The sequence below is a fragment of the Micromonospora sp. NBC_01655 genome (assembly GCF_026339755.1).
Classification (GTDB): Bacteria; Actinomycetota; Actinomycetes; order Mycobacteriales; family Micromonosporaceae; genus Micromonospora.
This window is the reverse complement of sequence record NZ_JAPEQF010000001.1, coordinates 6644879-6759061: the sequence shown is the minus strand read 5'-3', so window position 1 is coordinate 6759061 and position 114183 is coordinate 6644879. Positions and strand designations below refer to the sequence as shown.

Here is a 114183-nt window from a genome sequence, read left to right as displayed (position 1 = left end):
TCCGACGGCCGCCGCCGCGCCGGCAGCCAACACCACAAGGACCGCGAACTCCACCAGGACGATCACCCGAAGCCGGGGAGGGATCATCCGGACCCGCTTACCTAGCACAAGTCGACTCCCGCCGCTGGTCAAGTTGGCGGGGATCGTAGCGCGGCACTGACCTGCGCGGAAGGCCGTGGCAGGGATATGGGCCATAGGCCCCACCTTCGGTTATTGGTGACGCCGCTCCGCGATCCTTGTTATTGAATCGTTATTCTGATTGGTTCCAGACAGTGTCGCAGATCACAATCTCCCCTCCTGGCAGCGGATATGGTCCCGCTACTTCTTGACCGACCCCCTGCAGGAAGGGCGTTGCCAATGTTCAGACAGACCTCACGAGGGGTGCGCAGAATCGGGGCCGTCAGCCTCGCCGCCGCCACCGCTCTCCTGGTGACGGCGGTGGCGGGGGCTCCGGCCATCGGCGCACCCGACGCCAGCGAGATCGCCGACAACTGTGAGTCGCTGCGGGAAGCCGGGGACAACTTCGCCGAGCTCTGCCTCTCCGCGGCGGAGTCCGACGCCCAGGCCGCGGCCGAGTACACCGCCCCGGGCGTGGACGAGATCGCCAGCAGCCCGAACCTCCAGCAGATCGCGAACCTGCCGAAGTCCGGGGCGTTCGCCCGGGAGGCGTCGTACTCCACCGACATGGCGTTCCAGGGCAACTACGCCTTCGTCGGCAACTACGACGGCTTCACCATCTACGACGTCAGCAAGCCCAGCGCGCCGCAGATCACCAGCCAGGTCGTCTGCCCCGGCTCGCAGAACGACATCTCGGTCTACGGCAACCTGCTGTTCCTCTCGGTCGACTCGTCGCGCAACAACGACTCGTGCAACAGCACCAGCCAGTCCGCGAGCATCAAGAGCTCGTGGGAGGGCATCCGGATCTTCGATGTGACCGACAAGGCCAGCCCGGCCTACGTCAAGGCCATCGAGACCGACTGCGGCTCGCACACCCACACCCTCGTGCCCGGCAAGAACGACGGCAACCTCTACGTCTACGTGCAGTCGTACAGCCCGTCGGCGAGCGCCCCGGACTGCCAGCCGCCGCACGACAAGCTGTCGATCATCAAGGTGCCGCTGGACAACCCGACCGGGGCCGCCGTGGTGGCCACGCCGAACCTGTTCCCCGGCGCCGACGGGGCGAACTCGACCAGCGGCTGCCACGACGTGACCGTCTACCCGGAGCTGGACCTCGCCGCCGGCGCCTGCATGGGTGACGGCATCCTGATGGACATCGCCGACCGGGAGAGCCCGGTGGTGCTCAGCCGGGTGCGGGACACCAACTTCGCGTTCTGGCACTCGGCCACGTTCAACAACGCCGGCACCAAGGTGGTCTTCACCGACGAGCTCGGTGGTGGCAGCAGCGCGACCTGCAACCCGACCATCGGGCCGAAGCGCGGCGCGGACGCGATCTTCGACATCGCGGGGTCCGGAACGAACCGCTCCCTCGTGTTCAAGAGCTACTTCAAGATCCCGCGGCAGAACACCAGCACCGAGAACTGCGTGGCGCACAACGGCTCGCTCATCCCGGCGATGGGCCGCGACATCATGGTCCAGGCCTGGTACCAGGGCGGCATCTCGGTCTGGGACTTCACCGACTCGGCCAACCCCCAGGAGATCGCCTACTGGGAGCGGGGGCCGCTCTCGGCGACCCGCCTGATCCTCGGTGGCTCCTGGTCGACCTACTACCACAACGGATACATCTACTCCAGTGACATCCAGAAGGGCCTGGACGTCCTCAAGCTGACCGACCCGCGTACCGACAACGCCCGCGCGGTCGCCTTCGGTGAGCTGAACGTGCAGAGCCAGCCCAGCTACCCGGCGTGCACCGAGGTGATCACCGATCGGCGCAACGGCGGACTCACCGTCACGTCCGGAGTCGCCTGCCTGGACGGGGCGACGGTCAACGGCGGCGTGAAGGTCGCGCCGGGGGCCGGCCTGATCGCGTTCAACGCGAGCATCAACGGCGGCGTCAAGGCGGACGGCGCCTCGCTGGTGTCCATCGTGGAGAGCCGGGTCAACGGTTCGGTGACCGCGCTCGGCGCCAAGGCGTCGGTGCGGGACAGCAAGATCAATGGCTCGGTGCAGATCGACGGCTGACGGACGGTACCGCCGCCCACGGTGGCGGACAGCTCGTCGAGGCGCCCGGCCGGGACAATCCGGCCGGGCGCTCCGTCTACTCGCCCCCTATCGTCCCGGTGGGCCCCTACTACGAAGCGTCGTTGGTGGGGGAGGATGGTCCGCGTGGAAGCTCTGAGACTGATACTGCGCTACGTCCATCTGATCGGTTTCGCCCTGCTGCTCGGCGGCGCGATCGTCCAGTACATCAGCGGGAAGCTGCGGATCAACCCGGCCATGCTCTGGGGAGCCGTGATCATGCTGCTGACCGGGATCGGCCTCTCCGCGCCCCTGCGCGACGGCAACGAACCGGACCCCGCGAAACTTGTTACCAAGTTGGTGCTCGCGCTGCTGATCTTCGTCATGGTCTTCTTCTCCCGTAAGCGGGAGTCGGTCAACCGTGGCCACTTCCTTGCCATCGTCGGTTTGACCCTGGTCAACGCGGCGGTGGCGGTCTTCTGGCGGTAACGCCCTGACCAGGGGATAGGCCGCGGGAACCGGACGTTCGTGACACCCGACCGGCCACTACCAGCACGAGAAGTGATCTGCCCCACCCAAGGGTTACGTAGGGGTAACAAGCACTCAACAGTCGTGCACGATTGTCGGCCGGTGGGTGGGCGCGGGCGTACGCTCCCGTCCGTAACGTGGGACGCCGGCGGCACGAACGCAGGCCGGCTCAAGGGCTGCCACCGCGCACAGCGGTGTGCAATGGGAAGGAGACGTCTTGCGCTCTGTGCGTGGGATGCGGATTGCCTCCGCCTTCGTGGCGGGTGGGCTCGTGCTGGGCGCCGCCGCGTGTGGTGAGGCCCCCGAGGACGACAAGAAGGCTGGTGGCGGCGACGCCAAGAAGTACAGCGCCTGCATGGTGACCGACGTCGGCGGCATCGACGACAAGTCGTTCAACACCTCCGCCTGGAAGGGCCTGCAGGAGGCCAAGAAGGCCAACGACAACATCGACATCAAGTACGTCGCGTCGAAGGCCGAGGCGGACTACGAGGTCAACCTGACCGGGTACGTCAACCAGAAGTGCGACTTCATCCTGGCCGTCGGTGGCCTCATGACCGACGCCACGAAGAAGATCGCCCAGGCGAACCCGAACCAGCAGTTCGGCATCGTCGACTCGAACCCGGGTGTCGGCAACATCTACCCGATGCAGTTCGACACCGCGCAGGCCGCGTTCCAGGCCGGCTACCTGGCCGCCGGGATGAGCAAGACCGGCAAGGTCGGCACCTACGGCGGCCTGCCGATCCCGCCGGTCACCATCTTCATGGACGGCTTCGCCGACGGTGTGGCGTACTACAACAAGGCCAAGAGCAAGAACGTCCAGGTACTGGGCTGGGACAAGGCGACCCAGAAGGGTTCCTTCACCAACGACTTCGGCAAGCAGGACGAGGGCAAGAAGGTCTCCGACACGCTGGTCGCCCAGGGTGCGGACATCATCATGCCGGTCGCCGGCGGCGCGGGCCTCGGCACCACCGCGGCGGCCCAGGCCTCCGGCGGCAAGTACTCGGTCATCTGGGTCGACTCCGACGGCTGTGAGAGCACCCCGAGCTGCTCGGTGCTGCTGACCACCGTGGTCAAGAACATCGCCGACTCCGTCAAGGAGGCCGTGGTCAAGGCCGCCGGTGGCGAGAAGCTCCAGGCCACCCCGGGCTTCGTGGGCAACCTGGCCAACGACGGCGTCTCGCTCGCCCCGTACCACGACTTCGACAGCAAGGTCCCGGCGGACCTCAAGGCCGAGGTCGAGAAGCTCAAGGCGGACATCGCCGCCGGCACCATCACGGTCACCTCGAAGGCCCAGCCGACCAAGTGACCCGCTCCGCCGGCCGTCGCGGTGCGACCATCGACCGCGGGGGCCCGGCGGGCCGTTCCTGACGACCGGCCGCCTCGACGTACGCGGGTAGCACCCCGTGCGGTCGGGGCGGCCGGTCCGCGCCACCCGACGCCCGGCCCGGCCGGCGACCGGCCCCGCGGCGGCCCCGCCGCACCATCGCTCGCACTCCAGGAGGTTGCGCTGAGACTCGAACTGCGCGGCATCACCAAGCGATTCGGTGATCTGGTCGCCAACGACCACATCGACCTGACGGTGGAGCCCGGTGAGATTCACGCCCTGCTCGGCGAGAATGGCGCCGGCAAGTCGACCCTGATGAACGTGCTGTACGGGCTCTACCAGCCCGACGAGGGCGAGATCCTGGTCGACGGGAAGCCGCTGAAGCTGAAGGGCCCGTCGGACGCGATCGCGGCCGGGATCGGCATGGTGCACCAGCACTTCATGCTGGTGCCGGTCTTCACCGTGGCCGAGAACGTCATGCTCGGCGCCGAGCAGGTCCGGGGCGGCATCGCCGGCTTCCTGGACCGGCGGCGGGCCCGGCGCGAGGTCGCCGAGGTCTCCGAGCGGTACAACCTGCGGGTCGACCCGGACGCGGTGATCGAGGACCTGCCGGTCGGCATCCAGCAGCGGGTGGAGATCGTCAAGGCCCTCACCCGCGACGTCGACCTGCTGATCCTCGACGAGCCGACCGCCGTGCTCACCCCGCAGGAGACCGAGGAACTGCTCACGGTCATGCGGTCGCTCAAGGCCGCCGGCAAGTCGATCGTCTTCATCACCCACAAGCTCGGCGAGGTCAAGGCCATCGCCGACCGGATCACCGTGATCCGGCGCGGGAAGACCGTGGGCACCGCCTCGCCGACCGCGAGCCGGGACGAGTTGGCCGCCAAGATGGTGGGCCGCAGCGTCCGGCTGACCGTGGACAAGCAGCCGGCCGCCCCGGGCCGGCCGATCCTGGAGGTCGCCGGCCTGGTCGTCGACGACGACCGGCGGATCCGTGCCGTCGACGGGGTCGACCTGACCGTCCACGCGGGCGAGGTGCTCGGCGTGGCGGGCGTACAGGGCAACGGCCAGACCGAACTGATCGAGGCCATCATGGGCCTGCGCCCGCTCCTCGCCGGCACGGTCACCCTGGACGGCCAGCAGGTGCACGGCTGGCCGACCAAGAAGGTGCTGCGCGCCGGGGTCGGCTACGTCCCCGAGGACCGCAGCGTCGACGGGCTGGTCAAGGAGTTCTCCGTCGCCGAGAACCTGGTGCTGGACATCTACGACCGGCCGCCGTTCGGCAAGGGCCTGTCGTTGAAGCCGGACGCCATCGCGAAGTCGGCGCGGGAGCGGATCGAGCAGTTCGACGTCCGGACCCCGTCGGCCGACGCGGCCGTCGGCACCCTCTCCGGCGGCAACCAGCAGAAGGTGATCGTGGCCCGGGAGCTGTCCCGGCCGCTGAAGCTCTTCATCGCCGCCCAGCCGACCCGTGGCGTCGACGTCGGCTCCATCGAGTTCATCCACTCCCGGGTGATCCGGGAGCGGGACGTGGGCACCGCCGTCCTGGTCGTCTCCAGCGAACTGGACGAGGTGATCGGCCTGGCCGACCGGATCGTGGTGATGTACCGGGGCCGGATCATCGGCATCGTCGGCCCGGACACCCCGCGTGAGGAGATCGGCCTGCTGATGGCCGGCGTCACCCCCGAAACGGCCACCGAAGCCGCCGCCCCGGCCGCCGGCCACAGCGCCCCGGCCGCCGACGCGGCGACCCCGGCCCCCGAGGGCCCCGGTAGCGAGGACGAGGCATGAGCAACCCCAACCCGGCGTCGGGCTCCCCCGACAAGGACCCCGTGTCGGGCTCCCCCGACAAGGACCCGGCGACCGAGGCGGCGCGGGCCGCGGCCGGCGGGACCGACCGGGCCGCCACCGCCACCGCCCCGAAGCGGCCGGAGCCGACGGCCCGCCCCTCGCTGGGCCGGCTGTTCCTGGACAACCTCTGGGCGGCCAACACGGTCACCGTCACGGTGCTCGCGGTGCTGCTGGCGATGCTCGTCGGCGCCGTGCTGATCATCGTGTCGGACCCGGACGTGCTGGCCACCTACGGCTACATCACCGCCCGCCCGGCTGACGCGCTGAGCGCGAGCTGGACGGTGGTCAGCGAGGCGTACGCGAACCTGTTCAAGGGCGCGATCTTCGACCCGGAGGCGTCCGGGTTCACCGCGGCGCTCAGCCCGATCTCCGAGACGCTGACCTACACCGCGCCGCTGGTCTTCACCGGTCTGTCGGTGGCGCTCGCCTTCCGGGGCGGCCTGTTCAACATCGGCGCGCAGGGCCAGGCCACCATCGGTGTCGTCCTGGCCGCGCTGGCCGGTTTCCTGCTGCCGCTGCCCCCGGTGCTGCACCTGGTCGTCGCGCTGATCGCCGGTGCGGCCGGTGGCGCGGTCTGGGGCTTCATCCCGGGCATCCTGAAGGCCCGAACCGGCGCCCACGAGGTGATCAACACGATCATGCTCAACTACGTCGCGGTGTACTTCCTGTCCTGGATCATCATCCAGAACGGGGTGCAGAACCCCGGCCGGGCCGACGCGATCAGCAAGCCCGTCGACTCCTCCGCCCAGTTCCCCCGGCTGCTCGGCGAGGACCTGCGGGTGCACGCCGGCATCCTGCTGGCCGTGCTGGCCACCTGGTTCGTCGCCTGGTTGCTCAACCGCTCCACGTTCGGCTTCGAGCTGCGCGCGGTCGGCGCGAACCCGGACGCCGCCCGCACCGCCGGCATCAGCGTCTCGAAGACGTACGTGCTGATGATGGCGATCGCCGGCCTGCTCGCCGGGCTCGGCGGCAGCCAGATGGTGCTCGGCTCGACGGCGAACGCGCTGACCCCGCTGGTGGTCGCCCAGATCGGGTTCGACGGCATCCTGGTGGCCCTGCTCGGCCGGGTCAAGCCGTGGGGCGTGCTGCTGGCCGCGCTGCTGTTCGGCGCGCTCCAGGCCGGCGGCAACCGGATGCAGTCGTACTCGGGGATCTCGCTGGAGCTGGTCACCGTGCTCCAGGCGCTGATCGTCATCTTCATCGCCGCGCCGGCCCTGGTGAAGGCGATCTTCCAGCTCCGGGCCGCCCGCGCCGCCCGGTTGCAGACGAGCCTGGCGAAGGGCTGGTAACTCATGTCAACCATGGCTGTCCCGGATGTCGCCGTGGCCCAGGTCGACGAGGGCTTCTGGACCCGTACCCGCAGGATCGGCGCGGTGCTGCTGGCGCTCGGCGTCCTCGCGGCGGTGCTCTTCGGGGCGCTCGCCACCGACCAGCAGGCCCGCTTCACCCTCAGCGAGACCGAGGGCGGCGCGGCGCTGGAGATCAACGGCACCATCGGGGCGATCCTGTTCGGCGTCATCGCCGCGGCGGCCGGCGCGGCCCTGATGGCCGGGGTGCCGAAGCGCTGGTTCACCGTGCTGCTCGGCGTCGGGCTGGTCGCCTTCGTGCTGTCGTTCCTGTGCTGGCAGGTCTCCGCCGCCCCGGAGGGGCGGAACTTCATGCCCCTGGTCAACATGGTGCGCGGCACCTTCGTCCTGGCCCTGCCGCTGATCTTCGGCGCCCTCGCCGGCGTGCTCTGCGAGCGCTCCGGCGTGGTCAACGTGGCCATCGAGGGGCAGTTGCTGATGGGCGCGTTCAGCGGCGCGCTGTTCGGCAGCCTCTCCGGCAGCGTCTGGGTGGGCCTGGTCGCCGCCGCGATCGGCGGCGCGTTCATCTCACTGCTGCTGGCCGTGTTCGCCATCCGCTACCTGGTGGACCAGGTGGTCATGGGCATCGTGCTGAACCTGCTGGCCGTCGGCATCACCGGCTTCCTCTACGAGCGGCTGATGCAGACCAACGCGGAGAAGTACAACTCCGCGCCCCGGTTCAGCAACTGGGAGATCCCGCTGCTCAAGGACATCCCGGTGCTCGGGCCGGCGCTGTTCCGCAGCAACATCTTCCTCTACCTCGGCCTGCTGCTGGTGCTGGTGATCCACATCGCCCTGTTCCGCACCCGCTGGGGCCTGCGCACCCGGGCGGTCGGCGAGCACCCCACCGCCGCCGACACCCTCGGCGTGAAGGTGCTGGGGCTGCGCTACCGCAACGTCCTGCTGGCCGGGGTGGTGGCCGGGATCGGCGGCGCGTCGTACACGCTGGCGCTCTACTCGTTCACCAAGAACATGATCGGCGGCAAGGGCTTCATCGCCCTGGCCGCGCTGATCTTCGGCCGGTGGAGCCCGACGGGGGCGCTGCTCGCGGCGCTGTTCTTCGGCTTCGCCGACCAGCTCGGCACGTACCTCGGGGCGATCGGCAGCAGCATCCCGAGCCAGTTCCTGGCCATGCTGCCGTACCTGGCGACCATGCTGGCCGTGGCCGGGCTCGTCGGCAGGGTCCGCGCGCCGGCCGCCGACGGCAAGCCGTACATCAAGGGCTGAGGCCCGCGGCGCAGGGTGCCCGGCGGGGATCCCGCCGGGCACCGGCGTCTCCGTGGCCGGGGCCACCGGCGGACGGCCCCGTGCCGCGTCGCCGGACGCACCGGATCACCCTTCCGGAGGGCGGCGGGGCGTGGATTGAGGAGAATGGTGGGATGACGGAGATCGACTGGGAGCGGCTGCGGGCCGCCGCCACCGAGGTGATGCGGCACGCGTACGTGCCGTACTCGAAGTTCCCGGTCGGGGCCGCCGCCCTGGTCGACGACGGCCGGATCGTGGTCGGCTGCAACGTGGAGAACGCCGCGTACGGGGTGGTGCTCTGCGCCGAGTGCGGGGTGGTCTCCTCGCTGCACGCCACCGGCGGCGGCCGGCTGGTCGCGCTCTCCTGCGTCGACGCCACCGGCGAGCCGCTGATGCCCTGCGGCCGGTGCCGGCAGCTGCTCTGGGAGCAGGGCGGCCCGCAGTGCCTCATCGAGGCCAAGGACGGCCCGCTGAGCATGGCCGAGCTGCTGCCGCACGCCTTCGACGTGGCCGACATCGAGGCGGTGACCGGCGAACGGCCGGTGCCGGTGGTGCCGGACCGGCTGGCCGCCTGGCGGGGGCGGGGCACCGTCTTCGTGCACCCGGACCTGTCCGCCGGGCAGCAGGTGTGGACGGCGTACTGGGAACGGTCGGCCGGGGACACCGAGGGTGCCGAGACCGGGGTGCTGGAGGAGGGGCCGAGCTGGGGCGACCCGGCCGAGGCGATCGCCTGGGGCCACGCCCGCACCCCGCGCGTGGTGGTGGTCGACGCGACCGGCACCATCTTCTGGGCCGGCGAGGGCGAGCCGCCGATGGAGGTGCCGGTCCGCTGGGCGGGCTGAGCCGGGCGGTGGCGGGCCGCGGGCCGGGGATCTGCGAGGACGAGAAGAGGAACTCAACGGTGAGTGCTTTCACGGCGGTCGACGTCATCCGGGCCAAGCGGGACGGCGGTGTGCTCAGCGACGCCCAGATCGACTGGGTGGTCGACGCGTACACGACGGGGCTGGTGGCCGACGAGCAGATGTCGGCGCTGGCCATGGCGATCCTGCTGCGCGGGATGAGCGCGCCGGAGATCTCCCGGTGGACCGCCGCGATGATCGCCAGCGGGGAGCGGCTGGACCTGTCCGCCGTCGACCGGCCGACCGTCGACAAGCACTCCACCGGCGGCGTCGGTGACAAGATCACCCTCCCGCTCACCCCGCTGGTCGCGGCGTGCGGCGGCGCGGTGCCGCAGCTCTCCGGGCGGGGACTCGGCCACACCGGCGGCACGCTGGACAAACTGGAGTCGATCCCCGGCTGGCGGGCGGCGCTGACCAACGACGAGTTCATCCGGCAGCTCCGCGAGGTTGGCGCGGTAATCTGCGCGGCCGGCGAGGGACTGGCCCCGGCCGACCGCAAGCTGTACGCGCTGCGCGACGTCACCGGCACCGTGGAGGCGATCCCGCTGATCGCCAGCTCGATCATGAGCAAGAAGATCGCCGAGGGCACCGGCGCGCTGGTGCTCGACGTCAAGGTCGGCTCCGGTGCGTTCATGAAGTCCGTCGACGACGCCCGGGAGCTGGCCCGCACCATGGTCGAGCTGGGCGGCGCGCAGGGGGTGCGGACCGTCGCCCTGCTCACCGACATGTCCACCCCGCTCGGGCTGACCGTCGGCAACGCGGTCGAGGTGACCGAGTCGGTGGAGGTGCTGGCCGGCGGCGGCCCCGCCGACGTGGTGGAGCTGACCCTGGCCCTGGCCCGGGAGATGCTCGACGCGGCCGGCCTGCCCGACGCCGACCCGGCGGCGGCGCTGCGCGACGGCCGGGCGATGGACGCCTGGCGGGCGATGATCCGCGCCCAGGGCGGCGACCCGGACGCGCCCATGCCCACGGCGAACGAGGTCGAGGTGGTCACCGCCGACGCGGACGGCTTCGTCTCCGCGGTCGACGCGTACGCGATCGGGGTTGCCGCCTGGCGGCTCGGCGCCGGCCGGGCCCGCAAGGAGGACCCGGTGAGCGTGCCGTCCGGGGTGGTGCTGCACAAGCGCCCCGGTGACCCGGTGCGGGCCGGCGAGCCGCTGTACGAGCTGCGCGCCGAGCACGCCGCCCGGATCCCGGCGGCGCTGGCCGAGGCGGCCCACGCGGTACGGATCTCGGCCACCGCCCCGACCACGAAGCCACTGGTCATCGAGCGGATCGGCTGAGCCGGACGAGCGACGGGGGGCCCGTGGTGCCGCCCACCAGGACCGGCTATTCTCCCAGGCCAGGGGGACGACCAGCGCTGAGCCGATGCGACTGACAGGGATCTGAGCCGTGCGCATACCCGCCCCCGACCCGCGAGAGGTCCGAGAGGCCAGCCTGGACGAGTTGTCCCGGTTGGGGCTGCCCCTGCCCCCGAGCCAGTTCCCCCTGGTCTGGGAGCCGGGCGACGAGATCGAGCTGCGGCCGACCGTGGAGATCGAGGCCCGGATCGCGGTGCTGCACCTGATCCTGGCCCGGTGCTTCGGCATGCCGCCGCAGGCCGCGATGAGCTGGCTGCTCGCCTCGCACCTGGTCGACCTGGTCACCCCGCCCGAGTGGCAGTTCGTGATGGGCGGCCGGGGTGACCACCGGTCGTTCGTGCTGCACCACGACGCGCTCTTCTCCCTGGCCTGGGTCCTCGGCCTGACCAAGCAGCTCGACCCGACCATGCCGGTGGACGACCGGCTGGTGGAGCGGCTGCCGCAGCTCGCCGCAGGGGAGACGTTCACCGAGTGGCGCTCCCGCATCCTCGCCGCGCCCCAGCACCCGGCCGACGCGGCGGCCCTGCTGGACCTGCACTACTGCCTCGACTGGGCGTACCTGGAGCTGGAGCGGGCCGGCCGGGTGCTGCCGGGGCTGGTCGACGCGAACGCCATCGGGCAGCGCCGGTGGGCGCTGGAGTGGGCGGTGGTCCTGCGCGGGCCGTACCACGACGAGCCGCCGGGCTGGGAAGAGGTCGACCTGTCGACCTGAACCGGTCAGCGGGGGCGGTGCACGCTCAGCCGGACCGCGAGGGTGACCCCGACCGGCTCGGGCAGCGCGGCGGTCCGCCCGGCGAGGGCGGCCGGGTCGGCGTGCCAGGCGCTGGGTCCCATCCCGACCAGGGTGGCCACCTCGGGTCGGGTCAGCTCCAGCCGGGCCCGCAGCACCGTCGCGGCGACCTCGTCGAAGTGGCCGGCCAGGCTCCCGGCGACCCGGTCGGCCTTGGCCGGGTCGACCTTCAGCAGGTCGAGCGCGTCGACCAGTTCGGCGAGGTGGTCCCCGGCCGGGGTGACCACCAGCAGCGCGCCGGCCGGGTGCAGCACCCGGCGGAACTCGGCCCCGTTGCGCGGAGCGAAGACGTCGAGCAGCACGGCGACGCTGCCGTCGGCCAGCGGTAGCCGCTGCCAGGTGTCGGCGAGGGCCGCCACCGCGCGCGGGTGGGCCCGCGCCGCCCGGCGCAGCGCCGGCTTGGACACGTCCAGGGCCAGCCCCACGGCGTCGGGCAGCGCCGCCAGCACCGCCGCGAGGTGCCGGCCGGTCCCGGCCCCGGCGTCCACCACCAGCGGGTACGCCCCGTCCGCCGCCCCCGTCGGATCGTCCCCGTCGGGCGGGGCGAGGCCCGGCCCGCCCGGGTCGGCGTGGAACGGCGGGCGCGTCAGCACGTCGCGGGCCGCCCGGGCGAGCGCGGCGGAGACGGGGTCGTAGTGCCCGGCGGCCAGGAAGTCGGCGCGGGCGGCCACCATCTCGGCGGTGTCCCCGACGTGCGGGGCCCGGCCGGCGAGCAGGTTGACGTACCCCTGGCGGGCCACGTCGAAGCTGTGCCGGCGCGGGCAGCGCAGCGCCCGGCCGGTCCCGGCGAGGGCCTCCGCGAGTGGTTGCGAGCAGACCGGGCAGCGCAGCCGGTCGACGATGCGGGGATCGGTCACCGGGGTCACCGTACCGACCGGCCCTCGTCGGTCAGGTGGTCGCCCACCCGGCGGGTGAGCGCGTCCGTCGCGGCGATCTCGTCGGCGGTGAGCAGGTCGATCAGGTGTCGCCGGACGGCCGCCACGTGCCCGGGTGCGGCGGCCTCGACGGCCAGCCGGCCCTGCGCGGTGAGGGTGACGACGGCGCCCCGGCCGTCCGACTCCCGGGCCAGCCGCAGGTCGAGCAGCCGGCGCATCTGGCGGTACCCGCGCCAGGCCCGCGCCCCGCGTTCGTCGAGCCAGCGGGGTTCGTCCACCGGGCCATCGTAGCGATGGTTGACGTGTCACTCACCCGGCCTGATCCGCTGCTCGACCACCGGTGCCCGGGCGCGGGTCCGCAACCTGCGGCGCGACGCCCGGGCCAACTTCCACGTGACCACGCCGGACGATGGGCGCACGCGGGGAGGGCCCGGCCACCGTCGGCGCGGCGCGGCGGTCCCATCGGCGGGCGTCGCGCCGGCTGACTAGGGTCTGACCATGGTCGCTATCTCATACGAGGACATCGTCAAGGTCCCGAAGGCGCTGCTGCACGACCACCTCGACGGCGGCCTGCGGCCGGCGACGATCGTCGAGTTGGCCGCCGAGGTCGGCCACGAGCTGCCCAGCACCGACCCGGAGGCGCTCGGCCGCTGGTTCGTCGAGGCGGCGCACTCCGGCTCGCTGGAGCGGTACCTGGAGACGTTCGCGCACACCGTCGCGGTCATGCAGACCGCGTCCGCGCTGCGCCGGGTCGCCCGGGAGTGCGCGCTCGACCTGGCTGCCGACGGGGTCGTCTACGCCGAGGTGCGGTTCGCCCCGGAGCAGCACCTGGAGCGGGACCTGACCCTGGACGAGGTGGTGGAGGCGGTCGTCGCCGGGTTCACCGAGGGCGCGACGCTGGCCGCGGCGGCCGGCACCCCGATCAGGGTCGGCACCCTGCTCACCGCGATGCGGCACGCCGCCCGGTCCCAGGAGATCGCCGAACTGGCCGTGCGGCACCGGGACGCCGGGGTGGTCGGTTTCGACATCGCGGGGGCGGAGGCGGGCTTCCCGCCCACCCGGCACCTGGACGCCTTCGAGTACCTCCAGCGGGAGAACTTCCACTTCACCATCCACGCCGGCGAGGCGTTCGGGCTGCCGTCGATCTGGCAGGCCATCCAGTGGTGCGGCGCGGACCGGCTCGGGCACGGGGTGCGCATCGTCGACGACATCACCCCCGGCGACCCGCCGGTGCTCGGCCGGCTGGCCGCGTACGTGCGGGACAAGCGCATCCCGCTGGAGCTGTGCCCGTCGTCGAACGTGCAGACCGGGGCGGCGGCGTCCATCGCCGAGCACCCGATCGGGCTGTTGCGCGACCTGCGCTTCCGGGTGACGGTCAACACCGACAACCGGCTGATGAGCGGCACCTCGATGTCCCGGGAGATGGCGCTGCTGGTGGACGCCTTCGGCTACGGCTGGAAGGAACTCCAGTGGTTCACCATCAACGCGATGAAGAGCGCCTTCATCCCGTTCGACGAGCGGCTGGCGATCATCGACGAGGTGATCAAACCGGCGTACGCGAAGCTGCTGGGCTGATCAGTGGTGGTGCGGGTGGCCGGCGAGCAGGTCGGCCACCCGGCGCAGCACCTCGCGGGCCGGGGCCGGATGGGCGCCGAGCCCCACCTGCCGGCGCAGCACCGCCGGCTCGGCGCGCAGCAGGGCCAGCCCCCGGCGCAGCAGCACGCCCGGAGCCTTGCGCTGTTCGGCCAGGTCACGGGTCAGCCGGCGGAGAAAGGTGGTCCCCCGGGGGCGGCGCAGCGCGTACGCCCCGGCGAGTAGCCCTCGGCGTCGGCATTCCTCGACGATCTCGGCGGCGAAGATTCCTTCGGCGACGAAAAGTGGCGACCCGGCGACCTCGAATGGCCGGGTGGCCACCCGGCGGTCCGCGCCGATCGCATAAACCGGCACTTCGGCCTTTCCGTGCCGGGCCAGTCGGGCAATCGTTTCCACGGCCGCCCCGGCGTCCCACGACCGCGGTGAGTCCCAGTCCACAAGGTCATTCTGGCGTGGCAACGTAGGGTCATCACCGTCCTTGTAGAAGTCGTCCAGGCAGAGGACGGGAAGCCCGGTTCGTTGCGCGATGTACGACTTTCCGGAGCCGGATGGGCCGGCGAGCAGGACGACGCGATGCGGATGATCCATTACTTTGTGTGACTCCGGCCAGACGGATTGCGAGCAAATTGCATCAATATCTCATCACACCCCTGGCAACGACCAACCTGGGCTTTCTCTTTGGAAGGCGGCGTGATGGAATCTCGGAGGTCCGACCCGCCGGGTCGGTCGCTGGGCGTTGCCCGGGGCAACGCGCGGACGCTGTGATCGCGAGGGCGGTGACGTGAGCAAACGGCCAAAGACGGCGGGCTCCTTCCTGTCGCGACTGCGTCGGCCGGCCAGCCGGCTCCGCGACATGCCGATCTGGTCCAAGCTCGGTCTCATCATGATCGTGCCGACCATCGCGACGGTGGTCGTCGGCACCAGCGGCCTCGTCGACAACCTGGAGACCCTGAACAACGCCAACCGTTCGGGCGACCTGGCCAACCTCGTCGACTACTCCGGCCACCTGGTCAACAGCCTCCAGGACGAGCGCACCTCGGCGGTGCTGCTGCTCGGGGCCAACGGCGAGCAGCCCAGGGCGCAGTACCAGGAGGCGTACAACCGGGTCAACGGCCGGGTCGACCAGGACAAGTTGCCCTACCTGCAACAGCGCGCCGAGATCGAGGACCTGCCGGCCAGCCTGGAAGGCCTCCTCGACGGGATCGACCAGAACCTGAAGGACCTGCCCGGCACCCGCAGCCAGGTGTTCAACGGCAAGCTGAAGATCATCGACGCGATGCAGGCGTACGAGGGTCTGATCAACGACCTGCTCGCCGTCCGCGACTCCGCCACCCAGCTCGCCGGCGACAACGACCTGAGCGACCGGATGCGGGCCGCCGCCGCCGTCGCGCGCGAGAAGGAATACCTCTCGGTCCGCCGGGTCGTGGTGCACCGCGCGCTGATCCAGCGCGAGCTGACCCCGGTGCTGCGCACCGACTACATCGCCAGCGGCACCGGCCAGCAGCAGGCGTTGCAGAGCTTCAAGGCGGTCGCCAACTCGGCCGAGGCGGACCTGCACGACCAGACCGTCGCCGGCGGTGACCGGCGCGAGGCGCAGAACTACACCGGCTGGATCGACGGCAACATCAACGGCAGCATGGCCGAGGCGCCGTTCGGCGCGGACCAGTGGGACGCGGCCATGGTGGCCAACGCCAAGCTGATCCGCACCGTCGAGGCGAAGCTGGACGGCGACGTGGTCCGCCAGGCCGACGGGCTTCGCTCGGACGTGCAGCGCACCGTGTTCCTGCAGACCGGGCTGCTGCTCGGCATGCTGCTGCTGGCCATCCTCTTCGCCTACCTGGTCGCCCGGTCGATGGCCCGCTCGCTGCGCGACCTGCGGCAGGGCGCGCTCAACATCGCCCAGTACGGGCTGCCGCAGGCGGTCGCCCGACTGCGCGACCCGCAGATCTCCAGCCAGCTCTCCCCGATCCAGGTGGCCAGCCAGATCGCCGAGCCGCTGCCCGTCCGGAGCAAGGACGAGTTCGGCCAGGTGACCGAGGCGTTCAACGCGGTCCACCTGGAAGCCGTCCGGACCGCGGCCGAGCAGGCCGCGCTGCGCGCGTCCGTCGCGACCATGTTCGTCAACCTGGCCCGCCGCTCGCAGATCCTGGTCGACCGGCTGATCGGTCACCTCGACCGGCTGGAGCGCGGCGAGGAGGACCCGGACCGGCTGGCCGAACTCTTCCAGCTCGACCACCTGGCCACCCGGATGCGCCGCAACGACGAGAACCTGCTGGTGCTCGCCGGCGCCGACTCCACCCGCGTCCAGCGCGAGCCGGCGGCGCTGATCGACGTGCTCCGGGCCGCACAGTCCGAGGTGGAGCACTACACCCGGATCGAGTTCGGGGTGATCGACCGGGACATCGAGGTCGCCGCGCACGCGGTCAACGACATGGTCCACCTGGTCGCCGAGCTGTTCGACAACGCGACCGCCTTCTCCCCGCCGGACTCGCAGGTGATGGTGGAGGCCCGCCGCGTCGGCGACCGCTCCTCCCTCTACGTCGAGGACCGGGGCATCGGCATCAGCGCCGACCAGCTGCACGAGCTGAACGAGCGGCTGGCCACACCGCCGCAGGTGGACGTGGCCGTCTCCCGGATGATGGGTCTGGTCGTGGTCGCCCGGCTGTCGTCCCGGCACGGGGTCAAGGTCGAGCTGCGGCCCGGCGCCGATCGGGGCACCGTCGCCGACGTCACCCTGCCCACCTCGGTACTGGTGCCCCGCGCGCTCTCCGGCCGGGTCCAGCAGCCGTTCGGGCTGCCGGCCTCCGACCCGCAGCCCGGCGGCCCGCAGCCGGCCGGGGCGTCCCCCACCCTGGGCGCCTTCGCCGCCTTCGACAGCGGCCCGTCGGCCCCCGCGCCGCCGCAGCGGCCGGGGCACTCCGGCAACCAGGTCACCCTGGGCGGCCGGACGTTCGACCCGGCCTCGCGCAACGGCCACGGCACGCCCGCCTCGGCCGGGTCCGTCCGGTCGATGCCGGCCTGGTCCGACCTGACGGGGGCCAGCGCGGTCAACGGCGGCGAGCCCTTCGGACCGCGCACCTCGAACGGGCAGTCGATCGACCCGCTGCCGCAGCGGCGCGCCCCCGGCGACGCCGACCCGGACAGCACGGGTCAGCACCCGGTGATCCCCCGGCAGTTGCCGAGCAGCCCGGAGGCCCGGGAGTGGACCCCGCCGCCGGTCTCCGCGCCGCCCCTCCCGCCGGTCTCCGCCCCGCCGGTCTCCGCCCCTCCGGTCTCGGGCATGCCGGTCTCCGGCCAGCCCTACTCCGCGCCGCCGGTCTCGGGCCAGCCCTACTCCGCGCCGCCGATTTCCGGCCAGCCCTACTCGGCGCCGCCGGTTTCCGGCCAGCCGTTCTCCGCGCCGCCGCTGCCGAGCCGCCCGGCGCCGTCGGCCCAGGTGCCGGGCGCGCCGCCGGCCTGGCCGCCGGTGGCCGCGCCGGAGCGGGAGCCGGCCACCCCGCCGGTGCCCGAGCGCCTCGCCGCCGCCCTGGACATGACCACGGAGCTGCCGCGGGTGCCGCGCACCGACGTGCCGTCCGCCCAGCCGGCCCCGCCGGCACCGGTCCGGCCGGTGCCCGCACCGGCCCAGAACCGGCAGCGCTACGCCGACGAGACGATGGAGCTGCCGATCTTCCGGGAGCTCGAGTCGGCGTGGTTCCGCACCCGCCGGGCGGGCGCTGAGGAGGGCGCCGCCCAGCCCGCGCCCGCCAACGGAGCCGCGGCCCCGACGAACGGCGCAGCGACCCAGCAGTTCTCCGCGGTCGACGTCGCCGGCCGGGCCGTTCAGACACCAGCACCCGGGACGACAGGTAACGCACCGATGGCAGACATTCCGATGGCCGGAGGAGTGCCCCGCGACAACGGGCTGACAACCAACGGTGCCGGCCAACCCGGCCGCGCTGACGGCCCGCTGACGGCCCGTCGGCCCGGCAGCCCCTGGCAGACCGCGGCCGACGACGGCTGGCGGGCCGCCTCGGCGGCCACCGAGGTCCCGGTCGCGGAGACCACCCGCAAGGGTCTGCCGAAGCGGGTGCCGATGGCCCAGTTGGTGCCCGGCGCGGTGGAGAAGCCGGTCGCCTCCGCCCAGCGCCGTACGCCGGAGGGGGTCCGCGGTCTACTCTCCGCCTACCATCGAGGTGTGCAGCGCGGGCGTACCCAGCCCGACGGCAACCCGACCAGCCCGGAGGTGACTCCGGGAGGGCAGCAGTCCTCGCAGTCTGGCTCAGGCCCGGTGGCCGGGAGCGGGCAGAAGGAGCAACAAGGATGACAACTACGCAGGATCTCGGTTGGCTGCTGGCCAACTTCGCCGACCGGGTGCCCGGTGTCGCGCATGCGGTCGCCGTCTCCGCGGACGGCCTGCTCCTCGCGTCGTCACGAGACCTTCCGCGTGACCGGGCCGACCAGTTGGCCGCGATCGCGTCCGGGCTGGTGAGCCTTACCCAGGGAGCGGCGCGCTGCTTCGAGGGCGGTGCGGTGTTGCAGACGGTGGTCGAGATGGACAACGGCTTCCTGTTCCTGATGTCCATCTCGGACGGGTCGTCCTTCGCCGTGCTCGCCGCCCGTAGCTGCGACGTCGGGCAGGTCGGCTACGAGATGGCCCTCCTGGTCGACCGGGTGGGCGACGCGTTGACCCCACAGCCGCGTGCGGCTGTGGGGATGATGGGCTGACCACGCGCTGACCGGTGGGTCAGGTGGGGTGGCAAGGACATCGACGGCGGGTTCCGTTCCAGGGCCAACCGGTGTCGGGGACGAAGGAGGTGAGCGGCGAGATGGTCGATCGTGACGAGCCGACCGGAGCGTTGGTCCGTCCGTACGCCGTGACCCGCGGTCGTACCCGTCCCCGGCTGGACATCGCCCTGGAGGCGCTCGTCGAGACGACGGTGCGCGGCCGTACCGCTGCCAGTGGCAACGGCAGCCAGGGTCGTGAACACCAGTACATCGCCGCGCTGTGTGACGGACGTGTGCAGTCGCTCGCCGAGATCGCGGCGCGACTGCAACTCCCGCTCGGCGTGGCTAGGGTGCTCATCGCCGACATGGCGACGGACGGCCTAGTCGCGGTCCACGAGCCGACCATCCTGGACGACTCCGACGACGCGGTGGGCACTGAACTGCTGGAGAGGGTGCTGAGTGGACTTCGCAGGCTCTGACATGTCGCACCGCCCGCCCGCGCCGAGCGGTCGGGTGACGTCGGCGAAGATCGTTATCGCCGGTGGGTTCGGCGTCGGCAAGACGACGCTGGTCGGCTCGGTCTCGGAGATCACGCCGCTGACCACAGAGGCCATCATGACCTCGGCCGGCGTGGGCGTCGACGACACCCGGCAGGTGCCGGGCAAGACGACGACCACGGTGGCGATGGACTTCGGTCGTATCTCGATCGACCGGGACCTGATCCTGTACCTGTTCGGTACCCCAGGCCAGACCCGGTTCTGGTTCATGTGGGACGAACTGGTCCGGGGTGCCATCGGCGCGGTGGTCCTGGTCGACACCCGACGACTGGCCGACTGCTTCGCGGCCATCGACTTCTTCGAGCACCGGCGGCTGCCGTACCTGGTGGCCATCAACTGCTTCGACGGGATGCAGTACCACGACCCGCAGGATGTCCGGGATGCGCTGGCGATCTCCCGGGACGTGCCGGTGGTGGCCTGCGACGCCCGGAACCGGGAGTCGACGAAGCACGTGCTGATCTCGCTGGTCGAGTACGTGCTGACGATGCGCCGCTCGCGCGCCGTCACGCCGGCCTGAGATTCGCCCCGGGAAGCGCCCGGTGACCGGCCCGCCGCCGGGTCACCGGGCGCTTCCGGCTGTCCGGAGATCCGGTCGCGCCCGCAGCCCGCATCGGGGCGACTCCGCAGGCTGTCCGAGGGCGTCGTCCGCCCTCAGCCGCCCGATCCGCCCGCCGCCCGTTCCGCGGCGAGCCGGCGGTGCGGGGCCGACGGGGCGGATCGGTCAGGACAGCCGGACCCAGCCGCCGTGGTCGACCCGGTAGACGCCGAGGGAGTTGCGGTCCATGCCGCCGTGCCGGATCGGCGCGAACGCGTACGCCCCGGCGAGGCCCTCGGTGACCTGGTTCTGCAGGTACGCCCGCAGCCGCCCCCGGTCCACGCTGGCCGCCGACCGGGCCGCGTTGGCGAGCAGTTGCAGCGCGTCCGAGGCGTACGGGGCGAAGCCGCTGAAGCCGCCGTGCCGCTGGATGTAGCGGTACACGAAGTCCCGCCGGGCCAGGGCCGTCGTGGTGGTGTTGGTGAGGGTGGATCCGCCGAGGCAGATCGGGTGCACCGCGTACGCGCCCTCCAGGGCTGCCACGTTGCCGTCGGCCAGGGTCTCCTCGGCGACGCCGCCGGCGTCCAGGTAGAGCGGCCCACGGTGGCCGGCCTGGCGCAACGCGCGGGCCGCCCCGCCGGTGTCGGGGGCGGTGCCCCAGACCACCACGGCGTCCGGCTTCGCCGCCACCACCCGTCGCGCGGCCGGTAGGAAGCTCTCGCCCGCCCGGGGCAGCCGGACGACCGCGCCGGGGGTCAGCTCGACGGCCCGCAGGGCCGCTGACATCGCCCGTACGCCGGAGTTGCCGTGCAGCCCGTCCGCCGCCAGCACCACGACCCGTTTCCGCCCCTGCGAGGCGATGAGGCGGGCCAGCCGGCGGGCCACGTCGGAGGCGTCCGGGGTGAGCTTGTAGACGTACGTCCGCTGGGCCAGCGGCAGCACGATCCCGTCCCCGTACGCCAGCGAGACGAACGGGGTCTGGAGCTGCTGGGCGACGCCGACGATGGCGGCCGAGGTCTCGGTGAGGGTCCCGCCGAGCAGGGCGTGCGCCCCGTCCCGCCGGATCAGGTCGGTGGCGTGCCGGGCGGCCAGCTCCGGGTCGCTGGCGTTGTCGCGCACCTCCAGCCGGACGGTCCGGCGCAGGTTGCCGACGGGCACACCGTCGGCGTTGAGCGACTCCAGGCTGATCCGCAGGGCCCGCTCCTGGGGCACGCCGAGCGCCGCGCCGGCGCCGGTCAGCTCCAGGCTGACGCCGAGCACCAACTCCTGACCGCCGGTCCGGCCGGCGCCAGCGGTGGGACCGTCCTCCGCCCCGGTCCGCCCGCAGGCGGCCAGCAACAGGACGCCCGCCGCCGCCGCGAGCACCCCCCGCCGGTGGGGTGTGGCCGGGTCGCTTGCCGGTGTCGCCATGTTGCAGTCGCCTTCCCACCCCGGCGACACCTGCCGCCGGCCGCTACGCCGGGTATGCTCCCGGCCGCCGCGACCCGGCGTCAACTAATCCGGGTGTGGGCAGGAACACGCAGGTGGGAGGCGGTTTCCGGGGGATCGACGGCGGTGGGTGCGGACCCGGCCCGGCCGGTGTCGTCCCGGCGTCCCGGTGGACCCGCCACGGGGTGCGGCGGGTCCGGGGCGGCGGCCCACCGGCGTGGCGTCGGCACGCCGGGCCGCCCGGATCGGGCGTGCCCGGTCTCAGGACCGGTATCCGGCGGACCGGTACTCGTACTCCCGGTCGTCGTCGCGGTCCCCGGTGTCCCGGGTGAAGTCCCAGCCGCCGGCCGCCTCCCGGCCCGGACGCCCGCCGACCGCGAAGCCGCCGATCTCCTGCCCGCGGCGCCAGCCCCGGAAGTAGCCGGTGGTGTTCTCGGCCAGGCTGGCCGCGTCGCGGACGATCCGCAGCGGACGCTCCTCGCGGAGCGGGGAACCCGGGACCAGGTTGGCCTGTGGCACCCGCTTCGGCAGCCCGGCCTTCGTCTCGGCGCCCACGGCCGGCCGGGCGGCCTGCTCGGCGGCCTGCCATCCGGTGTCCGCGGTGCTCGACCAGTCAAGTTCGGCCTCGTCGGCGTGGCCCACGAACCAGGCCGACTTGGCGGCGGCGAAGATCAGCAGGTCGCCGTCGCCCTCGTCCGAGATCGGCGGCGTGCGCCGCTCCATCGGCGCGGCACGCGGCGGCTGGACCGGGGCCGGTCGGTGTTCCATGGCGGGCCGCTCGGGGCGGTGTTCCATCGCGGGCCGCTCGGGACGGTGCTCCATCGCGGGCCGGTCGGGACGGTGCTCCATGGCGGGCCGGTCGGGACGGTGCTCCATCGCGGGCCGGTCGGGACGGTGCTCCATCGCGGGCCGGTCCGGGCGGGGCTGTGCGGCGGGCCGGCCCGGGCGGGTGGGCTCCCCGCGGTCGACCAGCCGCAGTGGTGGCGTCTCCAGGTGCGGGTCGCCGGCCGGGGCCGGACCCTCGCGCAGGGCCCGGTCCGCCAGCGGCGGCGGCTCGACCAGCCGCAGCATCGGCGGCTCCTGGGGCAGGTCGTCGGCGAGCCAGGGCGGGGTGACCCGTCCGTCGGTCGGGACCAGCTCCGTCGGCCCGTCGATCTGTCGCGGCTGCCGGTCCTCGAAGGACCGGACGACCGGGTTGTCGGCGGCGCTCTCGGGCGGGTCCTCGGGGTTGTTGACCAGCGGCCAGTTCGCCCGGGAACCCGGGGGAGCGGACTCCTGGCCGGGTCGTGGGGCCGGGACCGGCACGCTCAGGTCGGTGGCGCTGAACCCGCCGGTGGGCGGGGCGGACTCGCCGGTGGTCTTCGGCCGGGGCGGGATCACGGTGCGTTGCCGTTCCGCCCGGGCGTGCTGGATCGCGGCGGTGGTCAGCGTGGGCCGGAACGGCTCGCCGGCCTCGGCCGGCGGCACCGAGCCGCGCTCGCGCTGGGCCGGCGCGAACGGGGTCATCCCCGGCGGCGGGGGCGGCGGCGCGGACACCGGCCGGTTGGTCGGCCCGTCCACCATCCGGCGCGGCTCGCCGGCCGACGGCGGTGCGGAGACGGGCGGGGTGGCCGTGGCGGCCGGGCTCATCGGGCGCGGGGCGATCGGCGGCGGGGCGATCGGCTCCGGCGCGACCGGCGGTGGCCCGAGGGGCCGGGGCGAGGCCGGCATTCCGCTGCCGGGGACCGGCTCGGGGCGGCTGCGGCGGCCGACCGGCTCGGGTTCGGTGGGCCGCAACGCGCGCAGCCCGGTGCCGGTGCCGCCGAGGCCGGACAGTTCGGCGACCGGCTCGCCCCGGCGGGCGGCGGCCCGCCGGCCGGGGACCGGGGTGGTGACCCGGGCGCCGAGTGCGCTGACCAGCGCCTCGCAGCCCGCGTCGCAGGCCCGCACCGAGGCGACCGCCTGACGGACCGTCTCCGCCACGGCCGAGGTGAGCGCCCGGCTGACCGCCGCGCGGCGCGGGGTCTCGGAGATGGCGACCCGCAGGGCGGTCACCGCTTCGTTGATCTCGTCGGCGTCGGCCACCCCGTCGGTCGCGAGGTGGGCGGCGATGGCGTCCGCCGCCACCGACATCTCCCGGCCCGGAGCGATCGTGCCGCCCAGCATGCCGGGCTCGGGCAGGGCGTCGAGCACGGCCAGCGCGACCGGCTCGGCCGGATCCGGGTACGCGCGCAGCGCGGCCGGGTAGAGCTCGCGCAGCACCTCGCGCAGCGCCACCGCGGCGGAGTGCCGGCCGCTGGCGAGCGCGGCGTGGGCCGCGAGGACCTGCTTGTAGCCGGCGAGGTCCCGGGGGGCCGGCAGGGTGACCGCGGACAGCGCCCCGGCCTGGAGGGCCCGGGCCAGCCCGACCGCCCGCCGCTCGGCCGGCGGGGACTGCATCTCCTCCAGCGAGTCGTCGTCGGCGAACCGCTCGGCGAAGTCGTCCACAGAGTCGTCGTCGGCGATGGCCAGTGGCCGCCCGGCGGCGCTGAGCAGCGAGGTGACTGTGTGGTCGTCGCTGTCGGACGCGATCGCGGCGCCGCTCGGCCCGCCCGACCGCTCCACGAGCAGCACGACCAGCTCAGCGTAGCCGGCCGGGTCGTCGCCGATCTCGCAGACATGGAGCAGCCGGCCTGCGTCGTCGACGACAGCGGACGTCAGCGTCGAACCGGCCGAAGCCGGTCGGTCGGCCGGATCCGCTGAGGCCAGACCGCAGTACACGCGCACGAGCGCCACGGCGTCGTCCTCCTCCCGGGACTGAGGTCTTTCTCTGCCAGAGACTGATGCTCCCTGGAACGCGTCAGTCGCGCCAGTCCACGACCGCAGAGATCTTGCCGACAATGGTGCGCCAACCGAGACTTGCCGTCTGCGCCCCGATCTTCTTGAGCCGCCGCCGGCCGAGGAAGCCGCCGATCCCGCCGTTGGCCGTGGCCCGCAGCGCCTCGTCCAGGTCGTCCAGGCTGGAGCCGGGGGAGAGCATGTCCAGCACGGCGGGCAGGCGCAGCCCGTACGCGATGTCCCGGGCCGCCTCGCCGGCCTCGATGAGCAGGGGAGCGTCCCAGGTGTCGTGCCCGCCGCGCAGGTTCTCCACGACCAGGTCGAGCTCGTAGGTGTCCTCGTCGAGGGGCGCGATGTCGGCCGGGGTCAACCGATCGGACAGTTCGTCCCAGCTGTCCAGCTGGGACATGTCGGTGGGCGCTCCGGACTGGACGAAGCTGACCAGCGACTCCGGCGTCTTGAACAGCAGCAGCTTGCCCCGGTGGCTGAGGAAGACCGGGACCTCCTCGTCGCCCGCCTCGTCGGCCTCGTCCTCGTCGGCCTCGTCGTCGCCTTCGCTGTCCTCGGCGGCCTCGGCGGTCTCGTCCCCGTCGGCCTTCGTCGAGGAGTCTCCGGCGCCCCGCCGCCGGGACTTTCCGCCGTTCTCCTCCGCCTCGGCCTCGGCGAACTCCGCGGTGACCTCCTCGTCGAGGATCACGACCTCGTCGTCGTCCTCGTCGGCCTCGATCGCCTGGCGGCGGGCCAGGAACGGGTCGTCGGCGTCGCGGTCGGCGACGTCGGTGGGGGCCAGCTCCCGCGCCGGCCGGTACGCCCGCAGCGTGTAGCCGGTGCCGGCGGGCAGGGCGATCTCCACCGGGTCGATGCGCACCTCGTCCCAGAGCGAGCGGTCAATGTCCCGCGCAGCCGGGCGCTCGACCTCCTCCTCGACCTCTTCGGCGGTGCCGTCGGTCTCGTCGAGCTCGGGCTCGTCGGCGTCGGGCCGTTGGGGCGACTGGCGGGCCACGCTGACCTCCGTGTGCTTCGGGTTGCCCACCCGGCGGCGTCTCCGGCCGCCGAGTGACTCTGGGCACATACCCTAGTGGGCGGCTCGGGGGCCGGTGCCCGCACCCCGCTGGCGGTCCGGCGGGCTGACAAGTAGCGTTGCTACTTATGAAGGCCCAGGCGCTGCACGGACACCTCGACGCGCTGCTGCTCGCGGTGCTGGAGCGGGGCGCGCTGCACGGCTACGCGACCATCGAGGCGCTTCGGGCGCGCAGCGACGGCAGCCTCGACCTGCCGACCGGCACCATCTATCCCGCGCTGCGCCGGCTGGAGCGGGCCGGGCACGTGGCCAGCACCTGGAGCACCGTCAACGGCCGGGAGCGCCGGACCTACGAGCTCACCGACTCCGGGCGTCGGGCGCTCGCCGGTGAGCGGGCGGGCTGGCGGGAGTTCAGCATCACCGTCGGCCGGTTCCTCGACGACAGCCCCGCCACCCCGGCCTGACCACGACGTCAGGCCCCCCGGGTCGGGGTCCCGGAGCCGGCCAGCGAAGGCCGCCCCGGCCGCCCCGCCCGCGTCGGGCGGGCTGCCGCTGCCGGTCGCGCCCGGCGGGGCCGCCCGCCCGTCGGCCTGGGTCAGCGGGCCGCGAGCAGCCAGGCCCGGGCGGCCCGGGCGGTCCAGAGGAACCCGGCGCTCGTCAGCAGCGCGCCCACGATCATCGGCGGCCAGGTGCGGGCCGGCGCCCACAGCCCCACCGACCAGCCGTACAGCGCCGCGCCGCCCAGCACGCCGAGGGCGAGCGTCGCGGTGAGCCCGAAGCCGGTCAGCCGGGCGAGCCGGGGCAGGACCGGGTGGGTCGACCGGGCCGAGGCGGCCACCAGCAGCAACCCGGCCGCCGCCAGCAGCGCGGTGGTGACCCAGATACCGTTCAGCGACGCGGACAGCAGACGGTAGCCGGCCGGCGGGCCGGGCCCGTCGCTCCAGCTGGACCCGCGCCAGGTCAGGTCGCCGGCCACGATCAGGATCCCGGCCACCGCGAGCACCCGCATGGCCAGACCGCGGAGGGAACCGGCCGCCAGCTCCGCCTGGTAGGCCGGGGCGAGCCGGGCGGCGTCGCCGAACTCGGCCACCGCCCGCCGCTCGGCCTGCGCCGCCGACAGCCCTCCGTTCCGGTACGCCTCGACGGCGTCCTGCAACCCGTGCCGGGCCTCGGCCAGCAGGTCGGCCTTGAGCCGTGGCGGACCGTGCAGCCGGTCGGCCAGCTCGCGCAGCCGGTCCTCCACGCGTACGTCGTCCCAGCGGCCCATGGGGGCCGAGCCTGCCACGGCGGCGCCCAGGCGCGCGTCGGGGGATTCCCGGAAACCCGGCTCAGGGGTGCCGGGTAAGGGCCAGGTAGCCGCGTTCCGCCGCCTCCTGGAGCAGCCACTGGTCCCGGTACCAGCCCGGCGCGGCCACCAGCTCGGCGTGCCGGCCGCGCTGCGCCACCCGGCCGGCGTCGAGCACCACGATCTCGTCGAGGCCGGCCAGCCCGCTGAGCCGGTGGCTGATCAGCAGCACCGAGTGTCCCGCCGGGGTGGCGGCCAGCGTCGAGGCGAGCACCGCGTCGGCCGCGGCCGGGTCGAGGCCCTCGGTCGGTTCGTCGAGCACCAGCACCCCGGGTGCCGCGAGCAGTGCCCGGGCCAACGCCAGGCGCTGCCGCTGGCCGCCGGAGAGCTGCCCGCCCTCCTCGCCGACCACGGTGTCCCAGCCGGCGGGCTGGGCGCGCACCCAGTCGAGCAGGCCGGCGGCCCGGGTCGCGGCGGCCAGCGCGTCGGTGTCGGCGGTGGGCCGGCCGAGCAGCAGGTTCTCCCGGACCGTGGTGTGGAAGACGTACGCCTCGGCGAGCAGCCCGCCGACCGCCCGGGGCAGCTCCTGCGCCGGGTACGCCGACAGGTCCACCCCGTCCAGGGTGGCCCGGCCGTCCTCGGGGCGCACCGTGCCGGTGAGGACGGCCGCGAGCGTGCTCTTGCCGGCGCCGCTCGGACCGACCACGGCGACCCGGCGGCCGGCCGGGAGGTCCAGGGTGACCCGGTCCAGCGCCGGCGCGACGCCCGCCCGGTACCGCACGGTCACCTCGTCCAGGCGCACGTCGTGCGGGGCCGCGGCGGTCACCGGGGCGGGGCCGGGCTCGGGGGCGACCTCCGGGGCGGTCAGCAGGGCGGCGACCCGGACCAGGCCGGCCCGGAGCTGGGTGCGCTGCCGGGCGGCCCCGACCAGGGCGAGCGCCACCTCGACGGCGGCCAGGGAGCCGACCGCCAGCACTCCGACCAGCACCCCGCCGACCCCGGCGCGCAGCGCGGCGACCACCACCCCGGCGGCGGTCGCCCCGGCGACCAGCACCCCGGCCGCGTCCACGGCGAAACCGGTCGCGGCGAGCCGCCGTTCCAGCCGGGCCAGCCGCCGGGACCGTCCCGCGGCGGCGTCCAGCGCCTGCCGGGTGGCGCCGAAGGCGGCCAGGTCGGCCGCGCCCTGGGTCACGTCGACCGCGTCCGTGGCGAGCGCGCCGCGCAGCGGGGCCACCTCGTCGGCCGCCCGGCGGGTCAGCGCCGTGGCCGCCAGCGGCAGCGCGACGCCGGCGACGAGCAGGCCCAGCGCCAGCACCCCGGCCGCCGGGAGCGAGACGAGGCCGGCTCCGGCCACGGCCAGCACGCTGACCCCCGCCGCGGCCGACCCGGGCACGATCACCCGCAGCAGCAGGTCCTGGACCGCCTCCACGTCGGAGACCAGCCGGCTCAGCGCGTCGCCGGTGCGTCCCCGGGCGGCGTCGCCCCGGGCCGCCAGCGTGGCGAACACCCGGGCCCGTACATCGGTGATCATCCGCAGCACGGCGTCGTGGCCGGCCAGCCGCTCGGTGTAGCGGAACACCCCCCGGCCGATCGCCAGTGCCCGGACCGCGACGATCGCCACGGTGAGCCGGTCCAGCGGCGGCCGGCCGGCGGCGCTCATCAACAGCCAGGTGGCGGTGGCCATCAGGGCCAGCCCGGCGAACTCGGTGGCGGCGGCGAGCAGCCCCGCCCCGGCCAGCCGCCCCAGGTACGGCCGGGCCAGCCGGAGCACGGCCCGTTCGGCGGCCCGGACGCTCCCGCCGTCCGGCGGGGCCGTGGCGGTCCCCGCACCCGGGCCCGGCGGCGGGGCCGTGGCGGCGCCCGCGCCCGGGCCCGGGTCCGGCGTGGGGGAGGTGGCGTCGGCGGGACCGGTGCTCATCGGGCCGCCTCCGTGACCCTCGCGGGGACCAGCTCGGTGACCCGGCCGTCCTCGACCCGCAGGATCCGGTCGGCGTCCTCCAGCAGCGCCGGCCGGTGGGCCACCAGCAGGGCGGTCCGGCCGGCGACGAGCCGGCGGGTGGCCGCCAGCACCACGGCCTCGCTGGCGGTGTCGAGCCGCGCGGTGGGCTCGTCGAGCAGCACCACCGGGGCGTCCCGGAGGAACGCCCGGGCCAGCGCCACCCGCTGTCGCTGGCCGCTGGACAGGCCGTGGCCGCGCTCGCCGAGCGCGGTGCCGAGCCCGTCGGGCAGGGCGGCGACCACCTCGTCCAGCGCGGCGGCGGTGACCGCGGCGGCGAGCGCGTCGTCGTCGGTGTCGGGCGCGCCGAGCCGGATGTTGTCGGCCAGGGTCGCGGCGAACAGGTGGGCGCGCTGCGGCACCCAGGCGAGCCGGCTCCGCCAGCCGTCCGGGTCGACGCCGGCGAGGTCGACCCCGCCCACGGTGACCCGGCCCCGCGTCGGGGCGACGAAGCCGAGCAGCAGGTTGAGCAGGGTGCTCTTGCCCGCGCCGCTGGGCCCGACGACGGCGATCCGCTCGCCGGGCCGGATGGTCAGCGTGACGTCCCGCAGCGCGACCGTCCGCTCGTACTCGACCGTGACGCCCTCGAACCGGATCTCGCCCCGCCCGTCGGGGGCCGGCGACGGCTCCGGCCGGCCGGCGGCCGGCTCGACCGCGGAGAGGGTGAGCGCCTCGTCCAGCGCGGTCAGCCCCTCCATGCTGGCGTGGAACCGGCTGCCGGCCGCCCGCAGCGGCAGGTACGCCTCCGGGGTGAGCAGCAGCACCAGCAGCGCGGTGGAGAGGGTGAGCCCGCCGCCGAGCAGCCGGATGCCCACCGGCACCGCGACCAGCGCCACCGACAGGGTGGCGACCAGCTCCAGCACCAGGGCGGACAGGAACGCGATCCGTAGCGTCTTCATCGTCGCGGTCCGGTGCCCGTCGGCCATCCGGCGTACCACCTCGACCTGTCCGCGCACCCGGCCGAACGCGCGCAGGGTGGGCAGCCCGGCGACCATGTCGAGGAAGTGCCCGCCGAGCAGCGACAGCCGCCGCCACTGGCGTTCGGTGGCGGCCTGCGCCTGCCAGCCGAGCAGCGCGCCGAAGACCGGGATCAGCGGCAGCGTCAGCGCGATGATCACCGCCGAGCCCCAGTCGGCGAGGACGATCCGGGCCAGCACGGCCACCGGCACGGTGACGCTGAGCACGAGCTGCGGAAGGTACCCGGTGAAGTACGCGTCCAGCGCGTCGAGCCCGCGCCCGGCCAGGGTGGCGAGCTGGCCGGCCCGCTGGCCGGCGACCCAGCCGGGGCCGTGCCGGCCGACGGCCGCGAGCAGGTCCCCCCGGAGCGTGGCCTTGACCGTCGCGGCGGCCCGCGCCGCCACCGTGCCCTGGGCCCAGATGACCACCGATCGCCCGGCCACGGCGGCGAGGAGACCGGCCAACGCCGGCCGGTCCAGCCGCCCGTCGATCGCGGTGGCCAGCAGCGTGGCCAGCGCGGTCGCCTGCGCCACGACCAGTAGCGCCGTCAGTCCGCCGAGCAGCGCGAGCACGGCGAGGTCGCGCCGGGCCGCGGGGACCCGGCGCAGCAGACGCGGGTCGAAGGGACGGCGGTTCACCAGTACACCGGTGCCCTGCCGTCGGTCCGTCCCCGGAACACCCACCAGCACATCGCCTGAAAGCCTAGTAGGGCTGGCAGGAGCGGCACCGTCAGCCAGCCCAGCAGCGCCAGGGTCGGCCCGCTGGCCGCCGCGTCGGCGACGCTCAGCGACGCCGCCGGATCGACCGTGGAGACCAGCACGTGGGGCCAGAGCGCCGCTCCGACCAGCGCCACCGGCAGCGCCAGCGCCGCCGAGGTGGCGGCGAAGGCCACCCCGGGCCGCCGCCGGGCGAGCGCCGCCCGGGCCACCAGCAGCGCCGCGAACAGCACGAACGGCAGCAGTACGGCGAACAGCGGGCGCTGCGCCGCGGCGCGTACCCGATCGGAGAGGCCGCCGGCGACGGTGGCCAGGGCGACCGCGGCGAGCGCCACCGCGACCAGCCGGCGGGCGGTCCGCGCCAGCGGCGCGGCGTCGGCGGCCGGGAGCCGGAGCGTGAGGAAGGTCGCACCGTGCACGGTGACCAGGGCCACCATCGCGATGCCGGCGGCGGCCACGAACGGGGTGACCACGTGCCCGAGCCCCGCCACGTGCCCGGCGGCGGTCAGCGGCACGCCCTGGAGCAGGCCGGCGAGCAGCCCGCCCCAGCCGAGCGCGGCGAGCAGGCTGCCGGCGACCACCACCCGGTCCCAGGCGGCCCGGGCCCGACCGTCGGCCGGGCGGCTGCGCAACTGCACGCCGACGGCCACCGCGACCACCCCGGCCAGCGCGGCGGCGACGACCGGGTAGAACCCGGAGAGCAGTTCCCCCTCCAGGGTGGGGAAGGCCCCGAACAGGATGCCGGCCGCGGCCACCAGCCAGACCTCGTTGCCGAGGAAGAACGGGCCGACGGCGGTGAGCGCCGCCCGGCGGCGGTCCGGGCCGCCGCCCCGGGCGAGCAGCAGCCCGACGCCGTAGTCGTAGCCGCCGAGCACCAGGTAGACGGCGAAGAAGAGGCCGAGCAGGGCGTACCAGGCGAGTTCCACGGGGCGGCTCCCTCAGGCGAGGACGGACATGGGGCGGGCCGGCTCGGGGGCCGGGGCGGGCGGGCGGCCGAGCGCCGGGTCGGCGGCGCCCCTGGCGGCGTGCCGGGCGAACAGCATCCCGTTGGCGACGGCGAGCGCGCCGAGCAGCAGGGTGAAGCCGATCAGCGAGGCGAGCATCACGCCCGGCCCGACGGGGGAGACCGCCTGCCCGGTGGGCAACAGGCCGTACGCGACCCAGGGCTGGCGGCCCACCTCGCGGGCGATCCAGCCGAGCAGCACCGCCGCGAAGGGCAGCGGCAGCGCCAGCAGGGTGATCCAGAGCGGGACGCGGAGCCGGATGATCCAGTCCCGCCAGAGCAGCGGGAGCAGCAGCCAGACGCAGCCGAGCAGCATGCCGATCATGATCATGAAGCCGAGCCCGACGTCGGCCAGCACGGGTGGGGCGTAGTCGCCGGGCCCGAACCGGGCCGTCCACTCGGCGACCAGGGCGCTCTGGTCCGCGCCGCCGCCGAACTTGGTCGGCTGCACCTGCCCGACCGGACCGAACTGGGCGAAGCCGAAGCCCACCACCAGGCTGACCGCGAGCGCCGCGGTGACCAGCCCGATCCGCAGCGAGGTGCGGAACAGCGTGAAGTCGGCGGTGTGCCGGATCAGGTGCCAGGCGCTCACCGCGGCCATCAGCATCCCGCCGGTGAGCAGGGCGGCGGCCACCACGTGCCCGAACGCCATCCCGAGGGTGGGGTTGGTGAGCAGGGCGCCGAAGTCGGTCAGGTGGGCCACCCCGTCGCGCACCTCGTAACCGACGGGGTGCTGGAGCCAGGAGTTCGCCACCATGACCCAGAACGCCGAGGCGTACGCGGTCAGCGTCACGCCCCACAGCAGCGCGAGGTGGACGCCCCGGCGAAGCCGGTGCCACCCGAAGATCCACATTCCGAGGAACGTGGACTCCAGGAAGAACGCCACCAGGGTCTCGATCGCCAGCGGCGCGCCGAACACGTTGCCGACGTAGCGCGACAGGCCGCTCCAGTTCAGCCCGAACTGGAACTCCATCACGATTCCGGTGGCGATGCCGAGCGCATAGTTGATCACGTAGAGCTGGCCCCAGAACCGGGTCAGTCGCTCGTACGCCGGGTTGCCGGTCAGCACCCAGGCGGTCTGAAGCCCGACCAGCAGGGTGACCAGCCCGAGCGTGACGGCAACGAAGAGGAAGTGCAGGGAGGTGGTCGTGGCGAACTGCAGACGGGCGAGGAGCAGGGGGTCCATGGCCGCTCTCCGGAGGTAGGCTCGCTTTTGGTAGAGAGCCTACACGTAGACTGACTACCTATAGGCGGGCGTGCGGTGGCGGCCAGGATCGGGAGTCGTCAGGCCCGTGGCTGTCAGCTCAGGAAGAGCGAGATCGGCAGCGCGACCAGGGTGACCGCCACCGCCAGCGCGGTGGCCCCGATCAGCCGGGGCGGCCGGTCGGCGACCAGCAGCCGCTGGACCCGGACGTCCAGGTCCCCCTCGCCCAGGCCGAGCGCGCCGGCCGGGGTGACCCGGTGGCCGGCCGCCGCGAACCGCCGCAGCGCGCCCGCGAGTGGCGCCTCGGCGTGCAGCTCCCGGGCCTTGTCGTCGGCACGCATCTCGACCAGCAGCGAGACCCGCTCGTGCGCGTGGCGTACCCAACGGAACCAGGGCAGCGCCCGGCGCAGCGCCGTGAACGGCAGCAGCACCAGGTCGTGCCGCTCCTGCGCGTGCGCCCGCTCGTGGGTGAGCACCGCCTCCAGCTCGGCCCGGTCGAGCATGCTGAGCGCCCCGGCGCTGACCACCACCCGGGGACGCACACCCGGCAGGCAGTACGCCGCCGCGCTCGGATGGTCCAGCACCAACGCCCCCGGCACCTCGGGGTCCCGGCGGGCGACCAGGGTCAGCAGGTCCCGGTGCCGGCGCTGGGCCCGGACGGCCGCGTGCAGGCTGCGTACCGTCGTGGTGAGCAGCACCGCCCCGATGCCGAAGCCGACGCCGACCAGCCCGAGGTGGATCGCGCCCGTCCCGGCGGGGAGGGTGCCGTGGGCCAGGTCGGTGCCGAGGGCGAGCAGCGCGCCGCCCGTCGGCCGGTCGTACGCGGCCAGCCCGAGCGCCATGGGCAGGCCCATCGCGGAGAGGCCGAGCGCGAGCCCGACCGCCTGCCAGCAGACGATCGCCACCCGGGGGCTGCGCCACGTCCAGGTGGAGGCCGCCAGGACCTGGGCGGTCAGGTAGCAGGCCAGGACCGTCGCGGCGAAGTGCGCGGCGTACGCCATGCCGGCGGCCCTACCGGTCCGTCGCCTCGTCGGCCAGGGCGGGCTGCCCGGCCCGGTCCGTACGCGGATCCTCGACCCGGTCGGTCAGCGCCCCGGCCGCCTCGGAGCCCAGGGCGGCGCGCAGCACGTCGGCCTCGGTCCCGGTGACCGAGTGGGCGAAGCGCACCAGCGCGGCGTCCCGGCTGCCACCGAGGTCCAGCGCGTCGAGCATGAGCTGGGCGATGTGCGCCTCGCGGCTGGCCGCGGCCCGGTACCGCCAGGCCCGCCCCTCCCGCTGCCGCCGCACCATGCCCTTGCCGGCGAGCCGGTCCAGCACGGTCATCACCGTCGTGTAGGCCAGCTCGCGCCCTTCGAGCGCGTCGGCGACCTCGCGCACGGTCACCCCGTCCGACGTGCCCGGGACGGTGTCCCACAGCACGTCCATCACCGCACGTTCAAGATCCCCAAGCCGCGTCACCCGTCAATCCTACCTCCCGTAGTAGAACCTCCTCGCCCCCAGCCCACCCCGCCCCCCGCGCCCGCCCCGGGCCCCGAGGGGGCGCCGGCCAGCGGTGGGTGGGTGGGGTTCAGACGCCCTTGGGGTGCCAGACCGTCTTCGTCTCCAGCAGCGCGGTCATCCGGGTGATGCCGGGGTCGGCGGACCAGTCGTGGCCGGCCGGGGCCGGCCGGAGGACCCGCTTCAGGTTCTCCGCGGCCCGGACCTCCAGGTCCGCCGCCAGCTCGGCGTCGGCCACGCCGGTCAGGTCGATCGCGTTGACGTCCATGTGCGCGGCCAGCGTCGGCACCGTCTCCGCCAGCCGACCGGTCAGGACGTTGACCACCCCGCCGGGCAGGTCGGAGGTGGCCAGCACCTCGGCCAGGGTCACCGCCGCCAGCGGCTGCGCCGGGGAGGCCGCCACCACCACCGTGTTGCCGGTGACGATCGCCGGGGCGATCACGCTGACCAGGCCGAGCAGCGCCGGCTGCTCGGGGGCCACCACCGCCACCACGCCGGTCGGCTCGGGCGCGGACAGGTTGAAGTACGGGCCGGCGACCGGGTTCGCGCCGCCGTACACCTGGGGGAGCTTGTCGGACCAGCCGGCGTACCAGACCCAGCGGTCGACGGCCGCGTCGACCTCGTCGGCCGGCACGCCGAGCCCGACGAACTGCTCGCGGCGGCCCTCCAGCATCTCGGCGACCCGGTAGAGGATCTGCCCCCGGTTGTACGCGGTCGCCCCGGCCCAGCCCTTCACCGCCGCACGGGCGGCGACCACCGCGTCCCGCGCGTCCTTGCGGGAGGCCAACGACACGTTCGCGGATTGCACGAGATACGACCGTCCCGACTCGCTGCGCGGGAACTTCCCGCCGATGAAGAGCTTGTACGTCTTGCGTACCGCGACCCGCTCAGACATTGAGGTAGCCCTCCAGCCCGTGCCGGCCGCCCTCGCGACCGTAGCCCGACTCCTTGTACCCGCCGAACGGCGAGGTGGGGTCGAACTTGTTGAACGTGTTGGCCCACACCACCCCGGCGCGCAGCCGGTCGGCCATCCACAGGATCCGGGAGCCCTTGTCGGTCCAGATCCCGGCCGACAGCCCGTACGGCGTGTTGTTGGCCTTCTCTACGGCCTCGGCCGGGGTGCGGAAGGTCAGCACGGACAGCACCGGGCCGAAGATCTCCTCCCGGGCGATCCGGTGCGCCTGGGTGACCCCGGTGAAGATCGTCGGCGCGAACCAGAAGCCGCGCTCGGGCAGCTCGCACGGCGGCGACCAGCGTTCGGCCCCCTCGGCCGAGCCGGCGTCGGACAGCTCGCGGATGCGGGCGAGCTGGGCGGCCGAGTTGATCGCCCCGATGTCGGTGTTCTTGTCCAGCGGGTCGCCGACCCGCAGCCGGGCCATCCGCCGCTTCAGCGACTCCAGCACCTGCTCGGCGACGGACTCCTGGACCAGCAGCCGGGAGCCGGCGCAGCAGACGTGCCCCTGGTTGAAGAAGATGCCGTTGATGATCCCCTCGACCGCCTGGTCGACCGGGGCGTCGTCGAAGACGATGTTCGCGGCCTTGCCGCCCAGCTCCAGGGTGAGCTTCTTGCGGGTGCCGGCGACCGACCGGGCGATGGCCCGGCCGACCTCGGTGGAGCCGGTGAAGGCAACCTTGTCCACGCCCGGGTGCTCGACCAGCGCCCGGCCGGTGTCGCCCGCGCCGGTGACGATGTTGACCACGCCGGCCGGCAGGTCGGCCTGCTGGCAGATCTCGGCGAACAGCAGCGCGGTCAGCGGGGTGGTCTCGGCGGGCTTGAGTACCACCGTGTTGCCGGCGGCCAACGCCGGGGCGATCTTCCAGGCCAGCATGAGCAACGGGAAGTTCCAGGGGATGACCTGCGCGGCCACGCCCAGCGGCTGCGGGTCGGGCCCGAAGCCGGCGTGCGGCAGCTTGTCGGCCCAGCCGGCGTAGTAGAAGAAGTGCGCGGCGACCAGCGGCAGGTCGACGTCCCGGGACTCCTTGATCGGCTTGCCGTTGTCCAGCGACTCCAGCACGGCCAGCTCGCGGGAGCGCTCCTGGATGATCCGGGCGATCCGGAACAGGTACTTGGCCCGGTCCCGGCCCGGCATCGGGCCCCACACCTTCTCGTACGCCTTGCGGGCGGCGTGGACCGCGCGGTCCACGTCCTGGCTCCCGGCCTCGGCGACCTCGGCGAGGACCTCCTCGGAGGCGGGGTTGACCGACTTGAAGCTGCCACCGTCGGTCGGGTCGACGAACTTTCCGTCGACGAAGAGCCCGTACGAGGGCTTGAGGTCCACCACCGAGCGGGACTCGGGGGCGGGCGCGTATTCGAAGTTCACGCTCAGTCCAGGGTGAAGTAGTCGGGACCGGAGTAGACGCCGGTCGTCAGTTTGGTGCGCTGCATGAGCAGGTCGTTGAGCAGGCTGGACGCGCCGAACCGGAACCAGTCCGGGTCGAGCCAGTCCGCGCCGACGGTCTCGTTGACCATCACCAGGTACTTGATCGCGTCCTTCGTGGTCTTGATCCCGCCGGCCGGCTTCACGCCGACCTGCCGCCCGGTGGCGGCGCGGAAGTCGCGGACCGCCTCCAGCATCACCAGGGTCACCGGCAGGGTGGCGGCGACCGGGACCTTGCCGGTGGAGGTCTTGATGAAGTCGCCGCCGGCCAGCATGGCCAGCCAGGAGGCCCGCCGCACGTTGTCGTACGTGGCCAGCTCGCCGGTCTCCAGGATCACCTTGAGGTGGGCGTCCCCGCAGGCGGACTTGGTGGCCACGATCTCGTCGTAGACCTCGGAGTACCGCCCGGCCAGGAACGCGCCCCGGTTGATCACCATGTCGATCTCGTCCGCGCCGGCCGCCACGGCGGCCCGGGTGTCGGCGAGCTTGACCTCCAGCGGCGCCTGCCCGGACGGGAACGCCGTCGCCACGCTGGCCAGGTGCACGCCGCTGCCGGCCAGCACCTCGGCCACGTGCGGGACCATCGCCGGGTAGACGCAGACCGCGCCGACGTGCGGGCAGGACGGGTCGGCCGGATCGGGACGCAGCGCCTTGGCCGCGAGCGCCCGGACCTTGCCGGGGGTGTCCGCCCCCTCCAGGGTGGTCAGGTCGACCATCCGGATGGCCAGGTCGATCGCCTGCGCCTTGGCCGTGGTCTTGATGGAGCGGGTGCCGAGCTGTGCCGCCCGTTGCTCCGCGCCCACCTGGTCCACGCCGGGCAGGCCGTGCAGGAAGGTCCGCAGAGCGGTCTCGGATCGCCCCAGCTCGGAAAGGTCCGACCGGGCCGACGTCGCTGTCGCCGTCATGCCGGGAAGTCTACGCATCAATTCATGTTGTGATCCTCGTCATGGCATCGTCACGGGCGCCACCGGGTCACCGGGAGGCCCCGGCGTGAGCGGTGTCGCTGCCGCGCCCGCACCGGCACTGCGGGCCCGGACAGTTCGGTAGGTTGAGCGATCGTGGACGTACACGTCATTGACCACCCGCTCGCCCAGTCGCGGCTGACCGCCATGCGGGACGCGCGCACCGACTCCTCCTCGTTCCGGGCCGCGCTGCACGAGCTCACCACCATGCTCGTGTACGAGGCCGCACGCTCCTTTCCCATCGAGAAGTACCCGGTGCAGACCCCGGTGACGGGCACCGAGGGCACCCGGCTGGCCAACCCGCCGCTGCTGGTACCGGTGCTGCGGGCCGGCCTCGGCATGGCCGACGCGGCGCTCGGCCTGCTGCCCGAGTCGTCGATGGGCTTCGTCGGGCTGGCCCGCGACGAGGAGACGTACGAGCCGCGGGCGTACATGGAGTCGCTGCCCCGCGACCTGGCCGGCCTGCCGGTGCTCGTCCTGGACCCGATGCTGGCCACCGGCGGCTCCCTCGAACACTGCTGCCGGCTGCTCGCCGACCGGGGCTGCACCGACATCACCGTGCTCTGCGTGCTGGCCGCGCCGGTCGGCATCGAGCGGTTGGAACGCTCCGGCCTGCCGCTGCGGCTCGTCACCGCCTCCATCGACGAGTGTCTCAACGACAAGATGTTCATCGTCCCGGGCCTCGGCGACGCCGGTGACCGCCAGTTCGGCGGCATGCCCCGCTTCTGAGGTCGGCACCATTCCGCCCGCCCCGCGCCCGCCGGGGCGGGCGGAGCGGGCGGCCTTCCCCCCGCTCGTGATTCCTGATTCTCCCCTCGCGGCTCCCCGGTAACGATCCACCCCGTCCGGGACACATACCTGGTGTCCCTGTCAGGAATCCGGTCGGGAGATCGATTTGATGAGACCCGCAAGTGAGCGGGACGAGGGCTGGTTCACCAACCTCTACGCCACGCACTACCCGGACATCGTCAGGTACGGCCTGCGTCGGCTGCCCGACGGCGACGCGGCCGCCGAACTCGCCCAGGACGTGTTCGTCGTCCTCTGGCGGCGGCGGAGCGAGGTGCCCGAACGCGCACTCCCGTGGCTCTACGGCGTCGCGCGTCACGTCGTGGCGAATCGGTGGCGGAACCTGCGCGGCAGCCCGAGTCTGCTCCCGCTCGCGGAGGCCGACCAGGTGCCGACGCGACTCGCCGAGCCCGAGGCCACGACGCCGGTGCTCGACCTCCATCGGGCGCTGCGCGTCCTGCCCGAAGCCGACCAGGAAATCCTCCGGCTGGTCGGCTGGGAGGACCTGAGCGTCGCCGACGCCGCAGTCGTCCTGAGCTGCACCCGGTCCGCCGCCGCGGTGCGGCTCTACCGGGCCCGACGTCGCCTGCGGTCCGCCCTGGCCGCCCCCACCCCCGCCCGCGCCGCCCGGCCGGCATCCGCCAACGTCTGAGAGGAGCATCATGCACACGCAGCAGCAGGTCCGGGACGCCCTGGGACCGGCCGACCCGGCGCGGGACGTCGTCGTGGCACCGCCGGCGCTCTCCGCGCACGACGTGATCCTCCGCGCGGAGGAGGCGGCCGCGCCGGCGCCGGCGCGGAGGCTTGCGAGCCGGCGCACGGTTCTGTTCGGCGCGGCCGCCGCGGTGACCGTGCTCGGGTCCGCCGGGGTAGTGCGGGCGCTGCGGGACGGGACGGTGCCCGCCCTGCCGACGTCGCCGCAGCCGGTCGACGGGGTCGTGCTCCAACCGGTGGCCTACGAAGTCACCGCCGCCGAACCGGCCGGGCCGCACCTGCGGGCACTCGCCGCGCACCTCGTGGACGCCCAGCACGACAGAGCGGGTGGCCGCTACACCTACCACCACACCAAGCACTGGGGTGGAATGAGCGAGTTCTCGCCCGAGGGCCACATGATGAGCTACGTGTACGAACGTCGCGACTGGGCGGCGCGTGACGGCCGCCAGTGGGGGGAGATGGACGTCCTGGGCGTCGAGTTCCCCGACGCGGCGTCCCGGGAGTACTACTCCAGGCGGAAGTCGACCCGCACGGCGACGCCCAGCCCCAGCGGGTCGTCGGCGCCCAGCGGGGTCCGCGAGTACCCACGCCAGAAGCCCGGAAAGGTGCCCACCGATCGGGCGGCGCTCGCACGCAGGCTCCGGATCGAGCAGCCGGCGGGCTACGTGGCCATAGCGGTCCACGAAATCTTCGTCACACACCTGGTACCCCGGCGGACCCGGGCCGACATCCTCACCATCCTGGCGGACAAGCCCGGCTTCGGGTGGCGCGGGCGGGTCGTCGACCGGGCCGGCCGCCCTGGCCTGGCGGTCACCGCCGACCTCACCCCACCAGCGGGCGAGGACCCGGAGCGGTCGCAGATGTTGCTGGTCTTCGACCCGTCGACCGGTGAACTGCTCGCCTACGAGTACCTGGAGCTGGCCCCCCGACACCGCGTCCTGCACTACCTGCTGCTGCTCCAGACCGGTCGTACCGACACGCTCGGCTGACTGTGAGGCTGGTCTGGTCCACCACGACCGTCGTGGGCGGGCGCGGCACACGCTCCGCCCGCCCCGGCGACGGTGGGGGAGAGGAAGGCGTACGGGGCGGCGGCACGCCATCGACGTCGAGGTGGTGCGCGGGAGTGCGCGCAGGCGCTACCGTCTCGGGCCATGACTGGTGTTGCGCTTGCCGAAGAGTTGCTGCTCCTCGCCTACGACGACGAATCCGGCAAGGCGACGATGCCGCGGATCAGCCTCGACCTGGGGATGGCCGCCGCGGTGCTGATCGAACTGGCCCTGGCCGGCCGGATCGCGTACGCCGACGGGAACCTGACCGTCACCGACCCCACCGGAACGGGCGAGTCGACGCTCGACGGGGTGCTGGCCCGGATGGCCGCCGACACCCCGCACACCCCCTCCTCCTGGGTGCAGCGGCTGCGCCACGGCCTGCGCGACCGGATCCTCGGTGACCTGGTCGGCCGGGGCGTGGTGCGGGACGTCGACGAGACCGAGCTGGGCTTCATCCACGTGCACCGCTACCCGACGACGGACGCCTCGGTGGAGCAGGACATCCGGCGCCGGCTCGCCGAGGCGCTGGCCGGCGGGCACCTTCCCGACGAGCGGACCGCCGCGCTGGCCACCCTGGTCGCGGTGCTCCGGATGGAGCCGGCGCTCGGCCTGACCGGCGACGCCGCCCGGGACGCCCGGGTGCGGCTGGAGGAGATCGCCGGCGGGGCCGGCTTCTCCGGCACCGCTGGCCTGGACGACTCAGTCGTCCGCCCCTCGGTAGCCCTGGTCGTCACCGCCCTGGGCACCGCAGTAGACGCCGCCCTAGGCAAACGCCCCTAACCCTCCTCCCGCCCCCGGTGTGCACGCGGTGATCAAGAAGTTTGCGTCGGCGACGGCAGGTTTCCCGACGCAAACTTCTTGATCAACTCGGCTGGCGGTGGGTGGGGTGGGGGGTTAGAGGTTCAGGGTGGTGGCGATTTCGGTGCGGAGGGCGGCGATGGCCGTGGTCGCGCGGGCGCGGGCCGCCGGCACGTCGCCGTTCGCGACCGGCTCCACCACCTCCAGGTACGCCTTGAGCTTCGGCTCGGTGCCCGACGGGCGGAGCACCACCCGGGCCGCGTCGGTGCGCAGGATGACCACGTCCGCCTCGGGCAGCAGGTCCCGCGCCTCGGTGACCGGGTGGCCGAGCAGCGCGGTCGGGGTGGCCGCCCGGAACCGGGCCATCGCGTCGGCGATCACCCGCAGGTCGTCCACCCGGACGGAAAGCTGGTCGGTGTGGTGCACGCCGAACTCGGCGGCCAGCTCGTCCAGCCGGTCGGTCAGCGTGCGCCCCTCCGCCTTGAGGCCGGCGGCCAACTCGGCGACGGTCAGCGCGGCGGTGATGCCGTCCTTGTCGCGTACGTGCTCCGGGGCGACGCAGTAGCCCAGCGCCTCCTCGTAGCCGAACACCAGCGGCGCGGACCCGCCGCCGCCCCGGACGATCCACTTGAACCCGGTCAGCGTCTCGTCGTACGGCAGGCCACGGGCGGCGCACATGGCCCGCAGCAGGGACGACGACACGATCGTGGTGGCGTACAGGCCCCGTACGCCCCGGCGCATCAGGTGGTCGGCGAGCAGGACGCCCACCTCGTCGCCGCGCAGCATCCGCCAGCCCGTCCTCGCGTCGCGGACGGCCACCGCGCAGCGGTCCGCGTCCGGGTCGTTGGCGATCGCCAGGTCCGCGCCGGTGCGCTCGGCGAGTTCGACGAGGCGATCCACCGCCCCCGGCTCCTCCGGGTTGGGAAAGCTCACGGTCGGGAAGTCCGGGTCGGGCTCCGCCTGGTCGGGCACCACGCCGGGAACGCCGAACCCGGCGCGGGCGAAGGCGGCGGTCAGCACCGCCGCACCCACCCCGTGCAGCGGCGTGTACGCCACCTTCAGGTCCCGCGACCCGGCCGGGTCGACCACGGCGGCGGCCCGCTCCACGTACGAGGCGACCAGGTCGTCGCCGAGCACCTGGCCGGCCGGGCCGAGCGGCACCCGGGCGAGCGGGCCGACCGCCCGGATGGCCGCCTCGATCCCGGCGTCGGCGGGCGGCACGATCTGCGCCCCCGCGCCCAGCTCGCCGCCGAGCCGGGCACCCAGGTACACCTTGTAGCCGTTGTCCTGCGGGGGATTGTGGCTGGCGGTGACCATCACCCCGGCCGCCCCGTCGAGCTGCCGCACCGCGTACGCCAGCACCGGGGTGGGCAGTGGGCGGGGCAGCAGCAGCGCCGGCCGGCCCGCGCCGGTGGCGACCTGGGCGGTGCGCTCGGCGAACTCCCGGGAACCGTGCCGCGCGTCGTACCCGATCACCAGCGGGCCGGTCGCGCCCTGGGCCGCGAGCCAGCCGACCAGCCCGGCGGCGGCCTGGGTGACCACCGCGAGGTTCATCCCGTTCGGGCCGGCCCGCAGCGGTCCCCGCAGCCCGGCGGTGCCGAAGGTCAGCGGCCCGGCGAACCGGTCGGCCAGGTCGGGCGCGCTCGCCGGCAGCCGGTCGAGCACGGCCCGCAGCTCCTCGCGGGTGGCCGGGTCGGGGTCGTCGTCGAGCCACCGCCGGGCCCGGTCGCGAATGTCGTCAAGGTCAATGGGTTCCGCCGCCATGCCTCTTGATAGCAGGCGGCGGATCACCGCGTCCCGTCGGCCTCGCCGGGTCGTCGGCCCCGACGACCCTCAGCCCGTCCCGCCGAGCTTGAACGACTCCACCATCTGGTCGAAGATCGGCTTGCTCTCGGCGAACCGGGCGTCGGTGGAGGAGAGGTAGAACGAGTAGACCTTGCCCTCGTGCACCACCCCGCGCCACACGCCGTGCCGCATGCCGTCGCCCTCGCCGCAGGTGTACTCGAACTCGGCCGCCGCCTGGCCGTCCAGCTTCTGCTCGGTCATCGACACCTGGTGGTACGGCTTCGGGCAGGAGGTGGACCTGTTCCGTAGGCCCTTCTCGGCGACCTCGGCCCAGCGCATCGACGACGTGCCGCCCCAGTCCTCGGAGAGGATGCGCACCTTGCGGCCGCTGTCCTCCGGGTCGACGAAGTCGACCCACACGCCGGAGCTGTTGCGCTCCCAGCCCTTGGGCACCTGCACCGTGACCCCCCGGGCCGACTGCTCCTGCATCTCCACCGGCGCGGCGGCGGGGGCGGTGGGCTGCGCCGAGGGGGTGGTCGGCTGGTCCGGGTCGCCGCCGCCGAACAGGACGATCGCGCCGACCAGCAGCAGCACGACGAGGCCGCCGGCCGCCGCGAGCTGCACCTTGCGGGGCCAGCCCTGGACGGTGGCGACGAGCCGGCCGGCTCCGCCGGTCACACCGCCGCCGGCCGGGGCGGGCGCGGTGGCCGGGGTGGCCCACGGCTGGCCGGTGCCGGGCACCGACCACTGGCCGCCGCCGTACGTCCCGCCCATCCGCTGGGTCGCCTCGGGCGGGGCGCCGAAGCCGGGCACCGCCTGGGTGGCGTCGGGCTGGCCGACCCGCTGGGTGGCGTCCGCCCCGACGCCGAACGGAACCCGCTGGGTGGCGTCCGGCCGGGGCCCGAACGGGACCTGCTGGGTGGCGTCGGGCGACGGGCCGTACGTCACCCGCTGGGTGGCCTCCGGCGCGGCGCCCGCGTCGACCCGCTGGGTAGCCTCCGACGAACCGCCGTACGTCCGGCCGGCCGGGGGCGTCGGCGTCGGCGCGGGCATCGCCCCGGTGGGGGTGTGCAGCGGACCGGCGAGCGCGTCGGCGCTGGTGTCGTCGAGCGCGGCGGCACTCGCGGCGGCGGCGGTCTTGCCCCCCTTCTCGCCCCGGCGCAGCTTGGCCAGCCGGTCGGTGAGCGACTCGCCGGCGGCGAGCATCGCCCGACCGCCGATCTGCCCGCTCGGCTTCGGCTCGGGGGCGGGCGGCGGCGGTACGACGACCGGGCGCTGCTGCACCGGCACCACCGCGTACGGGTCGGTGACCGAGTTGACGGCGGTGGCGTTGCTGGTCAGCGGGCCGGCCAGTAGCTCGCGCAGCATCGCCCGGGAGGTGTGCACGTCGAGCCGGCGGGCCGGGTCCTTCTCCAGCAGGCCCATCAGCACCCGGGTCAGCGGGCCGCTGCGCTGCGGGGCGGCGGGCGGGTCCTCGACCACGGCGTGCATGGTCTCGATCGGGTCGCCCTTGTCGAAGGGGGGCCGCCCCTCGACCGCCGTGTACAGCGTCACGCCGAGGGAGAACAGGTCGCTGGGCGGGCCGAACTCCTGGCCCATCGCCCGTTCGGGGGAGATGAAGTGCGGCGAGCCGAGCACCATCCCGGGGGTGGTGAGCTGCACGTCGGTGGGGAGCTTCGCCACCCCGAAGTCGGTCAGCACGCACCGGCCGTCGGTGCAGATCAGCACGTTGGCCGGCTTCACGTCGCGGTGCAGCACCCCGATCGCGTGCGCCACCTCCAGCGCGCCGAGCAGGGCGATACCGATCTTGGCGACCGCGCGGGGCGCGACCGGCCCGTCCTCGATCACCATATCGGCCAGGCTGCGGGCGTCCAGCAGCTCCATCACGATCCAGGGGCGGCCACCCTCGGTGACCACGTCGTACACCTGGACCACGGCCGGGTGCTGGATGGCCGCGGCGGCGCGGGCCTCGCGCAGCGTCCGCTCGTACATCGCGTCGCGGTCGGTGGGGGCGAGGCCCGGCGGAAGGACGACCTCCTTCACCGCCACGTCGCGCCGCAACAGGGTGTCTGTGGCACGCCAGACCGTGCCCATGCCGCCGTTGCCCACCGCGGACCGGAGCGAGTAGCGACCACCGATGGTGGTGCCGGGCGCCGCGCGTCCGTGGGGTGGACTGACTGGTCCGCCGCTCCACGTCGGGATCTGAGTCACAGAAAAGCCACCGGGGGAAATCGAGGGGGCTGGGACACAACCCCCCTATCTTGCGGGTTCCGACGCCCGATGCGAAACCCGACGCGACGGACGTTTACCGAACTCGACAGTACGTGCCCGGTTGTTCACCCTGCGGTCGCCGGAAGTCGGGGGTCGGCTGTGCGCAATCCCTCACCCGTCGATGCGCCGGCGCGTCCTACCATCCGGGGATGAGCGAACGGCGGTCAAGCGAGTCCGGCTTCCCGATCAAGGACCTCTACGGGGCGGACGACCTGCCCGAGGGCCTGGACGCCCGGCTGGGCGCGCCCGGCGAGTTCCCGTACGCCCGTGGGGTCTACCCCACCATGTACACCTCGCGCCCGTGGACGATGCGCCAGTACGCCGGCTTCGGCACCGCCACGGAGTCGAACGCGCGTTACCACCAGCTCCTGCGGGCCGGCACGATGGGTCTCTCGGTCGCCTTCGACCTGCCCACCCAGATGGGGTACGACTCCGACGACCCGATCGCGCACGGCGAGGTCGGCAAGGTCGGGGTGGCCATCGACTCCATCGAGGACATGCGGCTGCTCTTCGCCGGCATCCCGCTGGACAAGGTCTCCACCTCGATGACGATCAACGCGCCGGGCTCGGTGCTGCTGCTGCTCTACCAGCTCGTCGCCGAGGAGTCCGGGGTCGCCGGGTCGGCGCTCAACGGCACCATCCAGAACGACATCCTCAAGGAGTACATCGCCCGGGGGACGTACATCTTCCCGCCGAAGCCCTCGCTGCGGCTGGTCGCCGACACGTTCGGCTACTGCCGCAAGGAGGTGCCGAAGTGGAACACCATCTCCATCTCCGGCTACCACATGGCCGAGGCCGGCGCGACGCCCGCGCAGGAGATCGCGTTCACCCTGGCCAACGGCGTCGAGTACGTGCGGGCCGCGCTGGCGGCCGGGCTGGCCGTGGACGACTTCGCGCCCCGGCTGTCGTTCTTCTTCGTGGCCCGGACCACCCTGCTGGAGGAGGTCGCGAAGTTCCGTGCCGCCCGGCGCATCTGGGCCCGGCTGATGCGCGACGAGTTCGGGGCGAAGAACCCGAAGTCGATGATGCTGCGCTTCCACACCCAGACGGCGGGCGTGCAGCTCACCGCCCAGCAGCCCGAGGTCAACCTGGTCCGGGTGGCGGTGCAGGGGCTCGCCGCCGTGCTGGGCGGCACCCAGTCGCTGCACACCAACAGCTTCGACGAGGCCATCGCGCTGCCCACCGAGAAGGCCGCCCGGCTGGCCCTGCGCACCCAGCAGGTGCTGGCGTACGAGACGGACCTGACCGCCACCGTCGACCCGTTCGCCGGCTCGTACGTGGTGGAGGCCATGACCGCCGAGATCGAGTCGGCGGTGGTGGAGCTGATGGACCGGGTGGCCGACCACGGCTCGGTGGTGGACGCCATCGAGGCGGGCTTCCAGAAGCGGGAGATCGAGCAGTCCGCGTACCGGATCGCCCAGGAGATCGACTCGGGTGAGCGGGTGGTGGTCGGGCTCAACCGGTTCACGATCGACGCCGACGAGCCGTACGAGCCGCTGCGGGTCGACCCGGAGATCGAGGCGGCCCAGGCCGGGCGGCTGGCCAGGCTGCGCGCGGAGCGCGACGGTGGCGCCGTCGAGCGGGCCCTCGCCGAGCTGCGCGCCGCCGCCGAGGGCACGGAGAACGTGCTCTTCCCGATGAAGGAGGCGCTGCGGGCCCGGGCCACGGTGGGCGAGGTCTGCGGCACCCTGCGCCAGGTCTGGGGGACCTACCGCCCGAGCGACCGGTTCTGACCACCCCTACCGGCTGCCCCGCGAACCCGCTTCCCGCCCGCGGAAGCGGGGTCGCGGGCCGTCGCACCCGGGTCTACTGTCGGTGGGTGGCGCCCCGGGCTGCCCGCCGCGTTCGGCCGGCCCCGGGCGGTCGCGGCGCCGGATCCGGCGCGGCCCGGGACGTGTGTGTGCACCCCGGGGCGTTGGGTAACCCGTCCGGGTGAACGGGACGGACAGCGTGTGCGCGCGCGTCCCGTCCCGTCGTGTCACCGTCTGGAGACGCCCGGCCGCCCGGGTGCGGTCGGCTAATTGTCCGAGCGGCGGTTGACCGAAGCGACCAATGCGACAATTCGGGAAACGACGGCCCCGGATCGAGGGTGATTTCGCGACCGCCGACTCGGTTACGGGTTGTAGGAGGTGTGGGGCAGATGACGGCGTTCAACCGCGATCTACCTGCTGTCCCGCAGATTGTCGAGCCCTTCCACCAGGGCTTTCGTGACGCTGCGCCATCCGACCGCTACGGGAATGAAGTTGCACAGCGTCACCATCGGAGGTCTAGGCTGTCTGCTGTCATCCCCGATGATCCATCCATTTCTAGTGATCGAGATTTCGCCGTGACGAGTGCGTTGACGCTGCCGAACGGCAGCCAGCTGGCGTCGTCGGACTCGCCGGAGGCGCCGTCCGGGTCCCAGCCCCTGCCCTTCGAGCTGGACCGACTGCTGGCCCTGCGGGTGCCCCGGCTCGTCGCCACCCGCCGACACATCCACTCCCATCCAGAGCTCTCCGGCGAGGAGTTCGATACCGCCGCCCTGATCGCCCGCGAGCTGTCCCTGGCCGGGCTGAACCCGCGCCTGCTGCCGAAGGGCAACGGGGTGATCTGCGACATCGACGGCCGCCCCGACGGCCCGGTGGTCGCGCTCCGCGCCGACATCGACGCGCTGCCGCTCACCGACATCAAGGACGTGCCGTACCGGTCCACCAAGGACGGCGTCTGCCACGCCTGCGGCCACGACGTGCACACCACCGTGCTGCTCGGCGTCGGCATGCTGCTGGCCCAGCTCGCCGAACTGGGTGAGCTGGACGGCCGGGTCCGGCTGATCTTCCAGCCGGCCGAGGAGATCCTGCCCTGCGGCTCGCTGGAGGTCATCGAGGCCGGCGGGCTGGACGACGTGGTGCAGATCTTCGCCCTGCACTGCGACCCCAACCAGCCGGTCGGCAAGGTCGGCCTGCGGGTCGGCCCGATCACCGCCGCCGCCGACAACGTCACCGTCAAGCTCAGCGGGCCGGGCGGGCACACCGCCCGCCCGCACCTGACCGTCGACCTGGTCGACGCGCTCGGCCGGCTGGTCACCGAGGTACCCGCCCTGGTCAGCCGCCGGGTGCCGGCCAACAGCGGGTTGCTGCTGGTGTTCGGCCACGCCTCGGCCGGCACCCGGTACAACGTCATCCCCTCCGAGGCGAGTGCCTCCGGCACCCTGCGGGTGATGGACCGCGACACCTGGGGGGAGGCCCCCAAGATCGTCGCTCAGGTGGTCCGGGACGTCATCGCCCCGACCGGCGCCACGGTCGACCTGGAGTACCTGCGCGGCCGGCCGCCGGTCAGCAACGACGCCAAGGCGATCCAGGTGCTCACCGCCGCCACCGTGGCCGCGCTCGGCCCGGAAGGCGTGGCGGAGACCCCGCAGAGCATGGGCGGCGAGGACTTCTCCTGGTACCTGGAGTACGTCCCCGGCGCGCTCGCCCGCCTCGGCGTCGGCCGGTCCGGCCCGAACGTCGACCTGCACCGGGCCTCGTTCGACGTCGACGAGCGGGCCATCCCGTTCGGCGTCCGGCTCATGGTGCAGACCGCGCTACGGGCACTGGCGGCGACTCGCTGAGCACCGGCGCCGGCCTGCGCCGGCGCTGGCGCAGCACCGCCACCAGCAGCGCCACGGGCACGCCCAGCGCCACCGCGAACGGCAGCAGCGCGCCCAGCACGGTGAGCAGCACGCCCAGCGAGGCGACGAACGCGTTCCAGCCGCCACGCAGCCCCACCAGGAAGCCGGTCCCGGCCTCCTCCTTCTCGGAGGAGGTTTCGGCGTCCGCCCCGACCAGGGTGAGGGTGATGGTGGAGAGCGCGGTCAGGTCGGCCAGCCGGCGCTTCTTCGCCTCCAGCGAGGCGAGGTCGGCCTCCCGCCGGGCCACCTCGCTCTCCAGCCTGACCAGGTCGTCGAGCGAGCTGGCCCGGGCCAGCAGCTTTCGGCCGCTCTCCACCCGGGCCCGCTGGGTGGTGATCCGGGCGTCCAGGTCGACGGTCTCCTCGGTCTTGTCCTCGGTACGGATCGACCGGTGCTCCTGCTGCCCCAGTTTCGCCAGCTCCTCCACCACGGGGGTGAACCGCTCCGCCGGGACCCGCAGCTCCAACTCCGCCCGCGCGGTCCGGCCGGTGCTGTTGCGCTCGTCGCCGCCGACGAACCCGCCGGCCGAGGTGGCGGCCGTGACGGCGGACCGGGCGGCGCCGTCCACATCGTCCACCCGGACCCGGATGTCTCCGGTGTAGACGATGGACCGCTGGTCCACCCGCAGGTCCGGCGACCCGCCCCCGGTGCCGGCCTTCGCCCCTGCCGCTCCCGCCTCCGCCAGGGGCACGCCGGCCGGCGCCGCCTTGTCCGGCGCGGAGGCGGCCGAGTCCTCCGAGGCCTGCCCGCCGCGGAGACCGCTGCATCCGCCCACCGCCAGCAAAGCCGCCAGCCCCACCGCGGTCAGCAGTCCACCTCTTGCGCGTCTGTCCATTCCCGCTCCCCTTCTTCTGGCCATCGGGCGATACGTCAGACGTGGCGCGGCGGCGCTCGGGTTCCGGCAGACTGCGCTCAGGGATGTCACGATTCGATAATCAGGGGGTCATGATGCAGCTCACCAAGTACGCCCACTCCTGCGTGCGGGTCGAGCACGACGGCGGGGTGCTGGTCGTCGACCCGGGCGGGTTCAGCGACCCGGCGGCGCTGGACGGGGCGGACGCGGTGCTGATCACCCACGAGCACCCCGACCACCTGGACGTCGCGGCGGTCACCCGGCAGCTCGACCGCCGGCCGTTCCGCCTCCACGGCCCGGCCTCGCTGTCCGGCGTCCTCGGCGACGCGGCCGAGGTGCTGGAGCCGGTCGCCCCCGGGCAGTCGTTCACCGCGGCCGGCGTGCCGGTCCGGGCGTACGGCGGGCGGCACGCCGTCATCCACCCGGACATCCCCGTGGTGGACAATCTGGGGTACCTGCTCAACGATGTGGTCTACCACCCCGGCGACTCGCTGGTGGTGCCGGAGGAGGTCCAGGTGGACACCCTGTTCGCGCCGATCCACGCCCCCTGGTCGAAGTTCTCCGAGGTGGTCGACTTCATCCGCGCGGTCGCCCCGCGCCGCGCCTTCGCCGCGCACGACGGGCTGCTCAACGACAACGGCCTGGCGGTGCTGAACCGCCAGTTCACGGCGCTGTCCAAGACCGACTACCAGCGCCTCGAGCCGGGCAGCCGGCTCGACGTCTGACCCGGTGCCACCCCCTCGGGACCTGGTCCGACGGCTCTACGAGGAGCCGCCGGACCGGTTCGTCGCCACCCGCGACGCGGCCGTCGCCGAGGCCCGGCGGGCCGGCGACCCGGCCACGGCCCGGGAGATCGCCCGGCTGCGCCGCCCGACCGTGGCCGCCTGGCTGGTCAACCTGCTCGCCATCCGGTGCCCCGAACTCGTCGCCGACCTGGGCCAGCTCGCCGAGGCGCTGCGCGTGGCCCAGCGCGACCTGCGCGGCCCCCGGCTGCGGGAACTCTCCGCCCAGCGGCGGGCGGTGGTCGCGGCGTTGGTGGCCGAGGTGCGCCGGCTGGCGGCCGACGCCGAGGGCGGCCCGCCGGGCGGGAAACTGCCCCTGGCCGAGGTGGAGGCGACGCTCAACGCCGCGCTGTCCGACACCGAGGTCGCCGAACAGGTGCGTACCGGCCGGCTGCTGCGCGCCGCCAGCTACGCCGGCTTCGGCGAGGTGCCCCGCCCCCAACTGCGGCTGGTCACCGGTGACGAGGAGCCCGCACCGGCCGCCCCGGACCGGGCCGCCGGCCGGGACCGGACGCGGCGGGAACGTGACGAGCGGGCGGCGGACCGCGCCGCCCGGGCCGAGCGGGTCCGGCAGCGCCGGGCGCTGGAACGGGAACTGGCGAAGGCGCGTACCGACCAGGGCCGGGCCGAGGCGGAACTGGCCGGCGCGGCGGACGCCGAGCACGGCGGTGCCGAGGAACTGGCCGACATCGAGCGGTCGCTGGCCGAGCTGGAACGGCGGCGGGCCGAGGCCGAGCAGGAGCTGAGCCGGCGGAGGCTGGCCCGGCGGGCGGCGGAACGGGCCGCCACCGCCGCCCGCCGGCGCACCGGCGAGGTCGAGGGGGCGATCGAGGCGATCGACGCCGAAGAGGGGACTGCCGCCGGAAGCGACGGCGGGGGAGACTGATTCCGATGACGCCGGAGCAGGTCGCCGCCGCGAGCAAGCCATTCGTGCTGGAGCTCGGCGAAGCGTTCACCCGCTGCCCCGGCACCCTGCGCCGGGCCCGCCTGCTGGGCATCTCCGGCTGGGCGTTCTACATCACCGGCCGGGCCGGGGCGCTGGGCGACGTCCGGGCCCCGACGGTGGCCGCCGCCCTCGGCTTCATCGCCCCGGACGCCGTCGCCGACGGCTGGGACGGCGCCGCCCGGGTGATCCGCCCGCTGGAGGTGGCCGCCGCGAACCTCGCCGAGTGCTGCCGCTGGGGCGACGAGCACCTCGCCGCCCTGCCCGGGGTGCACCGGCTGGGCGGGTTGCTGCGCCGGGTGGTCGACGCGGCGGACGCCAGCGGCATGCCGCTGTTCGCCGCCTGGCGGGCCATGCCGCCACCGGAGGACTCCCCGGCCGCCCGGGCCGCCGTCGGGCTGCTACTGCTGCGCGAGCACTTCGCCGGGGCGTACCTGATGGCGGTGCGGGCCGGCGGGATGACCCCGCTGGAGGCGGTGCTGGCCGGGCCGGAGGGCGAGGCCGGCGCGCTGGCCTGCGGCTGGCCGCCGCCGTACCCCCGGGTCGGTCCCCTGGTGCGGCGGCGGTTGTGGGCGGAGGCGATGACCGACCGGCTGGTCGCGGCGGGCTTCCGCGGCCTCGCCGCCGGCGAGGGCGCCGAACTGCTGGACCTGCTGGCCACCGCCCGCGCGCAGGTGCAGGGACGGCCCACCCAGCGAGATCCCGACCGGCCGGGGCGGGGATAAATGGGCGGCGGTGGGCGGTGGGCTGCTGCCAGGATCGCCGGATGACCCTTCCCGTTGGCTGGAGCGCCCGCCGCCCCACCCTCGACGACGTGCCGGCGATCCTTGCGGTGGTGCACGCCGCCGACACCTTCGCGATCGGCCACCCCGACTTCGACGCCGAGGACGTCGAGGCCGCGCTGACCGCCCCCTTCGTCGACCCGGCGCTCGACTCCTGGCTGGTCGGTGACCACGACGGGAGGATCGTCGGGTGGACCGTGGTGGACAACCCGAGCGGGGTGGGCCGGGAGTTCGTCGACGTCTACGTCGACCCGGTGCGCGCCGAGGCCGCGCGCGTCCCACTGCTCACCCGGATGCTGGGCCGGGTCGCCGAGCGGGCCGCCGAGCGGGGCCTGTCCGCGCTGACCGTCCGCACCGCCGCCTTCGCGCCGGAGACCCGGTGGGTGGCGGAGCTGGCCGAGGCCGGCTTCACCCGGGCGAAACGGTACGTGCGGATGAGCCGGACACTGACGGGCCTGCCCGCCGAGCCGCCGTGCCCGCCCGGGGTGACGATCCGCCCGCTGCACGTCGGGGACGAGGCCGACCTGCGCCTGTTCCACCGGATCTTCGACACGGCGTTCCGGGACACCTCGGACTACGAGCCGGTCGGGTACGAGCAGTGGCGGGAGCACCTGCCCCCGTACGTCAGGACCTGGGACGAGTGGTTCGTCGCCGAGGTCGACGGGGTGCCGGCCGGCGCGTTGCAGTCGTCCGACCAGGCGTTGGAGCAGGACCAGGGGTGGGTCCGCACCCTGTCGGTGCTGCCGGCGTACCGGCGACACGGGGTGGGCGCCGCGCTGCTGCGGCGGGCCTTCACGGTCTACGCCGCCAAGGGCAGGCGGTCCGCCGGCCTGGGCGTCGACCTGGCCAACCCGACCTCTCCGGCGACGCTCTACCGCTCCGTGGGGCTGGACGAGGTGCGGTGGACCGACATGTACGAGCGGGTGGTTCCGGCGGTCGGTGTGTGACCGGAGCCGCCCGCCGGGGGGCGGCTCCGCGCGCCGCCACCCACCCGGAGCAGACTGGGGGCGTGGTAGACGCGCTACGCCGACGCGGTGCCGGTGGGGCGGGACCGCAGCTCGCTGACGTAGTCGTCGGGCGCGCCCGCCTTCTCGGCGGCGTTGGCGATCTCCGACAGGTACCACGCCGTCGGCAGGCCGCCCTCGTACCCGTCGAAGACGTAGACCCAGGCGGTCACGTCCCCGTCGAGGGTCGAGACCCGGACGTGCAGCTTGCGGTACGTCCCGGAGGTCACCCCCTCGATCTCGTCGAGCTGGGCGGCGTCGTAGGGGTTGATGTCGTAGAGCGCCACGAACACCCGGTCGCCGGGGGACTCGACGACGGTGCTGACCGCGCCCTCCCAGCCGATGACGCCCTCGCCCGCGAAGGTGAGCCGCCAGCCTTCCAGCCAGCCGATGCCCACCATCGGCGAGTGCGGACAGTAGGCACGCATCCGGGCGGGGTCCAGGTTTGAGCCGTAGGCGGCGTAATGACGCACGGCGATGACGATAGCCCGACGGACGGGTGGGGGAGAATACGACGGTGCGTGTCGGACGCGTCGGGGAGAAGAAAGTCACTGTGAGCATGGACGAGGGGCGATAGCTGTGAGCCAGATCGTGATCATCGGCGGGGGGCCGGCCGGGTACGAGGCGGCCCTGGTCGCCGCCCAGCTGGACGCTGATGTCACCGTGGTGGAGGCCGACGGGGCCGGCGGCGCCTGCGTGCTGTCCGACTGCGTCCCGTCCAAGACCTTCATCGCCAGCTCGGAGGTGGTCACCGGGTACCGGGACACCGAGGAGTTCGGGGTGCACTCCGACGGGCTGGAGGCGGTCACCGTCGACGCCCAGACGGTGCACGAGCGGGTCAAGCGGCTCGCCCTTCACCAGTCCGCCGACATCCACGCCAAGCTGTTGAAGGCCGGCGTCACCTTCGTGGCCGGCACCGCCCGGCTCGGCGAGGACACGCTCGGTCACACCCACCGGGTCGTCGTCACCCCGGCCGACGGGGCCGAGGAGTACTCGATCGCCGCGTCGACCGTGCTGGTCGCCACGGGCGCCACCCCGCGCCAGCTCCCCACCGCCGTGCCCGACGGCGAGCGGATCCTCACCTGGCGGCAGGTGTACGACCTGCCCGAGCTGCCCGAGCACCTGATCGTGGTCGGCTCGGGCGTCACCGGCGCCGAGTTCGCCAGCGCGTACCTGGCCATGGGGGTGGAGGTCACCCTGGTCTCCAGCCGGGACCGGGTGATGCCGCACGAGGACGCCGACGCCGCGATGGCGATCGAGCGGGTCTTCCGCTCCCGGGGGATGACCATCCTCAACAACTCCCGCGCCGAGGGCGTCCGGCGGACCGCCGACGGGGTGGAGGTGGAGCTGGCCGACGGCCGGCTGGTGCAGGGCTCGCACGCGCTGATCGCCGTCGGGTCGATCCCCAACACGGCCGGCCTGGGCCTCGGCGAGTACGGCGTCGAGCTGGCCCGGGGCGGCTACGTCACCGTCGACCGGGTGTCCCGGACCAACGTCCCCGGCATCTACGCCGCCGGCGACTGCACCGGGGTGCTGCCGCTGGCCAGCGTGGCCGCCATGCAGGGCCGGATCGCGATGTGGCACACGCTCGGCGAGGCGGTCCGGCCGCTGCGGCTGCGTACGGTCGCGGCGAACGTCTTCACCGACCCGGAGCTGGCCACCGTCGGCGTCTCCCAGGACGAGGTGGACGCCGGCAAGACGCCCGCCCGGCAGGTGATGCTCCCGCTGTCGGGCAACGCCCGGGCGAAGATGGACGACCTGGCCGACGGCTTCGTCAAGCTGTTCTGCCGCCCGGCCAGCGGCCAGGTGATCGGCGGCGTGGTGGTCGCCCCCAAGGCCAGCGAGCTGATCCTGCCGATCACCCTGGCGGTGGAGAACAACCTCACGGTCAACGAGCTGGCCCAGACCATCACGATCTACCCGAGCCTGTCGGGCTCCATCACGGAGGCGGCCCGCCAGCTCATGCTGCACGAGCTGGAGTAGAGGGTCAGTCCGTCGGTGTCTCGTGGCGGGCGGTGAGGGCCGTCATCGCCCAGCCGGCGGCGGCGAAGCCGGCCGCCGCCGCGCCGGCGATCACCAACAGTTGCCACGCCGACTCGGTCAGCGCCGTGCCGCCCAGGTGCCCGACCAGCGCACCGTACGTGGCCCAGCCGGCCGCCGCCACCGCCTCGTAGGCCAGGAAGAGCCGGTACGGGTACCGGCTGCGGCCGGCGGCGAAGCAGGCGGCCATCCGGCCGCCCGGCACGAACCGGCAGAGCAGGATCACCAGCGGGCCGGGCCGGCGCAGTCCCCGGGTCATCCGGCCGGCCATCCGGCGGGCCCGGCCCGGCTCGGCGTTCCGGGCCGGCCGGCGGTTCGGTGCTCCCCGGCCGAGCAGGTAGCAGGCCAGATCGCCGGCGAAGACGCCGAGCGTGCCGACCCCGATGGTCAGCGGGAGGCTCAGCCCGCCGTACACGGTGAGCGCCCCACCGGTGATCATCACAGCCTGGGTGGGGATGACCGGCACGAACGCGTCGACCGCCAGCAGCCCGAGCAGCGCCAGGTACGCCCACAGCGGTGATGTCACGTGGGCGGGTAGCTCAAGCACGACTGCCACCTCGCCGGGCCCGGCCGATCGGGTGCCCCGAGCCTGCCGGTGTGGCGGGCGTCACCGGCACCCACCCCGGCCGGTGGTGACCACCGACCCGGCGGTGCCGCCGGCCCGGCGCGGCCTCGGCGTGCGGGCCGAGCCGGGCGGCGGATCGGCGGCGGGCGGCGTACCGTTGTCGGCGCGCGGCCCCGGGCGCGTCGGGCCCCCCGTTTCCGACGACCGGGCCGCCGCGGGCCGCCGGCAGGTCCCGTGCCGGCGGCCCGCTCCTGCGCCGCGCGCCCGCCGGCCCGCCCGGAGTGCGGGTGTTGACCCGGCTGGGCACCACGTCATGCGGCCCGCGCAGCCGGCGGGGCCCGAAATCGGATGCGTGCCAGCCCGCCGCCGGTCTACCGTCTGCGCATGCGCAGCGCGGTACGGACCACGACGCCGGGGAACCCCGGCGCGCCGCACTGACGTCACCGTCATCGAGGCCCCGGGGCGAACCGCCCCGGGGCCTCGCGGCGTTCCGGGCCAGGTCGCCTCCGGGTCGTACCCGAGGGAGAGCGACATGACCGATCACCGCAGGCTCGGCCGGGAGCTGGAGCTGTTCGTCTCCGACCCGCTGGCCGGCGCCGGCCTGCCCATCTGGCTGCCGGCGGGCGCTGCCGCCCGGTACGCCGTCGAGGCGTACGTCCACGAGCTGGAGCGACGGGCCGGCTACCAGCACGTCTACTCGCCGCCGCTGGGCAAGCGGGAACTGTTCGAGCTCTCCGGCCACCTCGGCTACTTCGCCGACGACATGTTCCCGCCGATGCGGCTGAGCCCGGACGACGAGTTCGTGCTCCGCCCGGCGCTCTGCCCGCACCACGCCCTGGTCTTCCGGGCCCGGGGCCGGTCCTACCGGGAGCTGCCGCTGCGGGTCGGCGAGCTGGGCGGGATGTACCGGGCGGAGCGCTCGGGGGTGCTCGGCGGGCTGTCCCGGGTGCGCGCCATCTCGCTCAACGACGCGCACAACTTCTGCGCCCTGGACCAGGTGGGTGAGGAGGTCGCGGCGATCCTGGCGCTGATCCGCGAGGCGCACGCCGCGCTCGGCGTCCGCCCGGCGGGGTTCCGGCTGTCGCTGCGCGGTCCGGGCCAGCGGTACGTCGGCACCGACGAGCAGTGGCACCGGGCCGAGGACCTGCTCCGGGAGGCATTGAACGGGGTGGACGTCGTCGAGGCCCCCGGCGACGCCGCGTTCTACGGCCCGAAGATCGACATCCAGGTCGCCGACCCGACCGGCCGGGAGTCCACCCTCGCCACCGTCCAGCTCGACTTCGACAAGCCCGAGAAGTTCGACCTGTCGTACACCGGCTCCGACGGCGTCCGGCGGCGTCCGGTGATGGTGCACCGCAGCCTGGTCGGCAGCATGGAGCGGCTGTTCGCCCACCTGATCGAGGCGCACGACGGCGCCTTCCCACCCTGGTACGCCCCTGTGCAGGTGACCGTGCTCCCGGTCGACCCCGACGATCCGGGCCAGGCCGCGGCGGCCGACCGGCTCGCCCGGGACGCCATCGCGCTCGGCCTGCGGGCCGAGGTCGACGGGGGCGGGTCGCTGGGCTCCCGGATCCGCGACACCGCCCGCCGCCGGGTGCCGTACGTCGCGGTGCTCGGCGCCCGGGAGGCGGCCGATGGCGCGGTCGCCCTGCGCCTGCGCGACGGTCGTCGCCTGGACCCGCGGCCCGCCGCCGACGCCCTGGCCCTGGTCGCGTCGGTGGTCGCCACCCGGTCGGCGGCGTTGCTGCCCTGACCCCGGCCCGGGGTCGGTCGCTGTCGCTGGATCTCCGGCCACGACGATCAGCCCTGGACCGACGCGGCGGTTCGCGTCACGGGCTCGGGAAGGACGACCGGGTCGGGCTGGGTGAACTGGGACTGGTAGAGCCGGTGGTACGCGCCCCGGGCGGCCAGCAGCCGCTCGTGGGTGCCCTGCTCGACGATGCTGCCGTTCTCCATCATCAGGATCAGGTCGGCGTCCCGGATGGTGGAGAGGCGGTGGGCGATGACGAAGCTGGTCCGGTCCGAGCGCAGCGCCGCCATCGCCCGCTGGAGCAGCACCTCGGTGCGGGTGTCCACCGAGCTGGTCGCCTCGTCGAGGATCAGCAGCGACGGCTCGGCCAGGAACGCCCGGGCGATGGTGATGAGCTGCTTCTCGCCGGCGCTGACGTTGCTGCCCTCCTCGTCGATGACGGTGTCGTAGCCGTCGGGGAGGCTGCGGACGAACCGGTCCACGAAGGTGGCCCGGGCGGCGGCGACGATCTCCTCCTCGCTGGCGGTCGGCCGGCCGTAGGCGATGTTGTCCCGGATGGTGCCGCCGAACAGCCAGGTGTCCTGGAGCACCATGCCGATCCGGCCGCGCAGGTAGTCCCGGCGCAGGGTGCTGACGTCCACCCCGTCCAGGGTGATCCGGCCGGCGTCCAGCTCGTAGAACCGCATGATCAGGTTGACCAGGGTGGTCTTTCCCGCCCCGGTCGGCCCGACGATCGCCACCGTGTGCCCCGGCTCGGCGACCAGCGACAGGTCCTCGATCAGCGGCTTGTCCGGCTCGTACCGGAAGGAGACGTGCTCGAACTCGACCCGGCCGTGCGGATCGGTCACCCGGGCCGGCGCGGCCGGGTCGGGGCTCTGCTCGTCGGCGTCGAGGACGGCGAACACCCGCTCGGCGGAGGCCACCCCGGACTGGAGCAGGTTCGCCATCGAGGCGACCTGGGTGAGCGGCTGGGTGAACTGGCGGGAGTACTGGATGAACGCCTGCACGTCACCGAGGCTCATCGAGCCCGAGGCCACCCGCAGGCCGCCGACCACGGCGATCGCCACGTAGCTGAGGTTCCCGACGAACATCATCGCCGGCATGATGATCCCGGAGATGAACTGGGCGCCGAAGCTGGCCCGGAACAGCTCCTCGTTCTTGGCGGTGAAGGCCGCCTCCACCTCGCGCTGCCGGCCGAAGACCTTGACCAGCTCGTGGCCGGTGAACGCCTCCTCGATCTGGCCGTTCAGCTCGCCGGTGTGCTTCCACTGGGCGATGAACTTCGGCTGCGAGCGCTTGGCGATCTGGCCGGTCACCACCACCGACAGCGGCACCGCGACCAGGGCGACCAGCGCCAGCAGCGGCGAGATCCAGAACATCATGGCCAGCACGCCGACCAGGGTGAGCAGCGAGGTGAGTAGCTGGCTCAGGGTCTGCTGGAGGGTCTGCGAGATGTTGTCGATGTCGTTGGTGACCCGGCTGAGCAGCTCGCCGCGCGGCTGCCGGTCGAAGTAGGGCAGCGGCAGCCGGTTCAGCTTCTCCTCCACCTCGGCGCGCAGCCGCAGCACGGTGCGCTGCACCACGCCGTTGAGCAGCCAGCCCTGCCACCACATCAGCAGGCTGGCCGCCAGGTAGAGGCCGAGCGCCAGCAGCAGCACCCGGCCCAGCGCGGTGAAGTCGATGCCCACCCCGGGCACCAGGTCCATCCGGGCGAGCATGTCGGCGAAGTTGTCGTTGCCGGCCGCCCGGGCCGCCGCCACGGCCTGCTCGGCGGTGGTCCCGGCCGGGAGCTGCCGGGCGATCACCCCGCTGAAGATCAGGTCGGTGGCGTGACCGAGGACCTTCGGTCCGTACACGCTGAACCCGACGCTGATCAGGGCGAGCCCGACGATGACGACGAGTGGGAGCCGGTGTGGCCGCAGCCGCCCCAGCAGCCGGCGGGCGGACGGCCCGAAGTTCATCGACTTCTCGGCCGGCATGCCGGCGCCCGGCATCGGGCCGCCGCGGTGGCCGCCCGGGGGCAGCCGCGGCGGCGTCCGCGCCTCCGCGCCGGGCCGTCCCTGCGGCGGGGGCTTCTGACCCGGTACGGCGGTCATGCCGGCACCCCCGCGGTCTGCTGGGAGGCGACGATCTCCGCGTAGGTAGGGCAGTTCTCCAGTAGCTCGGCGTGTCGGCCCATCCCGACGATGCCCCCGTCCTCAAGCACGATGATCTGGTCGGCGTCGACGATCGTGGAGACCCGCTGGGCCACGATCACCACCGCCGCGTCCGCGGTGACCGGCCGCAGCGCCGCCCGGAGCCGGGCGTCGGTGCCGAGGTCGAGTGCCGAGAACGAGTCGTCGAACAGGTAGATCTCCGGCCGCCGGACCAGGGCCCGGGCGATGGCCAGGCGCTGCCGCTGCCCGCCGGAGACGTTGGTGCCGCCCTGCGCGATCGGGGCGTCCAGCCCCTCGGGCAGCTCGGCGACGAAGTCGCGCGCCTGGGCGATCTCCAGGGCCGCCCACAGCTCCGCGTCGGTGGCGTCCGGGTTGCCGTACCGCAGGTTGCTGGCGATCGTCCCGCTGAACAGGTACGGCCGCTGCGGCACCAGCCCGATCCGCCGCCACAGCTCGTCGGGCGCCAGGTCGCGGACGTCCACCCCGTCGACCAGCACCGTCCCCGCAGTGGTGTCGACCAGCCGGGGGATCAGCGAGAGCAGGGTGCTCTTGCCGGATCCGGTGCTGCCGATGATCGCCGTGGTTCCGCCGGCCGCGACCCGGAAGGAGATGCCGTGCAGCACCGGCTCGCTGGCCCCCGGGTACTGGAACCGCACGTCGCGCAGCTCCAGCTCGCCCCGGCGGGTCACCTCGGTGACCGGCGCGGCCGGCGGCACCACCGAGGAGTCGGTGTCCAGCACCTCCACGATCCGCTCGGCACAGACCGCGGCGCGCGGCACCATCATCAGCATGAAGGTGGCCATCATGACGGCCATCAGGATCTGCATCAGGTACGCCAGGAAGGCGGTGAGCGCGCCGACCTGGATCTGGCCGGCGTCCACCCGTTGCGCGCCGAACCACAGCACCGCGACGCTGGAGACGTTGAGCACCAGCATCACGACCGGGAAGATGAGGGCCATCAGCCGGCCGGTGCGCAGGGCGGTCGCGGTCAGGCGGACGTTCGCGCGGCCGAAACGTTCCGTCTCGTACGGCTCGCGGACGAACGCCCGGACCACCCGGATGCCCGTGATCTGCTCGCGCAGCACCCGGTTGACCGTGTCGATCCGGACCTGCATGAGCCGGAACCCGGGCACCATCCGCCAGATGATCAGCCCGAGCGCGAGCGCCAGCACCGGGACGCAGACCAGCATCAGCCAGGACAGCCCGACGTCCTCGCGCAGCGCCATCACCACCCCGCCCACGCTCATGATCGGCGCAGCGACGAGCATGGTGCAGCTCATCAGCACGAGCATCTGCACCTGTTGCACGTCGTTGGTGCTGCGGGTGATCAGCGAGGGCGCGCCGAACCGGGCGACCTCGCGGGCGGAGAAGCGGTTGACGTGGCCGAAGACCTTCGCCCGGACATCCCGGCCGAAGCCCATCGCCGTGCGCGCGCCGAGGTAGACCGCGGCGGTCGAGCAGGCGATCTGGACCAGGCTGACCAGCAGCATCCAGCCGCCGGTGCGCATGATGTAGCCGGTGTCGCCGAGGGCCACGCCCTGGTCGATGATGTCGGCGTTGAGGCTCGGCAGGTAGAGCGAGGCCATCGTGCCGACGAACTGGAACGCCACCACCGCCGCCAGCGGTCGGTGGTAGGGCCGCAGGTGGGTGCGGAGTAGCCGGATCAGCACGGCCGGTCCTCGGGTCTCGCATCGGGGCTCGTCATCTGTGGCTCCTCTCCACTGCCGATGACCTCGTACAGGAACTGCCGGATCACGGCTGCCTTCGCCGGGTCGGCGTCGACGGAGGTCAGCGGTCCTCTGTTCTGCATGAGGGTGGTGAGCTTGGCGACCCGCTCCCGGCCGGCGGGGGTGAGGGCAAGCCGTACGCTGCGCCGGTCGGCGTCGTCGCGGTGCCGCTCGACCAGGCCGTCGCGTTCCAGGGTGTCGACGATGCCGGTGAGGGTGGCAGGGCGGACGAAACAGCGCTCGGCGACCACCCGGTGCGGCAGTTCGCCGTGTCGGGCGAGGGTGATCAGGGTGCCCATGCCGGCCTGGGTGAGGCCGTGCTCCTCGGCCAGGTAGCGGTTCCACCGCTGGCCGACGATGTGGCCGGCGGTGACCAACAGACGGCCCAGCGGCACGTCCCCCAACCCGGTCAGGTCCATGCCCCTCAGATTAGCTCCCTGATAGTCAGGCCCCAAACGAGATTGCGGCGGCGGTGACGAGGAACACCGCTTGGAGCAACGCACGTGGGGCGAGCCGGGTTACCGCTCACCCACCCACCCCTCACCAACCGTGATTCGGTCGGGGGAGAGGGGGAGAGGGGGGTCACCAGCTCGTCGGCAGGGGCATGCCCTCGGTGTAGCCGGCCGTGCTCTGCACCCCGACCAGCGCCCGCTCGTGGAACTCGGCCAGGTTCCGCGCGCCCGCGTACGTGAACGCGCTGCGCACCCCGGCGATGATCTCGTCGATCAGGTCCTCCACGCCCGGCCGGGTCGGATCCAGGTACATCCGGGCCGAGGAGATGCCCTCCTCGAAGACCGCCTTGCGGGCCCGGTCGAACGGGCTGTCGTCGGCGGTCCGGGCGCTGACCGCCCGGGACGAGGCCATCCCGAAGCTCTCCTTGTACCGCCGGCCGTCCGCGTCGGTGTATAGGTCGCCCGGTGACTCGTACGTGCCGGCGAACCAGGACCCGATCATCACGTTCGACGCGCCGGCCGCCAGCGCGAGCGCCACGTCCCGGGGGTGCCGCACCCCGCCGTCGGCCCAGACGTGCCGGCCCAGGTCCCGGGCCGCCGCCGCGCAGTCGAGCACGGCGGAGAACTGCGGCCGACCCACCCCGGTCATCATCCGGGTGGTGCACATCGCGCCCGGTCCGACGCCCACCTTCACGATGTCCGCGCCGGCCTCGACCAGGTCGCGTACCCCATCGGCGGTGACCACGTTGCCGGCCGCGACCGGGACGCCCGGGTCCAACTTGCGCACCGCCCGCAGCGCGGAGATCATCCGTTCCTGGTGGCCGTGCGCGGTGTCCACCACCAGGGTGTCCACCCCCGCCTCCAGCAGCGCGGCGGCCTTGCCGGTGACGTCGCCGTTGATCCCGACCGCCGCCGCGACCCGCAGCCGGCCCCGGTCGTCCGTCGCGGGCCGGTAGAGGGTGGCGCGCAACGCGCCCTTGCGGGTCAGCACCCCGACCAGCCGGCCCTCGCCGTCCACCACCGGCGCGAGCCGCCGCCGGCCCGCCGAGAGCCGGTCGAATCCGGTCCGCGGGTCCGCGTCCGCCGGCACCGTGTGCAGCTCGGTCGACATCACGTGCCGGAGCTGGGCGAACCGGTCCACCCCCACGGTGTCCGCCTCGGTCACCACCCCCAGCGGGCGACCGGCCTCGTCGACCACGACCACCGCGCCGTGCGAGCGCTTGGGCAGCAGGTGGATGGCGTCGCCGACGGTGTCGGTCGGGCCGAGCGTGATCGCGGTGTCGTGCACCAGGTGCCGCCGCTTGACCCAGGCGACGACGGTGGCGACGACCTCGATGGGGATGTCCTGCGGGATCACAGCGACCGCGCCGCGTCGGGCGACGGTCTCGGCCATCCGCCGGCCGGCCACTGCCGTCATGTTCGCCACCACCAGCGGGATCGTGCTGCCCGTGCCGTCCGCGGTGGCCAGGTCGACATCCAGCCGGGAGCCGACCTCGGAGCGGGCCGGCGCCATGAAGACGTCGTTGTAGGTCAGGTCGTGCGCGGGAACCGCGCCATGAAGGAAGCGCACCCGGCCATCATTCCCGCCCCCGGGCGTCGCCGCCGCCGGTGGTCGCGGAAAACACCCTCCGCCGCGCTCAGGATCCGGCCAGCAACGCCACCGCCACCCCGGCCATCACGGCCGCGATCGCGCCGTCGAGGATCCGCCAGGCCGCGGTACGCGCGAGCAGCGGCGCCAGCCGGTGCGCCCCGGCCCCCAGCGCGGTGAACCAGGCGACGCTGGCGGCGACCGCGCCCGCCGCGAAGACCCACCGGTGCTCGTGCTGCTGCGCCACCCCGCCGAGCAGCAGCACGGTGTCCAGGTACACGTGCGGGTTGAGGTAGGTGAAGGCGAGGCAGGCCAGCAGGGTGGCCCGCAGCGTGGCCGGCGGCCGGTCGGTCGGCACGAGCACGTCGGGGCGTAGCGCGCGGCGGGCCGCCAGCACCGCGTAGCAGAGCAGGAACGCGGCACCGCCCCAGCGGATCGCGGTCAGCAGCATCGGCCGGCCGGTGACCAGCGAACCGACGCCGGCCACGCCGGCCGTGATCAGCAGCGCGTCCGAGGCGGCGCAGGCCGCGACGACCGGGACCACGTGTTCCCGGCGCAGGCCCTGGCGGAGCACGAAAGCGTTCTGCGCCCCGATGGCGACGATGAGGGCGACGGAGACGGCGAACCCGGCGATCGCCGAGGTGATCATGTCTGGCACGCGACGACGCTACGATCCCGCGCCACAGCCGGTCCAACTAAACTTTCTGACAGTCGATAAGCTGTGCTGATGGACGCGCTCGACTCCACCCAGCTCCGTACGCTCGCAGCCGTGGTCGGGGAGGGCAGCTTCGAGGCGGCGGCCCGGCTGCTACACGTCACGCAGTCGGCGGTGAGCCAGCGGATCAAGGCGTTGGAGGAGAGCGTCGGCCAGGTCCTCGTGCGCCGGACCCGGCCCTGCGGGGTGACCGAGGCGGGCCGGCCGCTGCTCCGCCTCGCCGGTCAGCTCGTCCTGCTGGAACGCGAGGCGCTGGCCGACGCCCGCGGCCCGCTCGCCGGGGCGCGTCCCCGGACCCGGGTGGCCGTGGTGGTCAACGCCGACTCCCTCGCCACCTGGTTCGTCGGCGCGCTGGCCCGGCTGCCGGCGGAGCTGGCGCTCTCCTTCGACATCCGGCAGGACGACCAGGACCACACCGCCGACCTGCTCCGCGACGGCACCGTGACGGCTGCGGTGACCGCCCAGCGCGAGGCGGTGCAGGGCTGCCGGGTACGTCGGCTCGGCGCCATGCGCTACCGCGCGCTGGCCACCCCGGCCCTGGCCGGCCGCTGGTTCGCCGACGGGCTGTCCGCGTCGGCCCTGGCCGCCGCGCCGATGGTCGTCTTCGACCGCAAGGACCGGGTGCAGCACCGGTTCCTGCGGGCGGTGACCGGGCGGGACCTCGATCCGCCGGTGCACTATGTGCCGTCCGTGCCGGCGTTCGGCGAGGCCATCCGGCTCGGCCTGGGCTGGGGGCTGGTCCCGGAGCAGCAGGCCCGCGCCGACCTGGCCGCCGGGGCGTACGTCGACCTGGATCCCGGCCGGCACGTCGACGTGCCGTTGTACTGGCAGCACTGGCGGCTGGACTCGGCGGTGCTGGGCGCGCTGACCGACGCGGTCCGCGCCGCGTCGGCCGAGGCCCTGCGCTGAGCCACCGCACGGTCGTCAGGAGGGGCTCTTCGGGCGGGTGCCGGAGCGCGCTGACCGGACCCCTCGGTACACCTCAGGCGATGGTGCAGATGGCGGCGCCGGCGGTGATGACCGCGCCGACCTCGGCGGAGAGGCCGCTGACCGTGCCGGCCTTGTGCGCGTGCAGCGGCTGCTCCATCTTCATCGCCTCCAGGACGACGACCAGGTCCCCCTCGGCGACGGCGTCCCCGTCCGCGACGGCGATCTTCACGAGGGTGCCCTGCATCGGGGAGGTGAGTGCGTCCCCGCTGACCGCCGCGCTGGCGCCGGCCCCGCCGGCCCGGCGGGCCGGCTTCCGTGCGGCGGGCGCGGCGGCCGTACCCGCGCCGAGGCCGGCGGGCAGGCTCACCTCCAGCCGCTTGCCGCCCACCTCGACCACGACGGTCTCCCGCCCGGCCGGGCCCTCGGCGGGGCCGGCGACGGCGGTGAACGGCGGGACGGTGTTGTCGAACTCGGTCTCGATCCAGCGGGTGTGCACGGTGAAGGGCTCGGCGGCGAACGCCTCGTCGCGCACCACGAGCCGGTGGAACGGCAGGGCGGTGGCCATCCCCTCGACGACCATCTCGTCCAGCACCCGCCGGGCCCGCTCCAGGGCCTCGGTGCGGGTCTCGCCGGTGACGATCACCTTGGCCAGCAGCGAGTCGAAGTTGCCGCCGATCACGTCGCCGGCCGAGATGCCGGTGTCCACCCGCACGCCCGGGCCGGTCGGCAGCCGCAGCGCGGTGACCGTGCCGGGGGCGGGCAGGAAGTTGCGGCCCGGGTCCTCGCCGTTGATCCGGAACTCGAAGGAGTGCCCGCGCGGGGTCGGGTCCCCGGCCAGCCGCAGCTTCTCGCCGTCGGCGATCCGGAACTGCTCGCGGACCAGGTCGATGCCGGCGGTCTCCTCGGTGACCGGGTGCTCGACCTGGAGCCGGGTGTTGACCTCCAGGAAGGAGATGGTGCCGTCCGCGCCGACCAGGTACTCCACGGTCCCGGCGCCGTGGTAGCCGGCCTCCCGGCAGATCGCCTTGGCGCTGTCGTGGATCTGGGCGCGCTGGGCGTCGGTGAGGAACGGCGCGGGGGCCTCCTCGACCAGCTTCTGGTGCCGGCGCTGGAGCGAGCAGTCGCGGGTGCCGACGACGACCACGTTGCCGTGCTGGTCGGCGAGAACCTGCGCCTCGACGTGCCGGGGCCGGTCCAGGTACCGCTCGACGAAGCACTCGCCCCGGCCGAACGCGGCGACCGCCTCCCGGGTGGCCGACTCGAACAGGTGGGGGATCTCCTCCATCGTGCGGGCCACCTTGAGGCCGCGCCCGCCGCCGCCGAAGGCGGCCTTGATGGCCACCGGCAGTCCGTGGTCGACGGCGAAGGCGACGACCTCGTCCGGGCCGCCGACCGGGTCGGGGGTGCCGGGGACCAGCGGCGCGCCGGCCCGCTGGGCGATGTGCCGGGCGGTGACCTTGTCGCCGAGGTCGCGGATCGCCTGCGGAGACGGCCCGATCCAGGTCAGCCCCGCGTCGATGACGGCCTGTGCGAAGTCGGCGTTCTCGGCGAGGAAGCCGTACCCGGGGTGTACCGCGTCGGCATCGGCCTTCGCGGCGACGCCGATCAGCTTGTCGATCCGCAGGTAGGTCTCGGCGGCGGTGTCGCCGCCCAGGGCGTACGCCTCGTCGGCCAGGATGGCGTGCAGGGCGTCCCGGTCGGAGTCCGCGTAGACGGCGACGCTGCCCAGGCCGGCGTCGCGGCAGGCGCGGATGACGCGGACGGCGATCTCGCCGCGGTTGGCGATGAGTACCTTGCGCACCTTGGTGCTCCTCCCCGGAGGTTACTGAGCGGGAGTTTATCGGCCGTCGCCGTCGCCCTAACGATCGATCAGTGTGGCATGCGGCACTGCCCGCACGCCGATAGTCAAACTTGTCTAATACCCTTCTCCGGTGTCTGCCACGCGCATGATGATCCTCGGGCTGGTCAAGTGGATGCAGCCGGTGCACGGCTACGACGTCCGTCGTGAGCTGCTCAGCTGGGGCGCCGACAAGTGGGCCAACGTGCAGCCCGGCTCGATCTACCACGCGCTGCGCAAGCTGGCCCAGGAGGGGCAGCTCCGCGAGGTGGCGACCGAACAGGTCGGGGCCCGGCCGGCCCGGACGACGTACGAGATCACCCCGAAGGGGCTCGACGAGTTCGAGACCCTGCTGCGCGACCTGTGGTGGGGAAACCAGCAGGCCGCCGACCCGTTCGTCGCCGCGTTCGCGTTCCTGCCGGCGCTGCCCCGCCCGGAGGCGGTGGCCGCGCTGCGCAGCCGGGGGCAGGTGATCCGGGCCGGCGTGGAGAGCATGCGCGCCTCGATGGAGTCATCCTGGATCCGGGATTCCAAGCCGGTCGGGGTCACCTGGATGTACGAGTTGTGGATAGCCCGGGGAGAGGCGGAGGCGGACTGGTGCGACCGGGTCGCCGACCGGATCGAGGCCGGCGTGCCGTACCTGCCGGAGAGCCTGGCCGGCCGCGACGGCTGGACCGCGGTGGAGCCGGCCCCGGAGGTGGAGCGCGAGCCAACCCCGAACGCGGACACGGAGACGGAGGCGGAGACGGACGCGTATTAATCAAATTTGACTAGTGAAGCTATATCGCGTTAGCCTCGGCGGGACGTCCGGGGTGACGCCCCGTGCCACCCCTGCGGAACGGCCGGTTCCGTCCGGCCACGGACGACCAGGAGCGAAGATGATCGAGACCAGAGGGCTGCGGAAGTCGTTCCGCTCCCGCGCCGGTCGGGACAAGAAGACCGTGGACGCCGTCCGCGGGGTCGACCTGAACGTCGCCGAGGGGGAGATCTTCGGCTTCCTCGGGCCCAACGGGGCCGGCAAGACCACCACGCTGCGGATGCTGGCCACCCTCATCGAACCCGACGGCGGCGCGGCCACCATCGCCGGAGCCGACCTGCTCCGCCAGCCCGCCGAGGTGCGCCGCAGGATCGGCTACGTCGCCCAGGGCGGCAGCACCTGGGACGACTCCACCGCCCGTGAGGAACTCGTCCTGCACGCCCGGATGTACGGCATCAGCAAGGCCGACGCCCACCGCCGCGCGGAGCGCGCCCTGGCGGCCTTCCAGCTCACCGACTACGCCGACCGCATGTGCAAGACCTACTCCGGCGGCCAGCGCCGGCGGGTCGACATCGCCCTCGGCATCATCCACGAGCCGCGGATCGTCTTCCTGGACGAGCCGACCACCGGCCTCGACCCGCAGAGCCGGGCCCACATGTGGGACGAGATCCGCCGGCTGCGCAGCGAGGGGATGACCGTCTTCATCACCACGCACTACCTCGACGAAGCCGACGCGCTCTGCGACCGGATCGCGATCATGGACCACGGCGAGCTGGTCGCCGAGGGCACCCCCGCCGAGCTGAAGCGCGAGATCTCCGGCGAGGTGGTGGTCGTCGGGCTGGACGCCGCGGCCACCCCGCACGCCGCCCAACTGCTCGACTCCGAGCCGTACGTCAGCAAGCTGGAGACCGTCGACGGCGGCGGCGTGCGCCTCCACGTCGACGAGGGGGCGACCGCCATCCCGCAGATCCTGCGCCGCATCGACCACGCCGGCCTCGCGTTGAGCTCCATCGAGCTGCACCGGCCCAGCCTCGACGACGTCTTCCTCACCAAGACCGGCCGCTCGCTGCGCGAGTCCTGACCCGCCCCCGACAGGAGAACCCCCGTGAAACTCGCCCGCGACACGTGGTTGATCTTCCAGCGCCAGATGCAACTGCTGCTGCGCAACCCGGTCTGGGTCGTCGTCGGCGTCTTCCAGCCGGTGATGTACCTGCTCCTCTTCGCCCCGCTGCTCAAGCCGGCCCTGAACGCGCCGACCCAGGCCGAGGCGTACAAGATCTTCGTGCCCGGCGTGCTCGTGCTGCTGGCCATCTTCGGCGGCCTGTTCCAGGGCTTCGGCCTGATCGCCGAGCTGCGCGCCGGGCTCATCGAGCGGTCCCGGGTCACCCCGGTGAGCCGGCTCGCCCTGCTGCTCGGCCGCTCGCTGCGCGACGTGGTGTCACTGCTCCTCCAGGCCGTCATCATCACCCTGCTCGCGCTCCTGTTCGACCTGCGGGTGTTCATCGGTGATCTGCTGCTGGCGTACCTGATGCTCGCCCTGATCGCGCTGATGACCTCGGCCGTCTCGTACGGCGTTGCGCTCAAGGTCAAGAGCGAGGACGCGCTCGCCCCGCTGATGAACACCGTCGCCCAGCCGGTGCTGCTGCTCTCCGGCATCCTGCTGCCGCTCACCTTCGCCCCCGGTTGGTTGCAGGGCATCGCCGAGTGGAACCCGTTCTCCTGGGCGGTCGACGGCACCCGCGCGCTGTTCGCCGGGGACCTCGGCAACGACAAGGTCTGGCAGGGGCTGGCCATCATCGCCGTGCTGGCCGCCGCCGGCGTCGTCTGGGCCGCCCGGCAGTTCGCCCGCAGCGTGCGGTGAGCGCGCGGGCGTCCCCCGGCACGGGTCAGGGCCGGGGGTCTCGCCCCGCGCCGAGAGTTGCCTCTCACCGCGGGCGGGGCACCGGTCCGGCGCGCGTAGCGTAAGGGCCGTGCCCCGCCTCACCCATGACCGAACCACCTGGCTGGCCTACGCACAACTGGCGTTGTGGGGCTTCTTCCTCTACGGCTTCGGCCCCGTCGTCCCGCTGCTGCGCGACGAGCAGGGCACCACCGCGGCCGTCGCCGGCCTGCACAGCACCGCGATCGCAGTCGGCGCGCTCCTCGGCGGGGCGCTGTTCGCCCCCGTCGCCCGCCGGATCGGCCGGGGCCGGGCGGCCTGGCTCGGCCTCGCCGGGGTGGCCGTCGGCGTCGCCGGGTTCGGCACCCTCCGGCCCCTGCCCGCGACCCTCGCCGCCGTCGTGGTGATCGCCACCTTCGGCATGATGGTGATCAGCGGGGTCAACGTCGTGCTCACCGCCCACCACGGCCCCGCCGCGCCGGCCGCCCTCACCGAGGCCAACGCCGCCTGCGCCGGCATGGGCATCTTGGCCCCGCTGGTCATCGGGGCGACCGTCGACGCGGGGCTCGGCTGGCGGCCGGTGCTGGCCGTCGAGGTCGGCCTGATCGCGCTGCTCGCCCTCGCCGCCCTGGCCTTCCGGGTACGTCTGCCCGCCACGCCGCCGGCTCACCCGGTTCCCGCCGCCGCGTCGCACGTCGGCGAACCGGCGGTCAGTCCGGCCCGGGCGGGGCGCGCGAACGGTGGCCGGCTGCCCCGGTCGTACTGGATCGCCTGGGTCCTGATGGCGGTGACCGGCTCGATCGAGGTCTGCCTCTCGCTCTGGACCGCCGACGTGCTCCGCTCGCACGCGGGGCTGGGCGCCGGGGCGGCCTCGGCGGCCGTCGCCGCGATCGTCGGCGGGATGTTCCTCGGCCGGCTGGCCGGCGGCCGGGCCGCGCTGCGCTACCGGCCCGTGCCGCTGCTGCTGGCCGCGCTGGCCGTCTCGCTGACCGGGTTCGCCGTGTTCTGGGTCGCCCCGGTCGGCTGGCTGGCGGTGACCGGGCTCGCCGTGCTCGGCCTCGGCAACGCGCTGCACTACCCGCTGGCCATCTCGATCGCCCTGGCCGTCGCCGGGCCGGCCGCCGACAAGGCGGCCGGCTGGTCGTCGTACTCGATGGGGGTGGGCTTCGGGATCGCGCCGGTGGCGCTCGGCTGGGTGGCCGACGGTGCGGGACCGCACCTGGCCTTCCTGCTGCTGCCCGGGTTCATCGCGACGGCCGCGCTGCTCACCCTGCGGCTCGGCCGCGCGCTGCGTCCGCATGATCTTGACCGACCCGACGTACGGCATGCCGCGGTTTCCCCGCCGGCCGAGGCCGCGACATCCCGCACCTCGATCTGATCAAGGACGGTCCGGAGGCCGGTCAGCGCACCCGGGCGAGCGTCAGCCCGTCGGCGATCGGCAGCAGCACCGTCTCCACCCGCACGTCGGCCATGACCTCGTCGTTGAACGCGGCGATCGCCCGGTCGTCGGCGTTCTGCGGTGCGAGCACCCGGCCCCCGCGCAGCGTGTTGTCCACCGCGACGATGCCACCCGGCCGCATCCGCGGCACCAGCTCCGCCCAGTAGACCGGATACCCCGCCTTGTCCGCGTCGATGAACGCGAAGTCCAGGTGCCGGTCGTGCGGCAGCTCGCGCAGCGTCTCCCCGGCCGGGCCGATGCGCAGCTCGATCCGGTCGGCCACACCGGCCCGCGCCCAGTACCGCCGGGCGATGCCCGTGTACTCCTCGGAGATGTCGAAGCAGGTCAGCCGCCCGTCCTCGGCCAGCCCACGGGCGATCGCCAGGGACGACAGCCCGGTGAAGGTGCCCACCTCCACCGCCCGCCGCGCCCCGAGCAGCCGGGTCAGGAAGGTCAGGAAGGCCGCCTGCTCCGGCGCCACCTGCATCCTCGCCTGCGCCGGCAGCGCGGCGAGGGTCTCCTCGACCAGGTCGCCCATCACCTCGTCCGGGGCCGAGCCGTGCGCCACGACGTACGCGTGCAGTTCCGGGGTCAGCGGCAGCGACTTGCTCATGGCTGGAAACTAGCCGAGTGGCTCGACCGACTGGCCGCCGGGCGCGACCTTCGTCCACAGATCGACGATCTGGAGGTTCAGTTCGGCGAGGAGCGCGCGCAGCAGCGGCAGGGAGAGCCCGACCACCGTCCCCGGGTCGCCGTCGATCCCGTCCAGGAAGGCCCCGCCCAGGCCGTCGATGGTGAACGCCCCGGCCACGGCGAGCGGCTCGCCCGTCGCGACGTACGCGGCGATCTCGTCGTCGCTGACGTCGGCGAACCGGACGGTCGTCGAGGCGACAGCCTCGGCGCGTGAGTCGTGGACCACGTCGACCAGGCAGTGCCCGGTGTGCAGCACCCCGCTGCGCCCCCGCATCCGCTCCCAGCGCCCGACGGCGTCCGCCGCGTCGGCCGGCTTCCCGAGGATCTCGCCGTCGAAGGCGAGCACCGAGTCGCAGCCCAGGACCAGGGTCCGTTCGTCGGGGGACGGCCGCAGCCGGCCGGCGACCGCCTGCGCCTTGAGCCGGGCCAGCTCCAGGCACAACTCCTCGGCGCTCTCACTGACCACCTGGGACTCGTCGACCCCACTCACCAGCACGTCGGGCTCGATCCCGGCGGCGTGGAGCAGCTTTCGGCGGGCGGGGCTCGCCGAGGCGAGTACGAGACGGAGCGGCATCGAGTTCGGCACGGAGCCGACGCTACCGGCTACCCCCGCTCCCACACGTCACGGCACCTGCCTCTTCTACCCGGGGCCGCCTCTGCCTGCTCTGACGGCCTCTGCCTGCCCTGGCGTCGCCTCTGCCTGCTCTGACGTCGCCTCTGCCTGCTCTGACGTCGCCTCTGATCAACTCCGTATCAATGACACCGGGTGTTCCAGCCCCCCGGATACCGCCACGTCATTGACATCGAGTGGATCAAACGCGTCGGATCGCCGATCCGAGGCCGGCCACCTCACCGGCTGATCCGTGGCGGCGGGTCGTCCCCATGGCGCCGCCGTCGGGCGACCAGCGCCCAGGCACCCCCGGCGGCCACGATCACGCCCAACGTGGCCCACCCTCGGGCCGTCGCCCCACCGTCGCCGTCATCGCCTGCCGGCTCCGCGACCGCCGTCGTGACCGGCCGGGACCCCGCTGGGGCCCCCGCCGTCGCTGACCCGAAACCCACCGGGGGTACGTCTGCCGTCAACGCCGCGACCAGGTCGAGGACGCCGTAGCCGTACTCGTCGTCCCGGCCGGGCGGGCCCCTGTCGACGGCGGTGGCGGTGAGCCGGTGCGCGACCTCGGCGGCGGGGAGGTCGGGGTACTTGGACCGGACCAGGGCGGCAGCACCCGCAACGATCGCGGTGGCGCTGGAGGTCCCTGTGCCCTTCGAGTACTTGCCGCCGTAGCTGGTGCTGTAGATGTCGACAGCCGGCGCTACGACGTCCACACTTGGTCCGGTGACCGAAACAGCAGCGAGTTCTCCATTTTGATCAACGCCGCCTACCGCTATCACGCCGTCTTCTGATGCAGGGTAGCCAATGCTGATGTCAAATGGCTTATTGCCCGCAGCTGCCACCACCACGATGTCTGCATGTAGTGCCGTCCTGATGGCTTGTTGTAGGCGTCGACTCGCGCCGGCGACTGCTGAAATACTGATTATGTCGGCACCGTGTCGAGTTGCCCACTCGATGCTAGCTGCAAGCTCCTCGGTGTCTCCTTTGCCGTTTATCTGCCTTGACCGTATGGGCAGTATTTTGGCTTCGGGTGCAATTCCAAGAGCACCTAAGCCATTTGGGAAACCGTGAGCGGCAATAAGGCCGGCCATCGAGGTCCCATGGCTATCTTCGTCTCTGCGGCCGTCGCCGTGTTCTGAGACATCGGTCCCTGGGAGTAGATTGCGCTCAAGGTCTGGGTGTGGAAATACACCTGTGTCGGGAATGGCGACCGTTACGCCTTTGCCTCGACTGATAGCTTGCGCCTCTGCTGCTTTAAGGAACCGTAGGTGCCACTGATCTTCTCTGATCTTCTCTGCATTTCTTGAGTGGGGAGTGGTGCTGATTGAGTTGATGGGTGAAGTTGTGATGGTCAAGAGTGTTGCTAGCGCGAGGCTAGGCAATAGGAACTGGGTCACCGATCGAAGCCGATGGCTGGCCCTGGATCGATTGGCCCTTCGTCTTCGATGCGACGGACCACTGGTGGTACCCCTCTAAGGGTCTCCCAAGGATGCTCTGGATCCCAGGGCGGGAGGCCTTCACCGGGCTGTTCTTGCCTCCCATTCTGGCCATTGGTGGCCCTTAGGCCAGGGCTTCCGCCGATAGGGGATATCCCATGAAGGGGGCCAATCTGGTTGCTGCGTCCGCTTCCCGGCCTAGAGCCGGCAGCTCCGGTGGGTGCTGTGCCAGCACCGCCACCACCGATGATGCCACCGACCGGGTTGACTTTGCGAGGCAAGCTGGTGCCTCCTGGTGGACTAATGCCAAATCCGGGCGGCCCGCCGATAAGGCCACCGGGTGCTAGCGGCCTCATCGGGTTGGGCAGCGAAGGGCTGTCGCCATTCTTGGTGGTATGTCCTGGTGCGGGAGCTTGGTTGTGGGGCGGATTAGAGGAGCTTGGGCGATTGGGATTTTTTACGACTGGCCGTGTAGCTGCTGGTAGTCCCATTGCGGACGATGTGGTGGCGGGTAGGCTCGATGAGCCGCTTGCTGGCGTCGGGCTGTCCGGGATCGATGCAGGGATGTTGCTCGCGCTGCCGAGCACTGGGCCAACAATCTGCGGTATCGCAACGTGAGCCATTGGCCTTTTAGGCGGTCCATTTTTTGTCAGCGCCGAGCGTTGTGGTGCTATAGGTATAGGCGCGATGGGCGGAATGACCGGTGCGTCGTTGGCGTATACGTCAGGGTTATCCGGCTGTCTGGGGGTTTTGGGTAAGGTTGGGGGTTGGCGGAGCATTACCTGGGCCTGTTGGAGTTCGCCGCTGAGGCCGTACATCAGGCTCCGGGCCTGGGCGTTGAGTCGCTCCAGGTCGGCGTCGGTCACCGGCTTGTCCGGTACCCGGCTGCCCATCGCCGCCTTCGGGTCCGCCAGCGTCGCCTCGTACGTCCGCTTCTGCTGGAGCTTGGTCACGTACTCGTCGTGGAGCGGCTTCAGCTCGACGCGGGCGCTGCTGATGGCGCGGGTGGCTGCGGCGAGGGCGTCGTAGTTCGCGGCGGCCGCGTCGTGGGTGCGTTGCACCTTCTTGATGAGGTCGTCGAGTTCGCCCAGGTACGCCTGGGCGGCGGCGTTGGTCGCCGGTGGCCACGCCTCGGCCAGGCCGCGCCGGTACTCCTTCAGCCGCCCCAGGTGGGCCTGCGAGAGGTCGCAGACCTTGCGCCAGCCGGCGACCTGCTTCCAGTGCCCGGCCGTGTCGTGGTCCTGGATGCAGGCCCACATGCTGAGCAGGTCCATCAGCCGCCACTCGGTGAGGCCGGACGTCCGGCCGCTGCCCCGCTCGATCACGGCTGCACCACCCGCCCCGGCCCGTTGTCCGGGCTGGTCGGATCGGGCAGGGTCGGCGTGGGTCGGGCCGCCGCCGCGGTGCCGGGGTCGGCGAGGGCGCGTTCCACGTCGGAGACGCGGGCGGCGGAGAAGGCATCGGAGTCGGCGTACTTCGTGGCGATCCTGCCGGCCGCGGCGGCCAGGCGGCCGGTGGCACCGCCGACGGACCAGACCATCGTGGCCGTTGCCTGCTGGGTCTCGTTGTGGGCCTGGAGGAACTGCACCAGTTCCACGAAGGCGTCGGCGGGGTTGGGGATCTTCGCCTTCATGTCGTCCGCGATGTACGACAGGTGCGGCGCATAGTTCCGCTCCACCTCGGCCTGGAGTCTGTCGGCGAAGTCGCGCAGCTGGCGAATGTCGGCCTCGATGCCTCCGTAGTCGCTCATCCAGGGCGCTGGGCGGTCCTCCGCGGGGGTCATCGACCCTCCCTACCTGTTACGACACCGTTCCTCTGAGTGAGGTTAGCTGGTGTCGGCGACGTCCGGCAGCCCCGTACGCGCCTCGCCTCAGCGGGGCAGGCCGGCGGCGCGCCAGGCGCCGGGGCCGGCGGCGGGTGTCACGCCGGCCGGCCGGCCGCTGCGGGCCCAGGCCGAAGCGGCGACCGGTGCGGCGGCGGCGACGGGGCGGGTCCGGGCGACGATCGCGCCGACCAGGGCGGCCAGTTCCTCGGCGGTCGGCGCGCCCCGGGTCACCCGCAACAGCGGCTCGTCGGCAGACATGGAGTCAGCGTACGCGTCGCGAACTTGACCTTCGCCGCATAGTGGCGTGCCGGCGGTGTACGGCGGGCCGCCGCCGGGTACCGTCTCCCCCGATGTCGAACCCGCTTCCCCAACTCGTCGCCGATCGGTACCGGCTCATCTCGCCGCTCGGCCAGGGCGGCATGGGTCGGGTGTGGAAGGCGCGCGACGAGGTGCTGCACCGGGACGTGGCGATCAAGGAACTGGTGCCGCCGCCCAGCCTCACTCCGGACGAGCGCCGCGAGATGCGGGAACGCTCGCTGCGGGAGGCCCGCGCGATCGCGCGGCTCAACCACGTCAACGTGGTCCGCATCTTCGACGTGCTGCGTACCGACGGCGATCCGTGGATCGTCATGGAGTACGTCCCGTCGAAGTCCCTTCAGGACATTCTGGCCGAGGACGGGCCGGTGTCGTTGGCCAAGGCGATCGATGTCGGCCTCGGTGTGCTCGGCGCGCTGAACGCGGCGCACAAGGCCGGCGTCATGCACCGCGACGTCAAGCCGGGCAACGTGCTGATCGGCGACGACGGCCGGGTGGTGCTCACCGATTTCGGGCTGGCCACCATCCCTGGCGATCCGAACGTGACGCGGACCGGCATGGTGCTCGGCTCCCCGGCGTACATCGCCCCGGAGCGGGCGAGGGACGGCACCGCCGGGCCGGAGGCCGACCTGTGGTCGCTGGGCGCGACGCTCTACGCGGCGGTCGAGGGCAAGTCGCCATACGCCCGGCCGTCGGCGATAGGGACCCTGGCCGCGCTCGCCACGGAGCCGATGCCGCCGCCGAAGAACGCCGGCCCGCTCAAGGCGGTGCTGACCGGCCTGCTGCGCAAGGACCCCGCCGAGCGGATCGACGCGGCGGCGGCGGAGCGGCTGCTGCGCCGTGCCGCCGGCCGCCGGGCGAAGGGCATCTCGCTGCTCGACGGCGTACGCCGGCCGGGGCCGAACGGTCCGCGCGAGCCGCGCCGGACCGTGGTGCCGGCCCCGCGCCCGGCCGAGCAGGGCACGGAGCGGACGGTCACCCCGCCCGCGCCGCGTACCCCGGGGCTCGCCGCTGCCGCGGCGGCCGGTTCGGTGGCGGCCGGCGCGAGCGGCGGCGACGCGACCGCGAAGGTCCCCGCCGGCGGGGACGCCGATCCGACCGCGAGGGTCGACCGGACGGAGCGGTCCACCGACGCGGATCCGACCGCGAGGGTCACCGAACCGGGTCCGGTCGTCGACCAGCCGTCGACGGCTGCCGGCGAGGGAGGGGCGACCGCTGATCCGACGGCGAAGATCGCCGACGCGGCGGGGACGGCCGCCGACCCGACGGCCGCGCTGTCCGAGCCGACCGCGAAGCTGGCCGGGCCGGAGACCGCGTGGGGCGGTGGCGCCCCGCGCGGTGCCGTCGACGACACGCGCGTCGAGCCGGCTGCCGACGCACCGGTCTCGCCGCCCAGGCCGCCCCGTGAGCGGGCCACGTCGGTGCTGTCGGCCCCGGTGAGCCCTCCGCCGGTCTCGTCGGGCCGGGCCGCCGTCGTCGCGGGCGCCAAGCCCGGTCACCACCGGCGCAGCCTGCTGATCGGCGCGTTGGTCGCGGTGCTGCTGCTCGGGCTGCTGGTGGTGGTCCCGTTGCTCGGCAACGACGATGACCCGGAGAAGGGTGGCGGCCCGCAGGCCGGTGCCACGAGCACCGCCCCGTCGGCCCCGGTGACCTCGGCGCCCGCGCCGTCGCCGACGAGCGCCGCCCCGAGCCCGACGCCGAGCCCGATCGGGCTGGTGCTGCCCGACGGTTGGACCCTGCACAAGGATCCGACCGGCTTCAGCATGCCGCTGCCGAAGGGCTGGCGGCGCAGCTCGGGCAGCACCTGGGTGCAGTTCCGGGAGCCGAACGGGGTCCGCGAGGTGACCATCGACCGGACCGACACGCCCAAGAGCGACGCCGCCGCGGCGTGGCGGGCCATGGGCGACCGGAACGTCAACAACTACAAGAACCTGGGCATCCGCACCGTCCCGGGCTTCTGGAAGACCTGCGCGGACTGGGAGTGGCTGGAGACCCGGGACAACACCCGCATCCACGTCCGCAACCGTGGCTTCGTGACGGCCAGGAACCGCGGGTACGCCATCCGCTGGGAGGTCGCCGCCTCCGAGTGGGAGGCCAACCTCGACGAGTTCGAGCTGATCGCGAAGAACTTCAAGCCCGACCGGGCGGACTGACCTGGGCCGCCCGGTGGGAATGCCGACCGGTGCGATGTCGATTCGCATGTCCTTCCGTCGTACGGGGTACATGACCTCCACGACGGAAGGAGGTACGACATGGGACACCGATCCAGGGACGCCCGGCCCCGGCTGGCACTGTGGATGCTCGTCGCCCTCGGCGACGTGGTGCTGCTGCTGGTGAGTGCAGGTCTTCCGGTGCTGTTCGCGCTGCTCAGCGTCGTGACCGTAACCGTCGCCGTGGTGGCCGCCTGGCGGATGACCCGGCGGGGTGCGCTGGCCCGGGAGGACGGGATACCCGCGCCGGTCGGGTCGCGGCGGAGGATCTGACCCCGGTCACCCGGGCGACGAGTTGGCGGCAGCCGGACCGGATGTCGACCCTATGGTCACAGCCGATCCCGCTGCCGCCAACTGCCTCCCCAGGCGTCAGGATCAGGTGTTGTTCGCCAGCGCGATCAGCCGGGCGCGGTCGCCGTTCCAGTAGTTGCGGTCGACGTTGCCGCTGATCCCGGAGACGGCCCCGGTGCTGGTGTACTGCCAGAAGCTGTAGAACGGCGCGCCGGCGGGCAGGGTGCCCGGCGTGCTCGCCCAGCGGGCGAGCCACAGCGGGTGGTTGGCCCACGGCCCGGTCCAGCTACCGGTGCACTGGTTCCACCAGCTCGTGGTGGTGTAGATGACGGCGTACCGGCCGGTGCGGGACCGGTAGGTGTTCAGGAAGTCCTGGACCCAGCTGCGCATCCCGGACGTGCTGAGGCCGTAGCAGTAGCCACCGGCGTACGGGTTCCCCTCGATGTCCAGCGCTGCCGGCAGGGTGCGGCTGTCCGCGGACCAGGCGCCGCCGTTGCTGGCCAGGTAGTTGGCCTGGGTGGCGCCGGAGGAGATGTTCGGCCGGGCGAAGTGGTACGCCCCGCGGATCACCCCGGCGTTGTAGGCGTTCACGTAGTTGGTGTTGAAGCGGGGGTCCTTGTAGCTCGTACCCTCGGTGGCCTTGATGAAGGCGAACTGGACGCCGGAGTTGCGTACGCTGGTCCAGTTGATCGCCCCCTGGTAGTTGGAGACGTCGATGCCGGGGGTGGTGGCTGCCGCCGCCGGGCCGGCCGTGGCGACGAGGGCGGTGGCCGCTGCCGCCACGGCGGTGATCCCCGCCGCGATCAGTCGGCGCAGGGTGAGTCCGGTACGGATCATGGGTTCCTCCACGGGGACGCCAATCAATTGACGTACATCTTTGGAGATAGTTGCCCCGGATTGCAAGGGACCCTAAAGAAATTTTCACCCAGGGCAGGGGGTGACGGTAGGGGGCGCCGCGACCGGGTCGGCGCAGCGTAGCCGGGTCGGTTCGGGGCCGGTAGGCTCGCGCCCCATGGTGTCGATCGACGGACTGGGCACGCTCTGGGACCGGCTGTTCTCCGCACAGCCCGACCCGCCACCGCTGCTCGTCCTCGTCACCGCCGCGGTGGCGCTGGTGGTGGTGTCCACCCGGCTGCCCTGGCGGATCGCCCGTAACGCCGTCACCATCGCCCACGAGGGCGGGCACGCCCTCGCGGCCCTGCTCACCGGCCGCCGGCTGCACGGCATCCGGCTGCACTCGGACACCTCCGGCCTGACCCTCTCCGCCGGCCGGCCGACCGGGCCCGGCATGATCCTCACCCTGCTCGCCGGGTACGTCGCACCGTCGCTGGTCGGCCTCGCCGGCGCCTGGCTGCTGGGCGGCAACCGGATCACCCTGCTGCTCTGGGTGGCCGTGGCGCTGCTGCTGGCCATGCTGGTCATGGTCCGCAACGTGTTCGGGGCGCTGTCGCTGCTGGCCACCGGCGGGGTGGTGCTCGCCGTGTCCTGGTACGCCTCCGCCCAGGTCCAGGCCGCCTTCGCCTGGACCGGCGTCTGGTTCCTGCTCCTCGGCGGCGTACGGCCGGTGGTCGAACTCCAGCGGCTGCGCTCCCGGGGCCGGCTGCCGGAGTCCGACGCCGACCAACTCGCCCGGCTCACCCCGTTCCCGCCGCTGTTCTGGGTGGCGCTGTTCGCCTTGGCCAACCTGCTGACCCTGGTGGTCGGCGCGGCGCTGCTGGCCGGCCCGATCCTCACCGACGCGGGCCTGAACCTCTGAGCGCCCGGCCGGCCGCCGAGACGGCCGAAAACCCGGTTGGCTGATCCGGCAACCGGGCCCCCCGGCCCGCGCGTGTCCCCTGCGACCGACACGGGGGAGGTGGCAGGTGCCGGACGTCGACGGGTTCGACGAGTTCTACCGAGGTAGCCGGCAACGGCTGCTCGGCTTCGTCTTCGCGCTCACGGGCGACCTCACCGAGGCGCAGGACGCGGTGCAGGAGGCGTACATCCGGGCGTGGCAGCGTTGGTCCACGGTGCGCGGCTACGACGACCCGGAGGCGTGGGTCCGGGTCGTCGCCTCCCGGATCGCGGTCAGCCGCTGGCGCAGCCTGCGCAGCCGGGCTCGGGCGTACCTGCGGCACGGCGCCGCCGACACCACGCCCGGGCCGAGCGCCGACACCGTCGCGGTGGTGGCCGCGCTGCGCCGGCTTCCCGAGGAGCAGCGCACCGCCATCGCCCTGTACTACCTGCTCGGCATGCCGGTCGCCGAGGTCGCGCGGGAGACCGCCGCCCCGGTGGGCACGGTGAAGGCCCGACTCTCCCGGGGGCGTGCCGCGCTCGCCGGACTGCTTGCCGTCTCTGACCTGGAGGAGGCCGCCGATGCGTGACGACCCGACGTTCGTCGACCGGTTCCACCGGGACCTGCGGGACGTCCACTGGCTCGCACCTGCGGAGATCCGGGCCCGGGCCCGGCGCCGCACCCGGTGTACGGCGGTGGCGGCGGCGGTCGCCGTGCTCGCCGTCGCCTCGCTCTCCGCCGTGGCGGTCGGCGGCCGGGCCGACGGTCCCGACGCGCCGCCGGTGTCGTCCTGGCCCGACCGGTGGCTGTTCCCGGCCGAACCCGAGCCGACCGGGCGGGCCGAGATCCCGGCGGAGGCCCTGCTGGCGCCGTTCGACCTGAGTGTCCGGGGCAACGTCCGCCTGGGAGAGTCGGGGCTCCATGAGCCGGTCCGGGTGGACGCGTTGCTGGAGGTCTGCGCAGCGGACAAGGGGGTGCCGGCGGCACAGCCGGTGTCCCGCTACTCCCGCTCGCAGACCCTGCTACAGAAGGACGTTCCCGGTCAGGCCGCCTCGCCGGGCGTCCCGCTCCTGGCCCAAGACGTCTACCGCCTCGCCCCCGGCGCGACCGCCCGGGTGTTCACCGAGTTGGACGTGGCGCTGGCCGCCTGCTCCGACTGGCGCGAGGTGGCACCGGTCCAGTGGGCCGGCAAGCCCGTCACGGTCTCGTTGACGCACACCTGGCAGGCGGTCGCCCGTGACTTCGCCGGCGACGAGTCCGTCCTGCTGCGGCACGTCCCGTCGCAGCCGGTGGACGTGACGACGAAGCGGGCCGTCGGCCTGCGGTTGTCCACGGAGAGCCGGATGGTCGTCCGGGTCGGCGACCTGGTCACGGTGATCGTGCCGGTCGCCGGGCCGGGCGCCGACCGGCTGAGCGGCTCCCGCTGGACGAGCGACGCGGAGCTGTGCGCACTGGGTCGCAGCGCGGCCCGGCGGATGTGCGTCGCCGCCAACCCGTCCTGCTGACCGTGCCGCTGCGGGTGCCGGTGCTGGTGCTGCCGGGCCGGGCCGGCAGCATGTCGCGGGCAGGCATCATGTCCCGTCCGGCGGCACGTCCCGGGCCGGTTTCCGTACCCGCACGTGGTGTGACCGGAAACCCCTGCCGGCGACGGCCGCCACCAGGGGCCTCCTGGCGCCTACAGCGGGATGTTGCCGTGCTTCTTCGGTGGGAGGGTCTCGCGTTTGGTGCGTAGCACCCGTAGCGCGCGGACGATCTGGGTGCGCGTCTCGTGCGGTGGGATGACCGAGTCGACGTAGCCGCGTTCGGCGGCGATGTACGGGTTGGCCAGGGTGTCCTCGTACTCGGCGATCTTCTCGGCCCGTACGGCGGCGGGGTCGTCGGCCTTCGCCAACTCCGAGCGGTACAGGATGTTCACCGCGCCCTGCGCGCCCATCACCGCGATTTGCGCGGTCGGCCAGGCGAAGTTCAGGTCCGCGCCGAGGTGCTTGGAGCCCATCACGTCGTACGCCCCGCCGTACGCCTTGCGGGTGATCACGGTGACCTTCGGGACGGTGGCCTCGGCGTACGCGTAGATCAGCTTGGCGCCCCGGCGGATGATGCCGTCCCACTCCTGACCGGTGCCGGGCAGGAACCCCGGGACGTCCACGAAGGTCAGCACCGGAACGTTGAACGCGTCGCAGGTACGCACGAACCGGGCGGCCTTCTCCGACGCGGCGATGTCCAGGGTCCCGGCGAAGTGCATCGGCTGGTTGGCCACCACACCGACCGGCCGGCCCTCGACCCGACCGAACCCGACCACCAGGTTCTGCGCGTAGAGCGGCTGGACCTCCAGGAACTCGCCGTCATCCAGAACGTGCCCGATCACCCGGTGCATGTCGTACGGCTGGTTGGCCGAGTCCGGGATCAGCGTGTCCAACTCCCGGTCGGAGTCGGTGACCGCCAGATCTGCCGGGGCCTCGAACACCGGCGGCTCGTCCAGATTGTTCGACGGCAGATACGACAGCAACGCCTTGACGTACTCGATCGCATCCCGCTCGTCCACACCGAGGTAGTGCGCGTTACCGCTGCGCGCGTTGTGCGTCCGCGCGCCACCCAACTCCTCCATCGCCACGTCCTCGCCCGTCACCGTCTTGATCACATCCGGGCCGGTGATGAACATGTGCGAGGTCCGGTCGACCATCACGGTGAAGTCGGTGACCGCCGGGGAGTACACCGCCCCACCCGCGCACGGCCCCATGATCAGGGACACCTGCGGGATGACGCCACTGGCCCGCACGTTACGGAAGAAAATCTCGCCGTACAGACCGAGCGAAGCGACACCCTCCTGGATCCGGGCCCCACCGGAGTCGTTGATACCGACCACCGGGCAACCGATCTTCATAGCCAGATCCATCACCTTGACGATCTTCTCGCCGAAAACCTCACCGAGCGAACCACCGAAGACCGTGAAGTCCTGGGCGAAAACACAGACCTGCCGACCATCGACCGTGCCATAGCCGGTGACCACCCCGTCACCGTACGGGCGGGACCGCTCCAGCCCGAAATTGGTCGACCGATGCCGCGCGAACCCGTCCAACTCGACGAACGAGCCCTCATCGAGCAGCATCCCGATCCGCTCCCGGGCGGTCTTCTTCCCCCGCGCGTGCTGCTTCTCGACCGCACGCGCCGACCCGGCGTGCACCGCCTCGTCGATCCGTCGCTCCAGGTCCGCCTGCTTACCGGCAGTACTGTGAATGTCGATCCCGATCTCGGTAGTCACCCAGGGAATATAACGATGGTTCAGGACGCCCCCGGTGTGCAGTACGCCTCAGTGCGGGGCGCGCCGACGGGATCCGGCCGGCCGCCGGGGCGGGCCGTAGGCTGGCGGAATGCCCGGTTCCCCGTACACCGACCTGGACCGCCCGCCGCTGTCGGCGGCCCGGCTGCGCCGCGCGCTGGTCGCCCCGCACGGGCCCTGGCGGCACCTCGACCTGCGCGCCGAGACCGGCTCCACCAACGCCGATGCCGCCGAGGCGGCCCGGGCGGGCGAGCCCGAGGGGCTGGTCGTGGTCGCCGAGCGGCAGACCGCCGGTCGGGGGCGGCGGGGCCGGGCCTGGCAGTCGCCCGCCCGGGCGGGCATCGCGACCAGCGTGCTGCTCCGGCCGGGCGAGGCGGTCGCCGAGCGCGATTGGCCGGCGGCCCCGGCCGCGGGGTACGGCTGGCTGCCACTGCTCGCCGGGGTCGCGCTGGTCGAGGCGGTGGCCCGGCTGGCCGAGTTGGACGCCGCCCTGAAATGGCCCAACGACCTGCTGGTCGGCGATGCGAAATGCGCCGGCATCCTGGCCGAGGCGGTGTCCGGCCCGACGGCGGACCGGCCGCCGGCGATCGTGCTCGGCATCGGCCTCAACGTCACCCTGCGCGCCGACGAGCTGCCGGAGAACCCGACCGGCCTGCCCGCGACCTCGCTCCAGCTCGCCGGGGCGGTGGCCACCGACCGGGACCCGATGCTGCGCGCCCTGCTGCGCTCCCTGGCCGACTGGTACGACCGGTGGCGCTCCGCCGGCGGGGACGCGCTGGCCAGCGGCCTGCGGGACGCCTACCTGGCCGCCTGCGCCACCGTCGGCCGCCCGGTCCGGGTGCTGCTCCCGGACGGCGCGGAGCTGACCGGCACCGCCACCGGCGTGGACCCGGACGGCCAACTCCTTGTCGACACCTCCGCCGGCCCGCGTGCCCTCGCGGCCGGCGACGTGCTGCACCTTCGCTAGCCGCCACGGCCGCCACGACGGAACCACCGCACCGGATGATCCGATTACGGGCGTCGACCGGCTACGGTCAGCGCGTCCGTTCTGCGAGGAGGTTCCCGTGGCGTTCCCCGAAGACGTGCTCACCGAGGACGAGCACGTCGTGCTGCACCTGCACCCGCACTGGAAGGCGGTGGTGCGGCCGGTGCTGGTGTTGGCGCTCGCCGTCGCCGCCGTGCTGGCGGCCTGGCTCCTGCTCCCGGACGGCGAGGCCTCGACCATCGCCCTGTACGTGGTCGCGGGGCTAGCCCTGCTGCTCGTGCTCTGGTTGGCGCTCTGGCCGTTCCTGGTCTGGCGCAGCACGCACTACCTGTTCACCAACGAGCGGGTGCTGCTCCAGCAGGGGGTGCTCTCCCGGGACCGGCGGGACATCCCGCTCACCCGGATCAACGATCACGCGATGAGCCAGCGCTTCGTCGAGCGGCTGCTCGGCTGCGGCACGCTCACCATCGAGTCGGCCGGCGAACGCGGCCAGTCGATGCTGACCGACGTCCCCGGGGTGGACCGGGTGCAGACCAAGCTGTACGAGCTGGTCGAGGCGCACCACGACCGGCACTCCCTCGGCGACGGCGAGATGCGTGAGATCCTCGCCGACATGCGCGAGGGCAAACCCCTCCGCGACCCCTCCGCCTAACTCGGAAGTAGACCTACTTCCTCCCGATTAGGGCCGCTTCGCGAAGCGGAGTGGCAGCGACTAACCCCACCCTGCCCTCCCCCCACCGGCCCCCCTCCACCGGCCCCGGGGTGGGGTGGGTGGGTCAGGGGTGGGTGGGGCGGAGGGTGAACCAGCCGCGGAAGCGGGTGCGGAGCACCTCGCGGTCCGGGCGGTCGTCCGGCCCGAGGCGGAACATCGTGCCGGTGAGGCTGACCGTGCCGAGACCGGGTCGGGCGGTGGAGGGGCGGCTGCCCACCACGTCCAGGCGCACCGCCAGGCGGTCGCCGGCCCGCACCGGGGCCAGCCAGCGCAGTTCCTCCAGGCCGGGGGAGGCGTCGGCTGCGGCCCGGGCCAGCACATGATCGACGTACGCCCGCATGAAGAGGCTGACGGTGTAGAAGCCGCTGGCGATCAGCCCGCCGTGGTGGCTCGCGGCGGCCTGCTCGGGGTCGACGTGGTACCACTGCGGGTCGAACCGGCGGGCGAAGGCGACCATCTCGTCGCCGTCCACCCGCACCACACCCAGGCCGAAGGTGCGCCCGGGGGTCAGGTCCTCGAAGAACAGCTCGGCCGGCGCGCCCGTGCCCGAGCGCACCGGAGGCACCACCGGGGACGGCGGGACCGCGCCGCCCGGCGGCGGCGCCGCCGGGCTCTCCTGGTGGGTTGCCGGTGCGTGGATGTCGCCGGTACCACCGACCTGGGAGAAACCGTCCGCGCCGGGATCGGCTTCCTCCGGTCCGGAGGGTCCGACGGTTCCGGTCGTCCCGGAGACGGCCTGTCCGGCTTGTTGCGGGCGAGCCGGTCCGGCGGTGGTCTGGCCCGGGAGGGTCGGTCCGGCGCCGGCGCGTCCGGCCTGCTCCGGAACGGTCGGTCCGGCCTGGCCCGGAGTGACCTGCTCCGGGACGGTCCGCTCGGGACCGGGCTGCGGCATGGCGGGGCCGGGACGATCGGAGCCGAACTCCGGCGTCGCGGGGCCGGGCTGGTCGGGGTCGGCCTCCGGCGTGGTGACGGCGGTCATGTCTCGGCTCACCGCCGCCGTCGGCGGGTGCCGGCGTGCAGTTCGTCGGCGAGTTCCGCCGCCAGCTCACCGTCGAGCGTGAGGGCGGCGTCGGCCGGTGCGGGCCGGCCCTGCGCCGGGGCGATGCCGTCGCGGCGGGGCGCCGCCCGGCGCGCGCCGGGTCGGGGCTCGGTCTCCTCCAGTTCGCTGACCGACTCGGCCAGCTCGGCGACCGGGTCCATCTCGGCCATCGTGTCCCATTCGTCCCGGGGAATGGTGTGCCAGGTGTCCGCCGCCGGCTCCGCCGGGGCGGGCTGGAAGACGAACGTCCGGTACGACCAGAAGCGGAAGAGCGTGGCCAGCAGAACGCCGCCGGTCTTCGCCCCGTTGAGGGCGAGCAGGCTGGTCATGCCGAGGCCGTACTTGGCCGCCGCCAGGACGCCGAGTTCGATGAGCAGGCCGGTCGCGTTGAACAGGAAGAACAGGACGTACTCGCGACGTAGCGCCGATTTCGGGCGATCCCGGTACGTCCAGTGGCGATTCATCAGATATGACGTGATCGTCGCCACCACCGTGGCGATGACCGTCGCCTTGAGTTGGCCGTCCCGGAAAACGGTCAGTGCCAGCGCGTTGAACACCGCGTAGTTGATGACGGTGTTGATTCCGCCGACGATGCCGAATTTGAGCGCCTCGTGGATGAACTTCTGCCAGCGCTCAGGCAGCAGACGGACAAGACGCATGCGCAACACCTTAGGCGAGGGGACGGGCCGGCTCGGCCCGGCCGGACGAGGTGGGCGGCAGGTCACGCCCGGGGGTCCCGGTCGTGGGCCGCTTCCGTGACGGTCTGGGTTCCCGCTTCCACGAAGACGAACCGTCGGTACGACCAGAACCGGAACAGCGTGCCGAGGCCGGTGCCGACGACGAAGCTGGCGATGTTGTCGGCGAGGGCGGTCTGGAACACGCCGGGCCAGAGGGCGCCGAGGCCGTACCGGCTGATCGCCAGGCAGGCCACCGCGATGCCCAGGCCCACCCCGTTGAAGAGGAAGAACAGCGCGTACTCGCGGGCCGGGTTGGAGCGCTGGCGGTGCCGCCACGTCCAGAACCGGTTGCCGACGAAGGCGACGGTCGCGGCGATCACCGTGGAGATCGTCTTCGCGGTGACCTGCTCCACGCCCCGGGCGTTGGCCAGGTAGTTGAAGAGAGCGAAGTCGACGATGAAGGCCACGCTGCCCACGGTGGCGAACTTGCTGAGCTCGCGGACCAGATGACCGAAGCGGTCGATCAGGGCGCGTGCCAGACCCGGGCGGGTCGGCGGGGGGCCTGGTTGGTCCCCGGTCATCGTCGCGGCCACACCGCCGAGCGTACCGGTTCCGGCCCCCGTGGGCGGGCACCAACGGACGACCGGCCGCTCGGCGCGCTGCGCGGGTGGGGGCCGGCCTGGCGTCGTCCGTGGGGTCGTCGGTCGTCGGTGAGTACACCGTAACCCGCGGTGCGCCAATTGTGGATGGTGTAGCCGAATGGATGCCGCTGCCCCCGTCGCGCAGTTCCGGCGTCAGTTCACCGGCGGCACCACACCGTCCACCCGCACCACCCGCCGCGGTCGACCCCCGACCGCCCGTACCCCGGAGATCTCGGCGAAGGTTCACTGAAGATTTGCGTGAAACTGCGCGTGAAAGCGGGTATCAGAACGCGATGCCGCAGCGTGGCCGTACCTTGTGCAGTTCTTCACAACCAGTCCCACTGACTCGCGACGTCGCCCGGATTACGCTGAGGCCAATCCCAGGTTTCCACGAAGGCGACGCCTCGCGCCGTCCCAACTCGTGCATCCCATAGATCGGTCAGCGTCGACCACAAGGAGATGTGTCATGGTTGCTCCGGCTACCGTTCGGGGTATCGATCAGGCCCCGACGTCCCACCCCGAACTGCTCGCCTGGGTCCGAGAAGTAGCGGAACTGACCACCCCGGACCGGGTCGTGTGGGTGGACGGGTCCGACGAGGAGTGGCGCCGCCTCACCGACGAGCTCGTCGACAACGGCACCCTGATCCGGCTCAACCCCGAGAAGAAGCCCAACTCGTTCTACGCCCGCACCGACCCGTCGGACGTCGCCCGGGTCGAGGAGCGCACCTTCATCTGCTCGGTGGACGAGGCGGACGCCGGCCCCACCAACAACTGGATGGCGCCGGCCGAGATGAAGCGGACGATGACCGAGCTGTACCGCGGCTCCATGCGCGGGCGGACCATGTACGTCATCCCGTTCTGCATGGGCCCGGTCGAGGCCGAGAGCCCCATGTTCGGTGTCGAGATCACCGACAGCCCGTACGTGGTGGCCTCGATGCGCATCATGACCCGGATGGGCGCGAAGATCCTGGAGGCGATGGGCGACGACGCGGGCTTCGTGCACGCGCTGCACTCCATCGGCGCCCCGCTCGCACCCGGCCAGCAGGACGTCGCCTGGCCGTGCAACGAGACGAAGTACATCTCCCACTTCCCGGAGACCCGGGAGATCTGGTCTTTCGGCTCCGGTTACGGCGGCAACTCGCTGCTCGGCAAGAAGTGCTACTCGCTGCGCATCGCCAGCGTCATGGGGCGCGACGAGGGCTGGCTCGCCGAGCACATGCTGATCCTGAAGATCACCTCGCCGGAGGGGCGGGTCTACCACGTCGCCGGGGCGTTCCCGTCCGCCTGCGGCAAGACCAACCTGGCCATGCTGGAGCCGACCATCCCGGGCTGGAAGGTCGAGACCATCGGCGACGACATCGCCTGGATGCGCTTCGGCCAGGACGGCCGGCTCTACGCGATCAACCCCGAGTACGGCCTGTTCGGCGTCGCCCCGGGCACCGACTGGAAGACCAACGCCAACGCGATGCGGACGCTGGACCGGGGCAACTCCGTCTTCACCAACGTCGCCCTCACCGACGACGGCGACATCTGGTGGGAGGGGATGGGCGAGCCGCCGGCGCACCTGATCGACTGGAAGGGCAACGACTGGACGCCGCAGAGCGAGAACCTCTCCTCGCACGCGAACAGCCGGTTCTGCACCCCGATCACGCAGTGCCCGATCCTGGCCGACGACTACTACGACCCGAACGGGGTGCCGATCGACGCGATCCTGTTCGGCGGTCGCCGCCGGGACACCGTCCCGCTGGTCACCGAGGCCCGGGACTGGGTGCACGGCGTCTACCTGGGCGCGACGCTGTCCTCGGAGACCACCGCCGCCGCGTCCGGCGCGGTGGGCGTGGTGCGCCGCGACCCGATGGCCATGCTGCCGTTCATCGGCTACCACGCCGGCGACTACTTCCGGCACTGGATCGAGATGGGCAAGGGCGCCGACGGCGACGAGTCCAAGCTGCCGAAGGTCTACTACGTCAACTGGTTCCGCAAGGACGCCGAGGGCAACTTCCTCTGGCCGGGCTTCGGCGAGAACTCGCGGGTGCTCAAGTGGGTCGTCGAGCGGCTGGAGGGCCGGGCCGACGCGGTGGAGACCCCGATCGGCATGGTCCCGGCGCAGGACGCGCTGGACGTCGAGGGTCTCGACATGACCCCGGAGGACGTCCGGATCGCGCTGAAGGTCGACCCGGACGAGTGGCGCGAGGAGCTGCCGCTGGTCACCGAGTGGTTCGAGAAGTTCGGGGACAAGCTGCCCGGCGTGCTCTGGGCCGAGCTGGACGCGCTGCGCGCCCGGCTCGACGCGGAGCAGCCGACGCGGTAGGTGCGATCCGCCCCCGCACGGGGCATCATCGGATTCCATGAGGACGGCCGCCGAGACCCAGGTCCGGCGGCCGTCCGCCGTCCGGGCGCTGACCACCCTGCTCGCCGTGACGGCGGCGGCCACCGTCGTGGTCGAGCTGCTCAACTGGTGGTACGCCCCGGAGCAGGAGTTCGGGCTCGCGGTACGCACCGGCTGGGCGATGCTCCGCTCGCTCGGCTTCCTGGTGCTGATCGGGCACGTCCACCGGGGCCGCACCGTGGCCAGGCCGTTCGGGCTGATTCTCGCCGTCACCACGGTCTTCGCCGTGGGCCGGCTGGTGGTGCCCCGGCAGGGCGTGCCGCCGCTGCCCGGGCTGCTCGGCTTCGCCCTGCTCGCCGCGCTCTGCGGGGCCGTGGTCTGGCTGCTGTACCGCTCGGACGCCGTCGCCGGCCACCTGGTCCGGCACCGCAAGGGCCTGGTCGTCTCCGGCGGGACGATCTCCTGGCGGGAGGTCGCCCCGAAGCGCCCACCGGTCACCGGCTGGCTGCTCACCAGCCGCGTCGCCGCGTTCACGTACAGCCCGCTGATGCTGGTCCCGGCCCTGGTCGCCACCGGGGCGATCCTGGACGGCCGGCTGGCCGCCGTGCCGGCGGTGCTGTTCTGGTTCGCCGCCGGCGTCGGGGTCAGCTACCTGGTGCTGCTCTGCACCGCCTTCCTCATGCGCGGCCGGCGTTGGGCCCGGTCGCTGCTGGTGGCGATCACGCTCGGCGTGCTCGCCGTCGACCTGCCGCTGTGCTGGTGGCTGCTCGGCGTCGACGGCCTGATCCGCGACGGCGGGCCGTTGCTCGCCGCCGCCGCCCTGGCGTTGTACGGGTTGTGGCGCGCCGGCCGGGTCGAGGGGGCGGGCGCGCCGGGCTGAGCGCACGCAACAGGGGAGGCGGCATGACCGACGAGTACGACGTGGCGGTGGTCGGGGCGGGCCCCGCCGGGGCAGCCGCCGCGCTGGCGGCCCGCCGGGCCGGGGCCCGGGTGCTGCTGCTGGACCGGGCCGACTTCCCCCGGGACAAGGCGTGCGGCGACGGCATCGCCGCGCACGCGCTGGACGTCCTCGCCGGGCTGGGCGTCACCGGTGCCGTCGACGGGTACGCCCCGCTGCCCCGGCTGCGGCTGGTCGGGCCCGGCGGCGGCGCGGTGGCCCGGCCGCTGCCCCGGCCGGCGTACACGGTGCCCCGGGAGGTCTTCGACGCCCGGCTGGTGGCGGCGGCGGTGGCGGCCGGCGCGGAGCTGCGCCGGCACGCCGTGCGCCGGGTCGAGGCGCGCGGCGGGCGGGTGGTGCTCGACGGCGACGTCGCCGCGCGGGCGGTGGTCGGCGCGGACGGCGCCGGATCGGTGGTCCGCCGGGTGCTCGGCCACCCGCCGAACCCGGACCGCCACCTGGCGCTGGCCATCCGGGGGTACGCCCCGGCCCGGCCGGGCCCGCCCGAGCAGCTCATCGTCACCTCGGCGCCGCGCTGGCCGGCGTACGCCTGGTCGTTCCCGATCGGGGACGGGCGGGCGAACGTCGGGTACGGGGAGGTGCTGCGGGGCGAGCCGCTGACCCGCGCCCACCTGCTGGACCGGCTGGCCGCGCTGCTGCCCGGCACCGACCCGGCCGAGGTGACCGCACTGCGCGCCCACCACCTGCCGCTGTCCACCCACCGCCCGTCGCCCGGCCGGGGCCGGCTGGTGCTCGCCGGGGACGCGCTGTCGCTGATCAATCCGTTCACCGGGGAGGGGATCTTCTACGCGCTGCTCTCCGGCGCGCTGGCCGGGGCGGCGGCGGCCGGCGACCCGGCGGGGGCCGCCCGGCGGTACGCCGAAGCGCTGCGCCGCCGCCTCGGCACCCACCTGCGGCACAGCTCCACGGCGGCCTGGCTGGCCCGGCGGCGGTGGGTGGTCGACGGGGCGGTGCGCGCGGCGCGGCGCGACGACCGGGTCTTCGGCACGGTCGTTGAGCTGGGCCTCGGCGACGGCCGGTTGGACGCGCGCACCCTCGCGATGATCGGCATCGGTCTCTCGGCCCGGGATCGGCCACCGCGGGACTGATCCGGGTGGCGGGTCGCTACTCTGCAAGGTGATGACTCTGCGGAACCTCCTCTACTCCGTGTACGAGCGGCGGCTGACGGCCAAGCTCGCGGGCAGGCCGGTGCCCCGGCACGTGGGCGTGATGTGCGACGGCAACCGCCGCTGGGCCCGGGAGATGGGCTTCGTCGACCCCAACGACGGGCACCGGATGGGCGCGGAGCGGATCAAGGAGCTGCTGCGCTGGTGCGACGCCGCCGGGGTGGGACACGTGACGCTCTGGCTGCTCTCCACCGACAATCTCTCCCGCCCGGCGGAGGAACTGGACCCGCTGCTCCAGATCATCGAGGACCTGAGCACCGAGCTGGCCGAGGAGGGCAATCCCTGGCGGCTGCGGATGGTGGGGGCGCTCGACGTCCTGCCGGCGCACCACGCGGCGGCGCTCAAGGCGGCCGAGGAACGGACCCGGCAGCGCACCGGCGGCGCCCAGGTCAACATCGCCGTCGGGTACGGTGGCCGGCGCGAGATCGCCGACGCCGTCCGCTCGCTGCTGCTGGAGCATGCCGCGGCCGGCGGGACCATCGAGGAACTGGCCGAGGCGCTGGACGTCGACCACATCTCCGAGCACCTCTACACCCGGGGCCTTCCGGATCCGGACCTGATCATCCGGACCAGCGGCGAGCAGCGGCTGTCGGGCTTCATGCTGTGGCAGTCGGCCCACTCGGAGTTCTACTTCTGCGAGCTGAACTGGCCCGACTTCCGCCGGGTCGACTTCCTCCGCGCGCTGCGCTCGTACGCCACCCGCCAGCGCCGTTTCGGCGCCTGAGCCCCCGCCCCTCCCTTCCCGGCGATCTTGCACTCAGGGCCCTGGTTTCGTCCCAGTTGTCCGCTTTGTCCGGGCGGACAGTGCAAGATCGGCGGGGGTGGGGTTAGCGCAGCCGGGGGAGGGCCTCGGTGAGGAAGTCGCCGAGGGCGGCGGGGGACTCGATCGTCAGGTCGGCGGCCTCGGCGACCTCGTGGCCGGTCTCCGGGTTCGCCACCGCAACGCAGACCCCGAGGAACTCCGGGTCCGCCGCCGCGCGGGCGCGCAGCGCCGCGAACGCCTTGATGTCGGAGACGTCGTCGCCGAAGTACCAGGCGCCGCCGGCGTCCCGGACCACCTCGCCGATGACCATGCCCTTGTCCCGGTCGACCGGCGGCTTGATCTCCAACACCATCCGGCCGGCCTGCACGCGCAGCCCGAGCCGCTCGGCCTGCGCCTGGCCCCACTCCTGCACGGCCGCGCCGAGCTGTGGGGCGGTGCGCCAGTGCAGCGCCACGGAGAGCCGTTTGAACTCGACCAGCGCCTCGGCCGGCAGTTCGGCGCGGGCGAGGTCGGCCAGCTCCCGCATGGTCGGCACCCAGGGCAGCGCGGCCGGCTCGGTGACCGTCTCGCCGCCCGAGTGGCTGTGCTCCAGCCCGTAGAGGCCGTAGAGGTCGACGCCGTCCAGCCCGCCGAGGTGGTCGCGGAGGAACTCGACCGGCCGGGCGGAGACGATCGCGATCCGGCGGACCAGCGGCGCGAGGGCCTCGATCGCAGCCAGCACCTTCGGGGCCGGCTGCACCGCCGTCGGGTCGTCGTCGACGGGCGCGAGTGTGCCGTCGAAGTCGAAGAAGAGGACGATGTCGCCCACCCGGCCAGCGGTCGCCCGCCAGGCCCGGTCGGCGTCCAACGGGGTCTGCGGCTGCTGGTTGCCCAGATTCAACGGCGGCACGCGCGACAGCGTACCCCGGGGTGGCCGGCGTATTCGTGGCCGAGACGAGACTCCCGGACCGGTCAGTTCAGCGTTCGGCGGCTCCCCGACCCCGGCGTCCGAACGGCACCACCTCGGCGTCCTGACCGTGGCTGAGCAGGTAGCCCTCCACGAAACCGGTGTTCCGGTCGCCGGTACGCGCCTCGATCTCGTTGAGCCGCGCCACCAGGAACTCGGTGAGCGCGCTGATCCGGTCGTTGAGCCGGTCGTGCAGCTCGGCGACGACGGCCAGGACGACCGCCGTACCGGCGGTGGTGAGCGCGAGGACGTTGGCGACCACGGGAAGCTGCCCGCCGCCGACCACGCCGATCACCAGGTTGCCGGTCACGGCGGATGTCAGGGACACCACCGCGACCACGACTGCCAACCACTTCAGGGTCATGGACAGACCCCTCCTTCTGTCCCGCAGGGCTGAGTTCGGCCTTGTCCCGTCCCCCCGCCGACGACGAGCCCAAGCAGTACGAATAGGGACGCTAGCGCTCCCGTTCCGCTCCCGGAGGAAAACGATTGGGTCCGACCTGCGGTTCTTTCGCCATCTGAGGAAACTAGCCCGCCCGATTACCTCTTTTTCGGACATCGGCGGGGAGAGTTGGGCGGTAAGCGAGGTAACGAATGGTTTCCCGGATGTGGAACTTCTCCGTGTCCGACACGGTGGGGTCGACCAGCCGGCGCAGCAGCGCCTCCACGTCCGGGTCCATCGGGGGCGGGCCGGGCGCGGAGCGGGGGGTGGCCGCCCGGTCCCAGCCCAGCACCCCGAAGGCGGCCGTCGGGTTGAGGCCGAGACCCTCGCAGAAGGCGACCACCCGCTCGGCCTCCGGGTCGCTGGCCCAGTCCCCCCGGACCCAGCGGTTGATGGTCTGGCGGGAGACGCCGGTGCGCCGGGAGACCTCGGTGCCACTCCAGGCGCGCATGGCCCGGGCGTCGTCGAGGGCCCGGCGGACGAAGGCGGCAAAGGCGATCTTCCGGGCGTGAGCGCTCTCGGTCACTCCGTGACGGTACGACCACTCGCGTCCGGCGGGGTCTCCGGGCACGCTTGTGTCACGTGAACGAGACACGCGTACGGGGCCGCAGTCGGCCGTGTCCGGCATTGCTTCTGAGGGGTCTCACCTGGGCAGAGTAGGTGTCCGTCAGTGCCGGCGCGATCGGACGAAAAGCTGATACTGTCACGTTCATGGGACAATTTACCGTGTGTCACGTGCCTGAGACGATTGGTGCTCGCATGCGTCCCTCACCCGGTACGAGGGGGGTGTGGTGACCGAACTCGCCACCCGTGCCCAGGCCTTCGGCCTGATCGCGGAGGGGGTGGCCGCCGGGCTGAGCGCGCCGTGGCGCCTGTACCTCGCCCGGGGCTGCCGTTTCCTGTCGCTCAACGTGGGGGACCGGGCGGAGTGGAACGCCTGGCGGACCCATCTCGGCTGCCCGGAGCTGAGCGTCCGGGTCTACGACGCCGGCGGCGAGATCCGCCGCTCCTCGGTCGCCGAGGTGGTCCTGGACGGCTGCCGGATCAGCGTCGAGCTGACCGAGGAGGTCAGCACCGACGACCTGGACCGGCTGCTGGTCACCGACCCCACCTCCGTCGAGCCGGAGGAACGGTGAACGCCGCCCCGCCCCGCCGCGCCGTCCGGGCCTCCGCCGGTGTCCCGGGTCGCCGGGGAGCCGCCGGATGAGTCCCTTCCTCGCGGTCTTCCTCGTCCTCGTGCTCGGCTCGACCAGCTACGCGGCCGGCCGGCTGCACGGTCAGCTCAGTTACCGGATCGGTTACCGCTTCGGCTACCGACAGGGGTACTTCGACGGCGACCGGGGCGCCTGGAACCGGCGCCGCCGGGAGGCCCAGGCGGCCATCGCCTCCGCCCTGGCCGGCCCGCCGCCGGCCCGCGACCGGGACGGCCGGGCCGCCCGGCAGGGCACCACCTACACCGGCTCCTCCTTCGCCGCCCCGTCCCGCAGGGGCACCGTGGCGGTCGCGGCACCGGTCGCCGCGCCAGTCGCCGTGCCGGCCACCGCGAGCGGTCGGCACCCCACCGGCGCCCTGGTCCGGTGGCAGGGCTGACCCGGCCCGGCCGCCCGCCGGCCCGCGCCAGCGGCTCCGGCCGGCTGTCGGCTTCCGTCGGCGGCTCCGGCCGGCCGTCGGCTTCCGCCGGCCCGAGGGAGGGGTGACCGCCGGCTGCCGCCGGAGCGGCACGAGCACGGTGCGCCGTCCGCGGCGGACGCGCACCGTCGGGACCACGTCAGACCGGTGACCGTGGTCCCACCGGCCGGGATGCGCGCAGGGGGCATGCATCCCGGCCGGTTCCGCCGCGACTGTTCACCGGCCCGTCGCCGGAGATCCAGTCGACAACCTCTAGCCGGGACGTCCCGGCGGGGCTAGCGTCTAGTCATGGCACGGGGTTCTCCCGGGCCAGCCGGCCAGCCCGGATCTGCGACCTCGCGCACGGGGCCCGCATCCGACCCCGTGTCCCCGGGCACCGGACGAGGCGGAACGCGGGTGGCCGGGTGCCCATCCGTCGGAGCAGGCCTGTGACGACTCGCCGTACCCCCGCCGGTGCCGACCAGAACCCGGCCGCGACTGCCACGACCCGCCGTGCCACCCGGAGCCGCCGCGCGGCTGCTCCGGTCGAGCCCGAGGAGCCCCGACCAGCCGGCCAGGCGTTCGTCCTGGACACCTCGGTCCTGCTCTCGGACCCGGCGGCGTTCCACCGGTTCGCCGAGCACGAGGTGGTGCTACCCCTCGTGGTCATCTCAGAGTTGGAGGGCAAGCGGCACCATCCGGAGCTGGGCTGGTTCGCCCGGCAGTCGTTGCGCCTGCTCGACGAGCTGCGCGTGCGCCACGGTCGGCTGGACCGGCCGGTGCCGGCCAACGACGCCGGCGGCACCCTGCGGGTGGAGTTGAACCACACCGACGACGGCGTGTTGCCGCCCGGCTTCCGCAACGAGTCCAACGACGCCCGGATCCTCTCGGTGGCGCTCAACCTGGCCGCCGAGGGGCGGGACGTGACCCTGGTCAGCAAGGACATGCCGCTGCGGGTGAAGGCGGCCTCGGTCGGGCTGCGCGCCGACGAGTACCGGCACGGCCAGGCCAGCGACCCGACCTGGACGGGGATGTCCGAGCTGGAGCTGGGCGAGGACGAGATCGGCGCGCTCTACGCCGGCGAGACCCTCGACGTGGACGGCGCGGCCGGACTGCCCTGCCACACCGGGCTGGTGCTGCACTCCGGGCGCGGCTCCGCGCTGGGCCGGGTGCTGCCCGACAAGACGGTGCGGCTGGTCCGGGGCGACCGGGAGGCGTTCGGGGTGCACGGCCGCTCGGCCGAGCAGCGGGTCGCCCTCGACCTGCTGCTGGACGAGTCGATCGGGATCGTCTCGCTGGGCGGCCGGGCCGGCACCGGCAAGTCGGCGCTGGCGCTGTGCGCCGGCCTGGAGGCGGTGATGGAGCGGCGCCGGCACAAGAAGGTGGTCGTCTTCCGCCCGCTTTACGCCGTCGGCGGCCAGGAGTTGGGCTACCTGCCCGGCTCCGAGACCGAGAAGATGTCGCCCTGGGCACAGGCGGTCTTCGACACCCTCGGCGCGGTGGTGCACGAGAACGTGCTGGAGGAGGTCATGACCCGGGGCATCCTGGAGGTCCTCCCGCTCACCCACATCCGGGGCCGCAGCCTGCACGACGCCTTCGTCATCGTGGACGAGGCCCAGTCGCTGGAGCGGGGCGTGCTGCTCACCGTGCTGTCCCGGATCGGCCAGGGGTCGCGGGTGGTGCTCACCCACGACGTCGCCCAGCGGGACAACCTGCGGGTGGGCCGGCACGACGGGGTGACCGCCGTGATCGAGACGCTCAAGGGCCACCCGCTGTTCGCGCACGTCACGCTGACCCGCTCCGAGCGGTCGCCGATCGCCGCGATGGTGACGGATCTACTGGAGGGCGTTCCGCTCTGATCGCGATGTTTGTCCGTTAGAGTGATCGTTAGCCCTAATTATCCGTGTGGCCCAAGTCACAATTGGGGCGGGTGGTTTCCCATTGGTCTCACTGTGCGCGATGGTGTCCAACGAGCGTCCACGTCCCGGAAAGATCGTCCGCCGTCATCCGACGGCGGGGCGGGCGGCACCGGGTGCGTCGGCTGCGACCGGCAGGGTCGGGGCGCTCACAGCGCGGGCCGACCCCTCCGCGGGTCGGGGTCGTGCCGTGTCCTTGCCCCCGACGAAGGGACCACTTCGTGACTCGGCTGTGGAGCCGGTTCGGCGCCCGTACCGCCGCCGTCGCACTGCTCTCCGTGGGCGTTGCCGGCGGCTTCTATCTCGGCGAAGACCGGGAAACCCAGCAACAGGGCCTGACCGCGCAGGTCGGCCTCCAGATCGACCAGGCCGAGTACGACTACCAGCGCGACCGGCAGGCCGAGCACCGGGTCAGCTCCGCCAAGCAGCGGGCCGCCGAGTACCAGGCCAAGCTGCGCGCCGCCGAGGCGGCGAAGGAGGCCGCCGAGCGGGCCCGCGAGGCCGAGGCCGCCGCCGCGTCCCGCAAGAAGGAGCGCGAGGCGGCGGCGAAGAAGGCCGCCGAGAAGGCGGCGGCGGCCAAGGCGAGCAAGCCGTACGACGGGCCGATCCCGGCCTCGTGCAGCGAGTACGGCGGCAACCGGAAGATCGGCTGCGCGCTGATGCTCGACGCCGGCTTCGGCATCGACCAGTTCCCGTGCCTGGACAAGCTCTGGACCAAGGAGAGCGGCTGGAACCACAAGGCCCGCAACCCTTCCTCCGGGGCGTACGGCATCCCGCAGTCGCTGCCGGGCAGCAAGATGGGCTCGGTGGCCAGCGACTGGGAGACCAACCCGGCCACCCAGATCAAGTGGGGCCTCGGCTATATCGAGGGCCGGTACAACAGCCCCTGCGGCGCGTGGAGCCACTCGCAGAGCAACGGCTGGTACTGACCGACGAGGCGGCGCGGCGGCGGGGGGTGCGGACGTCCGTACCCCCCCGCCGCCGCCGTCGTCGTACCGGGATTCGGCGCGCCCACGGGTGGCGGCCGGCGGGGTTTGCTGATAGCTCTTGGGGGGTGACCCTGCACGGCGACTCTCCGGGCGGCGACCCGCGACGCTTCGGCACCGAGGCCTTCTACGCCTCCATCGGCCGGGCCTTCGTCGCCATGTGCGCCGTCGTGCCGGCCCTCTTCCTCGTCGAGGCCCTCGACGCCGGCCTCGGCATCGACCTCGACCTGGCCGGCGGCATCATCCCGCGCCGCATCGACGGGCTGGACGGGGTGCTCTTCTCGCCGTTCCTGCACGCCGACTTCAACCACCTCTACAGCAACAGCGTGCCGCTGATCCTGCTCGGCACGTTCGTGCTCGCCGCCGGCTTCCGGCGCTTCCTCTGGTCCACCCTGGTCATCGTGCTGGTCAGCGGGCTGGGCGTGTGGTTCACCGGCTCGCCGAACTCGGTGGTGGTCGGGGCCAGCGGGGTCATCTTCGGCTACCTGGGCGTCCTGCTAACCCGGGGCGTGGTCGAGCGGAGCTGGTGGAACTTCGGCGTGGTGCTGCTGGTCGGTCTGCTCTACGGCTGGCAGCTGCTGGGCATCCTCCCCACCGACGAGCGGATCTCCTGGCAGGGCCACCTCTTCGGACTGGTCGGCGGGGTGGTCGCCGCGATCCTGTTCCGGCGCCGCCGGGCCGAGGCCGATCCGTACGACCTGGACTCCCCGCTCGCCCTGCCCTGACGAGGGCCTCCCTCCCGGGCCGGCACACCGGAGTGGGACATGCTTGCCCCGGTGCTGCGCCGGGCCTACCGTCGGCATCAGCACGCGTGATCCGTGAGCGGAAAGCGACGGTACGTCATGCCCGAGGTCGATGTCGCAGTGATCGGTGCCGGTCCGACGGGGCTCTTCGCCGCGTACTACGCGGGGTTCCGGGGGCTCTCCGTGGCGGTGGTCGACGCGCTGCCCGAGGCCGGGGGGCAGATCACCGCGATGTACCCGGAGAAGCTGATCCTCGACGTGGCCGGCTTCCCGGCGGTCAAGGGCCGGGACCTGGTGGCCAACCTGGTCGCCCAGGCCGCCCCGTTCCACCCGCGGTACCTGCTCGGCACCCGGGTCGAAAAGCTGTCCCACGCCGACGGGCGGCCCCTGCTCGGCCTCGCCGGCGGCCAGCAGCTCTCCTGCGGCGCGGTGGTCGTCACCGGCGGCCTGGGCAGCTTCAGCCCGCGTCCGTTGCCGGTGGCCGACAGCTTCACCGGCGCCGGGATCGTCTACTTCGTGCCGGAGCCGGCCGCGCTGGCCGACCGGGACGTGCTGATCGTCGGCGGCGGTGACTCGGCGTTCGACTGGGCGCTGGCGTTGCAGCCGCTGGCCCGCTCGGTGACGCTGGTGCACCGGCGGGAGAAGTTCCGCGCCCACGCCGCCACCGTCACCCGGGTGCGGGAGCTGTGCGTCCGGGTCATCGTCAACGCCGAGGTCACCCGCCTGCACGGGGACAGCACGGTGACCGGCGCCGAGATCACCGTGCGGGGCGGCGGGGTGGAGACGCTGCCGGTCGACACGGTGGTGGCCGCGCTCGGCTTCACGGCCGACCTCGGCCCGATCGCCGAGTGGGGGCTGCGGCTGGACCGCCGGCACATCGTGGTGGACAGCGCGATGGCGACCAACCTGGCCCGGGTGTTCGCGGCCGGCGACATCACCGAGTACCCGGGCAAGGTCCGGCTGATCGCCACGGGCTTCGGCGAGGCGGCCACCGCGGTCAACAACGCCGCCGTGGCGATCGACCCGTCGGCCCACCTCTTCCCCGGCCACTCCTCCGACGCCGCCTAACCCCACCCGCGCGCCGATCTTGCAGTGGCGGCCCCGGCGAAAAGGCGCGCAAGGGGCGAACCGGGGGCCCGAAGTGCAAGATCGCGGGAGGGGCGGGGCGGCGGGGCGGGTGGGTCAGCGGGGTAGGCCGATGAGGTCGGCCATCAGCGCGGTCTGGTGGTCGAAGTACGCGTCGCGGTGCGGAAGCGTGCGGTTGATCCGGCCGAACAGCTCGAAGCTGATCAGCCCGAAGAGCTGGGTCCAGCCGGCCATGGCCCGGGCGAGCAGCGCCTCCGGCAGCCCCGGGGCGAGGGCGTCGGCGATCTCCGCGAGGTCCGCCCGGAGCGGTTCGGGTAGTTCCCCGGGGTCGGGGATGGCGAGCCGCCCGGCGGCCACGCCGTCGCGCAGGATGCCGACCAGGGTGGCCGGCGGGCGCTGAGCCGGCCCCACCGTGTCGTCCGGGGCGGCGTACCCGGGGACCGGGCTGCCGTAGATCAGCGCGTACTCGGCGGGGTGGGTCAGGGCCCAGTCGCGGGTCGCCCGGCACGCCGCGTGCCAGCGTCCCCGTAGGTCGAGCCGGTCCGCGCCCGCGTCGGCCGCCTCCACCGCCGCGCCCAGCGCGTCGTACGCCTCGATGATCAGGGCGGTGAGCAGGTCGTCCCGGCTCGGGAAGTAGCGGTAGATCGCCGAGGAGACCATTCCCATGTCCCGGGCCACCGCCCGGAGGCTGAGGTTCGCCCCGTCGCTGGCGAGGTGCCGGCGGGCGACGGCCTTGATCTCGTCGAGCATCTCGGCGCGGACCCGGGCGCGGATCGAGGAGGCGGGCATGGTCCCCACTCTGCCACAGTCGAGAGCGGTCATCAAAACAGAGAGCACTGCTCTTGACGAACGGCCGGGCGGGGCGGCATGCTGGTCGAGCCACAACGAGAGCAGTGCTCTCGGGCCGTACTCATGCTTCGAAAGGTGACTTGTGATGTCGCTGCACGTGATCGTCGGCGCCGGACCTGTCGGTACCGCCACCGCCCGTCTTCTCGCGGCCACCGGCGAGCGGGTCCGGGTCGTCACCCGGCGCGGGACCGGCCTGGACCACCCGGCCGTCGAGCGGGTCGCCGCCGATGCCGCCGACCCGGATCGGCTCGCCGGCCTCGCGGAGGGCGCGGTCGCCCTCTACAACTGCGCCAACCCGGCGTACCACCGCTGGCCGATCGACTGGCCGCCGCTGGCCGCCGCGCTGCTCGCCGCCGCCGAGCGCACCGGCGCCGTGCTCGCCACGGTCGGCAACCTCTACGGGTACGGGCCGGTCGACGGCCCGATGACCGAGGCGACCCCGCTGGCGGCCCCCGGAACGAAGGGGCGGGTCCGCAACCGGATGTGGGCCGAGGCGCTGGCCGCCCACCAGGCGGGCCGGGCCCGGGTGACCGAGGTGCGCGGCTCCGACTACCTGGGCGTCGGAGCCACCTCGCTGCCGATGATGCTGCTGCCCGGGGTGCTCGCCGGCCGTCGGGTGCTGCTGCCCGTCGACTTCGACGCCCCGCACACCTGGACGTACGTCGACGACGTCGCCCGTACCCTGGTGGCGACCGCCGCCGACGAGCGCGCCTGGGGCCGGGCCTGGCACGTGCCCAGCCCGCCCGCGGTCTCCGCCCGCGAGCTGGCCACCCGGACCGCCGCCCTGGCGGGCGCCCCCGCCCCGAGGCTCACCCGGCTGCCGTACCCGGCGCTGTGGCTGGGCGGGCTGGTCAACCCGTTCGCCCGGGAGCTGCGGGAGACCGCCTACCAGTTCGACCGTCCGTACCTGCTCGACTCGACCGCGGCCACCGCCACGCTCGGCCTCGCGCCGACCCCGCTGGACCGCGCGCTCGCCGATACCGTCGCCGCCCTGCGCGGCGCCACCCCGCCCGTCGGCCGGACGCCGGTCGGTGACCGTCGGCGCTGAGCCGGGCCCTTCCTACCGGTGGCGCGCCGGGGTGCGGCCGGCGAGCACCACCGCGACCAGGGTGAGCGCGGCACCCAGCAGCGTGGTCACGCCCGGGTGTGAGGCCGCGGTCGGCAGCACCAGGTCGAGCAGGACGGCACCGACGACCTGGCCGGCGATGGTGGCCAGGCCGAGCAGCAGCACCCCGGTGAACCGTACGATGGCCGCCGCGATCGCGATGAAGACGATGCCGATCGGCCCGCCGAGGTAGAGCCACGGCTCGCTCGGCAGGCCCCCGGCGGGGCGCCCCCGGACGGCCACCTCGACCGCGAACGTGGCGAGCAGCGCGACGGTGCCGACGGCGAAGTTGACCAGCGTGGCGGCCAGCGCGCTGCCGGAGGCCGCCCGGACCCGCCCGTTCACCGCCTGCTGCCAGGCGAGGCCGATCCCGGCCAGCAGCGGCAGCACGGCCAGGCCTAGCGTGCCGGGGTCACCCAGCCGGTGGCCGACCGCCAGCAGCACGGCCAGCACGGTCAGCACCGCGCCGACCAGGCGGTTCGGGGTGACCGCCTGGCGGCCGGCCGGACCGATCCCGGCCCGGTCGACCAGCAGGCTGCTGCCGGACTGCCCGGCGACCACCGCCACGGTGAACACGGCCACGCCGAGCGTGCCGATGGTCAGCCCCTGGCTGGCTACCAGGAACGCGCCGCAGACGCCGCCGAGGCACTGCCACGGCCGCAGCGAGCCGTCCGCCAGCGCCGCCCGCAGCGCGGACAGGCCCCGCCGCCCAGCCGGGGTGGCGGGGACCAGCACCAACAGCACCAGCAGGCCGAGGCCGAACGAGACCACCGCCGCGGCGATCCCGTCGGCCAGGCGTACGCCCAGTTCGCCGTTGATCCGGGACTGCACGGCGACGGCGAACCCGGAGGCGACGGCCAGCCCGACGCCGGCGATCCGGCGGGTGGCCGTCAAGGTCGGCGGCGCGGTCGTGGTGGTGCCCGTCACTCCTGCTCGGCCAGCGGACGACCGTCGAAGTCGACCGCCGAGTACAGCGCCAGCTTCTCCAACCGGTGGTACGAGTCGATCACCCGGATCGTGCCGCTCTTGGAGCGCATGACGATCGACTGCGTGTACGCCCCGCCGGCCCGGTAGCGCACGCCGCGCAGCAGGTCGCCGGAGGTGACCCCGGTCGCGACGAAGAAGCAGTTGTCGCCGGTGACCAGGTCGTCGGTGGTGAGCACCCGGTCCAGGTCGTGCCCGGCGGCGAGCGCCTTCTCCCGCTCCGCGGAGTCGCGCGGCCAGAGCTTGGCCTGCATCACCCCGCCCATGCACTTGAGGGCGCAGGCGGCGGTGATCCCCTCCGGGGTGCCGCCGATGCCCATCAGCACGTCGACGTCCGACTCGCCGCGGGCGGCGGCGATGGCGCCGGCGATGTCGCCGTCGGAGATGAACCGGATGCCGGCCCCGACGCGGCGGACCTGGGCGACCAGGTCGTCGTGGCGCGGGCGGTCCAGCACGCAGACGGTGACCTCGGAGACGTCGGTGCCCTTGACCTTGGCGATCCGGCGCAGGTTGTCGGCCACCCCGGCGTTGATGTCGACCACGTCGGCGTAGGCCGGGCCGACGGCCAGCTTCTCCATGTAGAAGACGGCGCTCGGGTCGAACATCGCCCCCCGCTCGGCCACCGCGAGCACGGCGAGCGCGTTCGGCATGCCCTTGCTCATCAGCGTGGTCCCGTCGATCGGGTCCACCGCGACGTCCACCTCGGGGCCGGTGCCGTCGCCGACCTCCTCGCCGTTGAAGAGCATCGGGGCATTGTCCTTCTCGCCCTCGCCGATCACCACGACGCCCCGCATCGGGATCGAGTTGATCAGCTTGCGCATGGCGTCGACGGCTGCCCCGTCGCCGCCCTCCTTGTCGCCCCGGCCGACCCACCGGCCGGCGGCCATCGCCGCCGCCTCGGTGACCCGGACCAAGTCGAGGGCGAGGTTGCGGTCCAGATCCTGGGGGGTCCGCGTCCTGGTGCTCGTCATGACGGCTTTCCTCCTCGCGACGTTGCGGGGTGGACCGGCGGCACACGGTCGTCACCGCCGCCGGCTTTGTCGCTGATCCTCACACGATCGTCAACCTATCGCCGGGTCGGGGCGCTGGTGGCCAGCTTCCCGCCAACCGGGTGGTGGGACGGATCACCCTTTCCCCCTGCCGCCCACCGCCGGCAGCCGGCCGGGGGGACGCGCCGGCTGCCGGCGGTGGTGGGCCGCTTCCCGGTCGCCGGGGGCTGGAAGAATGGGGAGGTGGATCCCGCCCAGCCCGCCGAGCGCACCCCCGCCGAGCCGACCCCGCCGACGCCCGCTCCGTCGGACCCGGCCCCGCCCGCCGTAGCCGGGGACCCGGCTCCGCCCGCCGCCGTCGGGCAGCCGGCCCTGGTCGAGTCGGCGTCCGCGAGCCAGGCCGGTCCGGACGAGCACCCCGTGCCGCCCCCGGGCCGGCCGGCGGTGTCCCCGGGCCGGCCCGGGGGCCGGCCGGCGGGCAAGGAGAAGGCCAGGTCCGAGCGGTCGCCGAAGGACATGGCGATCTCGCTGCTGGTGCTGCTGGTCCCCATCGCCCTGCTGCTCGCCTTCTACCGGGGCTTCCTCGGTGGCGACCAGCCGAGCACCGTCGACCCGGCCCCGGCCCTGGAGCAGGCCCGCGCGGCCAGCGCCTTCCCGGTGAGCCAGCCCACCGGGCTCGGCGACGACTGGAAGACGGTCAGCGCCAGCTACCGCAGCGTCGAGGGCGGCTCCAACCTGCGGATCGGCTACCTGACCCCGGAGGGGCGGGGTGCCCAGCTCGTGCAGAGCGACGTGCCGCCCGAGCGGCTGCTGCCCGCCGAGCTGACCGCCGAGGGACAGCCCCAGGGCCCCACCGAGCTGGGCGGACGTAGCTGGCAGCGGTACACCGCCCGGGGCAACGAGCAGGCCCTCGTGCTGCTCGAACCGGGCCGTACGGTGATCGTGGTCGGCGACGCCCGGGAGAACGAACTGCGCCGGCTCGCCGACGCCGTCCGCTAGGGCGGGCTGCCCCGGCACCGGGCCGCCCGGGTGGGCCGGCGGGGGCGACGGACCGGACATGGATTGCCGAAGGCGGCGACCGGGAACAGAAGGGGTGCGACCCCGCAGGCGCAGCCAGCCGGGCGGGACTCGTGCGTCGGAGCCAGCGCTCGGGCTGCGGCGCGCCGCCTCCGGCGCCTGTGTGGGCCGGACGACCCACTTGGAGAGGTTCACGTGACCATTCGTCGCTTCAGCGCGGCGGTCTTCGCCGCGACGCTGCTCACTCCTGCTCTGGCCGGCTGCAACAGCACCGGGACCGGCGAGGCGGGGGCCTCCGCGTCCCCGACGGTCTCCGGGAGCGCGGCTCCCGGCAGCGCCGCCCCGGGCAGCGCCTCGCCCGGTACGGGCGACGCCAAGCAGGCCCTGCTGAACTCGACCAACGAGATCCGCAACGGCAACTTCCGGTTCACCATGGCCGGCGTCGGCAGCACCGCCCAGGGGCAGGTGCACGAGCCGAGCCAGAGCGCCGAGATGAAGCTGACCATCGGCGACGCCTCCTCGGACGTGCAGATGAGGCTGGACCTGGTGCACCTCAAGCCGGACAGCTGGGTCAAGCTCGACCTCGGCGGCCAGGCGGCCAAGCTGCCCGGCGTGCAGAGCCTCAACCTCGGCAAGTACCAGCACCTCGACCAGTCCCGGATCAAGGGCAACCGCAACCTGGCCTTCGACTTCGACAAGGTCGACCCGGCCGGCAGCGAGGTGCTCACCCAGGGGGTCACCGAGGTCCGGCAGACCGGCGAGGGTGCCTACGCGGGCACGATCGACGTGACGAAGGCCGCCGAGGCCGGCTCGCTGAACGCCGAGCTGATCAAGGCGCTCGGCCAGCAGGCCCGGTCGCTGCCGTTCACGGCGAAGCTGGACCCGCAGGGCCGACTCAGCGAGCTGGTCATCCAGATCCCGGCGTCCGGCCAGAACAAGGCGCAGGACATCAAGATCACGTACGCCGACTACGGCGCGGCGAGCGCCGCCCAGCGCCCGCCGGCCGACCAGGTCGTCGAGGCCCCCAACGAGCTGTACAACCTGTTCAACTGAGACTCGGCCGGGTGCGGGGCCGGCCGCCGCCGCCCCGCACCCGCCGTCAGGCGTCCGGCGGCTGCTGACGGGCCGCGTCGATGCGGGCCCGCGCGCCGTCGAGCCAGCGCTGGCAGATCTCGGCCAGCCTCTCGCCGCGCTCCCAGAGTGCCAGCGACTCCTCCAGCGAGGTGCCGCCCTTCTCCAGCCGTTCCACCACCGAGGCCAGCTCGGCGCGGGCCTGCTCGTAGCTGAGCCGCTCGTCCGGCCCGGCGTTCTTCTCGTCAGTCATCGGTCCCATCCCAGCACATCCCCGCCCGTCCGCCGCGTCGGGCGCTCCGCCGTCGGGCGCCGGACGGCCTGTCGGCTGTCCCGTGCCACGCCGCCTGCGTCCTCGCGGCGCCCCGGGGCGCTCAGCCGTCGGCCGTCGCAGCCAGTTCGCCCTCGGCGAGGCGTACCCGCAGCGGGTCGCCCCCGCTCACCTCGCCCGCCGACCGGACCACGTGGCCGTCGGCCCGCTGGACGATCGCGTAGCCCCTGTCGAGGGTGGCGGCGGGGGAGAGGGCACGCAGCCGGGCCAGGGTGTGTCGCAGCTCCTCCCGGGCCGCGCCGAGGCGGTGGTCCAGGCACCGCCCGGCCCGTTGGCGCAGCGCGGCGACCTCGGTGGCCCGCTGCTCCACCATCACCTGTGGCCGGGCCAGCACCGGCCGGGACCGCAGCCCGTCGAGGCGGTGCGACTCCCGGTCGACCAGGTTGCGCACGGCCCGCTCCAGCCGGTGCCGGGCCTGTCCGATCAGGCGCAACTCCTCGCCCAGGTCGGGCACCACCCGCTTGGCCGCGTCCGTCGGCGTCGAGGCCCGCACGTCGGCGACGTAGTCGACCAGCGGCGCGTCCGTCTCGTGGCCGATCGCGCTGACCACCGGCGTACGGCAGGCGAACACCGCCCGGCACAGCGCCTCGTCGGAGAACGGGAGCAGGTCCTCGATGCCGCCGCCGCCCCGGGCGATGACGATCACGTCGATGGTCGGATCGGCGTCGAGGACCCGCAGCGCGTCGACGATCTGGGTGACGGCGCCCGCGCCCTGCACGGCCACGTTGACCGTGCGGAACTCCACGGCCGGCCAGCGCCGCCGGGCGTTGGTCAGCACGTCCCGCTCGGCGGCGGAGGCGCGGCCGGTGATCAACCCGACCCGCCCGGGCAGGAAGGGCAGCCGCCGCTTGCGGGCCCGGTCGAACAGCCCCTCGGCGGCCAGCAGCTTCTTCAGCTTCTCCAGCCGGGCCAGCAGCTCGCCGAGCCCCACCTGGCGGATCTCGTCGGCGCGCAGGCTCAGCGTGCCCCGGGCCGCGTAGAACTCGGGCTTGGCGTGCAGCACCACCCGGGCGCCCTCGCTCAGCTCGGGTGCGCCCGCGTCGAGCACGTCCCGGTTGGTGGTCACGGTCAGGCTCAGGTCGGCCGACGGGTCCCGCAGGGTGAGGAAGACGGTGCTGGCCCCGGGCCGCCGGCTGATCTGCGCCACCTGCCCGTCGACCCACACCCAGCCGAGCCGGGCGATCCACGCCCCCACCTTCTGGCTGACCACCCGCACCGGCCACGGCTCCTCGGAGCTGCTCCGCCCGTTCTCACCCGTACTCACCCCCACACCCTACGGACGCCCGCGCAGACCGGGCGGGACGCGTCGCCCGACGGGCGTTCCGCCGGCCGGACCGCCGGTACACCGGACCGGCGGCGACGCCCCGGGCGGCGGGTGGCGGGAGCTGTGGCGGCGGTCGCAGCCGATGTCGGGCTCGGGGGCGACACGTAGGATGGGCGGGTGACCGAGGCTCAGGCGACCCCCCAGACCGGCAAGCGCGTGCTCCTGGCCAAGCCCCGCGGCTACTGCGCGGGCGTCGACCGGGCGGTGCAGACCGTCGAGGAGGCGCTCAAGCTCTACGGCGCGCCGATCTACGTGCGCAAGCAGATCGTGCACAACAAGCACGTGGTGCACACCCTGGAGGCCCAGGGCGCGATCTTCGTGGAGGAGAACGACGAGGTGCCGGAGGGCGCCACCGTGATCTTCTCCGCGCACGGCGTCGCCCCCGAGGTCTACGAGCAGGCGAAGGTCCGCTCGCTCAAGGCGATCGACGCGACCTGCCCGCTGGTGACCAAGGTCCACCAGGAGGCGAAGCGGTTCGCGGCCGAGGACTACGACATCCTGCTGATCGGCCACGAGGGGCACGAGGAGGTCGTCGGCACCGCCGGCGAGGCCCCCGCGCACATCCAGCTCGTCGACGGCCCCGACGACGCCGACAAGGTCACCGTCCGCGACCCGAGCAAGGTGGTGTGGCTCTCCCAGACCACGCTGTCGGTCGACGAGACGCTGGAGACCGTGGCCCGGCTCAAGGCCCGGCTGCCGCTGCTCCAGTCGCCGCCCAGCGACGACATCTGCTACGCCACCTCCAACCGGCAGCACGTGGTCAAGGAGATCGCCCCCGAGTGCGACGTCGTGCTCGTCGTCGGGTCGCGCAACTCCTCGAACTCGGTCCGGCTGGTCGAGGTCGCCCTGGACGCGGGTGCCCGCGCCGGCCACCTGGTCGACTTCGCCCACGAGATCGACGACGCCTGGCTGGCCGGGGCCCGCACCGTTGGGCTGACCTCGGGCGCGAGCGTCCCCGACGAGCTGGTCCAGGAGGTGCTGGCGCACCTCGCCGAGCGGGGCTTCGCCGACGTGGACGAGGTGGTGACCGCCAACGAGCGGCTGACCTTCTCCCTGCCCCAGGAGCTCAAGCGGGACATGAAGGCCGCCGCCGCGGCCGTCCGCGCCTGATGGCCGTCCGGCGGTCGGTCGTGCCCGGTGGTCTCACCCGTCCGCTCCGGTGGGGGTTCGTCGCCCTCGGCGGCGAACCGTGGCTCTGACGCCTCGGAACGGATCGTCGTCCGGACGCGTCCCAACAGGTATGAAGACTCCTCGGATGGCCCTCGCCGCCCTGGTCGTCTGCGCCGCGCTGAGCGCCTGCGGCGGGCAGGGGGCCGGTGACGGCACACCCGCCCCAAGTCCCTCGGGAGGATCGCCGGTGACCGACGCGACCAGCACCGGCCCGGCGGATCCGGCCGACCCGACCGCCGCCGTGCCGTCCCCGCCGGTGCCCACCAAGACCCCGGGGCACGGCCCGAGCCTCCCGCCGGGCCCCGGCGCGGCCACGCTGACGGGCACCGTCGAGGCCGGGGTGGAGCCCGGCTGCCGGCTGCTGGACGGCCACCAGCTCGTCGGCGGCCCCGCCGACGTGCTCACCCCCGGCACGAAGGTCACGGTCACCGGCCAGGCCAAACCGGACATGATCACCACCTGCCAGCAGGGCATCCCGTTCGTCGTCGAGTCCGCCCGCCGGGCCTGACCCGTACTGGCCGACCCGGGACGACCGGGGAAGCCCGTCCCCGCCCGACGGAGACGGTCCTCGGTGCCGCTGTGCGGGCTAACGCTCCGTCGACCCGGGCCGGTCGGCCAGAGCTGAGGTCGGCTCCGCCAGCTCCGGCGCCTGCGGCTGCCGGGGAGCCACCTCGACCTGCGCGGGGACGGCCAGCTCCTGGTCGGACACGCCCAGCTCGGCGAGCTTGCGGGCGCTGACCAGCACCCGTGCCTCCAGCGAGCCGACCGCCCGGTTGTACGCCGTCACCGCCCCGCCGAGCGACGCGCCGAGCTTGCCGACGTGGTCGCCCAGCGTGGACAGCCGGCCGTACAGCTCGCGGGCCAGCGAGTGCACCGCGACCGCGTTGCGGGCCAGCGACTCCTGCCGCCACGAGTACGCCACCGTACGCAGCAGCGCCACCAGGGTGGCCGGCGTCGCCAGGACCACGTCGCGGGCGAACGCGTGCTCCAGCAGCGTGGGGTCGCGCTGCAACGCCACGTCCAGGAACGGGTCGGCCGGCACGAACAGCACCACGAACTCGGGGGTCGAGTCGAACGCCGCCCAGTAGGACTTGGCGGCCAGCGCGTCGACGTGCGCCCGCAGGTGCTTCGCGTGCGCGTCGAGCTGGGTGTCCCGGCCGCGCTCGTCGCGCGCCTCCATCGCGGTCAGGTACGCGTCGAAGGGCGCCTTCGCGTCCACCACCACGGTGCGCCCCCCGTGCAGCCGGACGACGAGGTCGGGGCGTACCCCCTGGTGGTCGGTCGCGGCGGTGACCTGCTCGTCGAAGTCGCAGTGCTCCAGCATGCCGGCGGCCTCGACGATCCGGCGGAGCTGGTGCTCGCCCCAGCGGCCCCGCACCTGCGGTGCGCGCAGCGCCGCCACGAGCTGCTTGGTCTCGGTGCGCAGCTCGCCCGAGACCGTGCTCATCGCGCGGACCTGCTCGCGCAGCTCGGCGTACGCGTCGACCCGGTCGTGTTCGAGCTGGGCCACCCGGGACTCGTAGCGGCGCAGGGTGTCGTGCAGCGGCGCCACCGCCCGGGCGACCGCCTCCTGCGACTGCGCGGTCGCCTCGTAGCCGAGCGCCCGCATCGACTGCTCCAGCCGCCCCTCGCCCTCCCGGGCCGCGGCGAGGGTGGCCTCCAGCCGGGCGATGTCGGCCGCCGCCCGGGACCGGGCCGCGAACCAGCCCAGCGCGGCACCGGCGGTGAGGCAGAACACCACCACGGCCAGCGTCGAGAAGCTCATCACCAGAGCTTGCCAAACATGTACCACGTGACGGCGCCGGGTACGTTCGAGAGCATGGAATTTCTGCTCGTGGTCCTTCTCGCGGTGCTGCTCGTCGGCGGCCTCCTCTGGTGGCGCCGGGAGAGCGCGGCCCGGGAGGCCCGCAGCCTGGCCGACGTGCGCGCCGACGCCCAGCGCTGGTACGAACGCCTCGGCGGCCAGGTGATGAACCTGCACGGCGACGACCCGGCGGTGCGGCAGGCCCTGGTCGACGCCGGCGAGCGGTACAACGCGGCGGGCAGCCAGCTTGAGCAGGCCCGCACGGTCCACCAGTACCGGCTGGCCCGGGAGACGGCCCTGGAGGGGCTGGCGTACGCCCGGGCGGCCCGGATCGCACTGGGCATCGACCCCGGTCCCGAACTGCCGCCGCTGGCCTCCGCGCAGGGCACCGGCCAGCTCACCCGGGAGCGCGAGGTCAACGTGCAGGGGCAGACCTTCCGGGCCGGCCCGCAGCCCGGCCGGGCCACGCCCTACTACTACCCGGGTGGCCGGATGCAGGGCCGGCCAGTGCCGGCCGGCTGGTACTCGACGCCATGGTGGAAGACCGCGCTCGGCGCGGGCGCCGGGGTGCTCGGCGGGATGCTGATCGCGGACGCGCTCTTCTCCCCGGCGTTCGCCGACCCCGGCTACGGCTACGAGGCCGGCTACCAGGAGGGATTCGGCGACGGCGCCGACTTCGGCGGTGACCAGGCCGGCGACTTCGGCGGCGGCGACTTCGGGGGCGGCGATTTCGGCGGCGGGGATTTCGGGGGCGGGGATTTCGGGGGCGGGGATTTCGGCGGGGACTTCTGACCCGGAGCGGATACTCGGCGGCCGAGCCTGGCCACCCGGCTGCGTCCGGCCGACGCCTGGCCACCCGGCCGACGCCCTGACCACCCGCCCGGCGGCGAGCAGAAAGGGCCCCTGGCCACGCGGTCCACGCGTGAACAGGGGCCCGTTCTGCGTCTCGGCGGGCCTCAGCCGGTGTTGCGCATGCCGGCGGCGATGCCGTTGACCGTGGTCAGCAGGGCCCGCTCCAGGGCCGTCCCGTCGTTGGGGGCGCGCCGGCCGCCCGGGGCGGTGGCCACGGCCCGGCCGGCCGCGCCCGAGTCCCGGTACTGCCGCAGCAGCGCCACCTGGAGGTGGTGCAGCGGCTCCAGGTAGGTGTCCCGCACCGCGAGGGTGCGCTGGAGCACCGGCGAGTTCTCCAGCAGTGCCGGCGAGGAGGTGACCGCCAGCACCTCCTGCTTGGTCAGCTCGTACTCCTGCTCGATCTTGGTGAAGATCGGGTGCAGCTTCTTCGGCACCAGGGTCTCGACGTACCGGCGGGCGATGCTCAGGTCGGTCTTGGTCAGCATCATCTCGACGTTCGACAGGAACGTGCGGAAGAAGTGCCAGTTGCGGTGCATCTCGGCCAGCACGTCCTGGAGGCCGGCCTCGCGCGCCGCCGCCAGCCCGGAGCCCACCCCGAACCAGCCCGGCACGATCTGCCGGGTCTGGGTCCAGCCGAACACCCACGGGATGGCCCGCAGCCCGGACAGGCCGGCCCCGGTGTTCGGGCGCTTCGCCGGCCGCGAACCGATGTTCAGCGCGCCCAGCAGCTCGGTCGGGGTGGACGCCCAGAAGTACTCCGGCAGGTCCGGGTCCTCCACCAGCGACCGGTACGACCGGAACGCCGCGTCGGAGACCACGTCCATCGACGCGTCCCAGCGCTCCAGCATTTCGGCGGGCTGCCGGGGCGCGGTGTGCAGCAGGGTGGCCTGGAGCACCGCCGCGACGGTCAGCTCCAGGTTCTCCCGGGCCAGCGCCGGCAGAGTGTACTTGTCGGAGATGACCTCACCCTGCTCGGTGACCTTGATCGCGCCGTCGAGGGTGCCGTACGGCTGGGCCAGCACCGCGTCGTGGGTGGGGCCGCCGCCGCGCCCGACGGTGCCGCCCCGGCCGTGGAACAGCCGCAGGTGCACCCCGTGCCGGGCGGCCACGTCGCGCAGCGCCCGCTGGGCCCGGTGGATCGACCACTGGCTGGTGGTGATGCCGGCCTCCTTGTTCGAGTCGGAGTAGCCCAGCATCACCTCCTGCACGTCGCCCCGGGCCGCCACCAGGGACCGGTACGCGGGCAGCGACAGCAGCTCGTCCAGCAGCTCGCCACCGGAGTCCAGCTCGGCCGGGGTCTCCAGCAGCGGCACGAAGCCGATCCGGGACCGGCCGCTGTGCACGTCCACCAGCCCGGCCTCGCGGGCCAGCAGCACCGCCGCGAGGACGTCGTCCACGCCGAGGGTCATCGAGATGATGTACGACTCGATGACCTCGGAGCCGAACCGGTCCTGCGCCTCGCGGATCGTGCCGAACACGTCGAACGTCTTGCGGGCGCTCTCGGTCAGCGGGGTGTCCAGCGTCGACAGCGGCCGGCGGCCGGTCAGCTCGTCGGCGAGGAGCTTGGTCCGCTCCAGGCGGCTCAGCGACGGATAGTCGGACACCTCGCCGACGGCCGCGTAGAGCTGGGTGAGCACCTCGTGGTGCTTCTCGGCGTGCTCCCGTACGTCCATGGTCGCCAGGTGCATCCCGAACGCGGACACCGTGCGGATGGTGGAGGCGAGGTGGCCGACGGCGGTGAGCTGGCCGGAGTTGCGGGCCAGCGAGGCGCGCAGCAGCTCCAGGTCGGCGATCAGCTCGGCCGAACCCCGGTAGTCCCGGCCGGCCACGTGCGGGGTGCCCCGGCGCAGCCGCTCCCGGGTGTTGGCCAGCTTCGCCTTCACGCACCGGGCCTTCAGCCGGTACGGCTCCTCGGCGTTGACCCGGCGGAACCGGGGCGCCACCTCGGGCAGCGCGTCCAGGTCGGCGGCGAGGCTGGCGGAGAGGTCCAGCGACACCCCGCGCAGCCGGCGGGAGACGGACACCTCGTTGATCAGATGCTCCATCGCCGCCTCGGTGGCCGCGATGCCGTGCTCGTGCTGGATCCGCAGCACCTCCCGGGTGACCGCCGGGGTGACGAACGGGTTGCCGTCCCGGTCGCCGCCGATCCAGGTGCCGAAGGTCAGCGGCCGGGACGTCGGCGAGGTCTCCACCCCGAGGGTGCGCAGCGTGTCGGCGAGGTCGTCGAGCACCTGCGGGGCGGCCTCGGCGTACAGGTCGCGCAGGTAGTAGATGGCGTTGCGGGCCTCGTCGGTCGGGTCCGGCCGGTCCAGCCGCAGCTCGTCGGTCTGCCACATCAGGTCCAGCAGCTCGGCCAGCCGCCGGTTCGCCGGCCCCTCGTCGCTGGCCCCGTAGAGGATGGCGTTGGCGGTCTCCGCGTCCAGCTCGTCGGCGATCGCCCGCAGCTTCGACAGGATCGACCGGCGGGCCGCCTCGGTCGGGTGGGCGGTGAACACCGGGCGGACCGCGAGCCGGCGGGCCGCCGCCGCGATCTCCTCGGCCGGCACCCCGCGCTCGGCGATCATCTTGGCCGCCTGGTCGAGCCAGCCGCCCTGCACCGCCCGGCGGCGGCGCAGGTCCCGGGCCCGGTGCACCTGTTCGGTGATGTTGGCCAGGTGGAAGTAGGTGGAGAAGGCGCGGGCCAGCTTGGTGCCGGTGGTCACGTCCAGCCCGCCGAGGCGCTGTGCGGCGGTGGGGGCGTCGGAGCGGACCAGGGCGCGGATCTCCTCGACCAGGTCGAGCAGCGGGCGACCCTCCTGCCGGGCGAGAGTCTGCCCGAGCAGCGTGCCGAGGCGGCGGATGTCGGCCCGCAGTGCGGCGTCCGGGCCGTCGTGGTCGTGCTGGTCGGTCACGGTGCGCTCCTTACCCGAGTACGAAGGACAGCGCTGTCCGACTTCCTGGATGGTATCCGCGACGACCCGTCGGAAAGGAGGGGGTCCGGCGCGTCCCGTTTCCCGGACCGCCCGGCCGCCGTCGC

The 114183-nt window shown here is 73.5% G+C and carries 103 protein-coding genes and 2 pseudogenes (1 of these 105 running past the window's edge); 56 read left to right on the top strand and 49 right to left on the bottom strand.

Annotation, left to right across the window (positions count from 1 at the left end; translation table 11 throughout):
• Positions 1–87 carry the 5' portion of a DUF305 domain-containing protein gene (locus OOK41_RS29765; protein ID WP_165878213.1) on the bottom strand. The gene continues 633 nt to the left of window position 1, outside the view, so only the first 87 of its 720 coding nucleotides appear in the window; its start codon is at positions 85–87; its stop codon lies beyond the left edge, outside the window.
• Positions 88–357: 270 nt separating this feature from the next.
• On the opposite strand from OOK41_RS29765, the pseudogene OOK41_RS29760 reads away from it, so the two are divergent.
• The 9 genes and pseudogenes from OOK41_RS29760 to OOK41_RS29720 form a co-directional block, all read left to right on the top strand.
• Positions 358–1848: pseudogene (locus tag OOK41_RS29760) on the top strand (LVIVD repeat-containing protein); the annotation flags it as partial.
• A gap of 435 nt (positions 1849–2283) precedes the next feature.
• Positions 2284–2625 (top strand): hypothetical protein, encoded by a 342-nt coding sequence (locus OOK41_RS29755; protein ID WP_117671027.1) that lies wholly within the window; start codon positions 2284–2286, stop codon positions 2623–2625.
• A gap of 274 nt (positions 2626–2899) precedes the next feature.
• Entirely contained in the window at positions 2900–3970 is a 1071-nt protein-coding gene (locus OOK41_RS29750; RefSeq protein WP_117671029.1) for a BMP family protein, read from the top strand.
• Between the two features lie 201 nt (positions 3971–4171).
• Positions 4172–5779, top strand: coding sequence for an ABC transporter ATP-binding protein (locus OOK41_RS29745; protein WP_266268039.1), 1608 nt, complete (start codon positions 4172–4174; stop codon positions 5777–5779).
• Positions 5776–7128 carry an ABC transporter permease gene (locus OOK41_RS29740; protein WP_117671031.1) on the top strand — a complete coding sequence of 451 codons (1353 nt, stop codon included), beginning with the start codon at positions 5776–5778 and terminating at the stop codon, positions 7126–7128. Before OOK41_RS29745 ends, OOK41_RS29740 begins: the two co-directional genes overlap by 4 nt.
• Before the next feature lie 3 nt (positions 7129–7131).
• Positions 7132–8412, top strand: coding sequence for an ABC transporter permease (locus tag OOK41_RS29735; RefSeq protein ID WP_117671033.1), 1281 nt, complete (start codon positions 7132–7134; stop codon positions 8410–8412).
• 152 nt (positions 8413–8564) lie between these two features.
• A complete protein-coding gene (locus OOK41_RS29730; protein ID WP_117671035.1) occupies positions 8565–9272 on the top strand; it encodes a cytidine deaminase in 708 nt (235 codons plus the stop codon).
• 59 nt (positions 9273–9331) lie between these two features.
• Positions 9332–10612, top strand: a complete 1281-nt coding sequence (locus OOK41_RS29725; protein ID WP_117671037.1) for a thymidine phosphorylase — start codon at positions 9332–9334, stop codon at positions 10610–10612.
• 109 nt (positions 10613–10721) lie between these two features.
• A complete protein-coding gene (locus OOK41_RS29720) occupies positions 10722–11402 on the top strand; it encodes a DUF4272 domain-containing protein (protein ID WP_266267482.1) in 681 nt (226 codons plus the stop codon).
• A gap of 5 nt (positions 11403–11407) precedes the next feature.
• On the opposite strand, the gene OOK41_RS29715 is transcribed toward OOK41_RS29720, so the two are convergent.
• The gene (locus OOK41_RS29715) at positions 11408–12337 is read right to left on the bottom strand and encodes a putative RNA methyltransferase (RefSeq protein WP_266267481.1); all 930 of its coding nucleotides are present in this window, start codon (positions 12335–12337) and stop codon (positions 11408–11410) included.
• Between the two features lie 5 nt (positions 12338–12342).
• Positions 12343–12633, bottom strand: coding sequence for a hypothetical protein (locus OOK41_RS29710; protein ID WP_266267480.1), 291 nt, complete (start codon positions 12631–12633; stop codon positions 12343–12345).
• A 37-nt stretch (positions 12634–12670) separates the two neighbouring features.
• Here OOK41_RS29710 and OOK41_RS31990 point away from each other — a divergent pair.
• Positions 12671–12763: pseudogene (locus OOK41_RS31990) on the top strand (PPOX class F420-dependent oxidoreductase); the annotation flags it as partial.
• Between the two features lie 90 nt (positions 12764–12853).
• Positions 12854–13930 carry an adenosine deaminase gene (locus tag OOK41_RS29705; RefSeq protein ID WP_117671043.1) on the top strand — a complete coding sequence of 359 codons (1077 nt, stop codon included), beginning with the start codon at positions 12854–12856 and terminating at the stop codon, positions 13928–13930.
• Here the strand turns inward: OOK41_RS29705 and OOK41_RS29700 are convergent, their stop codons facing one another.
• On the bottom strand, positions 13931–14302 hold the full coding sequence (locus OOK41_RS29700; RefSeq protein ID WP_243640000.1) for a hypothetical protein: 372 nt from the start codon (positions 14300–14302) through the stop codon (positions 13931–13933).
• A gap of 427 nt (positions 14303–14729) precedes the next feature.
• Here OOK41_RS29700 and OOK41_RS29695 point away from each other — a divergent pair, with 427 nt between their 5' ends.
• The 4 genes from OOK41_RS29695 (at position 14730) to OOK41_RS29680 (ending at position 19729) form a co-directional block, all read left to right on the top strand.
• Complete coding sequence (locus OOK41_RS29695; RefSeq protein ID WP_266267479.1) at positions 14730–18254, top strand: nitrate- and nitrite sensing domain-containing protein; 3525 nt, start codon at positions 14730–14732, stop codon at positions 18252–18254.
• Positions 18251–18655 (top strand): roadblock/LC7 domain-containing protein, encoded by a 405-nt coding sequence (locus tag OOK41_RS29690; protein WP_117671056.1) that lies wholly within the window; start codon positions 18251–18253, stop codon positions 18653–18655. Before OOK41_RS29695 ends, OOK41_RS29690 begins: the two co-directional genes overlap by 4 nt.
• A 101-nt stretch (positions 18656–18756) precedes the next feature.
• Positions 18757–19134 (top strand): DUF742 domain-containing protein, encoded by a 378-nt coding sequence (locus tag OOK41_RS29685; RefSeq protein WP_117671196.1) that lies wholly within the window; start codon positions 18757–18759, stop codon positions 19132–19134.
• A gap of 1 nt (position 19135) precedes the next feature.
• Positions 19136–19729 carry an ATP/GTP-binding protein gene (locus OOK41_RS29680; protein ID WP_117671057.1) on the top strand — a complete coding sequence of 198 codons (594 nt, stop codon included), beginning with the start codon at positions 19136–19138 and terminating at the stop codon, positions 19727–19729.
• Positions 19730–19933: 204 nt separating this feature from the next.
• Here OOK41_RS29680 and OOK41_RS29675 read toward each other — a convergent pair whose 3' ends face one another.
• The 3 genes from OOK41_RS29675 to OOK41_RS29665 form a co-directional block, all read right to left on the bottom strand.
• Positions 19934–21157 carry an ABC transporter substrate-binding protein gene (locus tag OOK41_RS29675; protein ID WP_266267478.1) on the bottom strand — a complete coding sequence of 408 codons (1224 nt, stop codon included), beginning with the start codon at positions 21155–21157 and terminating at the stop codon, positions 19934–19936.
• Positions 21158–21436: 279 nt separating this feature from the next.
• Positions 21437–23929: a transposase gene (locus OOK41_RS29670; protein WP_266267477.1), complete on the bottom strand. Its 2493-nt coding sequence runs from the start codon at positions 23927–23929 to the stop codon at positions 21437–21439.
• Positions 23930–23993: 64 nt separating this feature from the next.
• A complete protein-coding gene (locus OOK41_RS29665) occupies positions 23994–25004 on the bottom strand; it encodes a DNA primase (RefSeq protein ID WP_266267476.1) in 1011 nt (336 codons plus the stop codon).
• Between the two features lie 116 nt (positions 25005–25120).
• Here OOK41_RS29665 and OOK41_RS29660 point away from each other — a divergent pair, with 116 nt between their 5' ends.
• Positions 25121–25456, top strand: a complete 336-nt coding sequence (locus OOK41_RS29660; protein ID WP_266267475.1) for a PadR family transcriptional regulator — start codon at positions 25121–25123, stop codon at positions 25454–25456.
• A 131-nt stretch (positions 25457–25587) separates the two neighbouring features.
• Here OOK41_RS29660 and OOK41_RS29655 read toward each other — a convergent pair whose 3' ends face one another.
• The 10 genes from OOK41_RS29655 to deoC form a co-directional block, all read right to left on the bottom strand.
• Positions 25588–26259, bottom strand: coding sequence for a permease prefix domain 1-containing protein (locus OOK41_RS29655; RefSeq protein ID WP_117671067.1), 672 nt, complete (start codon positions 26257–26259; stop codon positions 25588–25590).
• 61 nt (positions 26260–26320) lie between these two features.
• Positions 26321–28195: a thiol reductant ABC exporter subunit CydC gene (gene cydC, locus OOK41_RS29650; protein ID WP_323136245.1), complete on the bottom strand. Its 1875-nt coding sequence runs from the start codon at positions 28193–28195 to the stop codon at positions 26321–26323.
• The gene (cydD, locus tag OOK41_RS29645) at positions 28192–29868 is read right to left on the bottom strand and encodes a thiol reductant ABC exporter subunit CydD (RefSeq protein ID WP_266267474.1); all 1677 of its coding nucleotides are present in this window, start codon (positions 29866–29868) and stop codon (positions 28192–28194) included. The genes cydC and cydD overlap by 4 nt, the downstream gene beginning before the upstream one ends.
• Complete coding sequence (locus tag OOK41_RS29640; protein ID WP_266267473.1) at positions 29865–30872, bottom strand: cytochrome d ubiquinol oxidase subunit II; 1008 nt, start codon at positions 30870–30872, stop codon at positions 29865–29867. The genes cydD and OOK41_RS29640 overlap by 4 nt, the downstream gene beginning before the upstream one ends.
• Before the next feature lie 12 nt (positions 30873–30884).
• Positions 30885–32135: a cytochrome ubiquinol oxidase subunit I gene (locus tag OOK41_RS29635; RefSeq protein WP_266267472.1), complete on the bottom strand. Its 1251-nt coding sequence runs from the start codon at positions 32133–32135 to the stop codon at positions 30885–30887.
• 113 nt (positions 32136–32248) lie between these two features.
• On the bottom strand, positions 32249–33154 hold the full coding sequence (locus tag OOK41_RS29630; RefSeq protein WP_117671076.1) for a M56 family metallopeptidase: 906 nt from the start codon (positions 33152–33154) through the stop codon (positions 32249–32251).
• A gap of 10 nt (positions 33155–33164) precedes the next feature.
• Positions 33165–33611, bottom strand: coding sequence for a BlaI/MecI/CopY family transcriptional regulator (locus tag OOK41_RS29625; RefSeq protein ID WP_266267471.1), 447 nt, complete (start codon positions 33609–33611; stop codon positions 33165–33167).
• A 109-nt stretch (positions 33612–33720) separates the two neighbouring features.
• Positions 33721–34545: an aldehyde dehydrogenase family protein gene (locus tag OOK41_RS29620; RefSeq protein ID WP_117671080.1), complete on the bottom strand. Its 825-nt coding sequence runs from the start codon at positions 34543–34545 to the stop codon at positions 33721–33723.
• Positions 34538–35977 carry an aldehyde dehydrogenase family protein gene (locus OOK41_RS29615; protein ID WP_266268038.1) on the bottom strand — a complete coding sequence of 480 codons (1440 nt, stop codon included), beginning with the start codon at positions 35975–35977 and terminating at the stop codon, positions 34538–34540. The genes OOK41_RS29620 and OOK41_RS29615 overlap by 8 nt, the downstream gene beginning before the upstream one ends.
• The gene (gene deoC / locus OOK41_RS29610) at positions 35974–36933 is read right to left on the bottom strand and encodes a deoxyribose-phosphate aldolase (RefSeq protein WP_117671084.1); all 960 of its coding nucleotides are present in this window, start codon (positions 36931–36933) and stop codon (positions 35974–35976) included. The genes OOK41_RS29615 and deoC overlap by 4 nt, the downstream gene beginning before the upstream one ends.
• A 153-nt stretch (positions 36934–37086) precedes the next feature.
• Between deoC and upp the strand changes: the two genes are divergently transcribed.
• From upp to OOK41_RS29590, 4 genes are all read left to right on the top strand, one after another.
• Positions 37087–37719, top strand: a complete 633-nt coding sequence (upp, locus tag OOK41_RS29605) for a uracil phosphoribosyltransferase (RefSeq protein WP_266267470.1) — start codon at positions 37087–37089, stop codon at positions 37717–37719.
• A gap of 169 nt (positions 37720–37888) precedes the next feature.
• Positions 37889–38428: an RNA polymerase sigma factor gene (locus OOK41_RS29600; RefSeq protein ID WP_266267469.1), complete on the top strand. Its 540-nt coding sequence runs from the start codon at positions 37889–37891 to the stop codon at positions 38426–38428.
• Between the two features lie 10 nt (positions 38429–38438).
• Positions 38439–39479 (top strand): hypothetical protein, encoded by a 1041-nt coding sequence (locus OOK41_RS29595; RefSeq protein ID WP_266267468.1) that lies wholly within the window; start codon positions 38439–38441, stop codon positions 39477–39479.
• Between the two features lie 162 nt (positions 39480–39641).
• The gene (locus OOK41_RS29590) at positions 39642–40319 is read left to right on the top strand and encodes a GPP34 family phosphoprotein (protein ID WP_266267467.1); all 678 of its coding nucleotides are present in this window, start codon (positions 39642–39644) and stop codon (positions 40317–40319) included.
• Between the two features lie 114 nt (positions 40320–40433).
• On the opposite strand, the gene OOK41_RS29585 is transcribed toward OOK41_RS29590, so the two are convergent.
• A complete protein-coding gene (locus OOK41_RS29585) occupies positions 40434–42101 on the bottom strand; it encodes a phospho-sugar mutase (protein ID WP_266267466.1) in 1668 nt (555 codons plus the stop codon).
• Between the two features lie 69 nt (positions 42102–42170).
• On the bottom strand, positions 42171–44333 hold the full coding sequence (locus OOK41_RS29580; RefSeq protein WP_266267465.1) for a serine/threonine-protein kinase: 2163 nt from the start codon (positions 44331–44333) through the stop codon (positions 42171–42173).
• Between the two features lie 209 nt (positions 44334–44542).
• Here OOK41_RS29580 and OOK41_RS29575 point away from each other — a divergent pair, with 209 nt between their 5' ends.
• Both OOK41_RS29575 and OOK41_RS29570 read left to right on the top strand, forming a co-directional pair.
• Positions 44543–46126: a methylmalonyl-CoA mutase gene (locus OOK41_RS29575; protein ID WP_117671094.1), complete on the top strand. Its 1584-nt coding sequence runs from the start codon at positions 44543–44545 to the stop codon at positions 46124–46126.
• Positions 46127–46719: 593 nt separating this feature from the next.
• Positions 46720–47982 (top strand): amidohydrolase, encoded by a 1263-nt coding sequence (locus OOK41_RS29570; protein WP_117671096.1) that lies wholly within the window; start codon positions 46720–46722, stop codon positions 47980–47982.
• On the opposite strand, the gene OOK41_RS29565 is transcribed toward OOK41_RS29570, so the two are convergent.
• On the bottom strand, positions 47939–48877 hold the full coding sequence (locus OOK41_RS29565; RefSeq protein ID WP_266267464.1) for a DUF4349 domain-containing protein: 939 nt from the start codon (positions 48875–48877) through the stop codon (positions 47939–47941). The genes OOK41_RS29570 and OOK41_RS29565 overlap by 44 nt on opposite strands.
• Positions 48878–48990: 113 nt before the next feature.
• On the opposite strand from OOK41_RS29565, the gene OOK41_RS29560 reads away from it, so the two are divergent.
• From OOK41_RS29560 to OOK41_RS29545, 4 genes are read left to right on the top strand one after another with little or no spacing between them, the layout of a single operon-like run.
• A complete protein-coding gene (locus tag OOK41_RS29560) occupies positions 48991–49620 on the top strand; it encodes an MBL fold metallo-hydrolase (RefSeq protein WP_266268037.1) in 630 nt (209 codons plus the stop codon).
• 4 nt (positions 49621–49624) lie between these two features.
• Positions 49625–50563, top strand: coding sequence for a hypothetical protein (locus OOK41_RS29555; RefSeq protein WP_117671100.1), 939 nt, complete (start codon positions 49625–49627; stop codon positions 50561–50563).
• A 5-nt stretch (positions 50564–50568) separates the two neighbouring features.
• On the top strand, positions 50569–51345 hold the full coding sequence (locus OOK41_RS29550; protein ID WP_266267463.1) for a hypothetical protein: 777 nt from the start codon (positions 50569–50571) through the stop codon (positions 51343–51345).
• Between the two features lie 41 nt (positions 51346–51386).
• The gene (locus tag OOK41_RS29545) at positions 51387–52349 is read left to right on the top strand and encodes a GNAT family N-acetyltransferase (protein ID WP_266267462.1); all 963 of its coding nucleotides are present in this window, start codon (positions 51387–51389) and stop codon (positions 52347–52349) included.
• A gap of 74 nt (positions 52350–52423) precedes the next feature.
• On the opposite strand, the gene OOK41_RS29540 is transcribed toward OOK41_RS29545, so the two are convergent.
• Entirely contained in the window at positions 52424–52879 is a 456-nt protein-coding gene (locus OOK41_RS29540; RefSeq protein ID WP_117671106.1) for a gamma-glutamylcyclotransferase, read from the bottom strand.
• A 106-nt stretch (positions 52880–52985) separates the two neighbouring features.
• Here OOK41_RS29540 and OOK41_RS29535 point away from each other — a divergent pair, with 106 nt between their 5' ends.
• A complete protein-coding gene (locus OOK41_RS29535) occupies positions 52986–54389 on the top strand; it encodes an NAD(P)H-quinone dehydrogenase (RefSeq protein WP_117671108.1) in 1404 nt (467 codons plus the stop codon).
• A 4-nt stretch (positions 54390–54393) separates the two neighbouring features.
• On the opposite strand, the gene OOK41_RS29530 is transcribed toward OOK41_RS29535, so the two are convergent.
• The gene (locus OOK41_RS29530) at positions 54394–54993 is read right to left on the bottom strand and encodes a DedA family protein (protein WP_266267461.1); all 600 of its coding nucleotides are present in this window, start codon (positions 54991–54993) and stop codon (positions 54394–54396) included.
• 550 nt (positions 54994–55543) lie between these two features.
• Between OOK41_RS29530 and thrS the strand changes: the two genes are divergently transcribed.
• Positions 55544–56764, top strand: a complete 1221-nt coding sequence (gene thrS, locus OOK41_RS29525) for a threonine--tRNA ligase (protein ID WP_266267460.1) — start codon at positions 55544–55546, stop codon at positions 56762–56764.
• Positions 56765–56811: 47 nt separating this feature from the next.
• Here thrS and OOK41_RS29520 read toward each other — a convergent pair whose 3' ends face one another.
• The 5 genes from OOK41_RS29520 to OOK41_RS29500 all read right to left on the bottom strand — a co-directional run bounded on the left by OOK41_RS29520 (position 56812) and on the right by OOK41_RS29500 (position 63333).
• Positions 56812–58857: an ABC transporter ATP-binding protein gene (locus OOK41_RS29520; protein WP_117671114.1), complete on the bottom strand. Its 2046-nt coding sequence runs from the start codon at positions 58855–58857 to the stop codon at positions 56812–56814.
• Positions 58854–60587, bottom strand: a complete 1734-nt coding sequence (locus OOK41_RS29515; RefSeq protein ID WP_117671116.1) for an ABC transporter ATP-binding protein — start codon at positions 60585–60587, stop codon at positions 58854–58856. The genes OOK41_RS29520 and OOK41_RS29515 overlap by 4 nt, the downstream gene beginning before the upstream one ends.
• Complete coding sequence (locus tag OOK41_RS29510; RefSeq protein ID WP_117671118.1) at positions 60581–61063, bottom strand: MarR family winged helix-turn-helix transcriptional regulator; 483 nt, start codon at positions 61061–61063, stop codon at positions 60581–60583. Before OOK41_RS29510 ends, OOK41_RS29515 begins: the two co-directional genes overlap by 7 nt.
• Before the next feature lie 163 nt (positions 61064–61226).
• The gene (locus OOK41_RS29505) at positions 61227–62666 is read right to left on the bottom strand and encodes a GuaB1 family IMP dehydrogenase-related protein (protein WP_117671120.1); all 1440 of its coding nucleotides are present in this window, start codon (positions 62664–62666) and stop codon (positions 61227–61229) included.
• A 67-nt stretch (positions 62667–62733) separates the two neighbouring features.
• Complete coding sequence (locus tag OOK41_RS29500; RefSeq protein ID WP_266268036.1) at positions 62734–63333, bottom strand: LysE/ArgO family amino acid transporter; 600 nt, start codon at positions 63331–63333, stop codon at positions 62734–62736.
• A 78-nt stretch (positions 63334–63411) separates the two neighbouring features.
• Here OOK41_RS29500 and OOK41_RS29495 point away from each other — a divergent pair, with 78 nt between their 5' ends.
• Positions 63412–64308, top strand: a complete 897-nt coding sequence (locus OOK41_RS29495; protein WP_117671124.1) for a LysR family transcriptional regulator ArgP — start codon at positions 63412–63414, stop codon at positions 64306–64308.
• A 73-nt stretch (positions 64309–64381) separates the two neighbouring features.
• Here OOK41_RS29495 and OOK41_RS29490 read toward each other — a convergent pair whose 3' ends face one another.
• Positions 64382–66130 carry a biotin carboxylase N-terminal domain-containing protein gene (locus OOK41_RS29490; protein WP_266267459.1) on the bottom strand — a complete coding sequence of 583 codons (1749 nt, stop codon included), beginning with the start codon at positions 66128–66130 and terminating at the stop codon, positions 64382–64384.
• Positions 66131–66260: 130 nt separating this feature from the next.
• Between OOK41_RS29490 and OOK41_RS29485 the strand changes: the two genes are divergently transcribed.
• From OOK41_RS29485 to OOK41_RS29470, 4 genes are all read left to right on the top strand, one after another.
• On the top strand, positions 66261–66926 hold the full coding sequence (locus OOK41_RS29485; protein WP_266267458.1) for a PadR family transcriptional regulator: 666 nt from the start codon (positions 66261–66263) through the stop codon (positions 66924–66926).
• A gap of 118 nt (positions 66927–67044) precedes the next feature.
• Complete coding sequence (locus OOK41_RS29480) at positions 67045–68004, top strand: ATP-binding cassette domain-containing protein (RefSeq protein ID WP_117671129.1); 960 nt, start codon at positions 67045–67047, stop codon at positions 68002–68004.
• Positions 68005–68028: 24 nt separating this feature from the next.
• The gene (locus OOK41_RS29475) at positions 68029–68784 is read left to right on the top strand and encodes an ABC transporter permease (RefSeq protein WP_117671131.1); all 756 of its coding nucleotides are present in this window, start codon (positions 68029–68031) and stop codon (positions 68782–68784) included.
• 109 nt (positions 68785–68893) lie between these two features.
• Positions 68894–70180: a sugar MFS transporter gene (locus OOK41_RS29470; RefSeq protein WP_266267457.1), complete on the top strand. Its 1287-nt coding sequence runs from the start codon at positions 68894–68896 to the stop codon at positions 70178–70180.
• A gap of 22 nt (positions 70181–70202) precedes the next feature.
• Here OOK41_RS29470 and OOK41_RS29465 read toward each other — a convergent pair whose 3' ends face one another.
• The 6 genes from OOK41_RS29465 to OOK41_RS29440 all read right to left on the bottom strand — a co-directional run bounded on the left by OOK41_RS29465 (position 70203) and on the right by OOK41_RS29440 (position 75065).
• Positions 70203–70853 carry an O-methyltransferase gene (locus OOK41_RS29465; protein WP_117671135.1) on the bottom strand — a complete coding sequence of 217 codons (651 nt, stop codon included), beginning with the start codon at positions 70851–70853 and terminating at the stop codon, positions 70203–70205.
• A gap of 9 nt (positions 70854–70862) precedes the next feature.
• Entirely contained in the window at positions 70863–71519 is a 657-nt protein-coding gene (locus tag OOK41_RS29460) for a nucleoside triphosphate pyrophosphatase (protein ID WP_266267456.1), read from the bottom strand.
• 263 nt (positions 71520–71782) lie between these two features.
• Positions 71783–72880, bottom strand: coding sequence for a type VII secretion-associated serine protease mycosin (gene mycP, locus OOK41_RS29455; protein WP_323136272.1), 1098 nt, complete (start codon positions 72878–72880; stop codon positions 71783–71785).
• 59 nt (positions 72881–72939) lie between these two features.
• The gene (locus OOK41_RS29450) at positions 72940–74307 is read right to left on the bottom strand and encodes a hypothetical protein (RefSeq protein WP_266267454.1); all 1368 of its coding nucleotides are present in this window, start codon (positions 74305–74307) and stop codon (positions 72940–72942) included.
• On the bottom strand, positions 74304–74765 hold the full coding sequence (locus OOK41_RS29445; RefSeq protein WP_266267453.1) for a hypothetical protein: 462 nt from the start codon (positions 74763–74765) through the stop codon (positions 74304–74306). Before OOK41_RS29445 ends, OOK41_RS29450 begins: the two co-directional genes overlap by 4 nt.
• A gap of 87 nt (positions 74766–74852) precedes the next feature.
• Complete coding sequence (locus tag OOK41_RS29440; protein ID WP_117671143.1) at positions 74853–75065, bottom strand: acyl-CoA carboxylase epsilon subunit; 213 nt, start codon at positions 75063–75065, stop codon at positions 74853–74855.
• Positions 75066–75157: 92 nt separating this feature from the next.
• On the opposite strand from OOK41_RS29440, the gene OOK41_RS29435 reads away from it, so the two are divergent.
• Positions 75158–77275, top strand: a complete 2118-nt coding sequence (locus OOK41_RS29435) for a serine/threonine-protein kinase (RefSeq protein ID WP_266267452.1) — start codon at positions 75158–75160, stop codon at positions 77273–77275.
• A 99-nt stretch (positions 77276–77374) separates the two neighbouring features.
• Positions 77375–77605: a hypothetical protein gene (locus tag OOK41_RS29430; RefSeq protein WP_266267451.1), complete on the top strand. Its 231-nt coding sequence runs from the start codon at positions 77375–77377 to the stop codon at positions 77603–77605.
• A gap of 102 nt (positions 77606–77707) precedes the next feature.
• Here the strand turns inward: OOK41_RS29430 and OOK41_RS29425 are convergent, their stop codons facing one another.
• Positions 77708–78460 (bottom strand): lysozyme, encoded by a 753-nt coding sequence (locus tag OOK41_RS29425; protein ID WP_117671149.1) that lies wholly within the window; start codon positions 78458–78460, stop codon positions 77708–77710.
• A 175-nt stretch (positions 78461–78635) separates the two neighbouring features.
• Here OOK41_RS29425 and OOK41_RS29420 point away from each other — a divergent pair, with 175 nt between their 5' ends.
• From OOK41_RS29420 to OOK41_RS29410, 3 genes are all read left to right on the top strand, one after another.
• Positions 78636–79379 carry a M50 family metallopeptidase gene (locus OOK41_RS29420; protein ID WP_266267450.1) on the top strand — a complete coding sequence of 248 codons (744 nt, stop codon included), beginning with the start codon at positions 78636–78638 and terminating at the stop codon, positions 79377–79379.
• A 106-nt stretch (positions 79380–79485) separates the two neighbouring features.
• Entirely contained in the window at positions 79486–79986 is a 501-nt protein-coding gene (locus OOK41_RS29415; RefSeq protein ID WP_266267449.1) for a SigE family RNA polymerase sigma factor, read from the top strand.
• Complete coding sequence (locus OOK41_RS29410; protein WP_266267448.1) at positions 79979–80902, top strand: hypothetical protein; 924 nt, start codon at positions 79979–79981, stop codon at positions 80900–80902. The genes OOK41_RS29415 and OOK41_RS29410 overlap by 8 nt, the downstream gene beginning before the upstream one ends.
• A 170-nt stretch (positions 80903–81072) precedes the next feature.
• Here OOK41_RS29410 and OOK41_RS29405 read toward each other — a convergent pair whose 3' ends face one another.
• The gene (locus tag OOK41_RS29405; RefSeq protein ID WP_266267447.1) at positions 81073–82656 is read right to left on the bottom strand and encodes an acyl-CoA carboxylase subunit beta; all 1584 of its coding nucleotides are present in this window, start codon (positions 82654–82656) and stop codon (positions 81073–81075) included.
• Positions 82657–82765: 109 nt separating this feature from the next.
• Here OOK41_RS29405 and OOK41_RS29400 point away from each other — a divergent pair, with 109 nt between their 5' ends.
• Both OOK41_RS29400 and OOK41_RS29395 read left to right on the top strand, forming a co-directional pair.
• Positions 82766–83641 (top strand): biotin--[acetyl-CoA-carboxylase] ligase, encoded by an 876-nt coding sequence (locus OOK41_RS29400; RefSeq protein WP_117671159.1) that lies wholly within the window; start codon positions 82766–82768, stop codon positions 83639–83641.
• Positions 83642–83738: 97 nt separating this feature from the next.
• Positions 83739–84311 (top strand): PH domain-containing protein, encoded by a 573-nt coding sequence (locus OOK41_RS29395; RefSeq protein WP_117671162.1) that lies wholly within the window; start codon positions 83739–83741, stop codon positions 84309–84311.
• Positions 84312–84435: 124 nt separating this feature from the next.
• Here OOK41_RS29395 and OOK41_RS29390 read toward each other — a convergent pair whose 3' ends face one another.
• The 3 genes from OOK41_RS29390 to OOK41_RS29380 all read right to left on the bottom strand — a co-directional run bounded on the left by OOK41_RS29390 (position 84436) and on the right by OOK41_RS29380 (position 86668).
• Positions 84436–85350, bottom strand: a complete 915-nt coding sequence (locus OOK41_RS29390; RefSeq protein ID WP_266267446.1) for a MaoC/PaaZ C-terminal domain-containing protein — start codon at positions 85348–85350, stop codon at positions 84436–84438.
• 8 nt (positions 85351–85358) lie between these two features.
• Entirely contained in the window at positions 85359–86069 is a 711-nt protein-coding gene (locus tag OOK41_RS29385) for a GtrA family protein (RefSeq protein WP_266267445.1), read from the bottom strand.
• Positions 86070–86131: 62 nt separating this feature from the next.
• Positions 86132–86668: a GtrA family protein gene (locus tag OOK41_RS29380; RefSeq protein ID WP_117671202.1), complete on the bottom strand. Its 537-nt coding sequence runs from the start codon at positions 86666–86668 to the stop codon at positions 86132–86134.
• A 526-nt stretch (positions 86669–87194) separates the two neighbouring features.
• Between OOK41_RS29380 and OOK41_RS29375 the strand changes: the two genes are divergently transcribed.
• Genes OOK41_RS29375 through OOK41_RS29360 form a run of 4 tightly spaced genes read left to right on the top strand, consistent with a single transcriptional unit; the run spans position 87195 to position 91905 of the window.
• Entirely contained in the window at positions 87195–89039 is a 1845-nt protein-coding gene (locus OOK41_RS29375) for a phosphoenolpyruvate carboxykinase (GTP) (protein WP_266267444.1), read from the top strand.
• 37 nt (positions 89040–89076) lie between these two features.
• Positions 89077–89937 carry a hypothetical protein gene (locus OOK41_RS29370; protein ID WP_117671170.1) on the top strand — a complete coding sequence of 287 codons (861 nt, stop codon included), beginning with the start codon at positions 89077–89079 and terminating at the stop codon, positions 89935–89937.
• Between the two features lie 23 nt (positions 89938–89960).
• On the top strand, positions 89961–91103 hold the full coding sequence (locus OOK41_RS29365; RefSeq protein ID WP_117671172.1) for a geranylgeranyl reductase family protein: 1143 nt from the start codon (positions 89961–89963) through the stop codon (positions 91101–91103).
• Between the two features lie 31 nt (positions 91104–91134).
• On the top strand, positions 91135–91905 hold the full coding sequence (locus OOK41_RS29360; RefSeq protein WP_117671174.1) for an isoprenyl transferase: 771 nt from the start codon (positions 91135–91137) through the stop codon (positions 91903–91905).
• 103 nt (positions 91906–92008) lie between these two features.
• On the opposite strand, the gene otsB is transcribed toward OOK41_RS29360, so the two are convergent.
• The 3 genes from otsB to OOK41_RS29345 all read right to left on the bottom strand — a co-directional run bounded on the left by otsB (position 92009) and on the right by OOK41_RS29345 (position 93858).
• Entirely contained in the window at positions 92009–92833 is an 825-nt protein-coding gene (gene otsB / locus OOK41_RS29355) for a trehalose-phosphatase (protein WP_266267443.1), read from the bottom strand.
• A 67-nt stretch (positions 92834–92900) separates the two neighbouring features.
• Positions 92901–93254, bottom strand: a complete 354-nt coding sequence (locus OOK41_RS29350) for a hypothetical protein (protein WP_117671178.1) — start codon at positions 93252–93254, stop codon at positions 92901–92903.
• Positions 93255–93417: 163 nt separating this feature from the next.
• Positions 93418–93858: an XRE family transcriptional regulator gene (locus OOK41_RS29345; RefSeq protein WP_117671180.1), complete on the bottom strand. Its 441-nt coding sequence runs from the start codon at positions 93856–93858 to the stop codon at positions 93418–93420.
• A gap of 265 nt (positions 93859–94123) precedes the next feature.
• On the opposite strand from OOK41_RS29345, the gene OOK41_RS29340 reads away from it, so the two are divergent.
• The 6 genes from OOK41_RS29340 (at position 94124) to OOK41_RS29315 (ending at position 99653) form a co-directional block, all read left to right on the top strand.
• Positions 94124–94468: a hypothetical protein gene (locus OOK41_RS29340; protein WP_117671204.1), complete on the top strand. Its 345-nt coding sequence runs from the start codon at positions 94124–94126 to the stop codon at positions 94466–94468.
• Between the two features lie 67 nt (positions 94469–94535).
• Entirely contained in the window at positions 94536–94922 is a 387-nt protein-coding gene (locus tag OOK41_RS29335) for a hypothetical protein (RefSeq protein WP_266267442.1), read from the top strand.
• A 467-nt stretch (positions 94923–95389) separates the two neighbouring features.
• Positions 95390–96799 carry a PhoH family protein gene (locus OOK41_RS29330; protein ID WP_266267441.1) on the top strand — a complete coding sequence of 470 codons (1410 nt, stop codon included), beginning with the start codon at positions 95390–95392 and terminating at the stop codon, positions 96797–96799.
• Positions 96800–97077: 278 nt separating this feature from the next.
• Entirely contained in the window at positions 97078–97785 is a 708-nt protein-coding gene (locus OOK41_RS29325; protein WP_117671186.1) for a lytic transglycosylase domain-containing protein, read from the top strand.
• Between the two features lie 131 nt (positions 97786–97916).
• Positions 97917–98567, top strand: a complete 651-nt coding sequence (locus tag OOK41_RS29320) for a rhomboid family intramembrane serine protease (RefSeq protein WP_266268035.1) — start codon at positions 97917–97919, stop codon at positions 98565–98567.
• A 117-nt stretch (positions 98568–98684) separates the two neighbouring features.
• Positions 98685–99653: an NAD(P)/FAD-dependent oxidoreductase gene (locus OOK41_RS29315; protein ID WP_117671190.1), complete on the top strand. Its 969-nt coding sequence runs from the start codon at positions 98685–98687 to the stop codon at positions 99651–99653.
• A gap of 114 nt (positions 99654–99767) precedes the next feature.
• Here OOK41_RS29315 and OOK41_RS29310 read toward each other — a convergent pair whose 3' ends face one another.
• Positions 99768–100460, bottom strand: a complete 693-nt coding sequence (locus tag OOK41_RS29310) for a TetR/AcrR family transcriptional regulator (RefSeq protein WP_117671192.1) — start codon at positions 100458–100460, stop codon at positions 99768–99770.
• A 145-nt stretch (positions 100461–100605) separates the two neighbouring features.
• On the opposite strand from OOK41_RS29310, the gene OOK41_RS29305 reads away from it, so the two are divergent.
• Positions 100606–101568: an NAD-dependent epimerase/dehydratase family protein gene (locus tag OOK41_RS29305; RefSeq protein WP_266267440.1), complete on the top strand. Its 963-nt coding sequence runs from the start codon at positions 100606–100608 to the stop codon at positions 101566–101568.
• Between the two features lie 12 nt (positions 101569–101580).
• Here OOK41_RS29305 and OOK41_RS29300 read toward each other — a convergent pair whose 3' ends face one another.
• Both OOK41_RS29300 and glpX read right to left on the bottom strand, forming a co-directional pair.
• On the bottom strand, positions 101581–102552 hold the full coding sequence (locus OOK41_RS29300; RefSeq protein WP_266267439.1) for a DMT family transporter: 972 nt from the start codon (positions 102550–102552) through the stop codon (positions 101581–101583).
• On the bottom strand, positions 102549–103580 hold the full coding sequence (gene glpX / locus OOK41_RS29295; protein WP_117671206.1) for a class II fructose-bisphosphatase: 1032 nt from the start codon (positions 103578–103580) through the stop codon (positions 102549–102551). Before glpX ends, OOK41_RS29300 begins: the two co-directional genes overlap by 4 nt.
• 261 nt (positions 103581–103841) lie before the next feature.
• Here glpX and OOK41_RS29290 point away from each other — a divergent pair, with 261 nt between their 5' ends.
• Together OOK41_RS29290 and OOK41_RS29285 are read left to right on the top strand one after the other, a co-directional pair.
• Entirely contained in the window at positions 103842–104597 is a 756-nt protein-coding gene (locus OOK41_RS29290; protein WP_266267438.1) for a DUF4245 domain-containing protein, read from the top strand.
• Between the two features lie 213 nt (positions 104598–104810).
• Positions 104811–105668 carry a hypothetical protein gene (locus OOK41_RS29285; protein ID WP_266267437.1) on the top strand — a complete coding sequence of 286 codons (858 nt, stop codon included), beginning with the start codon at positions 104811–104813 and terminating at the stop codon, positions 105666–105668.
• Between the two features lie 46 nt (positions 105669–105714).
• Here the strand turns inward: OOK41_RS29285 and OOK41_RS29280 are convergent, their stop codons facing one another.
• Entirely contained in the window at positions 105715–105939 is a 225-nt protein-coding gene (locus tag OOK41_RS29280) for an exodeoxyribonuclease VII small subunit (protein WP_117671210.1), read from the bottom strand.
• Between the two features lie 121 nt (positions 105940–106060).
• The gene (gene xseA, locus OOK41_RS29275; RefSeq protein ID WP_117671212.1) at positions 106061–107281 is read right to left on the bottom strand and encodes an exodeoxyribonuclease VII large subunit; all 1221 of its coding nucleotides are present in this window, start codon (positions 107279–107281) and stop codon (positions 106061–106063) included.
• Positions 107282–107458: 177 nt separating this feature from the next.
• Here xseA and OOK41_RS29270 point away from each other — a divergent pair, with 177 nt between their 5' ends.
• Positions 107459–108451: a 4-hydroxy-3-methylbut-2-enyl diphosphate reductase gene (locus OOK41_RS29270; protein ID WP_117671214.1), complete on the top strand. Its 993-nt coding sequence runs from the start codon at positions 107459–107461 to the stop codon at positions 108449–108451.
• 130 nt (positions 108452–108581) lie between these two features.
• Complete coding sequence (locus OOK41_RS29265) at positions 108582–109019, top strand: hypothetical protein (RefSeq protein WP_117671216.1); 438 nt, start codon at positions 108582–108584, stop codon at positions 109017–109019.
• Between the two features lie 78 nt (positions 109020–109097).
• Here the strand turns inward: OOK41_RS29265 and OOK41_RS29260 are convergent, their stop codons facing one another.
• On the bottom strand, positions 109098–110276 hold the full coding sequence (locus OOK41_RS29260) for a DNA recombination protein RmuC (protein WP_266267436.1): 1179 nt from the start codon (positions 110274–110276) through the stop codon (positions 109098–109100).
• A 54-nt stretch (positions 110277–110330) separates the two neighbouring features.
• Here OOK41_RS29260 and OOK41_RS29255 point away from each other — a divergent pair, with 54 nt between their 5' ends.
• Positions 110331–111107, top strand: coding sequence for a hypothetical protein (locus tag OOK41_RS29255; RefSeq protein ID WP_117671306.1), 777 nt, complete (start codon positions 110331–110333; stop codon positions 111105–111107).
• A 164-nt stretch (positions 111108–111271) separates the two neighbouring features.
• Here the strand turns inward: OOK41_RS29255 and ppc are convergent, their stop codons facing one another.
• Positions 111272–114058 carry a phosphoenolpyruvate carboxylase gene (gene ppc, locus OOK41_RS29250; protein WP_266267435.1) on the bottom strand — a complete coding sequence of 929 codons (2787 nt, stop codon included), beginning with the start codon at positions 114056–114058 and terminating at the stop codon, positions 111272–111274.
• Between the last annotated feature and the right edge of the window lie 125 nt (positions 114059–114183).

Excerpts from the sequence above, each read along its gene's own strand:
- OOK41_RS29500 (WP_266268036.1), bottom strand. The coding sequence starts at position 63,333 with ATGATCACCTCGGCGATCGCCGGGTTCGCCGTCTCCGTCGCCCTCATC.
- OOK41_RS29585 (WP_266267466.1), bottom strand. The coding sequence starts at position 42,101 with ATGGCGGCGGAACCCATTGACCTTGACGACATTCGCGACCGGGCCCGG.
- OOK41_RS29380 (WP_117671202.1), bottom strand. The coding sequence starts at position 86,668 with ATGACCGGGGACCAACCAGGCCCCCCGCCGACCCGCCCGGGTCTGGCA.
- OOK41_RS29655 (WP_117671067.1), bottom strand. The coding sequence starts at position 26,259 with ATGGGCCGCTGGGACGACGTACGCGTGGAGGACCGGCTGCGCGAGCTG.
- OOK41_RS29440 (WP_117671143.1), bottom strand. The coding sequence starts at position 75,065 with ATGTCTGCCGACGAGCCGCTGTTGCGGGTGACCCGGGGCGCGCCGACC.
- OOK41_RS29705 (WP_117671043.1), top strand. The coding sequence starts at position 12,854 with ATGGTCGCTATCTCATACGAGGACATCGTCAAGGTCCCGAAGGCGCTG.
- OOK41_RS29255 (WP_117671306.1), top strand. The coding sequence starts at position 110,331 with ATGGAATTTCTGCTCGTGGTCCTTCTCGCGGTGCTGCTCGTCGGCGGC.
- OOK41_RS29595 (WP_266267468.1), top strand. The coding sequence starts at position 38,439 with ATGCACACGCAGCAGCAGGTCCGGGACGCCCTGGGACCGGCCGACCCG.
- OOK41_RS29390 (WP_266267446.1), bottom strand. The coding sequence starts at position 85,350 with ATGACCGCCGTCACCACGCCGGAGGCCGACCCCGACCAGCCCGGCCCC.
- OOK41_RS29425 (WP_117671149.1), bottom strand. The coding sequence starts at position 78,460 with ATGATCCGTACCGGACTCACCCTGCGCCGACTGATCGCGGCGGGGATC.
- OOK41_RS29400 (WP_117671159.1), top strand. The coding sequence starts at position 82,766 with ATGCCCGGTTCCCCGTACACCGACCTGGACCGCCCGCCGCTGTCGGCG.
- OOK41_RS29260 (WP_266267436.1), bottom strand. The coding sequence starts at position 110,276 with ATGAGCTTCTCGACGCTGGCCGTGGTGGTGTTCTGCCTCACCGCCGGT.
- OOK41_RS29445 (WP_266267453.1), bottom strand. The coding sequence starts at position 74,765 with ATGACCCCCGCGGAGGACCGCCCAGCGCCCTGGATGAGCGACTACGGA.
- OOK41_RS29280 (WP_117671210.1), bottom strand. The coding sequence starts at position 105,939 with ATGACTGACGAGAAGAACGCCGGGCCGGACGAGCGGCTCAGCTACGAG.
- OOK41_RS29620 (WP_117671080.1), bottom strand. The coding sequence starts at position 34,545 with ATGTCTGAGCGGGTCGCGGTACGCAAGACGTACAAGCTCTTCATCGGC.
- OOK41_RS29560 (WP_266268037.1), top strand. The coding sequence starts at position 48,991 with ATGCAGCTCACCAAGTACGCCCACTCCTGCGTGCGGGTCGAGCACGAC.
- OOK41_RS29590 (WP_266267467.1), top strand. The coding sequence starts at position 39,642 with ATGACTGGTGTTGCGCTTGCCGAAGAGTTGCTGCTCCTCGCCTACGAC.
- OOK41_RS29565 (WP_266267464.1), bottom strand. The coding sequence starts at position 48,877 with ATGGACAGACGCGCAAGAGGTGGACTGCTGACCGCGGTGGGGCTGGCG.
- OOK41_RS29370 (WP_117671170.1), top strand. The coding sequence starts at position 89,077 with ATGAGGACGGCCGCCGAGACCCAGGTCCGGCGGCCGTCCGCCGTCCGG.
- OOK41_RS29685 (WP_117671196.1), top strand. The coding sequence starts at position 18,757 with ATGGTCGATCGTGACGAGCCGACCGGAGCGTTGGTCCGTCCGTACGCC.
- OOK41_RS29550 (WP_266267463.1), top strand. The coding sequence starts at position 50,569 with ATGACGCCGGAGCAGGTCGCCGCCGCGAGCAAGCCATTCGTGCTGGAG.
- OOK41_RS29335 (WP_266267442.1), top strand. The coding sequence starts at position 94,536 with ATGAGTCCCTTCCTCGCGGTCTTCCTCGTCCTCGTGCTCGGCTCGACC.
- thrS (WP_266267460.1), top strand. The coding sequence starts at position 55,544 with ATGACCGATCACCGCAGGCTCGGCCGGGAGCTGGAGCTGTTCGTCTCC.
- OOK41_RS29730 (WP_117671035.1), top strand. The coding sequence starts at position 8,565 with ATGACGGAGATCGACTGGGAGCGGCTGCGGGCCGCCGCCACCGAGGTG.
- OOK41_RS29545 (WP_266267462.1), top strand. The coding sequence starts at position 51,387 with ATGACCCTTCCCGTTGGCTGGAGCGCCCGCCGCCCCACCCTCGACGAC.
- OOK41_RS29740 (WP_117671031.1), top strand. The coding sequence starts at position 5,776 with ATGAGCAACCCCAACCCGGCGTCGGGCTCCCCCGACAAGGACCCCGTG.
- OOK41_RS29375 (WP_266267444.1), top strand. The coding sequence starts at position 87,195 with ATGGTTGCTCCGGCTACCGTTCGGGGTATCGATCAGGCCCCGACGTCC.
- deoC (WP_117671084.1), bottom strand. The coding sequence starts at position 36,933 with ATGACGGCGACAGCGACGTCGGCCCGGTCGGACCTTTCCGAGCTGGGG.
- OOK41_RS29480 (WP_117671129.1), top strand. The coding sequence starts at position 67,045 with ATGATCGAGACCAGAGGGCTGCGGAAGTCGTTCCGCTCCCGCGCCGGT.
- OOK41_RS29360 (WP_117671174.1), top strand. The coding sequence starts at position 91,135 with ATGACTCTGCGGAACCTCCTCTACTCCGTGTACGAGCGGCGGCTGACG.
- OOK41_RS29410 (WP_266267448.1), top strand. The coding sequence starts at position 79,979 with ATGCGTGACGACCCGACGTTCGTCGACCGGTTCCACCGGGACCTGCGG.
- OOK41_RS29435 (WP_266267452.1), top strand. The coding sequence starts at position 75,158 with ATGTCGAACCCGCTTCCCCAACTCGTCGCCGATCGGTACCGGCTCATC.
- OOK41_RS29385 (WP_266267445.1), bottom strand. The coding sequence starts at position 86,069 with ATGCGTCTTGTCCGTCTGCTGCCTGAGCGCTGGCAGAAGTTCATCCAC.
- OOK41_RS29430 (WP_266267451.1), top strand. The coding sequence starts at position 77,375 with ATGGGACACCGATCCAGGGACGCCCGGCCCCGGCTGGCACTGTGGATG.
- OOK41_RS29680 (WP_117671057.1), top strand. The coding sequence starts at position 19,136 with ATGTCGCACCGCCCGCCCGCGCCGAGCGGTCGGGTGACGTCGGCGAAG.
- OOK41_RS29420 (WP_266267450.1), top strand. The coding sequence starts at position 78,636 with ATGGTGTCGATCGACGGACTGGGCACGCTCTGGGACCGGCTGTTCTCC.
- OOK41_RS29510 (WP_117671118.1), bottom strand. The coding sequence starts at position 61,063 with ATGGACCTGACCGGGTTGGGGGACGTGCCGCTGGGCCGTCTGTTGGTC.
- OOK41_RS29350 (WP_117671178.1), bottom strand. The coding sequence starts at position 93,254 with ATGACCCTGAAGTGGTTGGCAGTCGTGGTCGCGGTGGTGTCCCTGACA.
- OOK41_RS29750 (WP_117671029.1), top strand. The coding sequence starts at position 2,900 with ATGCGGATTGCCTCCGCCTTCGTGGCGGGTGGGCTCGTGCTGGGCGCC.
- glpX (WP_117671206.1), bottom strand. The coding sequence starts at position 103,580 with ATGACGAGCACCAGGACGCGGACCCCCCAGGATCTGGACCGCAACCTC.
- OOK41_RS29660 (WP_266267475.1), top strand. The coding sequence starts at position 25,121 with ATGAAGGCCCAGGCGCTGCACGGACACCTCGACGCGCTGCTGCTCGCG.
- OOK41_RS29310 (WP_117671192.1), bottom strand. The coding sequence starts at position 100,460 with ATGCCCGCCTCCTCGATCCGCGCCCGGGTCCGCGCCGAGATGCTCGAC.
- OOK41_RS29675 (WP_266267478.1), bottom strand. The coding sequence starts at position 21,157 with ATGGCGACACCGGCAAGCGACCCGGCCACACCCCACCGGCGGGGGGTG.
- cydC (WP_323136245.1), bottom strand. The coding sequence starts at position 28,195 with ATGAGCACCGGTCCCGCCGACGCCACCTCCCCCACGCCGGACCCGGGC.
- OOK41_RS29600 (WP_266267469.1), top strand. The coding sequence starts at position 37,889 with ATGAGACCCGCAAGTGAGCGGGACGAGGGCTGGTTCACCAACCTCTAC.
- OOK41_RS29465 (WP_117671135.1), bottom strand. The coding sequence starts at position 70,853 with ATGAGCAAGTCGCTGCCGCTGACCCCGGAACTGCACGCGTACGTCGTG.
- OOK41_RS29635 (WP_266267472.1), bottom strand. The coding sequence starts at position 32,135 with ATGGACCCCCTGCTCCTCGCCCGTCTGCAGTTCGCCACGACCACCTCC.
- OOK41_RS29305 (WP_266267440.1), top strand. The coding sequence starts at position 100,606 with ATGTCGCTGCACGTGATCGTCGGCGCCGGACCTGTCGGTACCGCCACC.
- OOK41_RS29630 (WP_117671076.1), bottom strand. The coding sequence starts at position 33,154 with ATGGCGTACGCCGCGCACTTCGCCGCGACGGTCCTGGCCTGCTACCTG.
- OOK41_RS29365 (WP_117671172.1), top strand. The coding sequence starts at position 89,961 with ATGACCGACGAGTACGACGTGGCGGTGGTCGGGGCGGGCCCCGCCGGG.
- OOK41_RS29315 (WP_117671190.1), top strand. The coding sequence starts at position 98,685 with ATGCCCGAGGTCGATGTCGCAGTGATCGGTGCCGGTCCGACGGGGCTC.
- OOK41_RS29575 (WP_117671094.1), top strand. The coding sequence starts at position 44,543 with ATGAGCGAACGGCGGTCAAGCGAGTCCGGCTTCCCGATCAAGGACCTC.
- OOK41_RS29690 (WP_117671056.1), top strand. The coding sequence starts at position 18,251 with ATGACAACTACGCAGGATCTCGGTTGGCTGCTGGCCAACTTCGCCGAC.
- OOK41_RS29735 (WP_117671033.1), top strand. The coding sequence starts at position 7,132 with ATGTCAACCATGGCTGTCCCGGATGTCGCCGTGGCCCAGGTCGACGAG.
- OOK41_RS29495 (WP_117671124.1), top strand. The coding sequence starts at position 63,412 with ATGGACGCGCTCGACTCCACCCAGCTCCGTACGCTCGCAGCCGTGGTC.
- OOK41_RS29265 (WP_117671216.1), top strand. The coding sequence starts at position 108,582 with ATGAAGACTCCTCGGATGGCCCTCGCCGCCCTGGTCGTCTGCGCCGCG.
- OOK41_RS29520 (WP_117671114.1), bottom strand. The coding sequence starts at position 58,857 with ATGACCGCCGTACCGGGTCAGAAGCCCCCGCCGCAGGGACGGCCCGGC.